General features: G+C 74.4%; 67 protein-coding genes, 5 tRNA genes and 1 pseudogene. 33 read left to right on the forward strand and 40 right to left on the reverse strand.

The window, feature by feature from the left end; translation table 11 throughout:
* Positions 1 to 20: 20 nt before the first annotated feature.
* The 4 genes from ACIRD3_RS23330 to ACIRD3_RS23345 all read left to right on the forward strand — a co-directional run bounded on the left by ACIRD3_RS23330 (position 21) and on the right by ACIRD3_RS23345 (position 3959).
* Positions 21 to 857, forward strand: a complete 837-nt coding sequence (locus tag ACIRD3_RS23330; protein ID WP_402219799.1) for an ABC transporter ATP-binding protein — start codon at positions 21 to 23, stop codon at positions 855 to 857.
* On the forward strand, positions 857 to 1723 hold the full coding sequence (locus tag ACIRD3_RS23335; protein WP_402219801.1) for a branched-chain amino acid ABC transporter permease: 867 nt from the start codon (positions 857 to 859) through the stop codon (positions 1721 to 1723). The genes ACIRD3_RS23330 and ACIRD3_RS23335 overlap by 1 nt, the downstream gene beginning before the upstream one ends.
* Before the next feature lie 245 nt (positions 1724 to 1968).
* On the forward strand, positions 1969 to 3057 hold the full coding sequence (locus tag ACIRD3_RS23340; RefSeq protein WP_402219804.1) for a branched-chain amino acid ABC transporter permease: 1089 nt from the start codon (positions 1969 to 1971) through the stop codon (positions 3055 to 3057).
* Positions 3054 to 3959: an alpha/beta fold hydrolase gene (locus ACIRD3_RS23345; RefSeq protein ID WP_402219807.1), complete on the forward strand. Its 906-nt coding sequence runs from the start codon at positions 3054 to 3056 to the stop codon at positions 3957 to 3959. Before ACIRD3_RS23340 ends, ACIRD3_RS23345 begins: the two co-directional genes overlap by 4 nt.
* A 152-nt stretch (positions 3960 to 4111) precedes the next feature.
* Here the strand turns inward: ACIRD3_RS23345 and ACIRD3_RS23350 are convergent, their stop codons facing one another.
* Complete coding sequence (locus ACIRD3_RS23350; RefSeq protein WP_402219810.1) at positions 4112 to 5395, reverse strand: hypothetical protein; 1284 nt, start codon at positions 5393 to 5395, stop codon at positions 4112 to 4114.
* Positions 5396 to 5893: 498 nt separating this feature from the next.
* Positions 5894 to 6481 (reverse strand): DedA family protein, encoded by a 588-nt coding sequence (locus ACIRD3_RS23355; RefSeq protein WP_402219988.1) that lies wholly within the window; start codon positions 6479 to 6481, stop codon positions 5894 to 5896.
* A gap of 662 nt (positions 6482 to 7143) precedes the next feature.
* Here ACIRD3_RS23355 and ACIRD3_RS23360 point away from each other — a divergent pair.
* Entirely contained in the window at positions 7144 to 8289 is a 1146-nt protein-coding gene (locus ACIRD3_RS23360) for an LLM class flavin-dependent oxidoreductase (protein ID WP_402219813.1), read from the forward strand.
* A 107-nt stretch (positions 8290 to 8396) separates the two neighbouring features.
* Here ACIRD3_RS23360 and ACIRD3_RS23365 read toward each other — a convergent pair whose 3' ends face one another.
* Positions 8397 to 10490, reverse strand: coding sequence for a putative bifunctional diguanylate cyclase/phosphodiesterase (locus ACIRD3_RS23365; protein ID WP_402219815.1), 2094 nt, complete (start codon positions 10488 to 10490; stop codon positions 8397 to 8399).
* A 384-nt stretch (positions 10491 to 10874) separates the two neighbouring features.
* A complete protein-coding gene (locus ACIRD3_RS23370; RefSeq protein WP_402219817.1) occupies positions 10875 to 11300 on the reverse strand; it encodes an OsmC family protein in 426 nt (141 codons plus the stop codon).
* Between the two features lie 334 nt (positions 11301 to 11634).
* On the opposite strand from ACIRD3_RS23370, the gene ACIRD3_RS23375 reads away from it, so the two are divergent.
* Both ACIRD3_RS23375 and lepB read left to right on the forward strand, forming a co-directional pair.
* Complete coding sequence (locus ACIRD3_RS23375) at positions 11635 to 11970, forward strand: chorismate mutase (RefSeq protein WP_402219819.1); 336 nt, start codon at positions 11635 to 11637, stop codon at positions 11968 to 11970.
* A 270-nt stretch (positions 11971 to 12240) separates the two neighbouring features.
* Positions 12241 to 13071: a signal peptidase I gene (gene lepB, locus ACIRD3_RS23380; protein ID WP_402219822.1), complete on the forward strand. Its 831-nt coding sequence runs from the start codon at positions 12241 to 12243 to the stop codon at positions 13069 to 13071.
* On the opposite strand, the gene ACIRD3_RS23385 is transcribed toward lepB, so the two are convergent.
* The 3 genes from ACIRD3_RS23385 to ACIRD3_RS23395 form a co-directional block, all read right to left on the reverse strand.
* The gene (locus tag ACIRD3_RS23385) at positions 13034 to 14164 is read right to left on the reverse strand and encodes an EamA family transporter (RefSeq protein ID WP_402219825.1); all 1131 of its coding nucleotides are present in this window, start codon (positions 14162 to 14164) and stop codon (positions 13034 to 13036) included. The genes lepB and ACIRD3_RS23385 overlap by 38 nt on opposite strands.
* 196 nt (positions 14165 to 14360) lie before the next feature.
* On the reverse strand, positions 14361 to 16772 hold the full coding sequence (locus ACIRD3_RS23390; protein ID WP_402219826.1) for a transglycosylase domain-containing protein: 2412 nt from the start codon (positions 16770 to 16772) through the stop codon (positions 14361 to 14363).
* 285 nt (positions 16773 to 17057) lie between these two features.
* Positions 17058 to 17131, reverse strand: a tRNA-Lys gene (locus ACIRD3_RS23395).
* A 135-nt stretch (positions 17132 to 17266) separates the two neighbouring features.
* Here ACIRD3_RS23395 and ACIRD3_RS23400 point away from each other — a divergent pair.
* Complete coding sequence (locus tag ACIRD3_RS23400) at positions 17267 to 18157, forward strand: DUF998 domain-containing protein (RefSeq protein WP_402219828.1); 891 nt, start codon at positions 17267 to 17269, stop codon at positions 18155 to 18157.
* Positions 18154 to 19116 carry an alpha/beta fold hydrolase gene (locus ACIRD3_RS23405; RefSeq protein WP_402219831.1) on the forward strand — a complete coding sequence of 321 codons (963 nt, stop codon included), beginning with the start codon at positions 18154 to 18156 and terminating at the stop codon, positions 19114 to 19116. Before ACIRD3_RS23400 ends, ACIRD3_RS23405 begins: the two co-directional genes overlap by 4 nt.
* Positions 19117 to 19212: 96 nt before the next feature.
* On the opposite strand, the gene ACIRD3_RS23410 is transcribed toward ACIRD3_RS23405, so the two are convergent.
* The 5 genes from ACIRD3_RS23410 to ACIRD3_RS23430 all read right to left on the reverse strand — a co-directional run bounded on the left by ACIRD3_RS23410 (position 19213) and on the right by ACIRD3_RS23430 (position 24386).
* Positions 19213 to 19944 carry a GPP34 family phosphoprotein gene (locus ACIRD3_RS23410; RefSeq protein WP_402219834.1) on the reverse strand — a complete coding sequence of 244 codons (732 nt, stop codon included), beginning with the start codon at positions 19942 to 19944 and terminating at the stop codon, positions 19213 to 19215.
* A 135-nt stretch (positions 19945 to 20079) separates the two neighbouring features.
* Positions 20080 to 20153, reverse strand: a tRNA-Lys gene (locus tag ACIRD3_RS23415).
* Positions 20154 to 20213: 60 nt separating this feature from the next.
* Positions 20214 to 22310: a dipeptide ABC transporter ATP-binding protein gene (locus ACIRD3_RS23420; protein WP_402219837.1), complete on the reverse strand. Its 2097-nt coding sequence runs from the start codon at positions 22308 to 22310 to the stop codon at positions 20214 to 20216.
* Positions 22307 to 23389 carry an ABC transporter permease gene (locus ACIRD3_RS23425; RefSeq protein ID WP_402219840.1) on the reverse strand — a complete coding sequence of 361 codons (1083 nt, stop codon included), beginning with the start codon at positions 23387 to 23389 and terminating at the stop codon, positions 22307 to 22309. Before ACIRD3_RS23425 ends, ACIRD3_RS23420 begins: the two co-directional genes overlap by 4 nt.
* A 16-nt stretch (positions 23390 to 23405) precedes the next feature.
* The gene (locus tag ACIRD3_RS23430; protein ID WP_402219843.1) at positions 23406 to 24386 is read right to left on the reverse strand and encodes an ABC transporter permease; all 981 of its coding nucleotides are present in this window, start codon (positions 24384 to 24386) and stop codon (positions 23406 to 23408) included.
* Positions 24387 to 24721: 335 nt separating this feature from the next.
* Between ACIRD3_RS23430 and ACIRD3_RS23435 the strand changes: the two genes are divergently transcribed.
* Positions 24722 to 26425: an ABC transporter family substrate-binding protein gene (locus tag ACIRD3_RS23435; protein WP_402219845.1), complete on the forward strand. Its 1704-nt coding sequence runs from the start codon at positions 24722 to 24724 to the stop codon at positions 26423 to 26425.
* A 478-nt stretch (positions 26426 to 26903) separates the two neighbouring features.
* On the forward strand, positions 26904 to 28115 hold the full coding sequence (locus ACIRD3_RS23440) for a low temperature requirement protein A (protein ID WP_402219847.1): 1212 nt from the start codon (positions 26904 to 26906) through the stop codon (positions 28113 to 28115).
* A 154-nt stretch (positions 28116 to 28269) separates the two neighbouring features.
* Here ACIRD3_RS23440 and ACIRD3_RS23445 read toward each other — a convergent pair whose 3' ends face one another.
* Both ACIRD3_RS23445 and ACIRD3_RS23450 read right to left on the reverse strand, forming a co-directional pair.
* Complete coding sequence (locus ACIRD3_RS23445; protein WP_402219850.1) at positions 28270 to 28701, reverse strand: VOC family protein; 432 nt, start codon at positions 28699 to 28701, stop codon at positions 28270 to 28272.
* A 130-nt stretch (positions 28702 to 28831) separates the two neighbouring features.
* Positions 28832 to 29827, reverse strand: a complete 996-nt coding sequence (locus ACIRD3_RS23450; RefSeq protein WP_402219853.1) for a LysR family transcriptional regulator — start codon at positions 29825 to 29827, stop codon at positions 28832 to 28834.
* Between the two features lie 265 nt (positions 29828 to 30092).
* Here ACIRD3_RS23450 and snpA (ACIRD3_RS23455) point away from each other — a divergent pair, with 265 nt between their 5' ends.
* The 4 genes from snpA (ACIRD3_RS23455) (at position 30093) to ACIRD3_RS23470 (ending at position 34761) form a co-directional block, all read left to right on the forward strand.
* On the forward strand, positions 30093 to 30749 hold the full coding sequence (snpA, locus tag ACIRD3_RS23455) for a snapalysin (RefSeq protein ID WP_402219856.1): 657 nt from the start codon (positions 30093 to 30095) through the stop codon (positions 30747 to 30749).
* A 313-nt stretch (positions 30750 to 31062) separates the two neighbouring features.
* Complete coding sequence (gene snpA, locus ACIRD3_RS23460) at positions 31063 to 31686, forward strand: snapalysin (RefSeq protein ID WP_402219858.1); 624 nt, start codon at positions 31063 to 31065, stop codon at positions 31684 to 31686.
* A gap of 195 nt (positions 31687 to 31881) precedes the next feature.
* A complete protein-coding gene (locus ACIRD3_RS23465) occupies positions 31882 to 32541 on the forward strand; it encodes a pentapeptide repeat-containing protein (RefSeq protein ID WP_402219861.1) in 660 nt (219 codons plus the stop codon).
* A gap of 165 nt (positions 32542 to 32706) precedes the next feature.
* Positions 32707 to 34761, forward strand: coding sequence for a phosphocholine-specific phospholipase C (locus ACIRD3_RS23470; RefSeq protein WP_402219864.1), 2055 nt, complete (start codon positions 32707 to 32709; stop codon positions 34759 to 34761).
* A gap of 68 nt (positions 34762 to 34829) precedes the next feature.
* Here the strand turns inward: ACIRD3_RS23470 and ACIRD3_RS23475 are convergent, their stop codons facing one another.
* Positions 34830 to 35609: a phosphoribosyl-dephospho-CoA transferase MdcG domain-containing protein gene (locus ACIRD3_RS23475; protein WP_402219866.1), complete on the reverse strand. Its 780-nt coding sequence runs from the start codon at positions 35607 to 35609 to the stop codon at positions 34830 to 34832.
* Between the two features lie 149 nt (positions 35610 to 35758).
* Between ACIRD3_RS23475 and ACIRD3_RS23480 the strand changes: the two genes are divergently transcribed.
* A complete protein-coding gene (locus ACIRD3_RS23480; RefSeq protein WP_402219868.1) occupies positions 35759 to 35986 on the forward strand; it encodes a hypothetical protein in 228 nt (75 codons plus the stop codon).
* Positions 35987 to 36042: 56 nt separating this feature from the next.
* Here ACIRD3_RS23480 and ACIRD3_RS23485 read toward each other — a convergent pair whose 3' ends face one another.
* The gene (locus ACIRD3_RS23485) at positions 36043 to 39330 is read right to left on the reverse strand and encodes a S41 family peptidase (protein ID WP_402219991.1); all 3288 of its coding nucleotides are present in this window, start codon (positions 39328 to 39330) and stop codon (positions 36043 to 36045) included.
* 136 nt (positions 39331 to 39466) lie between these two features.
* On the opposite strand from ACIRD3_RS23485, the gene ACIRD3_RS23490 reads away from it, so the two are divergent.
* The gene (locus tag ACIRD3_RS23490; RefSeq protein WP_402219871.1) at positions 39467 to 41110 is read left to right on the forward strand and encodes a chitinase; all 1644 of its coding nucleotides are present in this window, start codon (positions 39467 to 39469) and stop codon (positions 41108 to 41110) included.
* A 60-nt stretch (positions 41111 to 41170) separates the two neighbouring features.
* Complete coding sequence (locus tag ACIRD3_RS23495) at positions 41171 to 42376, forward strand: MFS transporter (RefSeq protein WP_402219874.1); 1206 nt, start codon at positions 41171 to 41173, stop codon at positions 42374 to 42376.
* 25 nt (positions 42377 to 42401) lie between these two features.
* Here ACIRD3_RS23495 and ACIRD3_RS23500 read toward each other — a convergent pair whose 3' ends face one another.
* The 5 genes from ACIRD3_RS23500 to ACIRD3_RS23520 form a co-directional block, all read right to left on the reverse strand.
* Complete coding sequence (locus tag ACIRD3_RS23500) at positions 42402 to 43037, reverse strand: DJ-1/PfpI family protein (RefSeq protein WP_402219877.1); 636 nt, start codon at positions 43035 to 43037, stop codon at positions 42402 to 42404.
* Positions 43037 to 44023 carry a GlxA family transcriptional regulator gene (locus ACIRD3_RS23505; protein ID WP_402219880.1) on the reverse strand — a complete coding sequence of 329 codons (987 nt, stop codon included), beginning with the start codon at positions 44021 to 44023 and terminating at the stop codon, positions 43037 to 43039. Before ACIRD3_RS23505 ends, ACIRD3_RS23500 begins: the two co-directional genes overlap by 1 nt.
* A 151-nt stretch (positions 44024 to 44174) precedes the next feature.
* Positions 44175 to 44248: transfer RNA gene (locus ACIRD3_RS23510), tRNA-Lys, on the reverse strand.
* A 70-nt stretch (positions 44249 to 44318) separates the two neighbouring features.
* The gene (locus ACIRD3_RS23515) at positions 44319 to 44666 is read right to left on the reverse strand and encodes a zinc-binding dehydrogenase (protein ID WP_402219883.1); all 348 of its coding nucleotides are present in this window, start codon (positions 44664 to 44666) and stop codon (positions 44319 to 44321) included.
* A 24-nt stretch (positions 44667 to 44690) separates the two neighbouring features.
* Positions 44691 to 45227, reverse strand: coding sequence for an NADP-dependent oxidoreductase (locus ACIRD3_RS23520; protein ID WP_402219884.1), 537 nt, complete (start codon positions 45225 to 45227; stop codon positions 44691 to 44693).
* 193 nt (positions 45228 to 45420) lie between these two features.
* On the opposite strand from ACIRD3_RS23520, the gene ACIRD3_RS23525 reads away from it, so the two are divergent.
* Both ACIRD3_RS23525 and pgi read left to right on the forward strand, forming a co-directional pair.
* Positions 45421 to 47004 (forward strand): Na+/H+ antiporter, encoded by a 1584-nt coding sequence (locus tag ACIRD3_RS23525; RefSeq protein WP_402219886.1) that lies wholly within the window; start codon positions 45421 to 45423, stop codon positions 47002 to 47004.
* A gap of 188 nt (positions 47005 to 47192) precedes the next feature.
* Positions 47193 to 48854 (forward strand): glucose-6-phosphate isomerase, encoded by a 1662-nt coding sequence (pgi, locus tag ACIRD3_RS23530; protein WP_402219889.1) that lies wholly within the window; start codon positions 47193 to 47195, stop codon positions 48852 to 48854.
* A gap of 117 nt (positions 48855 to 48971) precedes the next feature.
* Here the strand turns inward: pgi and ACIRD3_RS23535 are convergent.
* The 3 genes from ACIRD3_RS23535 to ACIRD3_RS23545 form a co-directional block, all read right to left on the reverse strand.
* A tRNA-Lys gene (locus ACIRD3_RS23535) sits at positions 48972 to 49045 on the reverse strand.
* 68 nt (positions 49046 to 49113) lie between these two features.
* The gene (locus ACIRD3_RS23540) at positions 49114 to 49671 is read right to left on the reverse strand and encodes a bifunctional DNA primase/polymerase (protein ID WP_402219892.1); all 558 of its coding nucleotides are present in this window, start codon (positions 49669 to 49671) and stop codon (positions 49114 to 49116) included.
* Positions 49672 to 49785: 114 nt separating this feature from the next.
* Entirely contained in the window at positions 49786 to 50142 is a 357-nt protein-coding gene (locus ACIRD3_RS23545; RefSeq protein ID WP_402219894.1) for a hypothetical protein, read from the reverse strand.
* Between the two features lie 228 nt (positions 50143 to 50370).
* Between ACIRD3_RS23545 and ACIRD3_RS23550 the strand changes: the two genes are divergently transcribed.
* Positions 50371 to 50673, forward strand: a complete 303-nt coding sequence (locus ACIRD3_RS23550) for a hypothetical protein (protein ID WP_402219897.1) — start codon at positions 50371 to 50373, stop codon at positions 50671 to 50673.
* 11 nt (positions 50674 to 50684) lie between these two features.
* Here ACIRD3_RS23550 and ACIRD3_RS23555 read toward each other — a convergent pair whose 3' ends face one another.
* Genes ACIRD3_RS23555 through ACIRD3_RS23565 form a run of 3 tightly spaced genes read right to left on the reverse strand, consistent with a single transcriptional unit; the run spans position 50685 to position 54972 of the window.
* Positions 50685 to 52058: an AAA family ATPase gene (locus ACIRD3_RS23555; RefSeq protein WP_402219900.1), complete on the reverse strand. Its 1374-nt coding sequence runs from the start codon at positions 52056 to 52058 to the stop codon at positions 50685 to 50687.
* Positions 52058 to 53656 (reverse strand): hypothetical protein, encoded by a 1599-nt coding sequence (locus tag ACIRD3_RS23560; protein WP_402219903.1) that lies wholly within the window; start codon positions 53654 to 53656, stop codon positions 52058 to 52060. Before ACIRD3_RS23560 ends, ACIRD3_RS23555 begins: the two co-directional genes overlap by 1 nt.
* A complete protein-coding gene (locus ACIRD3_RS23565; RefSeq protein WP_402219906.1) occupies positions 53653 to 54972 on the reverse strand; it encodes a hypothetical protein in 1320 nt (439 codons plus the stop codon). Before ACIRD3_RS23565 ends, ACIRD3_RS23560 begins: the two co-directional genes overlap by 4 nt.
* A 220-nt stretch (positions 54973 to 55192) precedes the next feature.
* Here ACIRD3_RS23565 and ACIRD3_RS23570 point away from each other — a divergent pair, with 220 nt between their 5' ends.
* Entirely contained in the window at positions 55193 to 55849 is a 657-nt protein-coding gene (locus tag ACIRD3_RS23570) for a histidine phosphatase family protein (RefSeq protein WP_402219909.1), read from the forward strand.
* Positions 55850 to 55934: 85 nt separating this feature from the next.
* Here ACIRD3_RS23570 and ACIRD3_RS23575 read toward each other — a convergent pair whose 3' ends face one another.
* Positions 55935 to 57557, reverse strand: a complete 1623-nt coding sequence (locus ACIRD3_RS23575; RefSeq protein ID WP_402219911.1) for a tetratricopeptide repeat protein — start codon at positions 57555 to 57557, stop codon at positions 55935 to 55937.
* Between the two features lie 260 nt (positions 57558 to 57817).
* Between ACIRD3_RS23575 and ACIRD3_RS23580 the strand changes: the two genes are divergently transcribed.
* The 3 genes from ACIRD3_RS23580 (at position 57818) to ACIRD3_RS23590 (ending at position 60171) form a co-directional block, all read left to right on the forward strand.
* Positions 57818 to 58327: a hypothetical protein gene (locus ACIRD3_RS23580; RefSeq protein ID WP_402219913.1), complete on the forward strand. Its 510-nt coding sequence runs from the start codon at positions 57818 to 57820 to the stop codon at positions 58325 to 58327.
* Between the two features lie 164 nt (positions 58328 to 58491).
* Positions 58492 to 59397, forward strand: coding sequence for a spermidine synthase (locus ACIRD3_RS23585; RefSeq protein WP_402219916.1), 906 nt, complete (start codon positions 58492 to 58494; stop codon positions 59395 to 59397).
* Positions 59398 to 59706: 309 nt separating this feature from the next.
* Positions 59707 to 60171, forward strand: coding sequence for a GNAT family N-acetyltransferase (locus ACIRD3_RS23590; RefSeq protein WP_402219919.1), 465 nt, complete (start codon positions 59707 to 59709; stop codon positions 60169 to 60171).
* Between the two features lie 37 nt (positions 60172 to 60208).
* On the opposite strand, the gene ACIRD3_RS23595 is transcribed toward ACIRD3_RS23590, so the two are convergent.
* The 5 genes and pseudogenes from ACIRD3_RS23595 to ACIRD3_RS23615 form a co-directional block, all read right to left on the reverse strand.
* Positions 60209 to 61105: a hypothetical protein gene (locus ACIRD3_RS23595; RefSeq protein ID WP_402219921.1), complete on the reverse strand. Its 897-nt coding sequence runs from the start codon at positions 61103 to 61105 to the stop codon at positions 60209 to 60211.
* A 110-nt stretch (positions 61106 to 61215) separates the two neighbouring features.
* Positions 61216 to 61662 (reverse strand): DUF4442 domain-containing protein, encoded by a 447-nt coding sequence (locus tag ACIRD3_RS23600; RefSeq protein ID WP_402219924.1) that lies wholly within the window; start codon positions 61660 to 61662, stop codon positions 61216 to 61218.
* 132 nt (positions 61663 to 61794) lie between these two features.
* Positions 61795 to 61870: transfer RNA gene (locus ACIRD3_RS23605), tRNA-His, on the reverse strand.
* Between the two features lie 174 nt (positions 61871 to 62044).
* Complete coding sequence (gene orn / locus ACIRD3_RS23610; RefSeq protein ID WP_402219927.1) at positions 62045 to 62647, reverse strand: oligoribonuclease; 603 nt, start codon at positions 62645 to 62647, stop codon at positions 62045 to 62047.
* A gap of 887 nt (positions 62648 to 63534) precedes the next feature.
* Positions 63535 to 64575 (reverse strand): annotated as a pseudogene (locus ACIRD3_RS23615) (helix-turn-helix domain-containing protein); the annotation flags it as partial.
* 977 nt (positions 64576 to 65552) lie between these two features.
* Here ACIRD3_RS23615 and ACIRD3_RS23620 point away from each other — a divergent pair.
* Positions 65553 to 66353 carry a GNAT family N-acetyltransferase gene (locus ACIRD3_RS23620; protein WP_402219929.1) on the forward strand — a complete coding sequence of 267 codons (801 nt, stop codon included), beginning with the start codon at positions 65553 to 65555 and terminating at the stop codon, positions 66351 to 66353.
* A 65-nt stretch (positions 66354 to 66418) separates the two neighbouring features.
* Here the strand turns inward: ACIRD3_RS23620 and ACIRD3_RS23625 are convergent, their stop codons facing one another.
* On the reverse strand, positions 66419 to 67582 hold the full coding sequence (locus ACIRD3_RS23625; RefSeq protein ID WP_402219932.1) for an HAD family hydrolase: 1164 nt from the start codon (positions 67580 to 67582) through the stop codon (positions 66419 to 66421).
* 995 nt (positions 67583 to 68577) lie between these two features.
* Between ACIRD3_RS23625 and ACIRD3_RS23630 the strand changes: the two genes are divergently transcribed.
* On the forward strand, positions 68578 to 69117 hold the full coding sequence (locus ACIRD3_RS23630) for a universal stress protein (protein WP_402219935.1): 540 nt from the start codon (positions 68578 to 68580) through the stop codon (positions 69115 to 69117).
* 130 nt (positions 69118 to 69247) lie between these two features.
* On the opposite strand, the gene ACIRD3_RS23635 is transcribed toward ACIRD3_RS23630, so the two are convergent.
* The 4 genes from ACIRD3_RS23635 to ACIRD3_RS23650 all read right to left on the reverse strand — a co-directional run bounded on the left by ACIRD3_RS23635 (position 69248) and on the right by ACIRD3_RS23650 (position 75826).
* Complete coding sequence (locus tag ACIRD3_RS23635; RefSeq protein ID WP_402219937.1) at positions 69248 to 70438, reverse strand: acyl-CoA dehydrogenase family protein; 1191 nt, start codon at positions 70436 to 70438, stop codon at positions 69248 to 69250.
* A 194-nt stretch (positions 70439 to 70632) separates the two neighbouring features.
* Positions 70633 to 71631: a hydroxymethylglutaryl-CoA lyase gene (locus tag ACIRD3_RS23640; protein ID WP_402219940.1), complete on the reverse strand. Its 999-nt coding sequence runs from the start codon at positions 71629 to 71631 to the stop codon at positions 70633 to 70635.
* Positions 71628 to 73931, reverse strand: coding sequence for an acetyl/propionyl/methylcrotonyl-CoA carboxylase subunit alpha (locus tag ACIRD3_RS23645; protein ID WP_402219943.1), 2304 nt, complete (start codon positions 73929 to 73931; stop codon positions 71628 to 71630). The genes ACIRD3_RS23640 and ACIRD3_RS23645 overlap by 4 nt, the downstream gene beginning before the upstream one ends.
* A 167-nt stretch (positions 73932 to 74098) precedes the next feature.
* Positions 74099 to 75826 (reverse strand): carboxyl transferase domain-containing protein, encoded by a 1728-nt coding sequence (locus ACIRD3_RS23650; RefSeq protein WP_402219946.1) that lies wholly within the window; start codon positions 75824 to 75826, stop codon positions 74099 to 74101.
* A gap of 131 nt (positions 75827 to 75957) precedes the next feature.
* Here ACIRD3_RS23650 and ACIRD3_RS23655 point away from each other — a divergent pair, with 131 nt between their 5' ends.
* Both ACIRD3_RS23655 and ACIRD3_RS23660 read left to right on the forward strand, forming a co-directional pair.
* Positions 75958 to 76740 (forward strand): TetR/AcrR family transcriptional regulator, encoded by a 783-nt coding sequence (locus tag ACIRD3_RS23655; RefSeq protein WP_402219949.1) that lies wholly within the window; start codon positions 75958 to 75960, stop codon positions 76738 to 76740.
* 308 nt (positions 76741 to 77048) lie between these two features.
* Positions 77049 to 81008: an ABC transporter ATP-binding protein gene (locus ACIRD3_RS23660; RefSeq protein ID WP_402219952.1), complete on the forward strand. Its 3960-nt coding sequence runs from the start codon at positions 77049 to 77051 to the stop codon at positions 81006 to 81008.
* Positions 81009 to 81187: 179 nt separating this feature from the next.
* On the opposite strand, the gene ACIRD3_RS23665 is transcribed toward ACIRD3_RS23660, so the two are convergent.
* Positions 81188 to 82195 carry an ATP-grasp domain-containing protein gene (locus tag ACIRD3_RS23665; RefSeq protein ID WP_402219955.1) on the reverse strand — a complete coding sequence of 336 codons (1008 nt, stop codon included), beginning with the start codon at positions 82193 to 82195 and terminating at the stop codon, positions 81188 to 81190.
* 105 nt (positions 82196 to 82300) lie between these two features.
* Here ACIRD3_RS23665 and ACIRD3_RS23670 point away from each other — a divergent pair, with 105 nt between their 5' ends.
* On the forward strand, positions 82301 to 82843 hold the full coding sequence (locus ACIRD3_RS23670) for an NUDIX hydrolase (RefSeq protein WP_402219958.1): 543 nt from the start codon (positions 82301 to 82303) through the stop codon (positions 82841 to 82843).
* 34 nt (positions 82844 to 82877) lie between these two features.
* On the opposite strand, the gene ACIRD3_RS23675 is transcribed toward ACIRD3_RS23670, so the two are convergent.
* Positions 82878 to 84101 (reverse strand): hypothetical protein, encoded by a 1224-nt coding sequence (locus ACIRD3_RS23675; protein ID WP_402219961.1) that lies wholly within the window; start codon positions 84099 to 84101, stop codon positions 82878 to 82880.
* A gap of 533 nt (positions 84102 to 84634) precedes the next feature.
* Here ACIRD3_RS23675 and trpS point away from each other — a divergent pair.
* The 3 genes from trpS (at position 84635) to ACIRD3_RS23690 (ending at position 87614) form a co-directional block, all read left to right on the forward strand.
* Positions 84635 to 85708: a tryptophan--tRNA ligase gene (gene trpS, locus ACIRD3_RS23680; RefSeq protein ID WP_402219963.1), complete on the forward strand. Its 1074-nt coding sequence runs from the start codon at positions 84635 to 84637 to the stop codon at positions 85706 to 85708.
* A 190-nt stretch (positions 85709 to 85898) separates the two neighbouring features.
* On the forward strand, positions 85899 to 86861 hold the full coding sequence (locus ACIRD3_RS23685) for an LD-carboxypeptidase (protein ID WP_402219965.1): 963 nt from the start codon (positions 85899 to 85901) through the stop codon (positions 86859 to 86861).
* 78 nt (positions 86862 to 86939) lie between these two features.
* On the forward strand, positions 86940 to 87614 hold the full coding sequence (locus ACIRD3_RS23690) for a nucleoside/nucleotide kinase family protein (RefSeq protein WP_402219968.1): 675 nt from the start codon (positions 86940 to 86942) through the stop codon (positions 87612 to 87614).
* Positions 87615 to 87963 lie beyond the last annotated feature (349 nt).

The raw sequence follows: 87963 nt of genomic DNA on the forward strand, positions 1-87963 counted from the left end.
CGCCCCGGCCCTCTCCGCCGTTGCCTGCTGACGAACCCCTCCTCTCCGTCCGTGATCTATGGGTGGTGATCGACGGGCTGCACATCCTGCACGGTGTCGACCTCGACGTGGCCGCCTCCGGGGTCACCGCGCTGCTGGGCCGCAACGGCGCGGGCAAGACCACCACCGTCAAGGCCGTCATGGGCCTGGTGCCGCGCACCGGCAGCATCCGCCTCGACGGGGCCGAACTCTCCTCCCTTCCCACGCATCTGGTCGTTCGCCACGGCATCGGCTACGCCCCCGAGGACCGGGGGATCTTCGCCGGCCTGACCGTCGCCGAGAACCTCCGCCTCGCCGAGCGCGCTGCCCGGAGCGGGGAGGCCGCCGACGAGCCCGACTACCCGCTCGTCCACGAGCTCTTCCCCGAACTGAGGCAGCGGGCCGGGCAGTTGGCCGGGACGCTCTCGGGCGGCCAGCAGCAGATGGTGGCGATCGGCCGGACGCTGCTCAACCGCAACCGGTTGATCATCGCCGACGAGCCCACCAAGGGCCTGGCGCCGAAGGTCGTCTCCGAGGTGGCCGAGGTGCTGGCTCGCGCGGCCGAGGCCGTGCCCGTCCTCCTCGTCGAGCAGAACCTCGCCCTGGTCCGCCGGCTGGCCGGCACCTGCGCCGTCCTGGCCGACGGCCGTACCGCCCACCGCGGGGACACCGCCGAGCTGCTGGCCGACGAGGAGGCCGCCCGCCGCCTGCTCGGCGTCGGCTCCCGCCACCCGCTCGCCGGCGCTGCCCGGTCGGCCGCCTCCCCGCCCGCTTCCCCGACCGCCTCCCCGACCGCCTCCCGGGCCGTCCCTGTCGTCACCGCGGAGGTGAAGCCCTGATGGACACCGTCGTCCTCCTCTCCTGTACCGGCCTCGGTCTCGGTGCGCTGTACTTCCTGGTCGCCTCCGGTCTGTCGCTGATCTTCGGTCTGATGGACGTGCTCAACTTCGCGCACGGCGCCCTGCTCTCCATCGGCGCGTACGCCACCTGGTGGGCCGGCACCGAACTCGGCCTCCCCTTCTGGCTCGCGGTGCCGTCCGGCACCTTGGTCGGGACGGCCGCCGCCGTCCTGCTCGAACTCCTGCTGATCCGGCCGCTCTACAGCCGCCCACGCGACCAGATCCTCGCCACCGTCGGGGTCGGGCTCGCCGTGCCCGCCCTTCTTATGGGGATCTGGGGCGCGGACGCCCGCCCCTTCCCCCAGCCGGCCCTGCTGTCCGGCACCTGGCACGTGCTCGGTGCGACCGTCCCGGTCAACCGCTTCGTGCTGATGGCCGCCGCCGTCCTGCTGCTGATCACTCTTCGGTTGTTCCTCGCCCGCACCCGCTACGGGCTGATCGTCCGGGCCGGCGTCGAGGACCGGGCGATGGTGACGGCGCTCGGCATCGACGTCCGGAGGGCCTTCACCCTCGTCTTCGCCATCGGCGGGGCGGCCGCCGCTCTCGGCGGCGCCCTCGGTGGCCTCTACTTCGGTTCGGTCAACCCCGGCCAGGGGACCGGCCTGCTCGTCTTCGCCTTCGTCGTCGTGGTGATGGGCGGCATGGGATCCGTGACCGGGGCCGCCGCCGCCTCGGTGGGCGTCGGCCTCGTCCAGCAGTTCGCCAACTACTACACCGGCGCCGGGCTCGGCGACCTCTCGGTCGTCGTCCTGCTCGCTGTGCTGCTTCTGGTCCGACCCCGTGGACTCGCCGGGAGGCTCGCGTGAGCGCCGAAACGCCGATCACGAGCACCGGTGGCCCCGCGGTCGACCGCAGCGCCGCCCCGGCAGGGGGGACTGACACCAGCCCTGCCGTGACTCCCCTGCCAGCGGAGGGGACTGACACCAGCTCCGCTGACCCCGCCACTGTGGCGAGGGGGACTGACAGCAGCCTTGCCGGGACCCGCGGTGAACAAACGCGCGAGCCCGGCAACATCCCTCGAACAGGTGATTCAATCACTCATCGCTGGACAGTGGCACACAGAGCGCTACGCTGGTGGCCGATCGCTCTGCTGATCACGCTCCTTGTCGCCCCATACAGTGCGCTTCCCGTCCCGGGACTGCTCGACGGCCCGCTCGGCAGCCCCGGAAGTCTCCAACTCCTCGCCCTGTGCCTGCTCTACGGGGCCCTCGCCACCGGCTACGACCTCCTGCTCGGCCGTACCGGACTGCTCTCCTTCGGCCACGCGCTCTACTTCGCGACCGGCCTCTACGCCACCGACCTCGGCATGCTGGAGCTGCGACTGCCCTTCGCCGCAGCCGCGTTGTTCGGCGTCGCCTGCACCGTGCTGCTGGCCCTGCTGCTCGGCTCGGTGAGCCTGCGCGTCACCGGCATCGGGTTCTCCATGGTCACCCTCGCCTTCGCCCAGGCCGGCTCGATCCTCGTCCAGCGCAACCCCGGTGGCGTCACGGGCGGCGAGGAGGGCCGCTCCGCCCCGGCCGACCTGCTGCCCTCCGGACTGCTCGGGATCGAGAACACCGCCACCCTCTACTGGATCGCCGTCGGCTATCTGGTGCTGACGGTCGCTGCCGTCCACTGGGCCGTCAACTCGCCGATCGGCCTGGTCTGGGAGGGCATCAAGGAGAACGAGCGCCGGGTCGAGGTGCTCGGACTGCGCCCCTACGGCTACAAGTTGGTCGCCTTCGTGCTGGCCGGCGCGCTCGCCGGGCTGGGAGGGGTGGTCTACCTGCTGCTGACCGGCGGCGCCACCCCGCAGGCCGCCGGCTCGGACGCCACGCTCGCGCTCCTGGTCATGGTCGTCCTCGGGGGATCCGGCACCCGCTGGGGGCCGTTGCTCGGGGGTTTCCTGTACACCTGGGCGAGCCACCGGCTCGGCGACCTCGCCAACTCGACGGCCGTCGCGGACCTGCCCTCGGTGCTGCGCGTCCCGCTCTCCCAACCCCTCTTCCTGCTGGGAGCGTTGTTCGTCGCGGTGGTCTACCTGCTGCCCGGCGGACTGGCTAGACTGCCTGCCCGCATCCGCGCCGCGCGATCAGCCCGTGCGGTCAGCCCGTCGGCCGGAGTCCGCACCGCCCGTCCCACCGGAGGTACCCCCGCGTGAGCCAGTCGCCCCTGAAGCCCCAGGAGTTGACCGTCCCCGTGCCCGGCGGAGACCTGGCCGTCCTGCGCTGGCCCGCCGAGGAGCCGGGGGCGCCGACGGTCGTGGCGGTGCACGGCATCACCGCCAACGGCCTCGCCTGGTACGAGGTCGCCCGCCGGCTCGCCGGGCGGGTCACCCTGCTCGCGCCCGACCTGCGGGGCCGCGGCGCCAGCCGCTCGGTCGCCGGGCCGTACGGGCTGGCCCGGCACGCCGACGACGTCGCCGCGCTGATCACCGCGCTGGACGCGGGGCCCGCCGTGGTCGTCGGCCACTCGATGGGGGCCTGGGTCACCGCCCTCGCCGCCGTCCGCCACCCCGAACTCGTCCGCCGGGTCCTGCTGGTGGACGGTGCGGTGACCTTCCCGCTGCCCGAGGGCGTCCGCGCGGACGACGCCCTGGCCGCCGTGCTCGGCCCCGCGCTGGACCGGCTGTCCATGACCTTCCCGGACCGGGCCGCCTACCGGGAGTTCTGGCGCCGGCACCCGGCCTTCGGCGGCGCGTGGTCCGAGGGGACCGACGCCTACACCCAGCGCGACCTCGTCGGCGCGGCGCCCGAACTGCGGTCCTCCTGCGTGCTGGAGGCCGTGCGGACGGACGGCGCCCAGGTCCTCCTGGACGAGGAGGCGGCCGCCGCCGTGCACCGCCTGCCCTGCCCGGCCGAACTGCTCTGGGCGGAGCGCGGCCTGCTCGACGAGCCGCAGGGCCTCTACGACCACCAGCGGCTCGGGCTGGCCGGGCCGGACCCGGAACGGGTGCCCACCTCGCCGGTGCCGGACTCCAACCACTACTCGATCCTCTTCGGCGAGCGCGGGGCCGACCGCATCGTCCGCAGCCTGCTGGCGGACGCGCCCGCTGCGGGGTAGCCGCCAGGGTCCGGACGCGGACCCGGACGCGGAAAAACGGCGGTCGGCGGGGCGCGAACACCCACCGGCCGTACCGCTCCGGCCGTAGCGCTCGCGGCCGTACAGCGCTCGGTTCACCGCGCCCGGCTCACCGCGCCCGCCGCGTCCGGCGGTCAGCCGGCCGTGCCGAGGAAGGTCTCCCAGCCGCCCGCCGGCGCCTGGCCGACGTTGAGCGAGCGCAGCTTGCGCAGGGTGGACTGGTCCTGCACCTCCAGCCACTCGACCAGCTGCTTGAAGGAGACCAGCCGGACCTCCGGCTTGCCGGCGATGGTCTTGAGCGCTTCCTCGACGGCGTCCATGTAGATGCCGCCGTTCCACTGCTCGAAGTGGTTGCCGATGAAGAACGGTGCCCGGTTGCCGTTGTAGGCGCGGTCGAAGCCCGCCAGGTAGGAGTTCGCGGCCTGGGTGCGCCAGTCGTTGTACTTCGCCGGATCGCCCTTGGTGCTGCCGTTGGACTGGTTGGCCAGGATGTTGTAGTCCATCGACAGGACCTGGAAGGTGTGCCCGGGGAACGGGATGGACTGCAGCGGGAAGTCCCACACCTTGCCGTCCTGCACCTTCTGCGGCCAGATCTGGAGGCCGCCCGAGGAACTGGCGTCGTACTTCCAGCCGAGCTTGGCGATGGTCGGCAGCAGCGCCTTCTGGCCCTCCAGGCACGGGGTGCGGCCGCCGATGAGTTCCTTCTTGTAGTCGAAGGGGAGCGGGTCGACGTCGGTGAAGCCGGTGTTGGTCCGCCACTGGGTGACGAAGCCGATGGCCTGGTCGATCTCGCTCTGCCAGTCCTCCGGGGTCCACAGGTTGACCCCGTTCTTGTCCGGACGGCTGGAGCAGAAGTGCCCGTTGAAGTGGGTGCCTATCTCGTGTCCGGCCAGCCAGGCCTGGCTGATGAGCTTGAGCGTGCTCTTGACCGCGCCGTCCGACAGGTACGGGATGTCGGACGCGCCGACCGAGTGCTTCGGCGGGTGGTAGAGGTCGGCCTTGCCCTTGGGCAGGGCGTAGATCCCGGAGAGGAAGAAGGTCATCGTGGCCTTGTACTGCTCCGCGAGCTTCAGGAAACGCGGGAACTGGCCGTCGTCGGTGCCTCCCGCACCGTCCCAGGAGAACACCACGAACTGCGGCGGCCGCTCGCCGGGCTTGAGCTTCTCGGGCTTGGGCTGGTTCGGCTGGGGGCCGGTGTCCGCGGTGGAGCCGTCACCGATCGGGGTGCCCTTGGGCACCACAACCTGGGTCGGATCGCCGGTGCTGCCGCCCTTGGTGGCACCCGCGCCGTCTCCCGAGCCGGGAGCGGGGGAGCCCTTGCCCGACCCGGATCCGCCGCTGGAGCAGGCCGTGACCGCGCCGAGGGCCGCGGTCGCGGCGGTCGCACTGAGCACCGTCCTGCGCGAGATGCTGGTCATGGTCTCCCCTGGGTGCCGTTACCGGTGGTGAGGCGGTCCGCAGCCGAACCGGTCAAATCAGGCAATTGATGAATATTCCGCCGTTAGCATGTCATGTCGTCCCAACGGCCACCAAGGTCGCCGTCCTCCGACGACTCTGAACACGTCGGGTTCGGTCGGTCGGGCTGCAGGAATCCGGTGTCTGTTGCCGTCCTGTGACGCTCCGCACCCCCCCGGCGGCCCGCGCAGTACGGTACGCCGGTGCGTGCGGCCCCAAGGGGGAGTTCGTCAGCGTTCGGCCCGATTGATCGCCTTTTTGGGAAAACTTTTGCCCCTTGATGGGCTGTCCGACACGGGACGATCTGGCGCCGTCCGACCCGGAGGTGTTCCGGGGCCGTCCGCCCCAAGGCGGACGAGGCGCCCGCCGCGGGCGCGGGCGAGGGTGGGGACGGCGGGACTGCGGCGGGGCGGCGGCGATGGTGGGCCGGTCGGACGGGGCACCCGGGAGGGGTCGGCCGGTCAGAGCGCGGCGAGCCGCCGGTTGCGGCGCACGATCCGCGCGATCGCGGTGCTGATCGCGGTGGCCGCGGCGCAGGAGACCACGAGGCTCAGCCAGGCGGTGTTGAACCAGTGGCTGTTGAGCCAGCCCAGGGTCACGATGTAGGCGGCCCAGACCAGTGCCGCCAGCGCCGACCAGTGCAGGAAGCGGTGCGGATGGGCGGGGGAGTGGCCGATGGCCACGTCGAGGACGGTCCGGCCGGCCGGAACGAACCGGGCGACCACCACCATCGCGGCGGCCGTGCGGTGCGGGCGTTCGACCAGGGCCTCCTGGACCCGGAGCACGCTGGCCGCCAGTTTGGGACGCCGGGCGAGCCGGCGGTGCAGCACCGGTGCGCCGCGCCGTGCCAGGTGGAGCAGTAGGACGTCGCCCAGGAAGGAGGCCACCGCCACGCCCAGGCCGAGCAGCAGCGGCGCGCCGTTGATCTGCGCGGTCTTGAGCACGGCCAGGATGACCAGCGTCCCGCTGGGGATGAAGGGGAGGAGGGCGTCTCCGAGTACGGCGAAGAGAGCCAGGGCGCAGATCCACGAGGATCCGATCGCCGCCACGAAGTTCAAGGCTCTTACTCCCTCCACGCCGCCCGAGCGAGCAGGTGGCTGTAGGGGTCAACGCTAGCGCCTCGACTTTTCATGCCATGAAGCACCCCGGTATGCCGCAGATCACGACCACGGGTTCCGGCCGTCCGGTGGCGGTGGATCCGGACCGGGGCCCGCCCCCGCGGGCCGTCGCGCGAGCCGGGCCCCCGCCGGGCCGGCTGCCGGGAACCGAACGAGCCCCCGGGGCGGGGTGCCGCGCCGAGGGCTCGCAGTGACCGTCCGGAGCTGGTCCAGCCCGACGATCTTGCCGGTGGAGTGCGGATCCCGTTGGGCGATCCGCTCCTGATCACCAGCCTGCCGGACGCCGGCCCCCCGCCGCGACCCCCGGCGCTGGCGACTTCCGGCGGTGGCGTGAAGTCGCCAACCGTGTTCACCCGCTGGCTCTCCGTCAGGCGGACGGCCGGTCGCCGGCCCGGGAGGAATGGCCGAAACGCAGCCGGACCGGGCCCGATCGGAAAGCGATGCGCGGGAACAGCGAGCTCCCGGCCGTGGTTGACCCCCCTCGGCAGCCGTGACCACCGGGCCATCCGTACTCCGGGGTCGCCAGAGGGAGACCGGCTCAGGGGCAGCCACTCAAGGACAGCCACACAAGGAAAGCCAGGAGGGCGGACGGCATGACCACCGAGGACCAGCAGGAGCACGGGCCCGGGCCGACGGCCGACTCGGCGATCCGGGGCACCGCCGACGACGCGGCGATCCGGGGCACCGCCCGTGGCACGGCGATCCGGGGCACCGCCCGTGGCACGGCACCAGCCCCGCTCTCGATCCTCGATCTGGCCACCGTCGGCGTCGGCTACACGCCCGCCGAGGCCCTGGCGGCCACCACTGCGCTGGCGCGCAAGGCCGAGCAGTGGGGATACCACCGGTTCTGGGTCGCCGAGCACCACGGCATGCCCGGGGTGGCCAGCTCGACCCCGGCCGTCCTGATCGCCCACCTCGGGGCCCACACCACGACGCTCCGGCTCGGTTCGGGCGGCGTGATGCTCCCCAACCACGCGCCGCTGGCCATCGCCGAGCAGTTCGGCCTGCTGGAGGCCCTGCACCCCGGCCGGATCGACCTCGGGCTCGGCCGCGCCCCCGGGACCGACCCGGCGACCGCCCGTGCGCTGCGGCGCGGCCACGCCGACGGCGCGGACGACTTCCCGCAGCAACTCGCCGAGCTGACCCACTTCCTCGACGGGGACTTCCCGGCCGGCCACCCCTACGACCGGCTGACCGCCGTCCCCAAGGGCGAGGGCCGTCCGCCGGTCTGGCTGCTCGGGTCCTCCGGCTTCAGCGCCCGGCTCGCGGGCCGCCTCGGCCTCCCGTTCGCCTTCGCCCACCACTTCAGCAGTGCCAACACCCTGCCGGCACTGGACCTCTACCGCTCGTCGTTCCGCCCCTCCGCCGTGCTCGACGAACCGTACGCGTTGATCGGCGTGAGCGCGGTCGCCGCCGACGACGAACCCTCGGCCCGGCGACTCGCCCGCTCCGCCGCCCTCGGCATGCTCCGCCTGCGGCGCGGCAACCCCGGCCCGATCCCCACCCCGGAGGAGGCCGAGCAGTACCCGTACAGCCCGGCCGAGGCGGACTTCGTCGACAGTTGGCTCGACAACGTCGTGCTCGGCGACCCGGGCCGGGTCGCCGACGGACTGGAGGCCCTGCGCAAGCGGACCGGGGTGGACGAGCTGATGGTCACCTCGCACATCCACGGCCACGAAGCCCGCCTCCGCTCCTACGGCCTGATCGCCGAGGCGTACGGGCTCACGACCGAGGCCTGACGTCCGGGCGCACACCGCGCCCAGCCCTGACGCCCGGGCGCGCACCGCGCGGGCCCCCGAGCGGCGACCGCGATCGGTGGCGCTCGGGCCCCGCCCGCTACCGCCCGCTACCGCCCGTCCAGGGCGGGGCGTCCCTCGCGCAGTATGGCCGCGACCAGCGCGGCCTCGCCTGGCCGGGCGAAGTACCAGCCCTGCGCGGTGTCGCAGCCGGTCAGCCGCAGCCGTTCGGCCTGGGCGGCGCTCTCGATGCCCTCCGCCGTGACGGTCAGGCCGAGGGTGTGGGCCAGCTGCACCATCGCGCCGACGATCTGCTCGTCGGCGTCGCTGCGGCGGGAGCCGAGCTCGGGGAGGCCGGGGCGGTCGGCGGGGGCCGGGTCGCGGAAGCCCTCGATGAAGGTGCCGTCGAGCTTCAGCACGTGCACCGGCAGCCGGGAGAGGTAGGCCAGGTTGGAGTAGCCGGTGCCGAAGTCGTCGATCGCGATCCGCACGCCCATGTCGGCGAGCGCCTGCAGGGCCTGCAGCGGGCGGCCGCCGGGGCCGAGCAGGGCGCTCTCGGTGATCTCCAGCTGGAGCAGCCGGGCGGGCAGGCCGGTGACGTCGAGGGCCCGGGCGACGTCGGCGACGACGTCGGAGTCCCAGATCTGACGGGCGGCCAGGTTGACGCTGACGAAGGTCTCGGTGTCCGGGAACTCGGTGAGCCACTGCCGGGCCTGGCGGCAGGACTCCTCCAACACCCACTTCCCGAGCGGCACGATCGCGCCGGACTCCTCGGCGAGGGGGATGAAGCGGTCCGGGGAGAGCGTCCCGTAGCGGGGGTGGCGCCAGCGGACCAGGGCCTCGGCCCCGTGTACGGCGCCGTCGGCCAGACCGACCAGAGGCTGGTACTCGATGGTGAACTCGCCGCGTTCCAGGGCCGGTCGCAGTGCGGTGGCGAGCAGTTGGCGGGTGAGCTGGTGGGCGCCCCGGTCCGGGTCGTAGAGGGTCCAGCGGGCGCGGCCGTCGGCCTTGGACCAGTAGAGCGTGGCGTCGGCGTCCTTGACCAGGTCGGTCGGGGTGGTCTCGTGCACGGAGCGCTCGACCACGCCCACGCTGGCGGTGATCACCAGCCGGTGTCCGGCGACGTCGAAGGGACGTTCCAGCACTTCCAGGATCCGGGCGGCCAGCTCGGTCAGCTGCTCGCTGCCCATGCTGTCGGTGACCAGGACGGCGAACTCGTCGCCGCCCATCCGGGCCACCAGATGGGCGTCGTGCCCTTCGAACCCGCGCCGCAGCCGGGCGGCGACGGCGATCAGCAGCTGGTCGCCGATGTGGTGGCCGAGGGCCTCGTTGATCGCCGCGAAGCCGTCGAGGTCCAGGTAGCAGACGCCGACCCGGCGGCCCTCGCCACCGGACGGGCCCGGAGCGGGGTCCTCGGTCACCGCGAGGCAGGCGGCGTCGAGGCGTTCGAAGAAGTACGTCCGGTTGGGCAGCCGGGTCAGCGGGTCGTGCAGGGCCTGGAACTCCAGGCGGTCGCCGAGCCGGCGCTGCTCGGTGATGTCCTCGACCAGCGCGAGGGTGTAGAGCGGCCGGCCGGAGCCGTCCCGGATCAGCGAGACGGTGACCTTGCTCCAGACCTCGTGCCCCTCGCGGTGCTTGAGCGGCTTCTCCACGCGGAACCGTTCCCGCTCGCCGTGGACGAGTTCGGGGAACAGCCGGTCCGGCATGCCCTCCGGGTCGATGATCTCGTGCAGATGGGTGCGGACGAGTTCGCCGACTGTCCGTCCGATCAGGTTGGCGAAGGCCGGGTTGACCTCGATGATCCGGTCCTCGGGGTCGATCAGGGCCATGCCGATCACCGCGTCGCAGAAGGCGGCGCGGAACCGGGACTCGCTGGCCCGCAGCGCCGCCAGCAGCCGGTCGGACCCGCCGCCCGGCCGGTCCGACCCGCCGTCCTGTCGGCCGGACCCGTCGTCGGCGCTCCGGTGGGTGCCGTCGGTGAGCGGGGCCGAGCAGGTGGGGCAGAGCAGCACCTCGGGCTCCTCCAGCGTTCCGCAGGCACCCAGAGCGGCGACCGGGCCTGCGACGGGGCCCGTGCCCGGAATGCCGGAGACCGCTCCGGCGGCCGGCTCGAAGACCGGCGCGGCCAGGTGGCGGTGGTGTCGTGATTCCTCGTGCCGCACGCCCGGGTGGTGTGCGTCGGCCCCCTCGTTCTGGCCCGGCACGGCATGCTCCCGTCCGCTGCTGACGCTTGACGATGGTCCGGCCGGTCAGTCGGGATCCCGGCAGCCGGCTCCGCACTCTGTCGCGGTCCTCGGAGTCGGTCCGCTGCGGGACGCCCACCGTGGGGCGTCGGGGCGCGGGGACCCGCGTGAAGAACAGGGCGCTTCGGCCGATCATAGGCCGCGACGACAACGCGCGGTGACCGCCGCGAGGGTGATTCGCCCGCTTTGTGATCATGGATGGCGGTACGTGCGGACGCCCCCGGTGCACATCACATGATGTGCGCCAGGGGCGCGCGCGCCCACGCCGCGCCCCTGGGCGCTGGTTGCGCGCCGGGGCGGGACGGGCGCGGATTACCCGGCGGCGGAGGCGCCGCCGAAGGGCCGTCAGGCCAGCTTGGCGGTCAGGGTGATGGTGGTTCCGGTCAGGGCCTGGCTGACCGGGCAGTTGGCCTTGGCGTCCTGGGCGGCCTTGGCGAAGCCCGCCTCGTCCAGGCCGGGGACGTCGCCGGTGACGGTCAGGTGGATGCCGGTGATGCCCTCGCCCGGCTGGAAGGTGACGTCGGCCTGGGTGTCCAGCGTGGTGGGCGGGGTGCCGGCGCCCGCCAGGCCGTGCGACAGGGCCATCGAGAAGCAGGCCGAGTGCGCGGCCGCGATGAGCTCCTCCGGGCTGGTCTTGCCGTTGGGCTGCTCGGTGCGGGCCGGCCAGGACACCGGGTAGGTGCCGATCCCGGAGGAGGCGAAGGTCGTCTGACCCTGTCCGTGGAGGAGGTCGCCCTCCCAGGCCGTACGGGCGGTGCGGGTGGTTGCCATGATCGGTACCTCCATTGCCGGGGCAGTGCTGGGGCATGACTGGGCGTTGCTGCGCATTGCCGGGGACCGCCGGGGACTGTTGGGCAGTCACTTCCGGTCATGCGCGCACCAGCCTACGGGCAGCCCCGGCCCGGGCCCGGCTGGTCACGCCGCGTCGGACCGGCCGGGCGCGCGGGGGCGGCGCAGGCGGGCCGGCCGTCCGGACGGCTGTCCGGATCGTGGACGGTTCCGTTCCGCGGTGCGGGGCCGCAACGGGTGCCCTGTTAGATTTGCCCGGGCCCGAGCCCGGCCGGCGTACGGTCGGGCGCCCACTCAGACACCGGGAGCAGCCCCGATGACGGACCACTCCACGACCCCCGACGCCGGCCGGCCCGAGGGGATCGACGACGCCGTACGGGCTGAGCTGACCAGCCTGCGCGAGAGCATCGACAACATCGACGCCGCGGTGGTCCACATGCTGGCCGAGCGCTTCAAGGCGACCCAGCGGGTCGGCAGGCTCAAGGCCGAGCACAAGCTGCCGCCGGCCGACCCGGCGCGCGAGCGGGACCAGATCAAGCGGCTCCGGGAGCTGGCCGCCGGGGCGAAGCTGGACCCGGTCTTCGCCGAGAAGTTCCTGAACTTCATCATCGCCGAGGTCATCCGCCACCACGAGGCCATCGCCCGCGCCTGAACGGGGAGCCGCAGCGGCTGAACGGCAGGTCGCGGCGGCCGGGAGGAGAGCCGCCGGAGCCGTCCCGGCACACCGTCCCGGCACACCGTCCCGGAGCACCGCGGAGCACCTCGGCACACCCGAGGACCCGGTTCCGCCCCGGTTCCGCCGACGCTGCCGGGCCCCCGGCGGCCCCGGCGGCGTCGGGGGCGGCTAAATGCCCGATTTCGTCAGGCTCCACGGTTGGCGTAGCGTGCAGGTTTCCCCGGCCGGAGAGGTGGAGCAGCGACGATGGCGGTGAACCTGCCCGAAACGCCCAGCGGAGCCCCCAGCGATCCCGCTGCCCGGGACCTCCCGCACGCCCAGGACGTCCCGCACGTCCAGCCGGCGACCGGCGGCCGCGCCGAGGCCCGCCGCCGGGCCCGCGGCTCCCGCGGCCGCCGGACGTCCGGCCCGGGCCGGAAGGGTGGACCGGGCCGTCGCCCGCGGCCGTGGTGGATCGAGCTGCCGGTGATGGCCGCGGTGGGCCTGGTGGTCGCGCTGCTGATCAAGACCTGCCTGTTCCAGGTGTTCTCCATCCCGTCCGGCTCGATGGAGAACACCCTGCGGATCGGCGACCGGGTCGGGGTGAACAAGCTGGCGCCACTGACCGGCTGGGAGCCGGAGCCGGGGCAGCCGGTGGTGTTCAAGGACCCGGGGGGCTGGCTGCCGCCGCAGCCCGTCGACTCGAACCCGGTCACCAATGCCGTGAGCTCGGTGCTCAGCTTCGTCGGGCTGGTGCCGCCGAAGGACGACAACTACCTGGTCAAGCGGGTCATCGCGACCGGCGGGCAGACCGTGCAGTGCGAGGGCAGCACCCTCAGCGTCGACGGCCGGAAGGTCAACGAGCCCTACCTGCACGCGGGCGACGACTCCTGCGCGGGCCTGGACTTCGGCCCGGTGAAGGTGCCCTCGGGCTACGTCTGGGTCGAGGGCGACCACCGCAGCGACTCGGCGGACTCCCGCTACCACCAGCGCGGCCCCGGTGGTGGCGCCGTGCCGGTGGGCAACGTGGTCGGCCCGGTGTCGGCCGTCGTGTGGCCGCTCAATCACCTCGACTGGTTCGGCTGGACCGGCCGCTGACCCCGCGCTCGGCGGCCACCGGCTCCCGGGGGCCGTCGAGGCCGTTCCGCTCCGGGTCGTTCCGCTCCGGACCCGCGAGACCCCCGGCCCCGGAGGTCACCTCAGCCGCCGCAGCCGCAGCCGGCGCGTCCGTGGGCACCTCCGTCGCCGGGTCCGCCGACCCGTCCGCCGACGTGCTCGCCTGCGCGGCGAAGGCCCCGGCCAGCACCAGCAGGCCACCCGCGATCTGCGGCAGCCCGAGGTGCTCGCCGAGCAGCACCCAGGCGAGCACGGTGGCGACGACCGCCTCCAGGTTGGCCACCACGCCGGCGACCGGCGGCGAGAGGTGGCCGACCGAGATCACGCCGGTCAGGTAGGCGAGCACGGTCGCGACCAGGACCATCCACAGGGCGGGGACGAACGCGGGCAGGGTGTGCCCGTTCATCACCACGTCGCCGCCGAGCGGGCTCCAGTCGGCCTGCCAGGGCCGGGTGAGGGCGGTGAGCAGGACGGCGCCGACGAGCAGTCCCCACGCGCTGACGGCCAGCGGGTCGACCGGGCGCTCGCCCCGGCGGCCGGCGTCGGCGAGCACGAAGTAGCCGACCTGGCAGCAGGCCGCACCGAGGGCGAAGAGCACGCCCAGGGCGTCGAAGCCCAGCCCGTTCCAGACCTCCACCACGCAGGCGAGCCCGGCCACCGCGACCCCGGCGCCGACGGCCGCGCCCCGGCTGATCGGCTTGCGCTGGACGAACTTGACGTAGCCGATCAGCAGTGGCGGACCGAGGTATTCGATGAGCAGGGCGACGCCGACCGGGATGCGGGAGATGGCCGCGAAGTAGCAGGCCTGGACACCCGCGACGGCGAGCAGGCCGAAGCCGAGCAGCAGGCCGGGGCGGCGCAGGACGGCGTCCCGGTGGCGGTAGGCGATCGGGAGGAGGGCCACGGCGGCGCCGGTGACCCGCAGCCACACCACGTGCAGCGGGGAGAGTCCGGCCTCGATCAGCGGCTTGGCCGCCGTGCCGGAGCCGCCGAAGGCGAAGGCGGAGACCAGCGCGAGGCTGAGGCCGAGGGTTCGGCCCGAGGGAGGGGTGGGGGAGGCCGTTGATCTGTGCACCGCCGCATTGTGACAGTCATACCGATGCTTCGGTAAGGCGCCATTTCGGCATTTGGTCCTGCACTCAACTGTGCGCAGCGGCGCAATCACCCAGCAGACCGGGCGCTCCGGTCAGCGGCCTCCCCGGCACCGCACCCGCCGACACCGCACCCCCGACGGCCTCCCCCCGCCGGGGCCCCAGGACCTCCCCGGACGGTCAGCCCCCGGACTGCGACGAGGTCCCCGCCCCCGTGAGCGGGCCCGTCCCGCCCGTGGGCTGGGTGGTCGGCTGCGTGGTCGGGCCGGTGGTCGGCTGGGTGGTCGGCGTGGGCCTGGTGGTGGGCCGTCCGGTCGGCTGGGTGGTGGGCTGGCCGGTCGGCTGGCTGGTCGGGGGAGCCGTCGGCGCGGTGGTCGCCCCGCCGCCGGTGCCGCCCGGGGTGTTCGAGCCGGAGCCCGACCCGTCGGCCGGCCTGGTCGGGCCGCTGCTCGGGCCACCGGTGGGGGCGCCCGTGGTGGGGGTGCCGCTGGGCGTGCTCGGAGCGGTCGGCAGGTCGTCGGCGCCGGAGTAGTCGTCGGCCGGGGTCGGGAAGTCGCTGACCGGCTGGCCCTTGAGCGCGGCCTTCATGTACCCGGTCCAGATCTGCGCCGGGTACTGGCCGCCGGCCGCGCCGTCGATCCCGCCGACGCCGCTCAGGCTGACCTGGGCGCCGGTGGCCGGGTCCTGCCCGAACAGGGCGACCGAGGTGACCAGCTCGGGGGTGTAGCCGACGAACCAGACCGACTTCTGGTCGTCGGTGGTACCGGTCTTGCCCGCCACCGGACGGCCCAGGGCCTTCGCCCGCCAGCCGGTGCCGCCCGGGTCGCTCACCACGCCCCGGAGCATCGAGGTGACCTCGTTGGCGGTGTCCGCGCTGATCGCCTGGGTGGTCTTGTGCGCGGGCAGCGGTACGGCCTCGCCCTCGCGGTCCACCGCCTGCACCAGCCACGGGGTGATCTGCTTGCCCCCGTTGTCCAGCGTGGCGTACACGCCGGCCATGTCGAGCACGCTCGGGGTGGCCGCGCCCAGCGGGATGGACGGCACGGGGTCGAGCCCCGGGGTGTTGCCGGGCAGGCCCAGGGCGATGCCGGTGTCCTTGACCTTCTGCAGCCCGGTGTCCTGCGCGAGCTGCGCGAACGCCGAGTTCACCGACCAGTCGGTGGCCTGCTGCAGGGTGATCTGGCCGTAGCTCTTGTCGCCCTCGTTCGGCGGCGCGTACGGGGTGCCCTTGCCGCCGCGGACCTTCCGGCCGCTGGTGCCGTCGTAGATCGTGCGCGGGGTGACGGTGCGGCCGTCCTGGGTCTTGGCGTCGTTCTCGAGGGCGGCGGCCAGGGCGATCGCCTTGAAGGTCGAACCGGCCTGGTAGTCGCGCCGGGTCGCGTTGTCCACGTAGTGCTTCACGTAGTCGACGCCGCCGTACAGGGCGACGATCGCGCCGGTCTTCGGGTCCACGGAGACGGCGCCGGCCTGGGCGGCCGCGTCCTTCTTCCGCTTGTCCGGGTTCAGGGTGTCGTGCAGCTGGGCCTGGACGGAGTCCTGCAGGGCCTGCTGGCGGCCCGGGTCGATGCTCAGCTTGATCGTGTAGCCGCCCTTGGCGAGCTCGGTCTCGTTGATGACCCCGTTCGAGGTCAGGTACTGGGTGGCCGCGTTCACCAGGTAGCCGGCCTGGCCGGACAGGCCGGGGTTGGGCTGGGGGTCCCGCACGTCCGGGAAGGTGGTCGCGGCCCGCTCCTCGGCGGAGAGCCAGCCCTCCTTGACCATGCCGTCGAGCACGTAGTTCCAGCGGTTGACGGCGTTCTGCTTGCCCGCCGCGGTGGCGGTGGCCACGTCGTAGGCGCTCGGCGCGTTGAGCAGGGTGGCCAGGTAGGCGCCCTGCGCGGGGGTGAGCGCGGAGGCGTCGACGCCGAAGTACGCCTGGGCGGCGGCCTGGATGCCGTAGGCGCCGCGGCCGTAGTACGAGGTGTTCAGGTAGCCGGAGAGGACGTCGTCCTTGCTCTCGGTGGCGTCCACCTTGATGGCGATGAACAGTTCCTTCACCTTGCGGGTGATCGACTGCTTCTGGTTCAGGTACGTGTTCTTCACGTACTGCTGGGTGATCGTGGAGCCGCCCTGGGTGCCCTCGCCCTTGGCGGTGTTGACCGCGGCCCGGGCCAGGCCCTGGAGGTTGACCGCGCCCTCGTTGTAGAAGTTGCGGTCCTCGGCGGCGAGCGCCGCGTGCTGGGCGGCGGGGGAGACCTTGTCCAGGGTGACGTTCTGCCGGTTGGTCTGGCCGGTGCGGGTGATCACCGAGCCGTCCGCGTAGAGCCAGGTGTTGCTCTGCGCGGTCGCGGCCGCGTGCGCGTCCGGCACCTTCACCAGGGCGATCCCCAGGGCGAACAGACCGATGCCGAGCAGCACCGCCGAGGCGAAGCCGAGCAGGGTCATCCGCCAGGTGGGTATCAGCCGGCGCCAGCCGGTGCGCTTCGGACGGCGCTGCTTCTTCCCGCCGGGCCCGCCGGCAGCGCCGACGCCTCCGATACTTCCGACGCTTCCGACACCGCCGGGCCCGCCGGCCGTACCGGTCGCGCCGGTGGGGCGCTTGAACCGCTTCACCGGCCGGAGACTGATCGACGGCGTGCGACGGCCGCTCTGGGCGTTTCGGGACAAAGCGCGGCCTTTCGTGCGGGCGGACCGAAGCAGTCTGCACGGGCGGGATGGAGGGGCATCGGCGGTCGGGGACCTTCGTCCCGGATCCGGTTCTACTGGCCTGGACGAGCAGGACGGGCCGGATGGCTCCGTCGGATCGCCAATCGAGACCGACATCACACACAAATCGGACGTCGAAGGCCAAAAAATCGGGGAGCCCCTCGCTGCTGCGAGAGGCTCCCCAACTGTCTGTGCGCCGCCAGGGACTCGAACCCCGGACCCGCTGATTAAGAGTCAGCTGCTCTAACCAACTGAGCTAGCGGCGCCTGCTGACCTGGAAAACAATACACGGTCCGGAGGGGTGCCCCGAACCACCCGGGGAGTCGTCGGCGGAGGCGGTGCCCGATCTGTCCGCTTTCCTTCCGGTTGGGTCGGAGTTCGCCGCTGGTTAGGGTGGAACCGTGCCCAGCTCCCAGCCAGCACACCGCACCGTGCGGACGACGGTCGCCGCCCTGCTGCTGCTCAGCGCTGTGGCGTACACCGCCTGGGTGCTGGAGGTCGTGCTGAGCACCGGTCTCGACCCGGTGCAGGCGTACATCAGCGAACTCGCCGCCGAGGACCAGCCGCTGGGCGGCCTGTTCCGGGCCACCGACCTGGTCGCCGGGCTCTGCCTGCTCGCCGCCGCGGTGGCCGCCCTCGCCACCGGCCTCGCCACCGGGCGAGCCACCGGGCAGGTCGGCGGACGAGCTACCGGGCAGGTCGGCGGTCGAGTCGGCGCGCGGCCTGCCCAGCGAGCGGGGGGATCGCGGCGCGGCCGCCGCTGGGCCCTCGTCGGGTGGTCCGCCCTGGCCCTGTTCGGCGCCGCCACCGCCGCCGACTCCCGGCTGCCGCTCAGCTGCACCCCCACCAGCGACGAGATGTGCGCCGCCCGGGAGACCGCCGGGCTCGTTCCCGCGACCCACACCGCGCACGCCGTCACCAGCAGCCTCGCGATGGCCGGCGCGCTCACCGCGCTCGTCGCGCTCACCGTCGCGGCCCGCCGCTACGGCTGGTGGCCGCCGGTGCGCCGGCTCGGGCCCTGGCTGCTGGGCGCCGAACTGCTCGCCACCGGATGGAGCCTCGCCGCGATCGCCGCCTTCCAGTCCGGACGCGGCACCTGGGCGCTCGGGGCCGGTCAGCGCCTGCAGGTGCTGCTGGTCGCGCTCTGGCTGGCCGTCCTGGCCGTGAGCGTCGCCCGGTCCGCCCGGTCCGCCCGGTCCGCCCGGTCCGCCCGGCGGGACGCGGCGGTGGCTTCGGCACGGCCGGACCGGGCGGAGACGGCGGAGCCGCGTCCGGAGCGGAGGCCGGCATGACCGCACCCGGCGACCCGCTCGGACCCGGCGACCCCCGCGACCCCGCAGGCCCCCACGACCCCGCAGGCCCCCAGGACCCCGCAGGCCCCCACGGCCCCGGCGCCCGGGCGCGCTTCCTGCGCCTCGACGGCGTCCCGCTGCACGTCCGCACCGAGGGCAGCGGCCCGACCTGCCTGCTCAGCGGCGGTCTCGGCAGCAGCTGGTTCGACTGGGACCTCGTCGTTCCCTTCCTCACCCCCTACCGCACCGTGGTCCGCTTCGACCGGCCCGGTTACGGGCTGAGCGCCGCCGAGCCCGCGACCGGGCGGCCCGCCCCGACGGTGACCGGGGAGGCCGGGCGGATCCGGGCGGTGCTGGACGGGCTGGGGTTGCGCGAGCCCTGCACCGTGGTCGGCCACTCGCTGGCGGCCTTCCACGTGGAGGCCTTCGCCCGGCTGTTCCCCGAGCGGACCGCCGGGCTGGTCCTGGTCGACGGCAGCACCGAACCGGCGGCCCGGCCGTACCCGGCGCCCGGCGCGCGCGACCTGGCGGCCCGGGCGGCGGCCGGCGCCGCCACCGCCCTCGCCGTGCCCTACCTGCTCGGCCCGACCGCCCGCCGGATGGCGGCCCGGCAGTCCACCGTCCGCCGCGAGGACCTCGCGCCGAAGGCGCTGGTCCGGCACTGCTACCGCACCGGCCGGGCCCTGCGCGCGCTGCTGCGGGAGAACGCGCGCTACCTGGACATGGCGGCCGAGCTGGACGGGCTGCGGCGCACCCGGCCGCTGCCCGAGGACCTGCCGATCACCGTGCTGGCCGCCGACGACGGCTGCCGGACCCGGCGGACCGAGACCTGGCTGGCCGAGCAGCGGGAGCTCGCGGCCCTGCTCGGCGCCGACTTCCGCACGACGGCCCCGGCCGGGCACCTGGTGTTGTTCGACCGCCCGGACGCGGTGGCCTCCGCCGTCCTCGACACCCACTGAGGCCCGTGCGTGTCATCCGCTCGGCCGTCCTCGACACCCGCTGAGCCCCGAGCGTCATCCGCTGAGCCCCGAGCGTCATCCGCTGAGCCCCGAGCGTCATCCGCTGAGCCGTCCTCGACACCCGCCGAGCGGCGCGGATACCCGTTCCCTCCCCGGGAGCGCCGGGCTCCCGTGCCCCGGACTCAGCCGCTGGAAGTGCTGAGCCGCCGGACCGCCTGCGGGACGGGCAGGTCCCGGGTCAGCTTCCGGACGGCGCGCCTGACCCGGGGCGCCGTCCCGGCCAGGGTGGAGGCGGTGTTCGAGGGAGGCGACGCCGATCAGGCCGGCCAGCTGCCGGTCCCGCGCGGCCGTCGGCCGGCCGAGTGCCCCGTCGGGGTCCCGCAGGGTGGTGGCCGCCCGGGCGGCGATCCACGTCCTGACCTCGGGCCGGACCAGCCGGTGCAGGTGCCACGGCAGGCCGAGGAACCGTTTCTCCTCCACGGTGAAGTACCCCTCGGCGGTCAGGTGGTCGAGGTAGTACCGGTGCCCGGGCGGATTCGGGATCCGGGCGATCGCCTGGTCGAGCCCGGGCCGGAAGCGGCTCTTGCCCCTGGCCTCCAGCCGGGTCAGCACGCCGGCCGCGACCTCGTCCCGCGCGCCGAAGGGCTGGTAACCGGTGATGTGGTGCTTCTCGACGCTGATCGCGCCGTCCAGCAGCAGCTCGGCGAGGACGGCACCGGCGACCACGTGGTGGAACTCGCCGGCCGGGTGCCGGAAGCGCCCGTGCGTCGGGTGGGCGCAGAGCAGCACCAGTTCCTCGGGGAGCCGGAGGACGTCAGAAGGGGTCACGGGGATCACGTCTACCCATCCCGTCCGTCCCGGAAAGACCCCCGCCCCGAAGGACCGCGCCTGCAGGCCCGTGAAGACCGCCCCCGGAACGCCTCAGGCCGCCCACCGGAGTGGACGGCCTGAGACCTTGCCATGTGCGCCGCCAGGGACTCGAACCCCGGACCCGCTGATTAAGAGTCAGCTGCTCTAACCAACTGAGCTAGCGGCGCTTGCTGACGTCGAAGACATTACACGGCGCGGGCCCGATCCGCCGAATCGTATTCGAGCGCTCACTCTTCGTGAGTGAGCGCAGGTGACGGCTCCGGGTGGTGGCAGGCCGCCTGGTGGTCCGCCCCCGGGGTGTCGCCGAGCAGGGCCGGCCGTTCCTGTTCGCAGCGGGCCCGGTCGGCGGGGGCGGTGAGCCCGGCGTAGCGGGGGCAGCGGGTGCGGAAGGGGCAGCCGGTGCGGCGTTCGGTGGGGGAGGGCGGGTCGCCGGCGAGCAGGACGCGGTCGCGGGCGCGCTCGGCGACGGGGTCGGGGAGCGGGACGGCGGAGAGCAGGGCGCGGGTGTACGGGTGGCGGGGGCGGTCGAAGACGGCGGAGACCTCGCCCTGCTCGACCGTCCGGCCGAGGTACATCACGCTGACCCGGTCCGCGAGGTGCCGGATCACCGAGAGGTCGTGCGAGACGAACAGGTAGGAGAGCCCGAGCTCCGCCTTGAGCGCCTGCAGCAGGTTGAGCACCCCGGCCTGGATGGAGACGTCCAGCGCGGAGACCGGCTCGTCCAGCACCAGGAGCTTGGGGCGGACGGCGAGTGCCCGGGCGATCGAGACGCGCTGGCGCTGGCCGCCGGAGAACTGGTGCGGGTAGCGGGCGGCGTGGTCCGGGTCGAGGCCGACCTGCCGCAGCAGCTCGGGCACCCGCCGGTCGATCTCCGCGCGGGGGGCACGCTGGGCGAGCAGGGGTTCCGCGACGATGTCGCCGATCGGCATCCGGGGGTCGAGGCTGGCCATCGGGTCCTGGAAGACGATCTGCAGCTCGGCGCGGAGCCGGTGGGCCTCGGCCCGGGTGAGCCGCGCGGTGTCGTGGCCGAGCACTTCGATCCGGCCGGTCTCCGGGGCGCCGAGCCGGAGCAGTTCGAACAGGGTGGTGGACTTGCCGGAGCCGGACTCGCCGACCAGGCCGAGGGTCTCGCCCTCCCGCAGGTCCAGGTCGACGCCGTCGACCGCGTACACCTCGCCGACCTTGCGCTTGAACACGGTGCCCTTGAGGAGCGGAAACGTTTTGCCCAGCCCGTTCACCGACAGCACCGGTGCCAGCTCGGAGCGGTCACCGGCAACGGAGGCCGGGGGCAGCTCGGGCACCGGGTAGACCTCGGCGGGTGCGGGCCGGCGCTCGGCGAGCTCCGCCGACCGCACGCACGCGGACAGGTGGTCACCCGCACCCTCGGCGGCGGGTTCCAGGACGGGCTCCGCCGTCGAGCAGCGCTCCTGCACCAGCGGGCAGCGCGCCGCGAACGGGCAGCCCGGCGGCAGCTCGGCCATCGGGGCCGGGACGCCGGGGATCGGCACCAGCGGACCGCCGCGCCCGTCCAGCCGGGGCAGCGCTCCGATCAGGCCGAGCGAGTACGGGTGGTGCGGGGCCTCGAACAGCTCGTCCACGCGGGCCGTCTCGACCACCCGGCCCGCGTACATCACCGCGACCCGGTCGGCCGTCCCGGCGATCACCCCGAGGTCGTGGCTGACCAGGACGAGCGCGGCGCCGGTCTCCCGGCGGGCGGTGCGCAGCACGTCCAGCACCTGGGCCTGGATGGTGACGTCGAGCGCGGTGGTGGGCTCGTCGGCGAGCAGGATGTCGGGTTCGTTGGCGACGGCCATGGCGATCATCGCGCGCTGGCGCATGCCGCCGGAGAACTCGTGCGGGAAGCTGTCCAGGGCCCGGTCGGGCGCCGGGATGCCGACCAGGTCCAGGAGTTCGGCGGCCCGGCGCCGCGCGGTGGCCTTGTCCACCCGCTGGTGGACGCGGACCGCTTCGGCGATCTGGTCGCCGATCCGGTAGACCGGGGTGAAGGCGGAGAGCGGGTCCTGGAAGACCATGGCGACCCGGCGGCCGCGGATCGCCGCGAGCTCCTTGCCCGGCAGCCCGACCAGCTCCCGCCCGTCCAGCCGCACCGAGCCGCTGACCCGTGCCGTCCCGGGCAGTAGCCCGAGCACCGACAGCGCGGTGACGGACTTCCCGGAGCCGGACTCGCCGACGATGCCGAGGGTCTCGCCGCGGTGAAGGGTGAGGTCCACCCCGCGGACGGCGGGCACCGGGCCGTGCGGCCCGGCGAAGTCGACCCGCAGGTCCCGGACGGTGAGCAGCGGGGTTTCGACGGTGGTGGTCACGGGCGCTTCCTACGGCTGTCGGAACTGCTGCTGCTGACGGAACGGCTGCTGTCGGAAAGGCTGCTGACGGAACGGCGGTCGCGGCGCGAAGCGAGGGTACGGCGCGAACCGAGGGTGCGGCGCGAACGGCGGGGCGCGGCCGTGGAGGTGGGGTCGAGGGCGTCGCGCAGCCCGTCCCCGACCAGGTTGACGGCGAGGACGAACAGCACCAGCAGCCCGGCGGCGAAGTAGAACAGCCAGGGGAACACCGGGGCCTCGCTGGTCCCGGCGGCGAGCAGGGTGCCGAGCGAGACGTCCGGCGCCTTGACCCCGAAGCCGAAGTAGGAGAGCGCGGTCTCGCTCATCACGGCGCCGCCGACCGCGATGGTGGCGTCGATGATGAGGAAGGAGGCGACGTTCGGCAGGATGTGCCGGCTGATGATCCGCAGCGGTCGCACCCCCATGAACCGCGCGGCGCGGACGAATTCGCGCTCGCGCAGCGAGATCGTCATCGAGCGGACCACCCGCGCGGTGATCATCCAGTTGAACAGCGCGAGCAGCAGCACGAAGGCGATCCACCCGGCGCTCTTCAGCCGGGCGGAGACGATGGTGATGATCAGGAAGGACGGGAAGACCAGCAGCAGGTCCACCAGGAACATCAGCGCCCGGTCGGCCCAGCCGCCGAAGTAGCCGGCGCAGGCGCCGACCACGGAGGCCAGCACGGTGGAGAACAGCGCCACCAGCAGGCCGATGACCAGCGACTTCTGCAGTCCGCGGACGGTCTGCGCGAACACGTCCTGACCGACCCCGTTCGTGCCGAACCAGTGGTCGGCGGACGGGGGTTGGTGCAGGGCGGAGAAGTCGGGCGTGGCGTAGTGCCAGGGCGTGAGGTACGGCCCGCCGAAGGCGAGCGCGAACAGCAGCAGGACGACGACGGCCCCGGCGACGGCGCCGCGGGCGGCGAGCAGCCGGGCGAGGACGAGCCGTCCGCGGCCGGTGGCCCGGGACGGGCCGGGAGTGCCGGGCACGGCGGGGGCGACGGGGGTGACGGGTTCGGCCGGCCCGGTCGGCTCGGCCGGCTCGGCGGAGAGGGTGGTCATCTCGGGTCTCCTCCGGTCAGGACCGCACGCGCGGGTCGAGGGCGGCGTGCAGGGTGTCGGCGAGGAAGCCGGAGGCGAGCACCACGACGGCGGTGAACAGGTTGATCGCCACGACCGAGTTGACGTCCTGTTCGTTGATCGACTGGATCAGCCACTCGCCCATGCCGTGCCAGCCGAAGATCGTCTCGGTGAAGATCGCGCCGGTGAAGATGCCCAGGAAGCTGTAGGCGAACATGGTCGACATCGGGATCACGGCGGTCCGCAGCCCGTGCCGCAGCAGTGCCTGTCCGCGGGTGAGGCCCTTGGCCTCGGCGGTGCGCAGGTAGTCGGAGCCGAGCACGTCGAGCATGGTGCCGCGCTGGTAGCGGCTGTAGGTGGCGAGGCCGCCGAGGGCGAGCGAGATGGTGGGCAGCAGCAGGTGCAGCGCCCAGTCGGCCAGGTGGGTGCCGAGGCCGCCGGCCAGCCCGGGGGTCTCGTAGCCGGTGAACGGGACGACCTCGTGGCCGGCCGCGTCCTTGGCGGCGATGGCGCCGTTCTTGAGGAACAGCGCGACGAGGAAGACCGGCGTGGAGAGCAGCACGAAGGACAGCACGGTCAGCAGCCGGTCGGAGATCCGGTACTGGCGGACGGCGCTCCACGCCCCGGCGGCGACGCCGAGGACGATGCCGAGCAGGCTGCCGAGCAGCAGCAGTCGCAGTGAGACCCAGACCCGGCGGCCGAAGTCGTCGGAGACCGGGGTGCCGTGGATGGTCCGGCCGAGGTCGCCGTGCAGCAGGCCGCCGGCCCAGTGGCCGAAGCGCTCGACGACCGGGGTGTGGTCGTTCAGGTTGAGCGCGGTGAGCTGGTGCTCGACCGATTCGACGGAGGGCCGCGGGACCTTGGCGTCGAAGTAGGTGCGCGGCTGCAGGGCGGTCGCGGATATCGCGTACGCCAGGAACACGGCGGCGATCAGCAGCGCCGCGTAGTAGCTCAGCCGCTTGGTGAGGTAGCGGAGCATCAACGGCCGCCCGGGGTGGGGGTGGGGCCGACGCGTCTGGTGGGCATCGGGGTGGTGGCCTTCGGTCGGGGCCCGGCTCGGGCGTCAGTCGGTCGAGGTGGCAGGGGAGTTGGGAAAGCGCAGGTCAGAGTGAAGCACCCGGGGACGGCGGGCGTGTTGCGGCAGCGTTGCCGCAGGTGACGTTTGGATCAGGCGTGCGTTCCTCCCCCTGGTGGCGGATCTGATCCGCTGTTACGTTCCTCTGGCTCGATGCCGGATTGAGTGCCCACGCTCAAGCCGAGTCATGCCTGTCGCGCCGCAACTCCCGTTCCGCAGAATCCACCAGGGGGACCCCCATGGACGCTTCCACCACGGCCCGCCGCCTCGGCCGGGCCACCGCCCTCGCCGTCGCCGTCGCGCTGGCGGTCACCGCGTGCACCTCGGGCGGGGGCGGTTCGGGCGACGCCGCGGCCAAGAGCGAGCCGCCGAGACAGGACTCCCAGGACATCAACGCCAAGCCGCTGGACCAGGTCAAGGACGGCGGCGAGGTGCGCTTCCCGCTGTACCAGTGGATCACCCAGTGGAACCCGTTCCAGGTGGACGGCCGGTACGGCGACGCCGTCGAGATCATGCGCACGCTGGAGCCGGACCTCTTCACCACCGACGCCTCCGGCAACTTCCAGCCGGTCACCGACTACCTGCAGGAGGCCAAGGTCACCTCCACCTCCCCGCAGGTGATCACCTACAAGCTCAACCCCAAGGCGAAGTGGTCGGACGGCAAGCCGCTGAGCTACCTGGACTTCAAGGCGGACTGGGAGGCCGGCAACGGCAAGAAGGACGGCTACAACATCGCCGACTCCGCCGGCTACGAGCTGATCTCCGCCGTCGAGCAGGGGGCGGACCCGACCGAGGTCAAGGTGACCTTCTCCGAGCCGTACGCCGACTGGCAGAACCTGTTCCGCCCGCTGATCCCGGCGGCGGGCATCGGGACCGCGGACGACTTCAACCAGGGCTGGGTGGAGAAGATCCCGATCACCGCCGGCCCGTTCAAGATCGGGACGGCGGACAAGACCGCGCAGACCCTGTCACTGGTCCCGGACCCGGCCTGGTGGGGGACGAAGCCCAAGGCCGACCGGATCACCTTCCGGGTGATGTCCCAGTCGGCCACCACGCAGGCGTTCCTCAACAACGAGATCGACTTCGCCACGGCCGGCACCGCGGCCGCGTACGGGCAGCTCAAGGGCGCCAAGGACGCCGTGATCCGGACCGCCAGCCCGTGGGACGAGGTGCACATCTCGTTCGGCCAGGGCGGCGCGCTGGCGGACCAGAAGGTCCGCCAGGCGCTCGGGAGGGCGCTCGACCGGTCGGCGCTGATCAAGATCGCGAACAACGGCGTCCCGGTGGAGTTCAAGCCCCTCGGCAACCACATCATCATGCCCAACCAGACGGGCTACCAGGACAACTCCGGCGACTGGGCGAAGTTCGACCTGGGCGCGGCCAAGAAGCTGCTCGACGAGGCGGGGTGGAAGGAGGCGGGCGCCGGCCAGCCGCGCACCAAGGACGGGAAGCCGCTGGAGCTGCACTGGGTCGTCAACGACGCCACCCCGCAGGCGCAGTTGGACCTGGCCACCGCCGCCACCGCGATGTGGCTGGCGGCCGGGGTGAAGGTCGACCTCGACAAGGTCCCCTCCAACGACTTCTTCACCAAGTACGTGAACCCGGGCAAGTTCGAGATCGCCAGCTGGCGGAACACCGACTCGTTCCCGCTCTCCAGCTCGCTGACCAACTTCCGCCTGCCGGTGGGCGACAACGTCTTCGGCAACTTCTCGAAGCTCGGCACGCCGGAGATCGACGCGCTGCTGAAGAAGGCGGCCGGCACGCTCGAGCCGGCGGAGGCCGCGAAGCTCTACAACCAGGCGGACGCGAAGATCTGGGAGCTCGGCCACACCTTCGAGCTCTACCAGCGGCCGACCGTGGTGGCGGCGCGCAAGGGCCTGGCCAACTACGGCGCGTTCGGTCTGGCCGGCGTGGACTACGCCAAGGTCGGCTGGGAGAAGTAGCCGCCGCGGACACGGCGAGGCGAGCCGCACGGCAGGCGCTGGCGAGCAGCGCGGTGATCACGAGGCCGGTGGCGCGGACACGGGAAGTTCGGCTCTGCCGCCCCCGCTGTCCCGCCACCCGCCTTGACCTTCCGCGTTGCCCGCAGGCCGCCCGTGTCATGGGGCCCCGCAGGGCCCGCGCTCTTCCGACCGGGGATGAATCTAGCGGCGCTCCGGCGCCCCGCCGTGCAGCGCGCGGGGCGCGCCCGGAAACCCGTCGTGCTGTCACCCGGTTCGCGCACCGATCCGTCAACTAGGGCTGACGGCAAGGAAGAAAGGGACATACGGGGCCATCGGGTCCCGGGGCTCCGGGCCGCCCGACCGGCGCGCGGCCCGGCGCGCGGCCCCGGCGCACGCGGCCGCGCCGGTGCGTGCGCGAGGCCCCGGGCGCTGCCAGGATGCGGGACGACCCGCCCCTCCCGACCCCGGAGCAGCTCCGATGGCCAGTGATCCCGCCGCCGCGGCATCCCGCGCGCACCCCGTCGACCCGCCGCCGGTGCGTCGGATGGTCCCGCGCGACCGCGACGAGCCGCACCGGGTCGCCACCCCGCTGGAACTCTTCTTCGACCTCTGCTTCGTGGTCGCGGTCGGCCAGGCCGGGCGGGAGCTCGCCCACTCCCTGGCGGCCGGGCACTACGGCGAGGGGCTGCGCGGTTACGTGCTGGCCTTCTTCGCGATCTGGTGGGCCTGGATGAACTTCACCTGGTTCGCCTCCGCGTACGACTGCGACGACGTGCCGTACCGGATCACCACCCTGGTGCAGATCGCCGGCGTGCTGATCCTCGCCGCCGGGGTTCCCCGGCTGTTCGCCACCCAGGACCTGGCACTGGCGATCACCGGGTACGTGGTGATGCGCCTCGCGATGGTGACCCAGTGGCTGCGCGCGGCGGCCGGCGAGCAGGGCGAGGCGCGCCGGGTGGCGGTGCGGTACGCGGTGGGGATCACGCTCTGCCAGGTCGGCTGGGTGGTGCTGCTGCTCCTGCCGCACGGCGCCCGCCCGTACGTCATCCCGGTCGGCGTGCTGTGCGAGCTGGCCGTGCCGGTGATCGCCGAGCTGCGGATGCAGACCTCCTGGCACCCGCACCACATCTCCGAGCGCTACGGGCTGTTCACCCTGATCGTGCTCGGCGAGACGGTGGCGGCGGCGACCGTCGCGGTGCAGTCGGCGGTGGACGAGCACGAGGAGCTGGGCCGGCTGGTGCCGGTGGCGATCGGCGGGCTGCTGATCTGCTTCGCCGCCTGGTGGATCTACTTCGCCCGGTCGGTCCACGAGCACCTGCGATCCAACCGGCAGGCCTTCGCCTGGGGTTACGGGCACTACCTGGTGTTCGGCTCGGCGGCGGCGATCGGCGCCGGGCTGGAGGTGGCCGTGGAGTCGGCCGTGCACAAGGCGGAGATCTCGGAGACCGCCGCCACCGCGACGGTCACCGTGCCCACCGCGGTCTACCTGGTCACCGTCTGGTTCCTGCACTCCCGGCACACCAAGCGCGGCGCGGCCGCCCAGGCGGTGGCGCCGGTCGGGGCCGCGCTGGTGCTGGCCTGCACCGCGTTCGGCGGCTCCGGGGTGCTGGCGGCGGGCCTGGTCTGCGCGCTGATGATCGCGGTGGGCGTGCTGATCCACGGCCGGGAGAGCCGGGACCGCGCTTCCTAGCGCCCCCGGCGGCACGACGGCGATCGCGGACGGCGGCTACCCGGGTACGGTCCACGGGAGACCGGCCTCGGGGAACAGCGGGGCAGGCGATGCCGGCTGACCCGAGGGTCCCCGAGGCCGGGGACGGCTCCCGTCCCGCAGCCTCGGAGGAGAGTCAGGCGAGGCAGAACTCGTTGCCCTCGATGTCCTGCATCGTGATGCACGACTCGTTGACGCCGTCGGCGCGCTGCGTCAGCACGTGCTTCGCGCCGAGCGCCATCAGCCGTGCGCATTCGGCCTCGAGTGTGGCCAGGCGCTCCTCACCCACGAGCCCGGCGCCGGCCCGCACGTCGAGGTGCACCCGGTTCTTGACGACCTTGCCTTCGGGAACGCGCTGGAAGAGCAAGCGCGGGCCCACGCCCGAGGGATCGGTGCACGCGAAGTAGATCGCGTCCTCGGGCGGCAGCGAGCGGTAGCACTCCTCCCACGTGGCAAAGCCCTCCGGGACCGTCGGCACGACGTATCCCAGGACCTCGCACCAGAAGGCGGCGAGACGCACCGGATCCGCGCAGTCGAAGGTCACTTGGAACTGTCTGATCGTTGACATCGGCGCACGATAACAGGGCCCTGCCCGTCTTCCCAGGTCGGGAGGCCCGCACGTGGTCGGCGGAGGGGTCGCTCCACTCCGAGGGGAGCCGGGAAGCGATCCCGGTCGGCCGCTCTCGTACTGCCGGAGATCAGGTGCGGGACACCCCCGGGGAGGCCCGGCCCAGCAGCACCGGTTCGTGCCGCCCCAGCCAGTCCAGGTAGGCCGGATTGACCTTGGCCAGGTCCAGGTAGGCGGCGCGCAGTTCGCCGAACAGCGCGTCCAGGGCGGGCGGGCTGAGCGCGCGCGGGCGCCAGGTGAACAGCAGCCGGACGGCCAGCGGGTCCCCGTCCACCGGGCGGACGACCGTGCCGGGCCCCGGCGGCGAGGTCGGCTGGCAGGGGCGGACGGCCTCGCCGGAGGCGACCAGCTCGGCCGCGGTGGCGTTGTCCCGGACCTGCAGCACCCGGGGGTTGAGGCCGGCCTCGCTGAACACCCGGCGCATCGCCGCGTACTCGTGGTCGGCGGTCGGGTCGACCATCCAGGTGTCCTCGGCGAGGTCGGCGAGCCGGACCACCGGACGGGCGGCGGCCGGGTGTCCGGCGGCGAGCTCGACGTACTGCGGCTCGCGGGCCATCAGCACCCGCTGCTCGGCGTCCGGCGGCACGCGCAGCGGGAAGCCCTCGCTCTCGTGCACGAGGGCCACGTCCAGCTGGTCGGCGGCGACCATCCGCAGCAGCGCGCTGGCCGAGACGTCGACGTGGATGGTGGTGTCGGTGTCCGGCAGCCGCTCGTGCACCCGGCGCAGCCAGGCCGCGACCGCGCGGCTGCCGACGCTGCCGATGCGCAGCCGGCGCTGCCGGCCGGGCCCGCTCGCGTCGCGGGCCTCCTGGCGGGCGGCGGCGACCAGTGCGGCCATCTCGGTGATCACCGGCCGGGCCCGGGAGAGCACCGAGTGGCCGAGCGGGGTGGGCCGGCTGCCGGTCTGTTCGCGGGTGAACAGGGTGCCGCCGATGGACCGTTCGATGCGGTGCAGTTGGGTCGTGAGGGAGGGCTGGGTCATGCCGAGCTGGAGCGCGGCCTTGCGGAGGCTGCCGCTGTCGGCGATCGCGCACAGCACCCGGAGGTGTCTCACGTCGAGCTCCACGTCGGGAGCATAGACGCCGTCGAGCCATCTCGCCAAGGACATGACAGTCAATCAAGGCCCGTCGGCCCGGCCGCGCGAAGGGCCCCGCCGGTATGCGACGGTGCTATCGCCGGTTGACATCATCCGCGACGGGCCCGGGCGGGTCGAAGCTCGGGGCAGCACCCGCCCCGGCTGCCGGCCGGGGCGGCCCCCACCGTGCGCCGCTCCCGCATCCGGCCCCCACCGGCTCCGGCGAGGCGGCGCACCGCGAACTCGGAGCCCCCACATGAAGCGTTCCGTGCTGTCCGCCGCCCTCGGCCTCGCCCTCGCGGCCGGCCTGGCGACCCTGCCCACCACCGCCACCGCCGCGCCGGCCGCAGCCGTGGCCCCCGCCGTCCAGGGCTACACCCCGGCGGCGCACGCCGGTTCGGCCGCGGATGCCGCGGAGGCCGCGCACAACCGGGCGTTCTTCCGGGCGGTGGTGGCCTCGGTCAAGGCCAAGCGGGCCGCCGACCCCTGGCTGCGGACCGTCACCGTCACCTACGACACCGCCAACGCGCCCTCCTTCACCGGCCAGATAGCCACCGCCGCACGGATCTGGAACGGCTCGGTGCGCAACGTGCGGCTCCAGGAGACCGGCGGCACCGGCGACTTCTCGTACTACGAGGGCAGTGACAGCCAGGGCTCGTACGCCAGCACCGACGGGCACGGCCACGGCTACGTGTTCCTCGACTACCAGCAGAACCAGGAATACGACTCGGTGCGCGTCACCACCCACGAGACCGGGCACGTGCTCGGCCTGCCCGACGACTACTCCGGCCCGTGCAGCGAGCTGATGTCCGGCGGCGGCCCCGGCCCCTCCTGCACCAACCCCTACCCCGACGCCAACGAGCGCGGCGAGGTCGACTACCTCTGGGCGAACGGGCTCGCGTCCGCGAACTGACCCTGCGGCCAACGGAGTTCGGGCACGGCGGGCCGCCCGGCCGGAATCGGGCGGCCCGCCGCTCTGGGTACTTCCCCGCCTCGGAGCCTAGCCGCCACCGGAACGGAATGCCAGGGGCACGGTTGGGTCAAGACCAGGGAAAGCCCGCCCAATTGGGCGCCGGCGAGGGGGTATTGCACGGAGCTATCGCGGATTGACATCATCCGCCCGCCCGCCGGGCTGCCCGAAGCTCTGGGACATCACCCGTTGACCAGGTGTCCCCCCGAGCCGATCCCCAACCGGCCACGGCACCCCAGGAATCGGAGACCCCCACATGAAGCGTTCCGTGCTGTCCGCCACCCTCGGCCTCGCCCTCGCGGCCGGCCTCGCCGTGCTGCCCGCCACGGCCGCGACGGCCGCCCCGGCGGCCCCGGCCGCGCAGGGCTACACCGCCTCGACGTACGCCGGTTCGGCCGCCGAGACCGCGGACAACCAGGCGTTCTTCCAGGCCGTGATGGCCTCCGCGAAGGCCAAGCAGGCCGCCAACCCGGGCCTGGCGACCGTCGTGGTCACCTACGACGCCAGCTCGGCCCCGTCCTTCCGCAACCAGATATCGCAGGCCGCGCAGATCTGGAACAGCTCGGTCAGCAACGTCCAGCTGCGGTCCGGCTCGGCCGCCGACTTCCGCTACTACGAGGGCAACGACAGCCGCGGCTCGTACGCCAGCACCGACGGGCACGGGCGCGGCTACATCTTCCTCGACTACCAGCAGAACCGGCAGTACAACTCGGTGCGGGTGACCGCGCACGAGACCGGGCACGTGCTCGGCCTGCCGGACCACTACTCCGGCCCGTGCAGCGAGCTGATGTCCGGGGGCGGCCCGGGCACCTCCTGCACCAACCCCTACCCGAACAGCACCGAGCGCAGCCGCGTCAACTCCCTCTGGGCGCGCGGCTGACACCCCCGGCCACCCCGGGGTGACCCCGAACGGCCCTCAGCGGCTCTGAGCGGCCCCGACGCGCCCGGCACCGACCGCCCCCGGCGGCCGGTGCCGGGCGCCGTCGCTCCGGCGGGTCGTCGCTCCGGGGCGTTGTCGGTGCCGCGTGCGAGCATGCGGGCGAGATCCGTTCGCCCCCGACCGCGAGGTGCCGCCATGTCCCGCTCCGTCCCCGACCGCCTCGACGACCTGCCGTACGCCGAGCTGCTGCGCCCGCACACCGGGCCGCTGCGCAGTGACGAGCGGTACGACACCGTCCTCTTCGAGGGCGGCGAGCACACCGACGAGTCGGGGGCCGGGGCGGCCTTCCTGGAGTGCGCGTTCAGCGGGGTCGCGCTCAGCGGGGTCAAGCTGCGCCAGGCCCGGTTCAACGAGGTCTGGGTGCAGGCCGGCCGCTGGGTGGCCTGCGACCTCAGCGACTCCGAGTGGCAGGACAGCGCCTTCGTCGGCGGGGTGCTGGCCGGGGTCGCCGCGTACGGCTCGGCGCTGCGCCGGGTGGTGTTCCGCGGCTGCAAGCTGGAGGCGGTCAACCTGCGGGCGGCCGTGCTGCGGGACGTCGTCTTCGAGGACTGCCTGCTGCGCGACGTGGACTTCGGCGAGGCCAAGCTGACCGGGGTGTCCTTCCCCGGCTCGACGCTGGAGGAGGTCCGGCTGCGCGGCGCGACGCTGAGCACGACCGATCTGCGCGGCGCCGTCCGGCTCGGGCTGGCCGACGGCCACCAGGGGCTGCGCGGCGCGGTGATCAGTTCCACCCAACTGCTGGAGCTCGCACCGCAGTTCGCTCAGGCGCTGGGGATCGACGTGAAGGATGTCTGAACAACTCGTTCACCGCTCGGTCGCTCGGCGATGCGGCGGTGAACAGTCCGACAAAGCTTGACCGGACCCCTGTCCTGACCGTCCCGTCTGCGCCAAGATGCTCGCCGTTCGGGGGCGGAGGCGCGACGTGTATGTACACCTCGGGAAAAGGACGGGTCGGTCACGATGGCTGAGCTGAATCGCAGGAAGTTCATGGCGCTCTCCGCGGGTGCCGCGGCCGGGGCGGCGGTGACCGGCGGATCCGCGGTCGCCGGCGCCAACCCGGCGGCGGCCGCGACGCCGAGCACCACCGGCACCATCAAGGACGTCCAGCACGTGGTCATCCTGATGCAGGAGAACCGCAGCTTCGACCACTACTTCGGCACCCTCAGGGGCGTCCGGGGCTTCGGCGACAAGGCCACCATCCAGCTCTCCGGCGGCTACAGCGTCTTCAACCAGCCGAACGGCCTGTTCTCCCGCCAGTACCCGTGGGCCTTCAACCCCTCCGGTGCCAGTGGCAACCCGGAGACCCTGGCCCAGTGCAACGGCGACCTCTCGCACGCCTGGTCCGACCAGCACAAGGCCTGGAACGGCGGCAAGATGGACTCCTGGGTGTCCGCCAAGGGCACCGTGCGCACCCTCGGCCACCTGCAGCGCGGCGACATCCCGTTCCACTACGCGCTCGCCGACAACTGGACCATCTGCGACGCGTACCACTGCTCCGTCCTGAGCGCGACCGGCCCCAACCGCACCTACCACTGGTCCGGCTGGATCGACCCGGCCGGCACCGCGGGCGGCGCGGCCTACGACGGCGGGGACGAGAAGGGGCTGCACTGGCAGACCTACGCCGAGGCACTGGAGAACGCCGGCGTCAGCTGGAAGGTCTACCAGAACGCGAGCGACAACTTCGGCGACAACGCCCTCGCCTACTTCAACCAGTTCTCCGGCGCCCCGGCCGGCAGTCCGCTCGCCGTCAAGGGCATGGGCTCCGTCCCCAAGGTCACCGGCCGGACCCCGGACGACATCGCGCTCGCCATCAGGGGCGACGTGCTCGCCGGCACCCTCCCGCAGGTCTCCTGGATCGTCGCCGACCAGCAGTCCTCCGAGCACCCCTACGCCACGCCCGAGGACGGCGCGCACTTCGTCCACCTGGTGATGGACGCCCTGAACGCGGACCCCGCCGTGTTCAACTCCACCGTGCTGCTGCTCAACTACGACGAGAACGACGGCTTCTTCGACCACGTCCCGCCGCCGGCCGCGCCGAGCGGCACCGCCGACGAGTTCTACAACTCCACCAACATCGGCCTCGGCTTCCGCGTCCCGCTGATCGCCGTCTCCCCGTGGACCCGCGGCGGCTGGGTCAACTCCGAGACCTTCGACCACACCTCGGTGCTGCGTTTCCTGGAGGTGTGGACGGCCGCCCTCGGCCGGCCCGCCACCTGCGTCAACATCAGCGCCTGGCGCCGGCAGGTCTGCGGCGACCTCACCTCGGTCTTCGACTTCGCCAACCCGGTGTACGGCATGCCCGCCCTGCCCGACACCTCGCAGACCATCGGTCTGGCCACCTGCGGCCCGCTGCCCAACCCCTCGCCGAGCAACAACGCGCTGCCCGCGCAGGAGGCCGGCACCCGCCCGGCACGCGCCCTGCCGTACCAGCCGAACGCCAACCTGGACCACTGGGACAGCAACGCGAGCGGCGTCATGCACGTCTGGGTGAAGATGTCCAACGACGGCGCCGCCCGGGCCTCGCACTTCGCCGCGTACGCCAACGCCTACCGCAGCGGCGGCCCCTGGCAGTACACCGTGGACTCCGGCAGCCCCGTCACCGACTTCTTCAACTGCGGCACCAACGGTTTCGGCAACGGCAAGTACGACCTGACCGTGGTCGGCCCGAACCGCTTCCTGCGGCGCTTCACCGGCGACCTCACCCAGCCGGGCAAGAACGTCGCCGTCACCTCCTCCTACGCGCCGGCCCCGGACACCGGCAAGCTCGCGGTCCACTTCCAGCTCGCCAACCAGGGCACCTCGCCGGTGACCTTCACCATCACCAGCACCAACTACCGCACCGACGGCCCCTGGACGTACACCGTCCCGGCCGGCGGCAGCGTCAGCGACTACTTCAACGCGGTCGCCCGCACCAACGGCTGGTACGACTTCACCGTGACGGTGAACACCGACGGCAGCTGGTCGCAGCGGTTCACCGGCCACCTGGAGACGGGCGCGCCCAGCGTCAGCGGCTGAGCCCACGGCCGACACCCCACGGCCGACGCCCACGGCCGACGCGCACGGCCGATGTCACGCTGCCGACGTCACGCGTACGGGCCCCGGGGGAACCACGGATCGTGGACCTCCCGGGGCCCGTACGGCGTCAGCAGGGTGAAGGGGTGCTGCCCGGCCGCGTACTCGGCCAGCAGCACCGAGCCGTGCCGGGTCTCAAGCTCGGCCCGGACCGGCACCGGCAGCTTGCTCAGCGCCCGCCGCAGCTGCAGGGCGTCGCGCCGGCTGACCGGCTGCGGGGCGCGCAGCACCAGCCGCAGCGGGCTCAGCGGCCCGGTCACCGGCACCCCGCTCGCCAGCTCGTAGCCGACCGCGCCGACCGGGCCCCAGGCCAGCCGGTGGTCCGCCACCAGCCGGCCGGCCTCCGGCAGCAGGGCCAGCGCCGGGATCCCGGTGAGCCGTTCGGCGGCCAGCCGCCCGCGCCGCCCGGCCAGCTGTTCGGGCCGCAGCGTCCGGGCCACCGCGGCCCAGGGAGCCAGCGCGTCCAGCCGCTGCCCGGGGCGCGGGCCGCGCACGATCACCGGGAACCACAGCTCGGGCGCCGCCTCCGGGTCCCGGGTGCAGCGCTGCGGGTGCGGCAGGTCCGTCGGGTGGCCGACCACGGCGGGCGCCCGGCCGACCGGCACCCACGGGTGCGCCCGCAGCACCGCGCGCGCCCAGTCCGGCAGCGCGCCGCCCGCGAGCGGCCGCAGCGAGCCGGGGCACTGCATCAGCAGCAGGTCGTGGGCGCCGGGCAGCCGTCCGTCCAGCGCGGCCAGCGGGCCGACCCGTCGGCGCGGTCCGTCGTGCAGTTCCTCGATCGGGTTCCTCACACCGCCACCCTCCGCCCGCTCCGGGCCCCCGACTACGGCCCTTCGACGCGTTCCGCCGGGACCAAAGGCTCAACGTGCGGCCCCGGGCCCCCGGTGTGAGAGTGGGGGCAGCCCGGTATTCCGTCATTCCGTCCGCAGGAGGAGGAGTCATGGGCATCTTCGACAGGTTGTTCCACAGGGCGCCGCACGAGGCCGCCCGGGACGACACCGCGCAGCGGGCCGCGCTCGCCCACGACGAGGCCGCCGACGCGTTCGGCGACGACGTCGAGCGGACCCGCGAGGCCCAGGACCGGCTCGCCCGGGAGCGGCTCTCCCAGGAGGAGGCCGACCGGCTGGCCGCCGAGAACATGACCGCCGAGGGCGACCCCTGGGACTGAGTCCCCCGCGGCCGTGACGGGACGGATCCCGCCGCGGCCGCGGCGTGCCCGCCGGGTCAGCGCGCCCGCGGCGGCAGCGGCGGGCGCCGCAGGTCCGGCCGGGGCGTGGACTCGGGCGGGGGTGCCGCGGCGGGCGCGTCCTCCAGCAGCTCCAGGGCCAGCTGGACGGCGGTGACCAGCTCCGGGTGGCGCCCCCGGGCCCAGTCCCGCGGGGTGCGCAGCACGTGCACGTCGGGTTCGACGCCGCGGTTCTCCACGGACCAGCCGAGCCCGCCGGTGAACCAGGAGGCGTTCTTCGGCACCGAGATCTGGGTGCCGTCGCCGAGGGTGTGCCGCCCGGTCATCCCGACCACTCCGCCCCAGGTGCGGTTGCCGATCACCGGGCCGAGCCCGAGCAGCTTGATCGCCGCGATGATCACGTCCCCGTCCGAGCTGGTCGCCTCGTCGGCGAGTGCCACCAGCGGGCCGCGCAGCGCGTGCCGCGGCCAGCGGACCGGCTGGCGGTCCCGGGTGAAGTCCCAGGCCAGGACGTGCCGGGTGAGCTTCTCCAGCACCAGCTCGGAGACGTTGCCGCCGGCGTTGCCGCGGACGTCCAGCACCAGCGCGGGCTTGTCCAGCTCGCGCCGCAGATCCCGGTTGAACTGCGCCCAGCCGGAGCCGCCGAGGTCCGGGATGTGCAGGTAGCCGCACCGGCCGTCGCTGAACTCCCGTACCAGTGAGCGGCGTTTGGTCACCCAGTCCTGGTAGCGGATGGGCCGCTCGTCGGTCAGCGGGGTGACCGCGATCCGCCGGTCCGGGCCGTCCGGGCCGCTGCGCAGGGTCAGTTCCACGGTGGTGCCGCCGGTGCCGGCCAAGTGCGGCAGCGGTCCGCGCACCGGGTCCACCGGGCGGCCGCCGACCTCGAGCAGCTCGTCGCCGTTCCGCACGCCCTGGGCGGCCAGCGGGGCGCGGGCGCGCGGGTCGGAGGACTCGCCGGGCAGCACCCGGTCGACCAGCCAACGTCCGTCGGGGGAGCGGTGGGCGGTGGCGCCGAGCAGACCGAGCGGTTGCTGGCCGAGCGAGGGCCCCTCGGCGCGCCGGGACGGGGTGACGTAGGCGTGCGAGGTGCCCAGCTCGCCGAGGAGCTCGCGCAGCAGGTCGGCGAAGTCGTCGGGGGAGCAGATCCGGTCCAGCAGCGGTTCGTACTGCGCGACCAGGGCGGGCCAGTCCAGGCCGGACATCCGCTCGTCCCAGAACTGGTCCCGGACGATCCGGGCCGCCTCGTGGTAGGCCTGGCGCCACTCGGCGGCCGGGTGCACGGTGTGGGTGATCCGGCGCAGGTCCACGCTGGTGCCGGCGGAGGGGGCGGAGACCGGGAGGACCCGGAGCGTCCCGGCCGAGTAGACGGCGATCGAGCCGCCGTCCCCGGAGACCGCGTAGCCGTCCAGCTTGTCCACCAGCGTGCTGCGGGTGCCCCGGGCCAGGTCGAAGTGTTCCAGCGAGGGGCGGCCCGAGGTGTCCTCCGGGCTGGCGAAGGTCTGCCCGAGGGTGCCGGAGATCGGCCAGCGCAGCCAGACCAGGCCGCCGCGCACCGCGTCGGTGGCCGAGTACTTGGAGGCGATCACCGGGAACTGCAGCAGCCGCTCGCCGATGCCCTCCGGGTCGACCCGGACGGTGCCGTCGCCGCCGCCGTCCCCGCGCGGGGCGCCGTCCTCGACCGGGGCGGCGAAGGGCGAGGGCGTGTCGGCGGTGAGCGGGACGAGGTACGGGCGGCAGCCGACCGGGAAGGAGAGGTCGCCGGTGTGCACGTCGTGGACGGGGTCGAAGCCGCGCCAGGACAGGAAGGCCAGGTAGCGGCCGTCCCGGGTGAACACCGGCTGCTCGTCCTCGAAGCGGCCGTCGGTCACCTCGGTGATCGCCGCCGGCTCCTCGGTGCGGGTGAGCCGGATCCGGCGCAGCGAGCGCCCGGCGACCGGCTGGGACCAGGCGATCCAGTGCGAGTCGGGGGAGAACCGGGCGCTGGAGACCGGCCCGTACTCGGAGGCGGCCAGCTCGCGCACCTCGCCGTCGGCCGCGGAGACCAGCAGCAGCCGCCCGTCCGAGGAGACGGCGGCCAGGCGGCTGCCGTCGGGGGAGGCGGTGAGTTCCAGGACACGGCCGAGCCGACCGACGGCGAGTACCCGGTGGCGGTGCTTCTCCCCGCCCTCGTGCCCGGGCAGCGGCATCACCTCGATCGCGTCGGCGCCCTGCGCGTCGGTGATCCAGGCCGCCTCGCCGGTGTGCCCGAGCATCACCGGCAGCCGGGTCCGCACCCCCGGGGTGTCGGCGAGCGCGCGGGCCGGGCCGTCCTTGTGGGTGAGCCAGTACTGGCTGCCGCGCACGGTGATCACCCCGGCCCGGCCGGTCCGGTCGCAGGCGAGGTCCTTGACCTGGGTCGAGGCGCCGACCTGGTACGGGCGGCGGCCGGCCCGGGCGCCGCCGAGCGGGACGTGCAGCCGGCGCGGGGCGGGGGCGTCCAGGCCGTCCAGCAGCCAGAGGTCACCGGCGTGCTGGTAGACGATCCGGGTGCCGTCGGTGGCGGCCTCGCGGGCGTAGTAGGAGGCGTGGTCGGTGTGCCGGCGCAGGTCGGTGCCGTCCGGTCGGCAGGAGTAGAGGTTGCCGATGCCCTCGTGGTCCGAGAGGAAGGCGATCCGGCCGGCGACCGGCATCGGGGAGGCGAGGTGCCCGGTGTGGTCGGGCAGGATCCGCTCGCCGTCCACCCAGAGCCGGCCGACGGCGCCGCCCCGGTAGCGCTTCCAGGCGGCCGGCTCGTGCGGGGCGGAGCCGGTGAGCAGCACGGTGCGCTCGCGGCTCATCTGGGCGTCGCCGACCGGGCCCCAGGGCATCCGGCGGCCGGGGGAGCCGTCCGGCGGCAGGGCGTGCGCCCAGGTGTAGTGGCCGAAGGGCTCGTGGAAGGAGGTGACGGCCAGCACCTCGCCGTCCGGCAGCCAGCCGCGCACCCGGGTGTCCTGGCTGCCCCAGAAGCTGAGCCGGCTCGCCTCTCCGCCGTCGACCGGGGCGGTCCAGACCTCGGGGGTGAGGCTCAGCCAGCTGGTCCAGGCGAGGGTGGTGCCGTCGGGGGAGAACCGGGGGTGGCTGACCCGGGTGCGGTCGCAGCTGACCCGCCAGGCCCGGCCGGTGACGGAGCCGCCGTCGTCCAGCGGGGCGATCCAGACGTCGTCCTCGGCGGTGAAGGTGAGCAGGCCGCCGTGCAGGTGGGGGTGGCGGAGGTAGCCGGGCGGGGTCACCCCTCCATCCTTCGACGGGGTGTCACACCCGGCAACCCGGAGGCTCGGGGCGGCGCCACCCGGAGCGGTCTGGACCATTGACACCGCGCGACCGGATCCACTTCAGTGGTCTAGTCCAACCAGGGTGCCAGGCCGGGCCGTTCACCCCCACTGGCCCGTGCTCCGGCGTGCCCTCGGACGTCCCCCACGACCGCGCCGTCGCAGGAGCCCCCGCATGCGCAGAAACCTCAGAAACGGCCTCGCCGCCGGCACCGCCTCCGCCGTCGCCGCCGCCACCCTGGTCGGCGTCACCCTGGGCCTCGCCCCCTCCGCCTCGGCGGGCGAGTTCCTGGTCAACGGCGGCTTCGAGTCCGGCTCGCTCGGACCCTGGAGCTGCACCGGCGGCACCGGCAGCGTCGTCACCGCCCCGGCGCACTCCGGCAGCCGCGCGCTGGCCGGCGCCGCCACGGCGAGCGACACCGCCCAGTGCGCCCAGACCGTGGCCGTCGCCCCCGGCACCACCTACACGCTCAGCGCCTGGGTCCAGGGTTCGTACGTCTACCTGGGCGTCGACGGCGGCGGCCCCAGCACCTGGACGCCCGGCACCGGCGGCTCGTACCAGAAGCTCAGCCTCAGCTTCACCACCGGCGCCACCCAGACCAGCGCCACGGTCTACACCCACGGCTGGTACGGCCAGGGCACCTACTACGCGGACGACGTCTCGCTGGACGGCCCGGGCGCCCCCAGCCCCACGCCCACGCCGACGCCGACCGCCACCGCCTCCCCGACCGCCACCGCCTCCCCGACCGCCACCGCCTCCCCGACCGCGAGCCCCACCGGGACCCCGACCAGCCCGCCCGCCGGCAGTCACGCCCTGGTCGGCTACCTGCACGCGAGCTTCGCGAACGGCGCCGGCTACACCCGGATGGCCGACGTCCCCGACTCCTGGGACTTCATCGACCTCTCCTTCGGCGAGCCCACCTCCGTCACCTCCGGCGACATCCGCTTCAACCGCTGTCCGGTCACCGAGTGCCCGACGGTCGAGTCCGACGCCGACTTCAAGGCGGCCGTCGCGGCCAAGCGCGCCCGGGGCAAGAAGGTGCTGATCTCGATCGGCGGCCAGAACGGCCAGGTCCAACTGACCACCACCGCCGCCCGGGACGCCTTCGTCAGCTCGGTCTCGGCGATCATCGACACGTGGGGCCTGGACGGCCTGGACATCGACTTCGAAGGCCACTCGCTGTCCCTGAACGCCGGCGACACCGACTTCAAGAACCCGACCAGCCCGGTCGTCGTCAACCTGATCTCCGCGCTGAAGACCCTCAAGGCCAAGTATGGCCCGGGCTTCGTGCTGACCATGGCGCCGGAGACCTTCTTCGTCCAACTCGGCTACCAGTACTACGGATCCGGCCCCTGGGGCGGCCAGGACCCGCGCGCCGGGGCGTACCTGCCGGTCATCCACGCGCTGCGCGACGACCTCACCCTGCTGCACGTCCAGGACTACAACTCGGGCTCCGTCCTGGGCCTGGACAACCAGTACCACGCGATGGGCGGCGCCGACTTCCACGTCGCGATGACCGACCTGCTGCTCAAGGGCTTCCCGGTGGCGGGCAACACGAACAACGTGTTCCCGCCGCTGCCCGCCTCGAAGGTCGCCATCGGCATGCCGGCCACCACCAACGCGGGCAACGGCTACGTCGCCCCCGCCGAGGTGGACAAGGCGCTGGACTGCCTCACCAAGCTGACCAACTGCGGGGCGTACGTGCCGCGTTCGGGAGCCCAGCCGAACCTGCGGGGGCTGATGACCTGGTCGATCAACTGGGACCGGTTCGGCGGCCAGGAGTTCTCCAGGAACTTCGACGGCTACTTCGGCCGCTGACCGGACGCCCCGGGACCGTGCTTGAACCTGACACCCGTGTGAGGTCCAAGCATGGTCCCCATGGCGACCACACGACTCCGCACCCCGGCACCCCACCGGCCCTTCCCGCTCCCCTCCCTGCTCGCCCTGGCCACCGCCGTCTTCGTCACCGCGCTCACCGAGAACCTGCCCGCCGGGGTGCTGCCCGGCATGGGCGAGTCCCTCGGCGTCAGCGAGTCGGCGGCCGGGCAGACCGTCACCGTCTACGCGATCGGCTCCGCCGTCACCGCGATCCCGCTCACCGCGGCCACCGCCGGCGCGGGCCGCAAGCGGCTGCTGCTCACCGCGATGGGCGGCTTCGCCCTCGCCAACACGGTGACCGCGGTCTCCGGCGACTACCCGCTCACCCTGGCCGCCCGCTTCCTCGCGGGCGTCGCGGCCGGCCTCGCCTGGGCACTGCTGGCCGGGTACGCCCGTCGGCTGGTGCCGGTCGAGCAGCAGGGCCGGGCGATGGCCGTCGCGATGGCCGGCGTCCCGGTGGCGCTGGCGCTCGGGGTGCCGATCGGCAGCTTCCTCGGCCGGATGCTCGCCTGGTGGGTGCCCTTCCTGGCCATGACGGCCCTGGCGGTCGGCGTGGTCGGCTGGATCACGGCGACGCTGCCCGAGCAGCCCGGGCAGCCGCGGGGCGAGCGGGTCCCGGTCCGGCACGCGCTCACCGTGCCCGGCGTACGGCCGGTGCTCACCGCGACCGTCCTCTACGTGCTCGCGCACACCGTCCTGTTCACCTACATCGCGCCCCTGCTCGACCGGGCCGGCCTCGGCGGCGCCACCGGCGGCGTGCTGCTGGTCTTCGGCCTGGCGTCGATGGCGAGCATCTGGCTCACCGGAGCCCACATCCACCGTCGGCTGCGGCAGTTGACGATCGGCGGCGCGCTGCTGGTCGCGCTGACGGCGGGCATCCTCGCGGTGTCGTCCGGCAACGCGCCGCTGGTGTACCTCGCGGCGCTGCTCTGGGGCCTCGGCTGGGGCGGCGCCCCGACCCTGCTGCAGACCGCCCTCGGCGACGCCGGCGGGGAGCGGGCGGACGCCGCCCAGGCCGTGCTGGTGACCCTGTGGAACCTCGCGATGGCGGGCGGCGGGGTGCTCGGCGGCCTCGTCCTGAGCGCCCTCGGCACCCGCGCCCTGCCCTGGACGGTCCTCGCCCTGCTGCTCCCCGCCCTCGCGGTGGTCACCGCCGCCCGCCGCCACGGCTTCCCGCCGGTGCGCGGAGGCCGGCCCGGCCGCTGACCGGGCCCGGCCCCGCGGGTGCGCGTCAGCGCAGCAGCAGCCGGTTCGACAGCAGTTCGGCGACCAGCTCGGGCGGGGCCGTGGCCGTCGAACCCATCGAGTACGGCGGTTGCGGGTCGTACTCGATGACCAGCTGGATCGCCTCCGCGGCCGCGTCCCCGGCCAGTCGGCCGGTGAGCGAGAGCGCGAGGTCGATCCCGGCCGAGACGCCGGCCGCGGTCGCGTACTTCCCGTCGACCACGATCCGCTCCGTCCCCGTGGGCTCCGCCCCGAACGTCGGGAGCCGGTCCAGGCAGCACCAGTGCGAGGTGGCCCGGCGTCCCGCGAGCAGCCCGGCGGCGGCCAGGACCAGCGAGCCGGAGCAGACGGAGGTGGTCCAGGTGGTGGTGGCGTCCACCGCGCGTACCCACTCCAGCACCGCCGGGTCCGTCAGCCGGGCCTCCGTCCCGGGCCCGCCGGGCACCAGCAGCACGTCGGCGGCGTCCACCTCATCCAGCGCGGCGTCCGCGGTGAGCGCGAGGCTCCTCATGTCGGTGCGCACCGGCCCGCGCCGGGCGGCGGTGAACACCACCTCGGCGCCGGGGATCCGGGACAGCACCTCGTAGGGGCCGACCGCGTCCAGGGCGGTGAAGTCGTCGTACAGCAGGATGGCGACGCGCATCAGTGTCCTCCGTCGTGACTCGGGTGGAAGCGGCGGCGGTACTCGGCGGGCGGGGCGGCCAGGGCCCGGACGAAGGCGCGCCGCATCGCCTCCGGGGTGCCGTAGCCGCAGGAGCGCGCGATCTCCTCGATGCCGTCGTCGGTGTCCTCCAGCAGCCGCCGGGCGGCCTCCAGCCGGACCCCGTCCACGTACCGGCCAGGGGTGACCCCGACCTCGGCGGCGAAGGCGCGGGCGAAGTGCCGCGGGGACAGCGCCGAGCGGCGGGCCAACGCCTCGACCGACAGGTCGGCCTCCGGGTGCTCGGCGATCCACCGCTGCAGCTCGCGCAGCGGCGGCCGGGCGGCCACCTGGGCGGCCAGCTGGGTGCTGAACTGGGCCTGGTTGCCCGGCCGGCGCAGGAAGACCACCAGGTGACGGGCGATCAGCAGGGCGGTCTCCCGCCCGAGGTCCTCCTCGACCAGGGCCAGCGCCAGGTCGATCCCGGCGGTGACCCCGGCGGAGGTGGCGATGCGGCCGTCCCGGACGTGGATCGGATCGGGGTCCACCTCGACCTCCGGGAACCGCCGGGCCAGCTCCTCGCAGTACGCCCAGTGCGTGGTCGCCCGGCGCCCGGCCAGCAGCCCGGCCTCGGCGAGCAGGAAGGCGCCGGTGCACACCGACACCACCCGCTCGGCCCGCCCGGCCAGCTCCCGGACCCGCTCGACCAGCGCGCCGTCCGGACGCTCGGTGCGCTCCGTGCCGGGGATCACGCCGCCGGGCACCAGCAGGGTGTGCACCGGCCCGACCTCGGCCAGGTCCGCGTCCGGCAGCAGCCGCAACCCGCTGGAGCTGCGCACCGGCTCCCCGCCCGGCGAGGCGGTGACCACCCGGTAGGCGTCCGGCCGCCCGGAGGCGCGGCCCGCCCCCGTGAACACCTCCACGGGGCCGGTCACGTCCAGGCTCTGCACGCCCTCGTAGAGGAGGACCAGCACGCTGCGCGCTCTCATGCGGCCAGCCTCCCAGCGGGCCGGGGTGGCAGCAATGACCTGCTTCCCACCTTTCCTGCCACCGCTCGCGGGCGCCACGCGCGGCCGCCGGGGGAGTACGGCGAAACGCCGGAAGGCCCCCCGCTCTCGCGAAGGGCCTTCCGGCTGTCTGTGCGCCGCCAGGGACTCGAACCCCGGACCCGCTGATTAAGAGTCAGCTGCTCTAACCAACTGAGCTAGCGGCGCCTGCTGACGTGGAGAACATTACCTGGTCAGCGGCCGAAACACACAATCGGCCCGGACGGCCCCGGTCCGCTCAGGCGGTCAGCACCACCTTGCCCCGGACGTGCCCGCCGCCGACCAGCCGGTGGGCCTCGGCGACCCTCCCCAGCGGCAGGGCCTCGGCGACCTCCAGCCGCAGTCCGCCCGCCTCCCACAGCCGGACCAGCTCTGTCAGCCGGGCGGCTGTGCGCGGTGCCCGCAGCCCCCGGACGCCGAGCCGCTCGGCCGCCGGGTAGTCGACCACGGTGCCGATCCGGTCCCGGTCGGCGACCAGCTCGACCGAGGCCTCCAGCGCGCCCCGCCCGGCGGCGTCGAAGGCCGCGGTCACCCCCCGCGGCGCCACCGCCCGGACCCGCTCGACCAGCCCCTCCCCGTACGCCACCGGCACCGCGCCCAGCTCGCGCAGCTAGGCGTGGTTGCGCTCGCTCGCGGTGCCGATCACGGCGGCGCCCCGGGCCCGGGCCAGCTGGACGGCCACCGTGCCGACCCCGCCCGAGGCTCCGTGCACCAGCACGGTGTCGCCGGGGCCGACCCCGAGCAGGGTGAGCGCCGCGTGGGCGGTCTGGCCCGAGGCGGACAGCGAGCCGGCCTGCTCCCAGGGCATCCCGGCCGGCTTGGCCACCAGCTGGGCGGCGGCCACGGTGACCAGCTCGGCCTGGCTGTTCAGCAGCCGGAAGCCGATCACCTCGTCGCCGACCGCCCACTCCCCGCTGTCCGGGCCGAGCCGGTCCACCACCCCGGCGAACTCGTTGCCGAGGACGAACGGCGGCTCGGCCACCACCCCCGGCGGCCGGAACCCCTCCCGGATCGCGAGGTCCACCGGCTGCACCCCGGCGGCGTACACCCGCACCCGCACCTCGCCCGGGCCCGGCTCCGGATCCGGCACCTCGGTGACCCGCAGGACCTCGGGACCGCCGGACCCCGTCACGGTGACCGCCTTCATGACCGCTCCCGCCCCTCTCGGGCCGCTGCGGCCCGGACTCCCCGCTCGACGGCTCCCGTCGGCTGGTCCCGATCCTCGGAGCTGAAGTGCGCTTGAGGTCAAGTGCCCGTGCGGTGTGTCTTCACTGATGGGTGCATTGTCAGATTTATCCTGGGCGGCGCTCAGCCGTCCGCCGTACGAGAGGAACCTCCCCGTGGGCCAGCTGCCCCTGTTCTTCCTGGTGCTGCTCGCCTCCGTGGTCACCATGCCGCTCGGGCGCAGGACGGGCGTGCCGCAACCGGTCCTGATGACCCTGCTCGGCATCGTCATGGCCCTCGTCCCGCAGATCCCGGACGTCACCATCGAGCCCGAGCTGATCCTCCCGCTGGTGCTGCCGCCACTGATCTTCGCGGTCGCCCGGCGCTCCTCGGTGCGCTACTTCAAGGCCAACATCCGCTCGATCCTGCTGCTGGCCGTCGCCCTGGTGGTGGTCACCACCGTCGCGGTGGCCAGTACGGTGCACTGGCTGCTGCCCGCCCTGCCGCTCGCCGCCGCGATCGCGGTCGGCGCGCTGGTCTCCCCGCCCGACCCGGTCGCGGCCGTCGCGGTGGCCGGCAGTGTCGGCCTGCCCCGCCGCCTGGTGTCGATCCTGGAGAGCGAGGGCCTCTTCAACGACGTCACCGCGATCGTCATCTACTCGCTGGCCATCGAGGCCGTGGTCAGCGGCGACTTCTCGATCGACCACGCGGTGCTGCGCTTCGTGCTGTCCGCGGTGCTGGCCGTGGTCGTCGGCGTGGTGCTCGGCTGGGTCAACGCCAAGCTCGCCGAGCGCCTGGACGACCCGACCCAGCAGGTCGCGCTCAACCTGCTGGTGCCCTTCGCCGCCTACACCATCGCCGAGGAGATCCACGGCTCCGGCGTGCTCGCCGTCGTGGTCTGCGCGCTCTACCTCGCCGAGCGGGCCTCCGACGCCGACGCCGTCTCCTACCGGCTGGTCGGCAACGCCTTCTGGGAGGTGGTCGAGATCCTCATCACCGGGGTCGCCTTCGGCCTGATCGGCCTGGAGCTGGCCACCGTGCTCAAGGAGGCCGGCCGCGGCTGGACGGGCTTCCTCGGGGACGCCGCGGTGGTGATCGCCGTCGTCGTGGTGGTCCGGCTGCTCTGGCTGCTGCCGGCCGGCTGGGTGTCGCGCCGGCTGCGCAGCGGCGACGAGGAGGACACCCCGTTCAGCTGGAAGGAGAGCGTGGTCCTGTGGTGGTCCGGCATGCGCGGCGTGGCCACCGTCGCCCTCGCGCTCGCCATCCCGCTCACCCTGCACTCCGGCGAGGACTTCCCCGAGCGCGGGCGGCTGGTCTTCATCGCCTTCAGCGTGGTGCTCTTCACCCTCCTGGTGCAGGGCCTGACCCTGCCCTGGCTGGCCAAGCGGCTGCGGCTGGACATCGACCAGGACCGGCACGAGCAGGCCGTCCGTCAGCTCTGGTGGCGGGCCGCCAAGGCCGGACTCACCCGGCTCGGCGAGCTGGAGGAGCAGGACCGGCTGCCGGCCGAGGTCGCCGACCGCCTGCGGGACCGTCAGCACGACCGGCTGGCCCGGCTCTGCCCGGAGAACTACGCCGAGGAGGAGGCCGCCGAGGCCAAGCTGCGGCTGGCCCAGTGGCGGGCCGCCCGGGAGGTCGAGCAGGAGATGATCGCCGCCTCCCGCCGCGAGATGCTCGTCGCCCGCAGCGAGCTCGGCGCCGACCCGGAGCTGGTCGACCAGGTGCTGCGCGGGCTCGACCTGCGGTCGGAACGGAAATGACGGCCCGACAGCGGTGACCGGGCGGAATGTGCGCGACCACCCCCGGGGTTGCATAGGCTGAACCCGGGCAGGCCGTCAACGGAGTCGGCGCACCACCCGTACCCGCACGACCTCGCACGGACCCTCATCGCCGGGTCCCACGCCTGGCCCTGCCGGTTTCTGCACCCAGATGAATCGAGGACCCACCGATGTCGGAGACCCGCGCCGACGCCCGCACCCCGCTGGACCGCACCCCGCAGTGGGCCGCCCTGGCCAAGCACCGGGCCGAGCTGGGCGACACCCACCTGCGCGAGCTGTTCGCCGCCGATCCGGAGCGCGGCCGCCGCCTCACCCTGGAGGTCGGCGACCTGCACGTGGACTACGCCAAGCACCTGGTCACCGACGAGACGCTGGAGCTGCTGCGCGAACTCGCCGCCGCCACCGGCGTCGCCGCGCTGCGGGACGCCATGTTCCGCGGCGAGAAGATCAACAACACCGAGCACCGCGCCGTCCTGCACACCGCCCTGCGCGCCCCGCGCGGCGCCGTGATCGAGGTCGACGGCGAGAACGTGGTGCCCGCCGTGCACGCCGTCCTCGACAAGATGGCCGCCTTCTCCGAGAAGGTCCGCAGCGGTGAGTGGCGGGGCCACACCGGCAAGCCGATCCGCACCGTCGTCAACATCGGCATCGGCGGCTCCGACCTCGGCCCCGCGATGGCCTACGAGGTGCTCCGCTCGTTCACCAAGCGCGACCTCGACGTCCGCTTCGTCTCCAACGTGGACGGTGCGGACCTGCACGAGGCGGTCCGCGACCTGGACCCGGCCGAGACGCTGTTCATCGTCGCCTCGAAGACCTTCACCACCATCGAGACCATCACCAACGCGGTCTCCGCCCGCGACTGGCTGCTCGGCGGCCTCGGCGCCGGCACCGAGGCGGTGGCCAAGCACTTCGTCGCGCTGTCCACCAACGCCGAGGGCGTGCAGGACTTCGGCATCGACACCGCCAACATGTTCGAGTTCTGGGACTGGGTCGGCGGCCGCTACTCCTACGACTCGGCGATCGGCCTCTCGCTGATGATCGCCATCGGTCCGGACGCCTTCCGCGAGATGCTGGACGGCTTCCACCTGGTCGACGAGCACTTCCGCACCGCCCCGGCGGAGCAGAACGTCCCGCTGCTGCTCGGCCTGCTGGGCGTCTGGTACGGCGCGTTCTTCGACGCCCAGGCGCACGCGGTGCTGCCGTACTCCCACTACCTGTCCAAGTTCACCGCCTACCTGCAGCAGCTGGACATGGAGTCCAACGGCAAGTCGGTGACCAGGGACGGCACCCCGGTGGACTGGCAGACCGGCCCGGTGGTCTGGGGCACCCCCGGCACCAACGGCCAGCACGCCTACTACCAGCTGCTGCACCAGGGCACCAAGGTGATCCCGGCCGACTTCATCGGCTTCGCGAAGCCGGTCGCCGACCTGGCCCCGGGCCTGGTCGCCCAGCACGACCTGCTGCTGGCCAACTTCTTCGCCCAGACCCAGGCGCTGGCCTTCGGCAAGACCCCGGAGGAGGTCGCGGCCGAGGGCGTGCCCGCCGAACTCGTCCCGCACAAGACCTTCCGGGGCAACCACCCGACCACCACGATCCTGGCCGGCGAGCTGACCCCGTCGGTGCTCGGCCAGCTGGTCGCGCTCTACGAGCACAAGGTGTTCGTCCAGGGCGCGATCTGGAACATCGACTCCTTCGACCAGTGGGGCGTCGAGCTGGGCAAGGTGCTCGCCAAGCGGATCGAGCCGGTGCTGCTCACCGGTGAGGGCGCCGAGCAGCTGGACAGCTCCACCGCCGAGCTGGTCGCCCGCTACCGCGCGCTGCGCGGCCGCTGAGCCCCGGTCGGGCCGTCCGCTCCGGCGGGCGGCCCGCCGCTCTGCCGCCGGAGCCGGAGCCGGAGCCGGAAACGCCGGAAGGCCCCTCGCTCTCGCAAGGGGCCTTCCGGCTGTCTGTGCGCCGCCAGGGACTCGAACCCCGGACCCGCTGATTAAGAGTCAGCTGCTCTAACCAACTGAGCTAGCGGCGCCTGCTGACAGAGAAGACTCTAGCAGCGCCGTGCGTCCGGGCCAAAATCGAATACCGGTCGCCCCGCGTTCACCCTCCGGTCACGACGGCCGTGCCGACGGGCACCGCCGCGCCGGGCTCCCGCGCCGCCCGGACGCAGGCCCACAGCACCACCGAGGCGCCGGGCAGCCACGGCTCCCGCTCCTCGGGGGCGACGATCCACCGGCCGGCGCCCTGGCCGGGGGAGTCCGGGCTGTTCACCATCCGCTGCAGCGGCGGGACGGTCACCGTGTCGCCCTTGCCGTGGCACAGCAGCGGCGGCACGTCCCGGGCCCACTCCTCCCAGGCCAGCAGTCGGCGGAGCCGGGGCGCCGCGCCGGGCTGGACGAACAGCAGGGTCCGCCCCCGGTGGCTCGCGACCGGACCGCAGCCCGGGCCGGAGGCCCACAGTTCGTCCAGCACCCGGCGGCCGAACAGGGCCGGCATGCTGATCACGTCGAAGGCGCGCCCGCAGGGCAGTACCGAGGGCGCCCACGGGCGGGCCTCCCAGAGGGCCCGCATGCTGCGCGGGTACTCGCTGGCGGAGGCGAGCCAGGCCTCCCCGGCCACGCTGACGTACTCCACCGACTGATGCGTCCAGATGTCCACGCACAGCAGCGTGCGCCGTGCGCGCCCCCGGCAGGGCGGAAAGCGCCGTTTGCCGGACAGGGCGGCGGGGCATCGCGTACCCTCCGCCGCTGGCATATGCCGGGGGCCCGTGGATCAGTCCTCGTGGCGGCGCGGCTGGAGCAGGGTGCGGCCGTACTCGATCATCTTGGCGGCGTAGTCCGGGGTCCAGTCCGCCCGTACGGCGACGTCGGCGTCGGACAGCGCGTCGAACCGGCGCGGGTCGGCGAGCTGGGCGGCGGCGACCGCCTGGAAGTCGGTGGCCCGCTCGGCGGCGGCCCGGAAGGCCAGGGCCAGCTCGGTGGAGCGGCGCAGCAGCTCCGCCGGGTCCTCGATCGACTCCAGGTCGAAGAATCGTTCCGGCTCCGGTTCGGCGGACTGCGGCTCGAACAGCAGCTGCGCCGGACGCAGACGCCTGGTGGGCTCGGTCGACTCTGCAGGGGAGTCGGGCATGGACGGACACCTCCGGGGTCTCGGTGGGGCGGGCAGAGCTGCTCCGGGCTGCGCCGCCCGGGTTGTGGCCGTCGTCCATTGTCTCGCGGCGGGGCCGGGTAACGGAACGGTGCGCGTGCGGGCGCTATTCCCCGGTGCGCGCCGGGGGCGTGCTTCGTGCGCCGCACATCCGGATCGCATGCGAACCGGTTGTCCCGGTGTCCGTCCGCCGCACCGAAGGAGAACCCCATGCGTGTCCGCCAGGCCCTGCCGGCCCTCGTCCTCGCCCTGCCGCTGCTGCTCGTGACGGCCCCGGCCGCGTCCGCCGCCGAGACGGCGGTGGTGGTGCAGGGCCCGGTGAGCGTCCCGGGCGGCCCGTCGAAGGCGACCTGCCCGGGCGGCACCCACCTGACCGGCGGCGGGTACCAGCTGCCGGCCGGGGCGAACGACACCGTGACCCACAACGGCCCGTCCCCGGACGCGACCGGCTGGTACGCGCAGGCCGACCACACCCGCATCACGGCCTTCGCCGTCTGCGAGACCGAGGACTGAGCGCCCGGCGGCTACCGCAGGTGGACCCGGTGGCCGCTCAGGTGCTCCAGTACCTGGTGGTTCGCCTCCCAGCCGTCCGGGAAGGCCACCGGGACGCCCAACTGCACCGGCTCGGTGGCCGGGTGCTCGTCCAGCAGCTCGGCGATCCCGGCCCGGGCCACCACGATGCAGGCGTGCCGGTGGCGGGAGGCGAGCACGCAGAGCCGGCCGGTCTCCAGGTGGAAGGCGGTCGCGTCGGGGCGGCCGGAGAGCGGGTGCAGCACCACGGTGACGTCGTACTCGCGGCCCTGCAGCCGGTTGGCGGTGTCCACCGTGACGGCCGGCCCGGCCGTGCCGTCCACCGGGACGCCCGCCTTGAGCAGGGCCGCGCGCACCGCCGCCGCCTGGTCGCGGTGGGCGGTGCCGACGGCGATCCGGTCCGCGGTGAGCGGCGCCTCGCCCTGCTCGGACCGCGCCGTCAGCCCGCGCTCCAGCAGTCGGCGGACGGTGGCCGCGACCGCCGCCACGGCCTGCGGGTCGGTCCGTACGGTGTGCCGGGCGGGCAGCTCCAGCAATGCCCAGCCGTGCTCGGCGGCCCGGTCGATCGCCGCGTCCAGGGCCGAGCCGTCGGGGCGGACGGCGGCGGTCAGCCGGCGGTCGTCCGGCCCGGTACCGGAGCGGAACGGCGTGTACGGGTAGAAGGCGCGGGAGATCAGCGGCGCCGCGCTGGCGGGCAGCCGCCAGGAGACCGGCAGCCGATGCGGCTCGATCTGCGGGTTGTGCGCCAGCAGGGTGACCACGGCGCTGCTGGACGGGTCGTACGACAGCCCGGCCCACTGCTCGGTGCCGACCACGGTGAACGGGTCCAGCTGGCCCGGGTCGCCGACGAACAGCGCCCGCTCGAACAGCCGGGCCACCGCGAGCAGGGCGTCCGAGCGCATCTGGTACGCCTCGTCGACGATCGCGTGCCGCCACGGCGCCTCGGCCCGCACCCACTGCCACTTGGCCGAGGTGGAGATCACCACGTCGTGCTCGACCAGCTCGGCGACCTTGTCGGAGGGCGTCACATTGGCGTGCTTCAGCACGTCCGGACCGGGCCGGGAGTCCGCGGCGTGCAGCCGGCCGATCGTCAGGTCCGGTGCCTTCTCGGCCAGCCGGCCGACCAGGTCGTCCACCTGGCCGTTGGTCTGGGCGACGATCATCAGCCGCTCGCCGGCCCGGACCAGCTCGCGGGCGGCCCGCACCACGAGCGTCGACTTCCCGGCGCCGGGCGGGGAGTCCACCACCACGCCGCGCGGGGCGCCGGCCGGCGGGCGGACGGTCGCCGCCAGGATCCCGGCCACGGCGGCGTCGGCGGCGGCTCCCGGGCCGGGCGCGGGGGCCGGCTCGGGCGACGTTGCGGTCATCACTCCCACTCCTCGGAGGCGGACGGCGCGGGTACGGGCGCGGCACCGGGCGGGCCGCCGTGCGTCCACGGGGTGTCGTCCGGCTCCGGCAGCGGCGCGGACTGGCGGACCGTCAACTCGAACAGGGCGAAGGTGACCGCCTCGCCGGGCTCGGGCAGGCTGCCCGGCTCCGGTTCCTTCTTGCGGCCCATGCCGGACAGCACCCGCAGGGTGATGGTGCCCCCGGCGGCGTCCACCGCGACGATCTCGGCCTTCTGCGCCGAAGGGCCGTGCACCCGGTGGGCCTCGCGGCCGAGGTCCGCGTGCGGACGGTCGGCGGTGCGCACGGTCACCAGCGGGCGGGGCTTGGGGGAGCGCCCGGTGGTGTCCCAGTCCGGCACCACCTCGGTCACCACACCGGCGAACGCCTCGCCGGCCAGCCGGCGTTCGGCCATCGCCAGCGGGTCGTCCAGCGCCTCCTGGACGTCCAGCCGGGTCTGCTCGCGCTCGCGCTGGGCGAGCTTGCGGGCGGCGGTGACGGCGTCGTCCTGCCGGGGCTGCGGCGGCTCTCCGGCCGCCAGGCGGTCCCGGTGGCCGGTGTAGGACCAGCGGTCGCCGGTCCAACGCTCCTCCAGGTGCCCGGCCGGCGGCAGGGTGCGCAGCAGGTCCAGGCCCTGCCAGACGTCCCGCCAGGTCGGCAGCAGGACGGCCGTCAGCAGCTCCGCCAGCTCTTCGACCGCCGCCCGCACGGCCGCCCGGGCGCGTTCGGCGGCGGCCTCGTCGCCCCGCTCGGCGCTGTGCCGCAGGGCGCCCGCGGCGGCGTCGTAGCGGCCGATCGCCGGGGCGAGCAGGGCCTCGTCGAAGCGGGGGTCGGTGGTCGGGCCGGCCGGCGGGTGCAGCAGCCGGCCCGCGTCGTCCCGGGCGGACTCGGCCAGCTCGGCCGCCTCGGCACCGGTCAGGCCGGGCGGCGGGCGGTGCCAGGCCAGTTGGGCGGCCAGGTGCTGGTCCTCCAGGTGGCTCTGGCCGGTGGCCCAGTGCCGGGCCAGCAGGCCCGTCATCGGCAGCAGCAGACTGGAACCGGGCACCTGGGCGCGGTCGGTGAGGTGGGTCAGCCACCGGCCGAGCAGCGGCACCCGGACCGGCGCCGGGTACGGGCCGGGATCCGCGTCCTCGACGGTGCGGCGGAAGCGGGTCGAGCGGCCGATCAGGGCGAGGTGGCGCACGCCCGCGCCGTTGGGCACGATCAGCTGCGGGGCGTCCGTGCACAGCTCGCGGAACACCTGGGTCTTCTCGCCCGTCTCCGGGTCCTTCTCGGAGCCCTCGATCTGCTCGACGTCCTCGGCGAAGGACTCCAGGTAGGGCAGCAGGTCGGCGGCCACCTCGGCCAGGAAGTCGGCGCGCAGGGTGCGGTTGAGCGGCTGCGGCACCAGGTGCAGCCGCGGCGCGTCCCGGTCGGTGCCCATCATCACGGCCAGCGGAGCGCCGGACTCGCCGGCCGCGGTCAGCGGGACCAGCACCATCGGCCGGTCGGACAGGTGCCGGTGCCGGACGGTGGCCAGCGGCTCGGCCCGGCCGCTGCGGACGGCCTCCAGCCGGGCCAGGGTGGTGAGCAGGCTCATGCGGTCGTTCCCGGGGCTCCCGCGGTTTCCAGGACCGGCGTGGTCGCGAGGAACGGCGCGGCTCCCGGGGCCGTCGCGGCTCCCCGGAGGGCGGCGGTCCCCAGGGCCTCCGCGCGCAGGGCGGCCGCGTAGGCCAGCCGCTCGGCGGCGTCGTCCGCGGCGGGGTCGCCCGGGACGGTGCCGTCCGCCCCGCTGCCGTCGCCGGCCGTCCCGGAGGCGGCGGCCAGGGCCCCGGTGACCGTCCGGATGCTGCCCAACTCGCCGCGCACGCCCCGGCCGAGCTGTTCGACCCGGTCGTCGCAGCGGGCCCGGGCGCGGCAGTGGAAGCCGAGTTCGCAGGTGGAGAGGCAGTCCGGGCTGTACGCGGCGGGCACCGCCTCGACCGAGGCGGCCAGCTGTTCGGCGGTCCGGGCCGGCGCGCCCGCCTCGTCGGAGGCCAGGTCGAAGCCCGCGCCGTCCGGCAGCGCGTCCAGCAGCCGCCCGATCCCGGTCATCCGGCTCAGCTGGCGGCGGGTGGTGGCCAGCTCGCGGCGGACGTCGACGGCGACCGCCGTCGGCTGGTTGCCGAAGTCCTTCGGGCAGACCAGCAGCACGCTCGTCCGGGGGCTGCCGGGCAGCCGCTGCTCGGTGTACGGGTCCTCGCCGACGGGCACCCCGGCCGCCGCGGCGGCGGCCTGCTGCAGCGCCAGCACGTACACGGCGGCCTGCCGGGCGGCGGCGCCGACCTTGGCCGGGTCCGCGCCGCCGTCGAGCACCGGGAAGGACTTGATCTCGACCACCGTGCACCGCCCGCCGTGCACCACGAGGGCGTCCGGCTCCAGGTAGGCGGTGCTGCCTGCCACGTCCAGCCGCAGCATCGGGTGGTCCAGCAGCGTCCAGGCCCCGGGGTCGGCGGCGGCCCGGGCCAGCGCCTGGGCCGTCCGTTCGGCGCGGACGGCCGGGCCGGAGCGCTGCAGCAGGTCCGGCACCTCCAGCGGGGCGTGGCCGTCCACCGGGAGGTCGAGGTGGCGGCGCAGCGGCTCCAGCAGTGCCGCGTAGTCGTCCGCCTTCAGCCGCGACTCGAAGATCACGCCGCGGGCGATCGCGAAGGGGGACTGGCCGAAGGGGGCGGGGCGGCCGAGCCGGGCGGCCAGCTCCGACTTGTCGATCCCGGCCGCGTCGAGCACCGCGCGGCGGTGGCAGCCCGGATTGGCGGCCAGCGCGGCGAGGGAGCGGGCGTTCAGACTGCGCTGCGGGGCCGGTCCGCGCAGCTCGGCGAGCCGCTGGGCGAGCGGCTCCGCCGACCCGCCGGGCGGGACGTTCGTCGAGACGTTCATGGTGCGGCCCAGTGTCGCATCCGGGTCCGACAACGCGGTCGCGGACCGGCCGCCGGACGCGCGTGCAGGTGGCCGGAACCGGTGCCCTCCGGATCGGCGGCGCCGGCCCGGCCGCCCGGCCCGGCCCGCGATCGTGTCCGCCGTCCGGGTGGGGGATCATGGAACCCGGTGCTCAATGGTGAGACCGACCGTTGCCGCCGCCCCGTCGCGAGGAGCCCCCATGCCCGCCCGAATCGTGCTGGTCCGCCACGGCGAGACCGAGTGGTCCGCCACCGGCCGTCACACCGGCCGCACCGACATCCCGCTGACCGAGGAGGGCCGCGCGATGGCCCGGGCCCTCGGCGCCCGCCTGGCGAAGGCCCCCTGGAACGGCCTGCCGGACGCGCTCGTCTACACCAGCCCGCTCGGCCGCGCCAAGGAGACCTGCGCGCTGGCCGGCTTCGGCGACCGCGCGGTGGAGCGCCCGGAGCTGATGGAGTGGGACTACGGCCAGTACGAGGGCCGCACCGGCGTCGACATCCGGGCCACCGACCACCCCGGCTGGCTGATCTGGCGGGACGGCGTCCCCGGCGGCGAGAAGCTCTCCGAGGTGGCCGCCCGCGTGGACGGCCTCCTCGCCGACCTCCACCAGGAGCACGGCGTCCCGGAGGCGGACACCACCGTGATGCACTGCGCCGACCAGGACGTCGTGCTGTTCGCGCACGGCCACCTGCTGCGCATCCTGGCCGCCCGCTGGCTGGGCCTGCCGCCCGAGTTCGCCCAGCGGTTCAAGCTCGGTACGGCGGCGCTGTGCGTGCTGTCCTGGGAGTACGGCGCCCCGGCGGTGGAGATCTGGAACGACCTCTCGCACCTGGACGGGCTGACCGCCGGGCACTGACGCCCCCGGCGTCCCGGGCGGCGGCGCCCCGCCGCCCGAGGGGCCGTCGCCCCGCCGCCCGCGGGCCCGGGCGGCCGTCGCTCCGCTAAGCGGCCGTCGCCCGGTCGTACTCGGCCAGGAACCGGCGCACCTCGGGCACCGCGGCGTGCGGGCGCAGCCGTCCGGCGGTGTCCGCCAGCATGCTCCGGATCCGGGCCGAGCGGACGTCGCCGAACAGCGCGACGGCGGACGAGCCGTGGTACGCCGCACCCGGGAGGTCCCCCCGGCCGAGCCGGTCGTGGGCCAACTCGGCGGTGTACAGCACCCGGTTCCGGACGAAGTGCGGCTCCTGCAGCGTTATGGCCAGCCCGGCCTGCTCGCTGGCGCGGTCCCAGTCGCCGAGCGCGGACCAGCACTGGGACTGGAGCCCGGCGATCTCGGCCTCGCCGAAGAAGGACATCCACTCCGGATCGGCCTCGGTCGGGCCGCGGTCGAACAGCGCGTACGCCCGGCCGAGCGCGCGTTCGCAGGAGGTGCGGTCCTGCAGCAGGGCCCAGGCGCCGGCCTCGCGCATCGCCAGCAGGGCCAGCAGCCGGTCGGAGCCCAGCTCCCGGGCGGCGACCTGCCCGGCCTGGGAGGCGCGCAGCGCCTCGCGCGGCCGGCCGGCGTCCCGGGCCAGGAAGGCGCTGTTGCAGAAGACATGGGCCTCCAGCGCGGAGTCCCCGGCCATCCGGGCGGTGGCCAGCGCTTCGGAGTAGAACGAGCGGGCGTCCGCCAGCCGGTTGGAGTCGTGGGCCAACCAGCCCACCGAGATGGCCAGTTCACCGGCTCCGGCCTGGAGTCGACGCTCCGTCTCGGCGCTGTACTCGCCCTCGTTGAGCAGTACGTACGCATTGCGCAGCGACTGCCCGGCGAGCTCGTACAGCGCGTCGGCGCCGTGCGCGTCGTCGGCCAGCCGGATGTCCCGGACGGCCTGTTCGACACCGAACACCTCGGCGGCGCCGACCCGGCGCAGCGGCGGCACCGGCCCGGGCCGACCGGGCACCACGGAGTCGGTCGAGAGCAGTGCCGGTGCGGCGAACTCCGCACCGGGAAGGGCACCTTGGCCGGTGAGAGCACCGGAGGCGCCATCGGTACCGGCCGGTCGGCCGGCGGCCACGGCCGACCGGTCGATGCCGATCACGGTGGCCAGCGCGGTGGTGCCGCCGGCCAGGAACGTACGGCGACGCACGTCGTCGTTCTCCTCGTCGAAATAGGGCGATCCGTCGGGCCCCCGGGGCACCGCGCCGGGCCTCGGCCACGGCGGGCCGTCCGGTCCGGCTGGATCCGCGTACGGCGAGGCAGCGTACGGGAGTTGGGTGGAGAGTGGTGAGCGCGGGGCGGGCAGGGGCGGGAACGGCGGGTGGAGCGGGGGCGGCTCGGTCCGCCCGGCGCCGCCGTCCGCCGAACGGCGGCGGACGGCGGTCCGGGGGGCGAAGCCGAGGTCGCTGAGCGTGCGGCCCGGCCACATGTGCCGGAAGACCCGCTCGTAGGCGTAGTTGGGGCAGCGGATCTCACCGGACTCGACCCGCCCGATGTAGCGGGCGTCGCAGGAGACGTGCTCGCCGATCTCGCGGGCGGCCCGGCGCACCGCCATCGCGAACTCGCCGGGCGAGCGGTCGCCGCGCAGCGCGCGCATCACGGTGTTGGGGGACGGTCGGTTCGGCTCGGCCGGTGGGGTGGCTGCCATGGCGCCGAGAGTACTCGGAGTCACCGACCGACCACGGGGGGTTTGCGGGATATGTAGGGACGATTCCGGGCAAGACGGGCGAGGTTGCGGGATATCTGCCATGAAATGCCATGCCTTGCTGTAAGGCGCCCCGTGGCCTGGGGTGCATCCCCGGCGTTGTCCTGATACGAGGAAGCCCAGGCCGTCGCCCCGGCCCGTCCCAGCCCGGTGGCCCCTCCGGGCGGCTGCGCTTCCGGATCCGACGAGGTACAGGAGGGCTCATGATGGCCACCGGACTGCCGCAGTACCGACCCGTCGCCGGGGGCGGTCTCGCCGGCGCAGCCCCCGCCCTGCTGCCCGACCCCGCCGACGACCGGATCCCCGGCCGGGGTCCGGTCGAGGGCGGCCGGGCCCCCCGCGGCGGTCCCCGGCGCGAGCGCGCCGTCCCCGACGAGGGCACCCTCCTCACCACCTGCGACACCGTGACCGTCGCCCTGCGGCACGGCCTGGAGGCCGTCGACATCCTGAGACTGCGCCGCGCCTGCGGCGCCGTCCTGCAGAGCCGCAACGGCAGCACCGTCTCCTTCCTCGTGCCGGCCGGCACCTGGGAGACCTGGCACCTGCCCGGCAGCTCCTGTTCGGCGGGCGCGCTCGTGCCCGCCGCCACCGACCTGCGCTGGGTGATCCCGCCCGCCGGCTGCGCCGCCCGCCCCACCGACGCCTGGGTGCTCCGTTCCGCCCTCTGCGAGGCCGCCTGCACGCTCACCGCGGGCGGCCTCGGCCCGTTCTAGCGGGCGTGCCGCGCGGATCCCGCCGGGCCCGCGAGCGCCGCTCGCCCCTCCGGGCCGGATCCCCCCGGCACGCCCCCGACCAGGGCGGCGCCGCGCCCGCGGCGGCGGCCGTACCCGCGCCTGCGGCGGCAGCCGTACCCGCGCCTGCGGCGATAATGGCGGGCATGGGACGAAGCAACAGAGCCGCGCGTGGCAGCGAGACGGCGGACCCCACCGGCGCGGGCGGACGCACCCACGCCCAGGGCCCGCTCTCCCGTCCCGTCGGCTCCGGCCTGGCCGAACTGCGGCCCGACCGCGACCGCCCGGCCGCCTGGTCGCTGCTGGTCGACGGCGCCCCGCAGTCGCTGGTCGACCTCGCCGACCCCACCCACCTCGGCTTCGAGTACCAGCGCAGGCTCGGCCACCTGATCGACCTGGTCGCCGCGCCGGGCCGCCCGCTCACCGTGCTGCACCTGGGCGGCGGCGCCCTGACCCTGGCCCGCTACACCGCCGCCACCCGGCCCCGCTCCCGCCAGCAGGTCGCCGAGATCGACACCGCGCTCACCGAACTCGTCCGCACCGAGCTCCCGTTGGAGCGCGGCTGGCAGATCAAGGTGCGCGGCGGGGACGCCCGCAGCGTGCTGGAACGCACTCCCGAAGGCACCGTCGACCTGGTCATCACCGACGTCTTCTCCGGCGCCCGCACCCCGGCCCACTGCACCACCGTCGAGTTCACCACCCTCGCCGCCCGCGCGCTCGCCCCCGGCGGCTGGTACGCCGCGAACATCGCCGACGGCGGCGCCCTCCCCTTCGCCCGCTCCCAGGTCGCCACCCTCGGTGCGGTCTTCCCCGAACTCTGCCTCATCGCCGACCCCGCCGTCCTGCGCGGCAAGCGCTTCGGCAACCTCGTCCTGGCCGCCGCCCACACCCCCCTCCCGGTCTCCGAGCTCACCCGCCGCGCCGCCTCCGACCCCGCCCACGCCCGCGTCGAACACGGCCGCACCCTCACCGACTTCGCCGCCGGCGCCGCCCCCGCCACGGACGCCACCGCCGCCCCCTCCCCGGAACCACCTCCAGGCGTCTTCCGCTGACCCGCGGCGACCCACCCCACGCCCTCACCGGGGCGTCCCTTCCTCCGGGCGCCCACGGCGCCGCTTAGGGCGGTGGCGGGGTGCCGAGGGCCGAACGCTCGCAGGGGCGGCCCGCCCCCGGCGTCCGCCCCGCCCCGGGACAACCCCCGGGCGCCTTCGCCGGGCTCGGGACCTCGGGTGCCCCGCCGCCGGACGGCCTCCACCGGTGCCCCGCGGCCTGGCGTCCACCCCAAAGCTGTTGGCGTGCGGACGAGTTGCCGCCGAGAACGGCCCTTGCCGCACACTCGTCGACGGTCCGAGGGGGACGCCGTGCAGATCAGACCGGCCCGGCCGGAGGAGGCCGCACCGCTCACCGGTGTCGCGCTGCGGGCCAAGGCGTACTGGGGCTACGACGAGGCGTTCATGGCCGCCTGCCGGGAGGAGCTGACCGTCGGCGCCGCCGTGATCGAGCGGGCGTGCACGGTGGTGGCCGAGGAGGGCGGTCGGGTGCTGGGATTCGCCTCGCTGGTCGGTGGGCCGCCGGAGGGGTCGCTGGACATGCTGTTCGTCGAGCCGGAGCTGATCGGCCGGGGCGTCGGCCGGGCGCTGTTCGCCCGGATCCGGGAGCGGGCGTCGGAGCTCGGGCTGCGGCGGTTCACGATCGAGTCCGATCCGCATGCCGAGCCGTTCTACCTGGGGATGGGGGCGACCCGGATCGGCGGCGTCCCGTCCGGCTCGGTCCCCGGGCGTGAACTCCCGCTGCTGGCGCTGGAGCTGGGCTGCCCGCGGGCGTAGCCCCACCCGTACCCGGCCCGGTGCGGCCCGTGCGCGCTCAGTGGCCGCGCGGCAGTCCGCGGTGCTTGCACATGGCCGCCCCGGTGAGCAGGAGGCCGGCGGCGATGGGGGCGAGGACGGCGGTCGCGGTGGCGGAGCCGTCGTCCACGGCCGTCACGGTGGCGGTGTCGGCGATCGCGAGGGTCTCGGGTGTCCCACCGGAGGCCGGCACGGTGGGGCCGGCGAGGGGAGCCGGGTCGCGGCCGGGCGGGGCCCCGGGTGTGGTGGTGGTCCCGGAGGCGGTCTCCAGGGCCGGGGGCGCCTCCGGGACCGCGCGCTGTCGCGGCACGGTGGGGCGGGCGGTGCCGGGGTACGACCGGTCGGCGTCGGGCAGGACGGTGGGTTCGCCTTCGCGGGAGGCGCGGGTCTCGGCGGGCCGGTTCCGGTCGGGCGCGGTGTCGAGCAGGCCGGAGGCGATCGCGAAGGCGTCGGGTACGGCCGCCCGCTGGCCGGGCAGGGGCAGTCCGCCGGCCCGGATCCGTTCCTGGAGCGTGCCGCCGACGGTCCGCGTCGCTCCTTCGACGGTGCTGTCGCCGGTCAGCTCCCCGACCGGGCCGGGGGGCCGGCCCGTCGCCTCGCCGGCCGGCTGTCCCTGCCCGGCGGGAGGTTCGGCTGACGGCCCGTCGAGCGCGGGTCCGAGCGCGGGTCCGCCGAGCGCCGGTGCGCCGTGCAGGGCGCGGCGGACGGCGGGCTGGGCCGGTTCGGGCAGCGGTTCGCCGGGCGACGTCGAGGCCGCGTACGCACCGGTGGCGCCGAGGCCCCAGAGCTGTGCGAGCAGGGCCCAGCCGGCCGCGACGGCGCGGGGGCGGGGCAGCCACCGGGCGATCCCGCGTCGGGCTCCGGCGACGCCGCGGGGGGCGGGTTCCTGGGCCTGGCTCGGGTGATTGGCTCGCACGTGAGTTGAGAACGAGCGGACGGGTGGTGAGGTCACGCCCGCCGTCACGGACAGTCATCGCGCGAGTGGCCCCGGGGCCGCCGCCCTCGGGGCCACCGACCGCGCGGCGGTCAGGAGTTGGGGCGCAGGGTCCAAGTGACCGTCATCACACCGGTGACGGCGCCGTCGGCGCGGGTGATCTCGACGGTGACCGGGAACTCGGGGCGGCCGCCGGCGTCCAGCTCGGCGACGACCTCGGCGGCCGGGCGGCCGAGCACGGCGGTGGCGGTGACGACGCCCATGGCGAGCTTCTTGTACGCGATCTCGGCGTTCACGGCCAGCGGCACGGCCCGGCCCAGCTGGTCGCCGAAGGCGGCGAGCACGATGCAGCCGCTGGCGGACTCGGCGAGCGTGAACATCGCGCCGGCGTGCGGGCCGCCGACGTGGTTGTGGAACTCGGCCTGGTCGGGCAGCCGGAGCACGGCGCGCTCGGGGGTGGTCTCCAGGTACTCGAGCTTCAGGGTGTGCGCCATCGGCACGGTGGAGTCGAGCATCTGGCCGATCGTAGGTGTGGTCATGGCGACGATGTTACTAGCCGGTAGCTTCCGGCGGCAGGGGGCGCCCGGAAAAGCCGGACCACCGGCCGTACTTGAGCGAACGCGAAAACGCCCGAGGGGCCGACCTCTTGAAGAGATCGGCCCCTCGGGCTCTGGGGTGAGTGACGGGACTCGAACCCGCGACCACCTGGACCACAACCAGGTGCTCTACCAACTGAGCTACACCCACCATCTGTCCGGTCCGTTCCCGCTCTCGCGTTCCCGTTCCGACAGGAAGAACTCTACAGGATCCGAGAGGGTGCTCGCGCCAGGGTTTCGTCCCCGGCGGACGCGGGCACCCCCGCGGGCCCTGCGGCGGGCCGCTCGGCGACCCCCGAGGGGGTGCCCGCCGGGCGGCCCCGGATCAGCCGGCCGGCGCCTGGTACTTCCCGGCGATGGCGCGGGCGGTGTCGGCGTCCGGGCCGGGCTGCGGGACGAACACGGCCTCGCGGTAGTACCGCAGTTCGTCGATGCTCTCCCGGATGTCGGCGAGCGCCCGGTGGTTGCCGCCCTTCTGCGGGCTGTTGTAGTACGCCTTCGGGTACCAGCGGCGGGCCAGCTCCTTGATCGAGGACACGTCCACGATCCGGTAGTGCAGGTGCTTCTCCAGGGAGGGCATGTCCCGCGCCAGGAAACCGCGGTCGGTGGCCACCGAGTTGCCGCACAGCGGCGTCTTCCCGGCCTCCGGCGCGTGCTCGCGCACGTACGCCAGCACCCGCTCCTCGGCCTCGGCCAGGGTCACGCCCTGCTCCAGCTCCTCCAACAGGCCGGAGGCGGTGTGCATCGCGCGCACCACCTCGGGCATGTTCGCCAGCGCCTCGGCCGGCGGCCGGATGATGACGTCCACGCCCTCGCCGAGGACGTTCAGCTCGGAGTCCGTCACCAGCACCGCGACCTCGACCAGGGCGTCCCGGTCGAGGTCGAGGCCGGTCATTTCACAGTCGATCCATACCAAACGGTCATTCACGCAACTCACCCTACGGCGCGATCACGCGCTGCGGGGACCGGTGGAGCCGAGCGGGGTGCCGTCGTGGCCTCGCCCTGGTGCTCCTCCGTCCCGCCGTGCGCGCCGTGGCCGTCCGGGCGCTCGCCCTCGCGGCCGGCCCGGACCGGGTGGCCGTCCCGTCCGGTACGGGCCTCGCGCGCCGCCCGGGCACCCTCGGCCGCGGCACGGCCGCCCTGGGTGCGGACCTGCGGCGCCCGCGCCTGACGGCCGCGGAGGTCGCCCGCCCCGGGCGCCGGCTGCCCGGCGGGGGCCGGCAACCGTCCGGCCGGGCCGTGACCGCGCCCGGCCGTGCCCGGATCGTCGGCGGACCGCTCGACCGCGCTGCGGTGCCCCTGGCCCTGGCCGCGGGCCCCCGGCTGGGGGAGGCCGTCCTCCGCCGCCGCGTGCTCGGCGGTGCGCGGCGGACGTCCCGCCCCGGCGCCCGGTCCGGCCTGCGGCGGCACCTGCGGCGGCACCAGCGGCGGCCGCGCCGGACCGCGCCCCGCCGCACCCTGCTGCCCGGGGTGCGGCTGCTGCGCGGCCTGCTGGTGCGGGTACGGCTGACCGGCGCGGGCGTGGAAGGCCTGGCCGGCCGGCGTCCCGGCCTGTCCCGGACCGAACCCGACCGGCTGGCCGTGCCCTCCCGGCTGGCCGTGGCCGACCGGCTGCCCGTGCGGCACCGGCTGTCCGTGCGGACCGACCGGTCCCGGCATCCCGGAACCGGCCGCGAACGGCTGCGCCGACTGCGCGCCGTGCGCCCCGCCGAACAGCGCCCCGCCCGCCGCGGCCCCGGCCGCCGCGTGCGACAGCGCGCCGGGCAGCCGCAGGTCGCCGCCGTGCGCACCGGCCGCGGACGGCGGCTGCTGCCCGGGCCGGCGAGCCCGGTAGCTGGTCCGGTACGCGGCCGGGGAGACCCCGAGCTGGCGGCGGAAGTGCCCGCGCAGCGCCACCGGCGAACGGAACCCGCACCGGCGCGCGACGTCGTCCACCGACAGCTCCGAGGTCTCCAGCAGCCGCTGTGCCTGGAGCACCCGCTGGGTGATCAGCCACTGCAGCGGCGCGCTGCCGGTGAGCGTGCGGAACCGCCGGTCGAAGGTGCGCCGGCTCATGTAGGCGCGAGCCGCCAGCACCTCGACGTCGAACTGCTGGTTGAGGTTCTCCAGCGCCCAGGTGACCACCTCGGCCAACGGGTCGTTGCCGATCTCCTCCGGTAAAGACTGATCGATGTACTGGGCCTGTCCTCCGCCGCCGCGGCGGCTGGGCACCACCAGGCGGCGGGCCAGCGCGTTGGCCGCCTCGGCGCCGTGGTCGCTGCGCACCACGTGCAGGCACAGGTCGATGCCGGCGGCGGTGCCGGCCGAGGTGAGCACGTCGCCGTCGTCGACGAACAGCTCGCGCGGGTCGACGTGGACCCGCGGGTAGCGCTTGGCCAGCGTCGGCGCGTACATCCAGTGGGTGGTGGCCGGGCGGCCGTCGAGCAGACCGGCGGCGGCCAGCACGAAGGCGCCGGTGCACAGGCCGATGATCCGCGCGCCCTCGTGGTGGGCCTTGCGCAGAGCGGTGATCGCCTCGACCGGCGGGGGCTGGGAGATCGAGCGCCAGGCCGGTACGACGATCGTGCCGGCCCGGGCGAGGGCCTCCAGGCCGTACGGGGCGGAGAGGGTCAGACCGCCGGTGGTGGCGAGCGGGCCCTCCTCGCCGGCGCAGACCAGCAGGCGGTAGCGCGGCACGCCGGCGTCCTGGCGGTCCACGCCGAAGACGGAGAGCGGGATGGAGCTCTCGAAGATCGGGGCGCCGCCGAAGATCAGCACCGCGACGGTCTCCCGGCGGCGCCGGCCGGACAGCTTGCGCGGCGCGGCCGAGGCCGCCTGGGCCGGGACGCCGTTCGCGCCGGGACCGCCGTGGCCCAGCGGGCCGTGGCCGGGGGCGGTGCCGAGCGCCAGGCCGCCGAGCGGGCCGCCGACGGCTGAGGAGCCGCCGTTCAGGACCGGAGCGGCGCCGGGGTGGGCGGGGTGGCCGGAGTAGCCGGGATAACCGGGGTACTCACCGCCGTAGGCCGCGGCGTGGCCGACGAGGCCGCGACCGATGGGCTGTCCGCCCATCGGCGGCCCGCCCGATCCGCCCGATCCGCCCGGTCCGCCGACGGCCGATGACCCGCTGCCTGCCGTAGGCCCGCCGTTGACGGAGTGTCCGCCGGGCGCCGGATGGCCTCCGTGGGGCGGCTGGCCGCCGTACGGCGCCGCCGTGCCCTGGTCGGCGGCCGGGGTCGCGCCCGGGCCGCCGGCCGGGGAGTGCGCTGCGGGGTACGAGGGGTGCGGGGCCGGGCCCGAGGGGCCCGGGGTGCCGGAGGTGCGGGTGGTGGCGGCGATCGCGGAGGTGCCAGTGCTTCTCGCGGGCCGACCCGCGGTGCCGGCCACCGCCTGGCCGCTGTCAGGACCCGCGTCGCTCCTGCTCACCCTGCTCAAGGCGCTCAAGCCCCCTCGGTGGTGTGGTGTGGGTGGTGCGGCACTGCTCGCCAAGATCGAAATCTATCGGGTGGACCATTGCCGTTGTGACAAGTTCACCATCCGACGCTATGTCGACATGGCAATTTGGCGTGATGCATTCGATCACGAAGCGTGGCACCCGTCGACCCTTCTGGGAAGAGGGCCGGGGCAACGGTGGCTGGTTGTCGCGGGGCCGTTCCTGGGGCGTCCGCCCCTCGTGCACCCGATCCGAGGGTCTGGACTGCGGATTTGCCCAAGCGGGAGGGATCGGCGCGAAATTGACCGAAAATCGGCGGTGCACGAGAGGGCGCACGGGCGCCGGACGTGCGCCTCCCAGGCTTCATCCGGCCAAGCCTGGCGCGGTGGAACCGCTATCCGGACGGTCGGGTTACGGTCCTGCCGTGAACACCAACCGCCGGCTCGAACGGGCCAACGACAACGCCGCCGCGTTCTGGCTCGCCCAAGCCCGTGCGCACGGTTGGCGGTCCCGTACCCTCCCGGGCCTGACGGCGGTCCGCTGCGCCCGTACCCCGGACGACGCGCACCGCTTCGTGGTCACCCGCCCGTATGCCGAAACCTGCGTGGTGGAGCGGGAGTTGGCGAACCTGTTGAGCGAGTGGTCGACGGTGTGCTTCACCCTGGAGGACCCGTACGGCGGGCTCGACCTCACCCGCTTCGGCGCGGTCCGCATGGCGGTCATGCCGGTCATGGTCCGGGACCCGGGCCCGGTCGAGGGCGCGCCGGCCGCGCTGCCCGCGGTGTCCCAGGCCTACGGGGGCGGGAGGCTGACGGTGGATGAGGCCACCGACGGGGACGGCTTCGCGCTGGTCGAACGGGCCATCGTGGAGGGATTCCCGTTGCCCGCCCGCCAGCCGTGGGTCCGCGGCGAAGCGCTCCCGGAGCGACTGTTGGACGAGCCCGGCTGGCGGGCGTGGCTAGGCCGCGTCGACGGCGCGGTGGCGAGCACCTGCCTCACCTACGACGACGGCCGCGCCACCGGGGTGTACTGGGTCGCGACCCTGCCCGAGTGGCGCGGCCGCGGGGTGGCCGGGGCCGTCCTGCGGACCGCCCTGGCGCACGCGCACCCGGACCGCCCGGCCACCCTGGTCGCCACCGCGCTCGGCGAACCGCTCTACCGCAAGCTGGGGTTCACCGAGCAGGCCCGCACCTGCTGGTGGACCCGTACCTCGGTGGAGGGCTGACCACCGGCCCGGCCCGGCCCCCGGGACGCTGCGGCACCGGGCCGGGGGCGCCGACGGGCCGGCCGCTAGCGGGCCGCGGCGACCGCTGTCGTGGCCGGGGCCACCGCCTCTGCCGCGGCGGTCGCCGGGGCAGCCGTCCTGCTCGACGCGGGCCCGCCGGCCGTCGGGCGCAGGGGCGTCGGACGCGTGATCGGCGCCGTCCCGTGATCGTGCGCGCCCGTGGCCCCGCCCGCGTCCGCGACTGCGACCGCGTCCGCGACCGTGTCCGGACCGGTCCCCGCCCGGGTCCCGGAGACCGCTTCCGGACCGGTGCGGTCGTCGGCGGTCACGGCAAACCCGCCGGATCGGTTTCGGACACCGGAACGGGCTCCCGCGCCCGCCGCAGCGGCTGACGCGGGGTCCGTCCCGGCGTTCGCGGGAACGGGCGCATTCGGGCCCTTCGGGGCGGCCGCCCTCAGCTGTGCGCCGGACCGTGCGCCGAACTGCGCCGTCGCCCGCCCCGACGCCCCGGCCGCTGCCCGGCGGGGCGCTCCGCCGGCCCGGCTCCCCGGCCGGGGCGAGGGCGCGTTGCGCGCGGCGAGCACCTGGCCGACGGCCTCCGGCAGACCGGCCGCCTTCAGCGTCGGCCGGTAGCCGCTCTCCGCCCACGGCCGACCGTGGTGCAGCCAGACGCTGCGCAGTCCGGTCAGCTCGGCCCCGGCGATGTCGGCGGGTGCGTGGTCCCCGATCATCCAGGTGTGTGCGGCCCAGTCCCCGGTGGGCGCGATACCGCAGCGCCGGGCCGCGGTCTCGAAGATCAGCGGGTCCGGCTTGAGGCAGTCCGCCTCCTCGGAGATCACCCAGCCGTCGACCAGCGGCCCCAGCCCGGTCCGACGGATCTTCTCCAACTGCGGCCGGGTGCCGCCGTTGCTGACGATCCCGAGCGTCCACCCCGCGGCCCGCGCGGCCCGCAGCGCCTCGACGTGCCGGGGCGGGCAGTGGATGTGGGAGTTGATGCCGCGTCGGTAGTGGGCGAGCAGGAAGTCGGCGGAGACGTCCAGACCGTAGCGGCGCCGGACCGCGGACAGTACGGTGCTGCGCGGCACGTAGCCGCCGCCGTCGATGGTGACGAACCAGTCGAGGTCGCCGGGCGGCAGGTCGTGTTCGGACAGGAAGTCCTGCGCCCAGGCCCGGAAGGCGGCGTCCCGGGGCAGCAGCGTGTTGTCGAGGTCGAACAGGAGCAGGGGCATGCCGAGCATGGTGCCAGCGGCCGCACCTATGCACCTGGCAAATGCCAGAGCACGTCGCGAAGCCGTACCAAGTGGCTGATTCGGGCTCCGACACCTGACGTACGGATCCTGCGCCGGCCCGGTGCGGGTGGTGTGGGGGCGAGCCGGCGGGACGGGCCGCGACCCCCGGGGCGTAACGGTTCGCGACGTGCCGCAACGGATCGTCGCCGATCAATGACAGTCCGGTCACGGTGTCCCGCGGGCCTGTTGCGCCGCCCGGTCCGCTCAGTCAAGCTCCAGGGAACCTCCTTTCCGGAGGGGGCGCGATCGCCTGCGAGCAGGGCGCACTGCCACGGCGGGCGCATCCTCCCTTCGCGGGAACAACGTCGCTCCGGGGCTTCGCCGCTGGGCTGGGCCCCCTGTCCGTCGTACTCTGAAAGGAACAGGTCACATACGGTGCTGCGCGGCGCAGACCGACGTCTTCCCGTGGGCGGACCTGCCGAACGGGCAGCGTTGTCCTCTCCTGTCGGCCCCTCTCCATCGAAGAGCCGTGAGCCATGGCTGGTTTTGAGCCTCCCCGACCGGTCGAACCGGACACGCCCCGCAGCGCGGGCGCAGCGACCGGGGGCGACGGGATCCGTACGAACCTCGGCCCGGCGGACGGGCACGCCTCCGAGCACCTCGACGGCGGCGCGGACGTGCGTGGCGACGGACACCCCGACACTGGCGACGGGCAGGGTGACGCGACCCCCGGCGCACCGCGCGACGTACCTCCCGAGCCCTCGGGGCGCGTCCCGACCGGGCGGACGGGCGACGACGGGGTCGGCGGTGCCGGCGGGGCCGGTGGTGCTGCCGAAGCGGCCCGGCTGCCGGAGTCGGACCCCGGGAGCGATGCCCCTCATGCTCTCCGACGCGCGCTGCGTGGCCTCGCCCGCCGTGGCAGCCTCGCCCGTCGTGACCGTTCTGGGCCCCGCCCGCGGCGCGGCGAGCCCCCGGCCGACCCTGCGGGGTCTCCGGTGACCGGCCGCCTGGGCCCGGGCGCAGAGCGCCCGGAGGCGGCCTCGGGCGCGGCCGGAGCCTTCGGTGGCTGGGCCGAGCCGTCAGCGGAGGAAGCCCCGGCGCCGTCCCTCGACCCGACCTTCCAGCACGGTGTGGTGGTGGGCTTCGACGGCTCGCTGTCGAGCGAGCGCGCCCTGGCCTACGCGGTGGGCATGGCACGTCGTTCGCAGTGCGGCCTGGTGATCGTGCACGTCGCCAACCGGCTGCCCGCCACGGTCTGGGCCGGCTGCGAACCGCCCGTCTTCGTCGACCTTCCCGACCACCGGACCGAGGTCCTCGGCCTGGAACTCGCCTGCGCGGACTTCCTCGCCGGGGTGCCGTGGATCCTGGTCGAGCGTGGCGGCGACATCTGCCACGAGATCGAGGAGGTCGGCCGCGAGTACGCCGCCGACGCGATCGTCGTCGGCACGACGCACGGTCTGCTCGGCAAGATCTTCGGTTCGGTCTCCGGACGGCTGGCGCGGCGGGCCAACCGCCCGGTGATCGTGATCCCCTGAGGGTTCCTCCCGGTCGTCCCCGGCTGCCTTCTCCGATCGTCCTCTCCTGGCACCTCCTCCACCGTGTCCCGTCGCCCCGCTCCTCAACACCGGTTGTGGAGCGGGGCATTGTCGGCCCGGTGGGCTCGGCTCAGGACGTGATGCCGAGCTCCCGGGCGATGAGCATGCGCTGGACCTCGGAGGTGCCCTCCCCGATTTCCAGGATCTTGCTGTCGCGCCAGAAACGGGCGACCGGGAATTCGTTCATGAAGCCGTACCCGCCGTGGATCTGGGTCGCCTCGCGGGCGTTGTCGACGGCGGCCTCGGACGAGTACAGCTTCGCGATCGCGGCCTCCTTCTTGAACGGTTCACCGTGCAGCATCCGGGAGGCGGCGTCCCGCCAGGCCAGGCGGGAGGTGTGGGCGCGCAGCTCCATGTCGGCAAGCTTGAACTGGACGGCCTGGTTGGCGCCGATCGGCCGGCCGAAGGCCCGGCGCTCGCCGGCGTACTTCACGGACTCGTCCACGCACCCCTGGGCCAGGCCGGTGGCCAGGGCCGCGATCGCGATGCGGCCCTCGTCGAGGATCCGCAGGAACTGGGCGTAGCCTCGGCCACGCTCGCCCAGCAGGTTGGCCGCGGGAACGCGGCAGTCGGTAAAGGACAGTTCGCGGGTGTCGGATGCGTTCCACCCGACCTTCGAGTACTTCTTCGAGACCTGGAACCCCGGGGTCCCGGTGGGCACGATGATGGAGGAGATCTCCCGCGTGGGCGAGCGGAATTCGCCTTCTTCACTCGAACGAGCGATCGGTTCGGTGAGCGCGGTGACGGTGACCAGGCCGGTGATGTCGGTGCCGGAGTTGGTGATGAAGCACTTGGTGCCGTTGATGACCCACTCGTCGGTGGCCTCGTCGTACCGCGCGGTGGTGCGGGTGGCCCCGGCGTCCGAGCCGCCCTCCGGCTCGGTGAGGCCGAAGGCGCCGAGCAGTTCGCCCGAGGTCAGGCGCGGCAGCCACTCGCGCTTCTGCTCCTCCGAGCCGAACCGGTAGATCGGCATCGCGCCGAGCGAGACGGCGGCCTCCAGGGTGATCGCCACCGAGGAGTCGACGCGGGCGAGCTCCTCCAGGGCCAGGCCGAGGGCGAAGTAGTCGCCGCCCATGCCGCCGTACTCCTCCGGGAAGGGCAGGCCGAAGAGCCCCATCCGGCCCATCTCGCGGACGATCTCGTAGGGGAACTCCTCCCGCTCGTAGAACTCGCCGATCTTCGGCGCCACCACGTCCTGGGCGAACTCCGCGACGGTGCGCCGCAGTTCCTCGTACTCGCTGCTGAGTCGGTGGTCGAGCATGGTGATCCTCCTGGTGCCAGGCCGGGGCGGCCGCGGGCGTGAGCGGGACGACCGGCGGTCGTCTGACGGTCTGACGGTCGTACGGTGCGGTCGAGCGATGAGCGGTGCGGGACGAGCGTGGTGCGGGACGGGAGCGGTGCGGGGCGCCGGCCGGACCGGAGGGGCGCGGCCGGCGCCGGAGCGGACGGGCGGGGTCAGCCCCGGGCGGCGCCGAGCAGCGCCTGGACGGTGCGGGAGGGGCTCGGGCGGCCCAGACGCTCGGCCATCCAGCCGCTGGTGGCGACCAGGGCGCGCAGGTCGACGCCGGTCCGGATGCCGAGTCCGTGCAGCATCCAGACCAGGTCCTCGGTGGCCAGGTTGCCGGTGGCGCTCTTCGCGTACGGGCAGCCGCCCAGGCCGCCGGCCGAGGCGTCCACCGTGGTGACGCCCTCGCGCAGCGCCGCCAGGGTGTTGCTGAGCGCCTGGCCGTAGGTGTCGTGGAAGTGCACGGCGAGCCGGTCGGCCGTCACCCCGGCCCGGGCGAAGCCGGTCAGCAGGGCGCCGACCTGGCCCGGGGTGGCCACGCCGATGGTGTCGCCGAGGCTCAGCTCCGAGCAGCCCATCTCCAGCAACTGCACGCCGTACCGGACCACCTGGGGGACGGGGACGGGCCCCTCCCAGGGGTCGCCGAAGCACATCGAGAGGTAGCCGCGGACGGCGACCCCGGCCTCGGCGGCGCGCGTCACGACCGGGCGGAACATCGCCATGGCCTCGTCCGCCGAGCGGTTGAGGTTGCGCCGGGCGAAGGTCTCGGTGGCGCTGGCGAACACCGCGATGTGACCGGCCCGGTGGGCGAGCGCGCGGTCCAGGCCGCGCTCGTTGGGCACCAGGACCGGCAGCCGCAGGCCGGGGTGACGTTCCGGCAGGCCGGCCAGCCGGGGCATCAGCTCCTCGGCGTCGGCCAGCTGCGGTACCCATTTCGGGTGAACGAAGCTGGTCGCCTCGACGGTGCGCAGGCCGGCGGCCGCGAGGCGGGCGATGAACTCGGCCTTGACCTCGACCGGCACCAGGGAGCCCTCGTTCTGCAGGCCGTCGCGCGGTCCGACCTCGTGGATCCGGACCTCCTCGGGCAGGCCGGGGGCGCGGACCGGGTCGGGCAGGCCCAGGTCGAGGGCGTCGGGCTCGTGCGCGGGAGCCGGGGCGGGGGTGGTCACGACCGCACCTCCGCGGGTTCGGCCGGGGAGGCGGCCGGTTCGACCGGGGCGTCCCCGGCCGCGTCGGCGGAGGCGTCCTCGACCGGGGTGACCACCACCAGCAGGTCCTCCATCGCGACGGTGGCGCCGGCGGTGGCCCGCAGTTCGGCCACCACGCCGTCGTGCGGCGCGGCGATCACGTGTTCCATCTTCATGGCCTCCAGCACGAGAAGGGGCTGGCCCTTGCGGACGGTCTCGCCCGCCGTGGTCTTGACGACGGTGACGGTGCCGGGCATCGGGGCGGTCAGGGCGCCGTGGTGCGCGCCGGCCCCGGCGGCGCTCTCGACGGCCGGGTCGTAGGCGTGCAGCGGCCAGGCGTCGCCCTCGACGCCGAGCCAGGTCACCGGTCCGGCGGCGAGGCCGGGGGCGGCGTCGGTGGCCAGCGAGAACGTGGTCTGCAGGCCGTCGACGGTCAGGTGCAGCCGGTCGCCGGCCAGGGCCGCGCGGGCGCGGTGCACCGGCCCGTCGCCCAGCCGCAGCTCCACCTCGCGGGTGCGGCCGGCCGGATTGTCAGTGGCGTCGGCTACGTTGCCCGCAGTGATCGAACGGATGCGCACCGAGACCGGATCCTGGCCGGGGGTACGGAGTCGGTGGGTGGTCCAGGCGGGGGCGCCGCCCAGGCGCCAGCCGGAGGGAAGGGAGAACGGGTCGGTCCAGCCGCCGGGGGCGGCGGTCGGGGTGAGTTCCAGGTGCCGTGCCAGCGCGGCCGCGTAGTAGAGGAGGTGAGCGGGCGACGGCGGTTCGGCGGTCGCGGCGTCGGTCCCGTTCCCGGGGCGGGCGGGCGCTGTGGCGTCGACCGGGGCGGTCGCGTTGACGGGGGAGTACGGCGCGGTGAGCAGGGCCGGCTGCTGCTGGGCGGTCTGCTCCACCAGGCCGGTGTCCAGTCGTCCGGCGACGACCTCGGGGTGTGCGAGGAGCCGGCGCAGGAAGCCGGTGTTGGTGGTGACGCCCAGGATGCGGGTCTCGGCCAGCGCGGCGCGGAGCCGGCGCAGCGCGGTCGGGCGGTCGGGCCCGTACGCGATGACCTTGGCGAGCATCGGGTCGTAGGCGCTGGTGATGACGGTTCCGGGCGCGACCCCGGAGTCGACGCGGATGCCCTCGCCCCGGGGCTCGTCCAGGGTGAGGATGCGGCCGCCGGTGGGCAGGAAGTCCCGTTCCGGGTCCTCGGCGCAGATGCGGGCCTCGATGGCGTGGCCCAGGAAGGAGATGTCGGACTGGGTGAAGGTGAGCGGTTCGCCGGCGGCGACGCGCAGTTGCCACTCGACCAGGTCGAGCCGGGTCGAGTCGGGGCCGACGGCGACCGCGAGTTCGGTGACGGGGTGTTCCACCTGGAGACGGGTGTTCATCTCCATGAAGAAGAAGTCCCGCACCCCCTCGGCGGCGGAGGCGGGGGCGTCCGGGTCGATGCCGGGGACGATGAACTCCACGGTGCCGGCCCCGGTGTAGCCGCAGGACTCCGCGGCGCGGACGGCCGCGGCGCCCATCGCGGCGCGGGTCTCGGCATTGAGGAGAACGGAGGGAGCCTCTTCGATCAGCTTCTGGTGGCGGCGCTGCAGGCTGCACTCGCGCTCGCCGAGGTGGACGGTGGTGCCGTGGGCGTCGGCCAGCACCTGCACCTCGATGTGGCGCGGCCGGTCGACCCAGCGCTCCAGCAGCAGGGTGTCGTCTCCGAAGGCGGTGCGGGCGACGCGGCGGGCGGCGGCGATCTCGGTGGGCAGGTCGGCCGGGTCCCGCACGAGGCGCATGCCCTTGCCGCCGCCGCCGGCGGACGGCTTGAGCAGCACGGGGTAGCCGATCTCGTCGGCGGCGGCGACGAGTTCCCCGTCGGTGGGCGCGGTGGCCTGGCTGCCGGGGACCACCGGGACGCCGGCGGCCCGGACGGCCTCCTTGGCGTTGATCTTGTCGCCCATCAGCTCGACCGCAGCGGGAGGAGGACCGATGAAGACGAGGCCGGCGTCGGCGCAGGCGCGGGTGAAGCCGGGGTTCTCGGCGAGGAAGCCGTAGCCGGGGTGGACGGCCTGGGCGCCGGTGCGGCGGGCGGCGGCGAGGATCTGGTCGGTCCGCAGGTAGGTCTCGGCCGCCGAGCTGTCGCTGCGGTCGGTCGGGCCGAGGCGGACCGCGACGTCGGCCTCGCGGACGTGCGGGGCGTCGGCGTCCGCGTCGCTGAACACGGCGACCGAGCGGACGCCGAGCCGCCGCAGGGTGCGGATCACCCGGAGGGCGATCTCGCCGCGGTTGGCGACCAGAACTGTGTCGAACATGGGAGGCGTTCCTCCGGGTCGAGGGGGCCGTACGAAGGAGGTGGCGGTGGGCGGTGGGGCGCCGGCCCGGGGCCGGACCGGCGCCGCGGACGTCACACCCGGAAGGAAGGGGTCACGAACGCAGGGGTGCCATGACGGTGATCACGGACCGTGGGTGCGGACGGGGATCACATGCGGAAGACGCCGTACGGGGCGGGCGGCGCCAGGGGGGCGTTGGCGCAGGCGGTGAGCGCGAGGCCGACGGCGGTGCGGGTGTCCATCGGGTCGATCACGCCGTCGTCCCAGAGCCGGGCGGAGGCGTAGTAGGCGTTGCCCTGGCGCTCGTACTGCTCGCGGACGGGGCGCTTGAACTCCTCCTCTGCCTCGGCCGGCCACTGCTCGCCGTGCGACTCCAGCTGGTCGCGGCGGACGGTGGCGAGGACGGAGGCCGCCTGCTCACCGCCCATCACGGAGATCTTGGCGCCCGGCCACATCCACAGGAAGCGGGGCGAGTAGGCCCGGCCGCACATCGAGTAGTTGCCGGCGCCGTACGAGCCGCCGATCACCACCGTCAGCTTCGGGACGCGGGTGCAGGCGACGGCGTTGACCATCTTGGCGCCGTGCTTGGCGATGCCGCCCGCCTCGTACTGCCGCCCGACCATGAAGCCGGTGATGTTCTGCAGGAAGAGGAGGGGGATGCCGCGCTGGTCGCACAGCTCGATGAAGTGGGCGCCCTTGAGGGCCGACTCGGAGAACAGCACGCCGTTGTTGGCGACGATGCCGACGGGGTGGCCGTGGATCCGGGCGAAGCCGGTGACCAGGGTCGCGCCGTACTCGGCCTTGAACTCGGCGAAACGGCTGCCGTCCACCAGGCGGGCGATCACCTCGCGGACGTCGTACGGCGTGCGCGGGTCGACCGGGACGGCCCCGTACAGGCCCGCCGGGTCGACGGCCGGCGGCTCGACCGGGGCCAGCGGCCAGGGTGTGGCCGCGCGCGGGCCGAGCCCGGCGACGATCGTGCGGACGATGGAGAGGGCGTGGGCGTCGTCCTCGGCCAGGTGGTCCGTCACGCCGGAGGTGCGGGAGTGCAGCTCGCCGCCGCCCAGCTCCTCGGCGGTGACCACCTCGCCGGTGGCGGCCTTCACCAGCGGCGGCCCGCCCAGGAAGATCGTGCCCTGGTTGCGGACGATCACGGCCTGGTCGCTCATCGCCGGGACGTACGCGCCGCCGGCCGTGCACGAGCCGAGCACGGCGGCGATCTGCGGGATGCCCGCGGCGGAGAGCCGGGCCTGGTTGTAGAAGATCCGGCCGAAGTGGTCGCGGTCCGGGAAGACCTCGTCCTGCATCGGGAGGAAGGCGCCGCCGGAGTCCACCAGGTAGACGCAGGGCAGCCGGTTCTCCAGCGCGACCTCCTGGGCGCGCAGGTGCTTCTTCACCGTCATCGGGTAGTAGGTGCCGCCCTTGACGGTGGCGTCGTTGGCGACCACCACCACCTCGCGTCCGGCGACCCGGCCGATGCCGGCGATCACCCCGGCCGCGGGCGCCGCCCCGTCGTACATCCCGTCGGCGGCCAGCGGGGCCAGCTCCAGGAAGGGCGAGGCCGGGTCGAGCAGGGTGTCCACCCGGTCCCGGGGGAGGAGCTTGCCGCGCGCGGTGTGCCGGGCGCGGGCCTTGGCGCCGCCGCCCTGGGCGGCCGCGTCGAGCTTCGCGCGCAGTTCGGCGACCAGCTCCTGGTGCGCCTCGGTGTTGGCGCGGTAGGCCGCGGAGCCCGGGTCGACCGAGGTGCCGAGCCGGGGCGCCGGTGCGGCGGCCGCGGGCGGTGCCGCGGTCGGCGCCGCCGCGCTGCCGTTGGTCGCGCTGCCGTTCGTCGCGCTGAGCTGGAGGCCGGTGGGTACGCCGGCGGTTGAGATGACCATTCCCAAGAGCTCCCTTGCCCTCGGCACCAGGTGGGCGCCGGATGCGGTGCCCATGGAGTCCCACGTTAATTAACGTTAACTTACGCCGCCCAGGTTAACGACCGATAACCGGACTGTCTACGATGGACGGCATGCCGAACGTCCCCGCAGCCTCCGCGCTCCCACGTCGCGACCAGATCCGCCGGGAGGCCGCGCGGCTCTTCGCCGCCCGCGGCTTCCTCGGCGTGGGCGTGGACGAGATCGGCAAGGCCGTCGGGATCAGCGGCCCCGGGCTCTACCGCCACTTCGCCGGCAAGGACGCGATGCTCGCCGACCTGCTGATCGGCATCAGCGAGCGCCTGCTGGAGGAGGGGCGCCGCCGGGCGGGTGGCGGCGACGGTCCGGTGGCCGCGCTGGACGCGCTGATCGGCGGGCACGTCGAGTTCGCCCTGGACGACCGCGACCTGATCACCCTGCACGACCGCGAGCTGCTGAACCTCAAGGAGGAGGACCGCCGCACCGTCCGCCGACTCCAGCGCGGTTACGTGGAGCTGTGGGTGGACGTGCTCCGGCAGGCCTACCCGCCCCTGGCCGATCCCGCCGCCGAGCCGGTGGCGCGGGCCGCCGTGCACGCCGTCTTCGGCCTGATCAACTCGACCCCGCACAGCCTCGGCTCGAACCCCGGTTCGGGCGAGCGCCCGGGACAGGGTGAGCGCCCCGGCCAAGTCGAGCGGTCCGGTCAGGTCGAGCGGTCCGGTCAGGGTGAGCGCCAGGCTGAGCGGTCCGGTCAGGTCGAGCGCCAGGCCGAGCGCTCCGGTCTTCAGCGCGACGGCATGGCGGCCCTGCTGCGCACCCTGGCCCACGGCGCGTTCGCCGCGGCCGCGGAGGCGGCGACCTCGGGTTCGGCGGCGACCCCGGTGTCCGCGGGCGACTGACGGCCGCCCGGCTTCACCCGCCACGTCGGCGGCGGCTCCCGCTCGGGGCCCGGAGGCCTAGGCCCAAAGGACGGCGCCCACCCGCCCCCGGTCGCTGGGCGTTCCGCTGGGCGGTCGGCGACCCTGGAGGTCGGGCCGGGCAGTGACCGAGGACGGTCGCGCGGGCGTTCGATCGGGAATCTCCGCCGGTCGCGGGCTGTTGCCCAGTCCGCCGGACCGGACGATCCGGGCCGCCCCCGCCCGTCCCGAAGCCACGGGACCGGAAACGCCGTGGCGGCCACCCGACGAAATGGTTAGCATCCCTAAATATGCCTGAGACTCACGGATCCACGGTGGAGCAATCCCCGAGCGGCCCACCGGCCGCCGACCCGACTCCGGAGGCCGCCGACGAGCGCACCGAGCCCGCCGGCTGGCTGCGCCGCCTGGTCGGGTACAGCTGGCGGTCCCGTCGCAGCCTGCTGCTCGCCTTCGGTGCCTCACTCCTCGGCATGGCCGTCACGGCACTGGTGCCGCTGGTCACCAAGCTGATCATCGACGACGTCATCGTCGCGCACACCCGCTCGCTGGCCCCCTGGGCGGTGGTGCTGCTGCTGGCCGCCGTCGTGGTCTTCGGCTGCACCCAGGTCCGCCGCTACTACGGCGGCCAGCTCGCCCTCGACGTCCAGCACGACCTGCGCAGCGACCTGTTCCGCTCGCTCGGCCGGCTGGACGGCCACCGCCAGGACCGGCTGGACACCGGCCAGGTGGTCGGGCGCGCGACCTCCGACCTCCAGCTGGTCAACGGCCTGCTCTCGATGGTGCCGATGATGACCGGCTACCTGCTGATGTTCGTCATGTCGCTGGTCGTGATGGTCTGGCTGTCCCCGCCGCTCACCCTGGTCGCCCTGGTCATGGCGCCCGCGCTGTGGTGGGTCTCCGTGCTCAGCCGCAAGCGCCTGTTCCCCTCCACCTGGGCCGCCCAGCAGGAGGCGGCCGCCGTGGCCGGCGTGGTGGACGGCGCGATCGGCGGCGTCCGCGTGGTCAAGGGCTTCGGCCAGGAGGCCCAGGAGCGGGACAAGCTGGAGCGGGCCTCGCGCGACCTGTTCGCCGCCCGGCTCCGCTCGATCCGGCTCAACGCCCGCTACAACCCGGCGATGCAGGCGATCCCCGCCCTCGCCCAGGTCGCCGTCCTGGCCTTCGGCGGCTGGCTGGCCGTCGACGGCCGGGTCTCACTCGGGACCTTCGTGGCCTTCTCCACCTACGTCGCGCAGATGACCGGTCCGGTGCGGATGCTGACCATGATCATCACCGTCGGCCAGCAGGCCCGGGCGGGCGTGGAGCGCGTCCTGCAGCTGATCGACGAGCGCCCGCTGGTCCAGGAACGCCCGGACGCGCTCACCCTGGACCTCACCCACGCCGGCGCCGCGCAGGGCCCGCCCACCGGCGCCGAGCAGGGCCGGCACGGCAGCGCCGCGCAGAGCCCGCACACCGGCACCGTCGGCCCGCGGACCCCCGACGTCGCCCTGGAGTTCGACCGGGTCGAGTTCCGCTACGACCCCGAGCACCCCGCCCCCGTCCTGCACGGCCTCAGCCTGAAGCTGGCCCCCGGCGAGACCCTGGCCCTGGTCGGCGCCTCCGGCTCCGGCAAGTCCACGGTGGCCCAGCTGGTGCCCCGCTTCTACGACCCGGCCGCCGGTACCGTCCGCCTCTACGGCCACGACCTGCGCGACCTCACCCTGGACTCGGTCCGCGCCACGGTCGGCATCGTCCCGGAGGAGAGCTTCCTCTTCTCCGAGTCGGTCCGCACCAACATCGCCTACGGCCGCCCGGACGCCACGGACGAGCAGGTCGTCGCCGCCGCGCGCGCCGCCCAGGCGGACGAGTTCGTCCGCGCGCTCCCGGACGGCTACGAGACCAAGGTCGGCGAGCAGGGCCTCACCCTCTCCGGCGGCCAGCGCCAGCGGATCGCCCTGGCCCGTGCGATCCTCACCGACCCCCGGATCCTGCTGCTGGACGACGCCACCTCGGCGGTGGACCCGCAGGTCGAGGCGGAGATCCACGACGCGCTGCGCTCGGTGATGACCGGCCGCACCACCCTGCTGATCGCCCACCGCCGCTCGACCCTCCAGCTCGCCGACCGGATCGCCGTCCTGGACCGCGGCCGGCTGCTGGACATCGGCACCCACGAGGAACTGGATGCCCGATGTCCCCAGTACCGCGCACTGATCACCGACCCGGAGGCGGGCCGAGCCGCCGCCCGGCACCCCTCCGCCGACGGCCTCACCGAGGCGTCCGGCGAGACTCCGTCGTCGCCGCCCGCCGGAGCCCCGGCCGGGACGCCCGCCGAACCGCAGGCCGCCCCGGCACCCCCGGTGGCTGAACGAGCGCCCGTCCCCGAGCTCCCCACCCCCGCTCTGGCCAAGGCCGCCCGCACCGCCGACCCCGACCTGCTGGCCAAGGTCGCCGGGCTCCCGCCCGCCACCGACGCCCCGGCCGTCCCGCGCGCCGAGGCCGAGGCAGGCGACCCCGACTTCACCCTGGGACGGCTGCTGCGGCCGTTCCGCACCCCGCTGCTCATCGCCCTCCTGCTGGTGGCCCTGGACGCGGGGGCGGGCCTGGTCCTGCCGGTGCTGATCCGGCACGGCATCGACGAGGGCGTCCGCAAGGGCCTGATGTCCGGCGTCGCGGTGGCCGCGCTCACCGCCCTGGTCGTCGTCCTGCTGGACTGGCTGGTGCAGGGTGCCGAGAACCGGGTCAGCGGCCGCACCGGCGAGCGCGTCCTCTACACGCTCCGGCTCAAGATCTTCGCCCACCTCAACCGGCTCGGCCTGGACTACTACGAGCGCGAGCTGACCGGCCGGATCATGACCCGGATGACCACCGACCTGGACTCGCTGACGTCCTTCCTGCAGACCGGCATGGTCACCGCCGTGGTCAGCCTGCTGACCTTCGCCGGGATCTTCGCCGCCCTGCTGATCATCGACGCCGGGCTGGCCCTGGTGGTCTTCGCCGTGCTGCCGCTGCTGGTGATCGCCACGCTGGTGTTCCGCAAGAAGTCCAAGGACCAGTACGAGCGCTCCCGTGACCTGATCAGCGCCGTCAACGCCGACCTCCAGGAGAACGTGGCCGGCATGCGGATCGTCCAGGCCTTCCGCCGCCTGGACACCAACACCGACCGCTTCGTGGCGCGCGGCATCGCCTACCGCGAGGCCCGGGCCCGCGCACAGCTGTACATCTCGCTGTACTTCCCGTTCGTCCAGTTCCTGTCCAGCGTGGCCGCCGCGCTGGTGCTGATCGTCGGCGCCGCCCGGGTCGACGCCGGAACGCTGACGGTGGGCGCGCTGGTCGCGTACCTGCTCTACATCGACCTGTTCTTCGCACCGGTCAACCAGCTGTCCCAGGTCTTCGACGGCTACCAGCAGGCCTCGGTGGGCCTCGGCCGGATCCGCGAGCTGCTGCGCACCCCGACCACCACCGCCGAGGCGGCCGCGCCCGTCCCGGTCGCCAAGGGGCTGCGCGGCGAGATCGCCTTCGAGGGGGTCGGCTTCGCCTACAACGGCGGCGCGGACGGCGCCCCGAAGGTGCTGGCCGACGTCGACCTGCACATCCCGGCCGGCCAGACGGTGGCCCTGGTCGGCGAGACCGGCGCCGGGAAGTCGACGCTGGTGAAGCTGGTCGCCCGGTTCTACGACGCGACCGAGGGCACCGTCCGGGTGGACGGCGTCGACCTCACCCGCTACGACCTGGCGCAGTACCGCCACCGCCTGGGCGTGGTGCCGCAGGAGGCCTACCTGTTCGCGGGCACCGTCCGCGAGGCGATCGCGTACGGCCGGCCGGACGCCTCGGCCGCCGAGGTGGAGGCGGCGGCCCGCGCGGTCGGCGCGCACGACATGATCGTCCGGCTGTCCGGCGGCTACGACCACGAGGTGGCCGGTCGCGGCCGCAACCTGTCGGCGGGCCAGCGCCAGCTGATCGCGCTCGCCCGGGCCGAACTGGTCGACCCGGACATCCTGCTGCTGGACGAGGCGACCGCGGCGCTCGACCTGGCCACCGAGGCGGCGGTCAACCAGGCCGCGGACCGGCTCAGCGGCGGCCGCACCACCCTGGTGATCGCCCACCGCCTGACCACCGCCGAGCGCGCCGACCGGGTGATCGTGCTGGACCACGGCCGCGTGGTCGAGGACGGCACCCACACCGAACTGCTCGCCCGGGGCGGCACCTACGCCCGGCTCTGGCAGGCGTTCATCGCGGACGGCCACCCGGCGGTCGAACCCGTCGCCGCCGGGTAGGCCGCCGAACCGCCTGAAACCCCACCGGCTGACACCTCCGGCTGGACGGCATCGGATCGGATGCCGTCCGGCCGGATTCGGTGAGCCCGACCGCATCGAGCCCGACCGCATCGAGCCTGAGCGCGTCGGAACGCCTTCGGGCCCAGCACCGTCAGCCCGGGGCCGGCAGGCCCGATGCGTCAGGCGACGATCAGCGAGGTCAGCAGGCCCGAGGGGTCGATCCCGTGCGGCAGTTCGCTCACCTGTCCGTCCCCGACCTCGACCACCCGCCAGCCGGAGCCGTCGGCCCGGCTGGCGAGGTCGGTGGTGACGAAGCGGCAGCCGAGCGTCCGCACCAGCGCCCGGACCTCGGTGAGGTCGGGCTCGACGGTCCGGCGCGGGGCGTCCGGGTGCGGTCCGACCAGGACGGGCCGCCCGTCCAGCCACCACACCCGCGCCTCCACGGCCCGCCCGCCCGTGTCCGGTCCGCCCGCCTCCGGTCCGCCCGTGTCCGGTCCGCCCGCCTCCGGCCCGTCGACTCCGTCGCCATCACCGGCGGAGCCGTTCGCAGCGCCGCCGGGGCCCTCCGCGGCGCCGTCGGCACGCTCGAACTCCTCGTACCGCCGCAGCACCACCCCGCCGGCCAGGAACTCGCCCTGCAACTCGACGAACCGCTCCACCACCCGGGCGACGGCCGGCAGATCGGCCAACTCGGGCACGTAGCAGGCCTCGTGCCACTCGTGCTTGCGTGACTTCACGTAGTCCTTGACGATCGCCGGGCCGCTTCCGCCGAGCCGGGCCACGGCCGTCGCCAGTTCCTCCGTTCCCGGAGCCGACGCGCCGTCGGTGGGGATCCACGCGCTGGCCGGCGTGGCGCCCTCGAACACGCCGTACCAGCCGGGCAGTTCGTGCGCCGCCGCGTAACCGGGCGGGCTGGTCAGCAGGTTGCCGCCACGGGCGGTGAGGGCGGCGGCGAAGTCGGCGTACCGGGCGGAGGGGAGCATCCAACCCCGGTACCAGAGCGGCCCGCTGTCCCGCGGTACGCGTCGGACGGCCTCCTCGGCCCGTCCGGCGAGCAGCGCGTCGTGGTCGACCAGGTGGTGTTCGCCGCCCAGTTCCCGCAGCATCCTGGCCTCCCAGACGAAGTGCGGATCGGGCCGGCGCGGGTTGAGCGGATCGCTGGGGAAGATGATCGCGGGTGCGGACATGGCCGTCAGGGTACGGCTCCGCGGGCGGGGCCCGGTCCCACGGGCGCCGGTCCGGAGTGGCGAATCCGCTCGACGCCCCCGAACGCTCGCTGCGAGAGTGATCCGATGCGAAATCCGATGCGACTGCTGCGCCCCCGCACCCGTGTGCCGAGACAGGCCGCCCGCACGGTGGTGCTGGACGAGAACGGCTCGGTGTTCCTGCTCCGTTCGGACAACGACGAGGTCGGCGTCCACTGGACCATGCCGGGCGGCGGGCTGGAGCCGGGCGAGTCCCCCTGGCAGGGTGCCCGGCGCGAGCTGTGGGAGGAGAGCGGCTGGACCGACCTCGAACCCGGCCCGCTGCTCTGCACCTGGGAACACGACTTCACCTGGCACGGCACCCCGGTCCGTCAGCACGAGCACATCTACCTCACCGGTGGACCGCACCGGGGCCCGGTCGGCGACGTCAGCGCCGTGCACGCCGTCGACCGGATCCTCGACTGGCGCTGGTGGACCCCGGCCGACCTCGCCGACGAGAACGCCGACGCGCTCTGGCCGCCGCAGCTGCCCGGACTGCTGGACGCCGTCCGCCAGGGCTGGGCCGTCGACGGACGGCCGCCGGTGCCGGTCGACCTGGGGTACGTCCCGAACGCCCCGGCGGCCGGCTGACCGAGCTGCCCCGGGGCCGGCGGCCGGCGCCCGGCTAGGACCGCGCGCCGCGCCGACCCCGGGCGGTCGGACCGGGCTCCCAGCCGTGCAGTTCCAACTCCCGGTCGTGCAGCGCGCTGGGGTTCATCAGCACCGTCAGCCGGGCCCCGGAGAGCTCTTCGAAGGCGAGCCCGGTCGCGGAGAGCAGCTGCTCGGTCGACACCGAGACGGCGATGGCGGGGCGCCAGGTCGGCAGCACCACCAGGCTGGTGCCGCGGCCCACCCGGACCGGCTCGGCCACCACCCGGACCGGAGCCCGCTCCTCGGGCCGGCCGACGCTCTCGGGCTGGCCGGGGCTGCCGCCGATCAGGACACCGAGCGGCGGCTCGGCGTACGGGGCCGGAGCGGGCCCGGCCTCGGCGCCGGGGTCACCCGCGGTACCGGCTCCGAACGGCGCCGGGTCCGCCACCGTCCCCACCGGGTCGGCGCGTTCACCCGTCCACGCCGGGCCGTCCCCGGGGTCCGCCCCGGCCGGGCCGGACGCGGCCGTCTCCCGTGCGGTCGCCTCCTGTCCGCTCGGGGCGGCCTGCGGGTGCATCCGGCGCAGCCGGCGCGAGGGCGACGGCCGCAGGGGTAGGGACCCCGGGGTCCGCGCTTCCTCGCGCACCGGACGCCGTGTCGGCGCGAACGGACCGCCCTGCGACGGGACGGTGGCCGACGGCAGACGGACGAATCCGACCTCGATCCCGGTCCCCTTCTCCGCCTCCTCTGCACGGGGGCCCGCCCCGGCGACCTCGGGCGCGTCCGCGCCGTCCTCGGCCGTCTCGCCGAGCAGCGCGCGTACCTCCGCGACCGGTCGACGGCACGCGTCCGCCAGCTCGGCGACCGACCGGCCCTCGGCCCGTGCGGCCCGCAGCCGTTCGGCGAACGCCGCCCGCAGGCGCGCCGCGGTGGGGCCACCCTCCGCGCCGTCCGGATCCGCTGCGGGATCCGCCGCGCGGGTCCCCACGGGGGCCACCGCTGGGAGGACGAGCGCGTCCGCGTCGTCCCGGCCACGCGGCTGCGGCACCGAGTCGTGGCGGGACCGGGCACCCTGGCGGAACACCCGGTCGGAGGTGCCGGACGCGGCGGCCACCGCCTCGGCGGCAGCCGCGATCGAGCACGTCGGAACGGCCGCAGGGGCCTGCCGGGGTACGTCGGGCGGGGGCGAGGAGCCGGCGCTGTCCGCGGGCGGGCCGGGCAGGGACGGGTCGGTTGCGGCGGGTTGGAGCGAGGTCATCGGCGGGCCCTTCGGGGGATGGTCCCGACGATCCTCCCGCACCGCGGGACCAGCTCCAAGCGTCGAACCCGGCAGGCGGCGCGGGACGACCGCGAGACCACCGCCGGACCACCGCGCGATCATCCCGGGAGAGGACCAACTCGCTGGCACGACAGAGCCCTTGAGGTCGGCGAGCGCCGCGTTCACGGCCATGACGCCGAGCCCGGGGAACCAGGTCTCATCCGTAACCGGCCGGGCCTGACCGGACCTGACCGGACCTGACCGCCCCGAGCGCCTTCCAGAGGGCACCGCCCAGCACCGTGTCCTGGTTGAAGGAAACTCCCGTGCTCGTGGGGGAGGACGGGCGCTATCGTCGAGCGCATGAAGCGCTTCGCGGGCCTGACCTGGTGGCCGTCCTAGGACGGCCACCAGCACCCGCCTGACCAGGGCCGTCCGGGATGGACGGCCCTGTCGCGTTTTCCCCGTGTCCACGCGGGACGGGCCCCTCGCCCGGACGGCCGCCACCACCGCCGCCACCGTACGAGGGGAAACCCGTGACCACCGAGACCACCGCCACCACCGCTGCGTCCGCCGGCGCCGAGGCCGTCGCCGCGCCCGGCCTCATCGACGACCCGACCGCCCACCGTGTCCTCACCGGGGACCGCCCCACCGGCCCGCTCCACCTGGGCCACTACTTCGGCACCCTGCGCAACCGCGTCCGCCTGCAGGACCAAGGCGTCGAGATGTTCGTCGTGGTCGCCGACTACCAGGTGATCACCGATCGCGACATCGCCGACCGACTCGCCGAGCACACCGAGAACCTCGTCCTCGACTACCTCGCGGCCGGCCTCGACCCCGAACGGGCCACGATCTTCGCGCACAGCGCCGTCCCCGCCCTCAACCAGTTGCTGCTGCCCTTCCTCAGCCTGGTCAGCGTCGCCGAACTGAACCGCAACCCCACCGTCAAGGACGAGATCGCCCACTCCCGGCAGTCCGCCGTCAGCGGGCTGATGTTCACCTACCCCGTCCACCAGGCCGCCGACATCCTCTTCTGCAAGGCCGACCTCGTCCCGGTCGGCCAGGACCAGCTGCCCCACCTCGAAGTCGCCCGCACCGTCGCCCGCCGCTTCAACGAGCGCTACCCGCACGCCGACGGCCGCGCCGTCTTCCCCCGCCCGCAGGGCCTGCTGTCCGATGCCCCGATGCTGCTCGGCACCGACGGCGGAAAGATGAGCAAGAGCCGCGGCAACGCCGTCGCCCTCGGCGCCACCGAGGACGAGACCGCCCGGATCATCCGCGGCGCCAGGACGGACGCCGACCGCCGGATCGGCTACGACCCATCCGGCCGCCCCGAGGTGTCCGGCCTCGTCCTGCTCGCCGCGCTCTGCCAGGACCGCAGCCCGGAAGCCGTCGCCGAGGAGATCGGCGACGGCGGAGCCGCCGTGCTCAAGCGCGTCGTCACCGAATCCGTCAACGAGCACCTCCGCCCGCTGCGCGCCCGCCGCGCCGACCTCGCCGCCGACCGCGGCCACCTGCGGCAGGTCCTGCGCGACGGCGCCGAGCGCGCCAACGCCGTCGCCGAGGCCACCCTCGCGGAGGTCCGGGAGGTGATGGGCGCCGTGGTCTGAAGAGCCCTCACGCCGGACCCGGGCCCGGCCCGCCGACACCGCGACCGGACACCGGCCCCGGACACCGGACCGCAGACATCGGACCGCAGACATCGGCCGGTTGACCCGGGGGCATATCGTCACCGGGCGGCCGCGCCCACACCGCGGCCGCCCGTCCCCACGCTCCCGCGCCCGAAAGGCGGCCCGGCCCATGGACCAGCACCCGACCACACCCGGCCAGGGGCTGACCCGACCGCCGCACCTGCGTCCCGGTGACCACATCGCCGTCGTCGCGCCCAGCGGCCCGATCGACCCCGAGCGCCTCACCGCCGGCTGCGCGATCCTCCGCTCCTGGGGGCTGCGCGTCACCGTCGCCCCACACGTCCTCGACACCCACCCCACCCTCGGCTACCTCGCCGGCACCGATGCCGACCGGGCCGCCGACCTCCAGAACGCCTGGCTCGACCCCGCCGTCGACGCCGTCATCTGCGCGCGCGGCGGCTACGGCGTGCACCGCATGGTCGACCTGCTCGACTGGACGGCGATGCGTGCCGCCGCACCCAAGCCCTTCATCGGCTTCAGCGACGTCAGCTCCCTGCAGGAGGCCTTCGCCCAGCGCCTCGGCCTCGCCACCCTGTACGGGCCGATGGCCGCGGCCGGCGCCTTCATCTCCGACGGCCCCACGGCCGAGCACCTGCGCCGCACCCTCTTCGACCCGGCCGCCACCACGGTCCTCACCTCGGCCACTGCCGCCCCGCTCGTCCCCGGCCGGGCCCGCGGCGTCACCGCGGGAGGATGCGTCCACGTACTCGTCTCCGAACGCGGGACCCCCGCCGGCAGGCCCTCGTACGCGGGCAGCATCCTCGTCCTGGAGGACGTGAACGAGCACCCGTACCAGCTGGACCGCCTCCTCACCCAGTTCCTGCGCTCCGGCGCCCTCGACGGCGTGGCCGGCATCGCCCTCGGTTCCTGGGACGGCTGCGGACGACCCGAGCGGGTACGTGAGGTGATGCTCGACCGGCTCGGTGGGCTCGGCATACCGGTGCTCTGGGAGCTCGGCTTCGGACACTGCCCGTCCAGCCTCACCGTCCCGCTGGGCGTCCCCGCCGTGCTCGACGCCGACGCCGGCACGCTCACCCTGGACCTGCCCGCACTGGCCGAGCCGTCCCGGTGACCGAGCCACCGGCAGACCGCCGGGCGCCGGAGGACAGGAAGCCCGGCTTCCCCGGACTCCGCTGAGTAGGGTGCGGCCATGAACGAGGACCGTCTCACCTCCCTCGCCCTCGGCTTCCTCCGCGGCCCCGGCAGCAACGCCCGCACGATCCTCGGACTCGCCGGCCCGCCCGGCGCCGGCAAGTCCACCCTGGCCCGCCACCTGGTCACCGAGGTCGAGCGCGCCGAAGGACCCGGCGCCGCCGCCTACGTCCCGCTCGACGGCTTCCACCTCTCCGGCGCCCAGCTCGACCGCCTCGGCCTCACCCACCGCAAGGGCGCTCCGGCCACCTTCGACGCCCACGGCTACGTCGCCCTGCTGCGCCGCATCGCCGCCGACCGATTCGCGGACATCTACGTCCCGGACTTCGACCGCGTCCTGGACGAACCCGTCGCCGCCAGGCACGTGGTCCGCCCGCACACCCGCCTCGTCATCACCGAGGGCAATTACCTGGCCTCCGCCGACACCCCCTGGCCCGACGCCCGTCGGCTGCTGCGCGAGCTCTGGTACGTCCACACCGATGACGCGGTCCGCGAAGACCGCCTGCTCAGCCGCCACCGCGCCGGAGGCCGCGACGAGGCCGCCGCCCGTCACCGGGTCTTCGGCAACGACCATCCCAACGGCGAGTACGTGAAGGCCGGCCGGGCAATCTGCACCCGTACGGTCCCCGGGACCGGGTTGCCTCCGGCGCCGGACAGGGGTAGTGTTCCCTAGTCGCTCGGCAGGGAGCACCGGACACGCATCGGCGCGGACGGTCCCGGGGCGGCCAATCCTCTGAAACACCACTTCCCAGTCCGGGCTGGGTCGCGTTCGCGTTTCCGCGTTGCGACACGGTCCTTATGTGGCGTGCTCGTTTTATCGGATTGCGGCTGGATTCGCTTTTCGGAGCGGGGATCGGCTAGAGTTTGAAACGTCGGACGGGGCGTCAAACCCCGGAAGACACCGGCGAGTTGGATGAACGAAGCCCCGGAAACGGAGCGGAAAACATCTGATAAGCTGGAAACACGAAAGAACGAAGCCCGGAGGGCCCGCTGGAAGGCGGTCCGAAGGAAGCGTCCGTTCC

The sequence above is a fragment of the Kitasatospora sp. NPDC093550 genome, from assembly GCF_044764985.1.
Taxonomy (GTDB): domain Bacteria; phylum Actinomycetota; class Actinomycetes; order Streptomycetales; family Streptomycetaceae; genus Kitasatospora.

Bases quoted from the DNA above. Each gene is read 5' to 3' on its own strand.
- ACIRD3_RS23425 (WP_402219840.1), bottom strand. From the start codon at position 23,389: ATGACCACCCTCTCCGCCGAGCCGGCCGAGCCGACCGGGCCGGCCGAA.
- ACIRD3_RS23370 (WP_402219817.1), bottom strand. From the start codon at position 11,300: ATGGCAACCACCCGCACCGCCCGTACGGCCTGGGAGGGCGACCTCCTC.
- ACIRD3_RS23575 (WP_402219911.1), bottom strand. From the start codon at position 57,557: ATGGCAGCCACCCCACCGGCCGAGCCGAACCGACCGTCCCCCAACACC.
- ACIRD3_RS23490 (WP_402219871.1), top strand. From the start codon at position 39,467: ATGCGCAGAAACCTCAGAAACGGCCTCGCCGCCGGCACCGCCTCCGCC.
- ACIRD3_RS23675 (WP_402219961.1), bottom strand. From the start codon at position 84,101: ATGACCTCGCTCCAACCCGCCGCAACCGACCCGTCCCTGCCCGGCCCG.
- ACIRD3_RS23635 (WP_402219937.1), bottom strand. From the start codon at position 70,438: ATGCTCGACCACCGACTCAGCAGCGAGTACGAGGAACTGCGGCGCACC.
- ACIRD3_RS23545 (WP_402219894.1), bottom strand. From the start codon at position 50,142: ATGCCCGACTCCCCTGCAGAGTCGACCGAGCCCACCAGGCGTCTGCGT.
- ACIRD3_RS23690 (WP_402219968.1), top strand. From the start codon at position 86,940: ATGAACGAGGACCGTCTCACCTCCCTCGCCCTCGGCTTCCTCCGCGGC.
- ACIRD3_RS23500 (WP_402219877.1), bottom strand. From the start codon at position 43,037: ATGCGCGTCGCCATCCTGCTGTACGACGACTTCACCGCCCTGGACGCG.
- ACIRD3_RS23585 (WP_402219916.1), top strand. From the start codon at position 58,492: ATGGGACGAAGCAACAGAGCCGCGCGTGGCAGCGAGACGGCGGACCCC.
- ACIRD3_RS23435 (WP_402219845.1), top strand. From the start codon at position 24,722: ATGGACGCTTCCACCACGGCCCGCCGCCTCGGCCGGGCCACCGCCCTC.
- ACIRD3_RS23430 (WP_402219843.1), bottom strand. From the start codon at position 24,386: ATGCTCCGCTACCTCACCAAGCGGCTGAGCTACTACGCGGCGCTGCTG.
- ACIRD3_RS23560 (WP_402219903.1), bottom strand. From the start codon at position 53,656: ATGAGCCTGCTCACCACCCTGGCCCGGCTGGAGGCCGTCCGCAGCGGC.
- ACIRD3_RS23650 (WP_402219946.1), bottom strand. From the start codon at position 75,826: ATGGTCATCTCAACCGCCGGCGTACCCACCGGCCTCCAGCTCAGCGCG.
- ACIRD3_RS23670 (WP_402219958.1), top strand. From the start codon at position 82,301: ATGCGAAATCCGATGCGACTGCTGCGCCCCCGCACCCGTGTGCCGAGA.
- ACIRD3_RS23665 (WP_402219955.1), bottom strand. From the start codon at position 82,195: ATGTCCGCACCCGCGATCATCTTCCCCAGCGATCCGCTCAACCCGCGC.
- ACIRD3_RS23405 (WP_402219831.1), top strand. From the start codon at position 18,154: ATGACCGCACCCGGCGACCCGCTCGGACCCGGCGACCCCCGCGACCCC.
- ACIRD3_RS23660 (WP_402219952.1), top strand. From the start codon at position 77,049: ATGCCTGAGACTCACGGATCCACGGTGGAGCAATCCCCGAGCGGCCCA.
- lepB (WP_402219822.1), top strand. From the start codon at position 12,241: ATGGCGGTGAACCTGCCCGAAACGCCCAGCGGAGCCCCCAGCGATCCC.
- ACIRD3_RS23565 (WP_402219906.1), bottom strand. From the start codon at position 54,972: ATGAACGTCTCGACGAACGTCCCGCCCGGCGGGTCGGCGGAGCCGCTC.
- ACIRD3_RS23470 (WP_402219864.1), top strand. From the start codon at position 32,707: ATGGCTGAGCTGAATCGCAGGAAGTTCATGGCGCTCTCCGCGGGTGCC.
- ACIRD3_RS23465 (WP_402219861.1), top strand. From the start codon at position 31,882: ATGTCCCGCTCCGTCCCCGACCGCCTCGACGACCTGCCGTACGCCGAG.
- ACIRD3_RS23480 (WP_402219868.1), top strand. From the start codon at position 35,759: ATGGGCATCTTCGACAGGTTGTTCCACAGGGCGCCGCACGAGGCCGCC.
- ACIRD3_RS23625 (WP_402219932.1), bottom strand. From the start codon at position 67,582: ATGCCCCTGCTCCTGTTCGACCTCGACAACACGCTGCTGCCCCGGGAC.
- ACIRD3_RS23485 (WP_402219991.1), bottom strand. From the start codon at position 39,330: ATGGTCCAGACCGCTCCGGGTGGCGCCGCCCCGAGCCTCCGGGTTGCC.
- ACIRD3_RS23335 (WP_402219801.1), top strand. From the start codon at position 857: ATGGACACCGTCGTCCTCCTCTCCTGTACCGGCCTCGGTCTCGGTGCG.
- pgi (WP_402219889.1), top strand. From the start codon at position 47,193: ATGTCGGAGACCCGCGCCGACGCCCGCACCCCGCTGGACCGCACCCCG.
- ACIRD3_RS23495 (WP_402219874.1), top strand. From the start codon at position 41,171: ATGGCGACCACACGACTCCGCACCCCGGCACCCCACCGGCCCTTCCCG.
- ACIRD3_RS23375 (WP_402219819.1), top strand. From the start codon at position 11,635: ATGACGGACCACTCCACGACCCCCGACGCCGGCCGGCCCGAGGGGATC.
- ACIRD3_RS23645 (WP_402219943.1), bottom strand. From the start codon at position 73,931: ATGTTCGACACAGTTCTGGTCGCCAACCGCGGCGAGATCGCCCTCCGG.
- ACIRD3_RS23555 (WP_402219900.1), bottom strand. From the start codon at position 52,058: ATGACCGCAACGTCGCCCGAGCCGGCCCCCGCGCCCGGCCCGGGAGCC.
- snpA (WP_402219856.1), top strand. From the start codon at position 30,093: ATGAAGCGTTCCGTGCTGTCCGCCGCCCTCGGCCTCGCCCTCGCGGCC.
- ACIRD3_RS23505 (WP_402219880.1), bottom strand. From the start codon at position 44,023: ATGAGAGCGCGCAGCGTGCTGGTCCTCCTCTACGAGGGCGTGCAGAGC.
- ACIRD3_RS23655 (WP_402219949.1), top strand. From the start codon at position 75,958: ATGCCGAACGTCCCCGCAGCCTCCGCGCTCCCACGTCGCGACCAGATC.
- ACIRD3_RS23685 (WP_402219965.1), top strand. From the start codon at position 85,899: ATGGACCAGCACCCGACCACACCCGGCCAGGGGCTGACCCGACCGCCG.
- ACIRD3_RS23570 (WP_402219909.1), top strand. From the start codon at position 55,193: ATGCCCGCCCGAATCGTGCTGGTCCGCCACGGCGAGACCGAGTGGTCC.
- ACIRD3_RS23580 (WP_402219913.1), top strand. From the start codon at position 57,818: ATGATGGCCACCGGACTGCCGCAGTACCGACCCGTCGCCGGGGGCGGT.
- ACIRD3_RS23440 (WP_402219847.1), top strand. From the start codon at position 26,904: ATGGCCAGTGATCCCGCCGCCGCGGCATCCCGCGCGCACCCCGTCGAC.
- ACIRD3_RS23550 (WP_402219897.1), top strand. From the start codon at position 50,371: ATGCGTGTCCGCCAGGCCCTGCCGGCCCTCGTCCTCGCCCTGCCGCTG.
- ACIRD3_RS23360 (WP_402219813.1), top strand. From the start codon at position 7,144: ATGACCACCGAGGACCAGCAGGAGCACGGGCCCGGGCCGACGGCCGAC.
- ACIRD3_RS23520 (WP_402219884.1), bottom strand. From the start codon at position 45,227: ATGAAGGCGGTCACCGTGACGGGGTCCGGCGGTCCCGAGGTCCTGCGG.
- ACIRD3_RS23445 (WP_402219850.1), bottom strand. From the start codon at position 28,701: ATGTCAACGATCAGACAGTTCCAAGTGACCTTCGACTGCGCGGATCCG.
- ACIRD3_RS23600 (WP_402219924.1), bottom strand. From the start codon at position 61,662: ATGACCACACCTACGATCGGCCAGATGCTCGACTCCACCGTGCCGATG.
- ACIRD3_RS23350 (WP_402219810.1), bottom strand. From the start codon at position 5,395: ATGACCAGCATCTCGCGCAGGACGGTGCTCAGTGCGACCGCCGCGACC.
- snpA (WP_402219858.1), top strand. From the start codon at position 31,063: ATGAAGCGTTCCGTGCTGTCCGCCACCCTCGGCCTCGCCCTCGCGGCC.